Genomic DNA, 106,227 nt, shown 5'->3' on the forward strand with positions numbered 1-106,227 from the left:
AGGTCAACCGGTCGCGGTTCCTCTGCGCGCTCGCGCCTGCCGCAACCGAGCAGGAGGCGCAGGAGTTCATCGCGCGCATCCGCAAGGAGCACCCCACCGCCTCGCACCACTGCTTCGCCTACGTCATCGGCGCCGACGCCTCCGTCCAGAAGGCCTCCGACGACGGCGAACCCGGCGGCACCGCCGGGGTGCCCATGCTGCAGATGCTCACCCGGCGCGACATCCGCTACGCCGTCGCCGTCGTCACCCGCTACTACGGCGGGGTCAAGCTCGGCGCGGGCGGACTGATCCGCGCCTACGGAGGCGTGGTCGGCGAAGCCCTCGACGCGATCGGCACCGTCACCCGCCGCCGCTACCGCCTGGCCACCGTCACCGTCGACCACCAGCGGGCCGGCAAGACCCAGAACGACCTGCGCTCCAGCGGCCGCACCGTGGTCGACCTGCGCTACGGAACGGCAGTGGAGATCGAGGTCGCCCTCCCGGAGGCGGAGCTGCCCGCCTTTGCAGCGTGGCTCGCCGACAGCACGGCGGGCAGCGCCATCCTCACCCTCGGCGGGGAGACGTACGCGCCCTGAGCCGCCCGGGAACGGGTTAGCGTAGAGGGGTTCAGCGAGCGGGAGACGACCAGGGGGAGACGGCATGTGCGGCGGGGCCGGCGAGTGAAGTTCCTGCACACCTCCGACTGGCACCTCGGCCGGTCGTTCCACCGCGTCAACCTGCTCGGCGCCCAGGCCGCCTTCGTCGACCACCTGGTCGAGACCGCCCGCACGCACGAGGTCGACGCCGTCCTCGTCGCCGGGGACGTCTACGACCGGGCCGTGCCGCCGCTGCCCGCCGTCGAGCTGTTCGACCGCGCCCTGCACCGGCTCGCCGCACTCGGCGTGCCCACCGTGATGATCTCCGGGAACCACGATTCGGCCCGCCGGCTCGGCGTCGGGGCCGGGCTCATCGGCCGGGCCGGGATCCACCTGCGGACCGACCCGGCCGGCTGCGCCGACCCCGTCGTCCTGGCCGACGCCCACGGGGAGGTGGCCCTGTACGGGCTCCCGTACCTGGAGCCGGCCCTGGTGAAGGACGAGTTCGGCGCGGCCCGGGTGAGCCACGAGGCCGTGCTCGGCGCGGCCATGGACCGGGTCCGTGCCGATCTGGCCGGCCGCCCCCCGGGCACCCGCTCCGTCGTGCTCGCCCACGCCTTCGTCACCGGCGGGCAGGCCAGCGACAGCGAGCGCGACATCACCGTCGGCGGGGTCGAGGCCGTGCCGGCGGCCGTCTTCGACGGGGTGGACTACGCCGCCCTCGGCCACCTGCACGGCTGCCAGACGATCACCGACCGGGTCCGCTACTCCGGCTCCCCGCTCGCCTACTCCTTCTCCGAGGAGCACCACCGCAAGAGCATGTGGCTGGTCGAGCTCGGCGCGTCCGGAGAGGTCACCACCGCCGAACGCGTCGGCACCCCCGTCCCCAGGCCCCTCGCCCGGCTGCGCGGCCCCCTCGACACCCTGCTCGCGGACCCCCGGTACGCGGCGTACGAGGACTTCTGGGTCGAGGCCACGCTCACCGACCCGGTCCGTCCCGAGGACCCCATGGCCCGCCTCGCCGCCCGTTTCCCGCACACCCTCAGCCTCGCCTTCGCACCCGAGGGACGCGAAGAGGACAGCGGAGGCTCCTACGCCCAGCGCCTCAGGGGCCGCACCGACCAGGAGATCGCCGAGGACTTCGTCGCCCACGTACGCGGCGGCGGGCACGCCGACGAGGCCGAACGGGCCGTCCTGCAGGGCGCCTTCGACGACGTCCGGGCCCAGGACAGCCGCCAGGAGACCCACCGATGAGGCTGCACCGGCTGCGCATCACCGCCTTCGGGCCGTTCGCCGAACCCCAGGAGATCGACTTCGACGCCCTGTCCGGAGCAGGGATCTTCCTGCTGCACGGACCCACCGGAGCCGGCAAGACCTCCGTCCTGGACGCCGTCTGCTACGCCCTCTACGGTTCGGTCCCCGGCCCGCGCCAGGCCCCCGGCACGAGCCTGCGCAGCGACCACGCAGCGGCCGGCGCCCCCACCGAGGTCACCCTGGAACTCACCGCGGGCGGCCGCAGGCTGGAGATCACCCGCCGCCCCGAACAGGACCGGCCCAAGAAGCGCGGCACCGGGACGACGAAGGACAAGGCGCAGAGTTGGCTGCGTGAGCGCACCGGCGAGGACTGGGTCGCACTCAGCCGCTCCCACCAGGAGATCGGCGAGGAGGTCGAGCAGCTGCTCGGCATGAGCCGCGAGCAGTTCTGCCAGGTCGTGCTCCTGCCGCAGGGGGAGTTCGCCCGGTTCCTGCGGGCCGACGAGGCGGCCCGCGGCCGGTTGCTCGGCCGGCTCTTCGACACCCGCCGCTTCGCCGCCGTCGAGGCCCTGCTCGGCGAACGCCGCCGGGCCGCCGAGGCCAAGGTCCGCGCGGGCGACGAGAAGGTGCTGCACACCGCGCAGCGCCTCGCCCAGGCCTCCGGGGACAGCGCCGACCTGCGGGCCTGGCCGCTGCCCGGGCACCAGCCCGGCGACCCCGGACTGGCCGGGGCCGTGCGCGCCTGGGCGGCCGTCGCGCGCTGCTCCGCCCGGGAGCGCCTCACCGTCGCCGAGTACGCCCTGGCCGCCGCCGAGAGCCGGCACGCCGCCGCCCGCCGGGCCGCCGAGGACGAACGCGAACTCGACCGGCTGCAGCGCCGGCACGCCGAGACCACCCGGCGCGCCGCCCTGCTCGCCGAGGCGGCCCCCGAACGGGAGCGGGTGCGCGGCCTGCTGGACCAGGCGCGGCGCGGCGCCCTGGTGGCCCCCGCCCTGGAGCTGCGCGGCCAGGCCTCCGCCGCGCACCTGGCCGCCGCCCACGCGGAGGCGGCCGCCCGGGCCGAACTGCCGCCCGCCCTCGCCGAAGCGGGCACCGGGCAGCTGGCCGCCGTCGAACAGCGGCTGCGGGAGGACCTGGGCGCCCTCGGCGCCGCCCGCCGGGCCGAACAGCGCAGCGCCGAGATCGGCCGCGAACGGGCCGACCTGGACCGCGAGTCCCGGGCCGCCGAGGAGCAGGACCAGGAGTCCGCGCAGTGGCTGGAGCGCTGGGAGGCCACCCGCTCCGCCCTCCAGGACCGCGCGGACGCCGCCCAGCAGGCCGCCACCCTCGCCGAACAACTGGCGGGCCGGCTGGAACCCGCCCGGATGCACCTGGCCGCCGCCCGGCGACGGGACGCACTCGCCGCCGAAGCGGAGCACACCGCGGGCGAACTGCTCTCCGTACGCGAGGAGTCGGCCGCCGCCCGCGAGCGCTGGCTGGAGCTGAAAGAGGCCCGGCTGAGGGGGATCGCCGCCGAACTCGCCGAGGCACTGGTGTCAGGGGAGGCCTGCGCCGTGTGCGGCTCCGCGGAGCACCCCGACCCGGCCCGCCCGGCGCCCGGCCACGTGGACCGGGCAGCCGAGGACGGGGCCCACGCCGCCTTCGAGCGGGCCGAGGAGGCCCGCGCCGCCGTCGAGCGCCGCCTCGCCGCCGTCGAGGAGGCCCGCGCCGAGGCCGCGGCCGCCGCCGGCGACGCCACCACCGCCGAACTCCTCGACCTCACCGCGGACCTCAGCTCCCGGCACGCCGCCGCCCACGCCGCGGCCGCCGCCCTGCACGAGGCCCGGGAGCGGCTGGCCCGCGCCGACCGGGAGCACGCGGCCCGCAGTGCCGACCGGCTCGACTCCGAGCGGCGCGCCGCCTCCCGGGTCTCCCGCCGCGAGGCCCTGGACCGGGAACAGGCCTCGCTGGACAGCGAACTGGCGCGGGTACGGGGCGACGCTCCCACCGTCGCGGCCCGCGCCCGCACCCTGGAGGACCGGGTCCGCATGGTCTCGGCCGCCGCCACCGCGCTGCGCCGGGCCGAAACCACCGCCGCCCGGCTGAAGGAGGCCGACGACCAGCTGGCCGACGCGGCGTTCAAAGCCGGCTTCGACACGGTCGAGGCCGCCTCCGACGCGGTCCTCCCCGAGTACGAACGCAGCGCCCTGCAGCACCGGTTGGACGGCTGGCAGGCCGAGGAGGCCTCCCTCGCGGACCGCCGCACCGAGGCCGGCACCGCGGAGGCGGCGGCCCTGCCGCCGGCCGACCCGGAACGGGCCGAGGCGCGCGCCGCCCGGGCCGCGGCGACGCTCCGTACGGCCGGCTCGGCCTGCGACGCCGCCCGGGTGCGCTGCGCCGAACTCGACCGGCTCTCGCGCCAGGCGGAGCAGGAGCTGCGCGCCCTGGGCCCGCTCCGGGAGGCCTACGACCGGGTGGCCCGGCTGGCCGGTCTGACCGCGGGCACCTCCGCCGACAACGAGCGCCGCATGCGCCTGGAGGCGTACGTGCTGGCGGCCCGCCTGGAGCAGGTCGCGGCGGCGGCCACCGTACGGCTGCTGCGCATGTCCGGCGGCCGGTACACGCTGGTCCACTCCGACGCACGGGCCGGCGGGCGGGGCCGCTCCGGCCTCGGGCTGCACGTGGTCGACGCCTGGACCGGCAGCGAGCGGGACACGGCCACCCTGTCGGGCGGCGAGACCTTCTTCGCCTCCCTCGCGCTGGCCTTGGGCCTGGCCGACGTGGTCACCGACGAGGCCGGCGGCATGCGGCTGGACACCCTGTTCATCGACGAGGGCTTCGGCAGCCTCGACGACCAGGCCCTCGACGAGGTGCTGGACGTCCTGGACTCGCTGCGCGAACGCGACCGCAGCGTCGGCATCGTCAGCCACGTCGCCGACCTGCGGTCCCGGGTGCAGGCGCAACTGGAGATCGTCAAACAGCGCGGCGGCTCGGTGGTGCGCCACCGCACGGCGGCGGCGGTGCTGGACTGAGGCCGGGGGCCGGGGCGGGCGTGGGGCGGGCCTCAGGGGCTGAGCGGCCGCCGGACCAGCGGTGAGGAGTAGACGATGCTGGTGGTCACCGGGCCGAGCCCGGAGATGCGGCCGGTGACCTCCTCCAAGTGCGCCATGGAGCGGGCGGCGACCTTGAGGACGAAGCAGTCGTCGCCCGTGACGTGATGGGCCTCCAGGATCTCGGAGGTGGTGTCCAGGAAGTCGTGGAACGGCTTGTAGTTGCCGTGCGGGTAGCGCAGGCGCACCAGGGCGAGGATCGACTTGCCGAGCTTCTCGTGGTCGACGACTGCCGTGTAGCCGGTGATGATCCCGGACTCCTCCAGGCGGCGCACCCGTTCGGTGACCGCGCTCGCGGACATGGACACGGCGCGGGAGAGTTCGGTGAAGCTGGCGCGGCCGTCCTCCTGGAGGGCCTCCAGGATGCGCCAGTCGGTGGCGTCAGGGGAATAATCGGTCATGGGCCAGGTGTACCAGGGGAATCCGCGGAGGAACAGGGGAAGGGCCGGGGAAACCCACTTCCGGCGCTCTTCAACAGATTGTAGTTTTCCAGGCATGACCACGACACAGAACCCCGCTGCCGGCCTCTTTGCGTCCCTCCCCGCTTCCCCGTCCGCTCCGGTGAACCCCGTGCTGCGCGTCCCCCCGGCGTCCCCGGCTGCGGCCGCCGCGTACTTCGCCGCGAGCCTGGCCTTCCACGCGGACGTCTCGGACGTCGCCGCTGCCTTCACGGCCCACCGGGAGGACGGCGCGGAGCTCGGCTTCCAGCTGGTCGACTCGCGCTCCACCCCGTCCTGGGACCAGGCCCACGTGCCGGGCGCCGTCCACCTGCCGACCGCCCTGGTCCCCGAGCAGGCCGAGCGGCTCCTGGACAAGAACCTCCCCGTGGTCACGTACTGCTGGGGACCGGGCTGCAACGGCGGCACCCGCTCCGCTCTGGCCCTGGCCGAACTCGGCTTCCAGGTCAAGGAGATGCTGGGCGGCATCGAGTACTGGATCCGCGAGGGCTTCGAGGTCGAGACCTGGCAGGGCAGCGAACGGCGCGCGGAGGCCGACCCGCTCACCGCGCCGACCGACTCGGACGACTGCGGCTGCTGACGCGGACGGGCCGCCCGGCCCCGGGAGGGACGGACGGCCCGTCGATGCGCATCCAGCCTGCGCGGTGCGCCCGGGTCAGAGCTTCGAGAGCTCGTCCACCAGATCGTCCAGCCCCAGCGAGCCCTGCGACAGCGCCGCCATGTGCCAGGCCTTCAGGTCGAAGGAGTCCCCGTGCGCGGCGCGGGCGTTGTCCCGGCCCAGCAGCCAGGCGCGCTCGCCCAGCTTGTACCCGATGGCCTGCCCCGGCATGGACAGGTAGCGGGTCAGCTCACTCTCGATGAAGTCCACCGGACGGCCGCTGTGCAGTCCGAAGAACTCCTGCGCCAGGTCCACGGTCCAGCGCTCACCCGGGTGGAAGGGGGAGTCCGCCGGGATCTCCAGCTCCAGGTGCATGCCGATGTCCACGATCACCCGAGCGGCGCGCATCATCTGGCAGTCCAGGTAGCCCAGGCGCTGCTCGGCGTCCTTGAGGTAGCCCAGTTCGTCCATCAGGCGCTCCGCGTACAGCGCCCAGCCCTCGGCATTCGCGCTGACGAGGCCGACGCTGGCCTGGTAGCGCGAGAGCTGGTCCGCCACGTGCGTCCACTGCGCGAGCTGGAGGTGGTGCCCCGGCACGCCCTCGTGGTACCAGGTGGAGACCAGGTCGTACACCGGGAAGCGGGTCTGGCCCATGGTCGGGAGCCAGGTGCGGCCCGGACGGGAGAAGTCCTCCGACGGGTTGGTGTAGTACGGGGCGGCCGCACCACCCGGCGGGGCGATCTTCGACTCGACCCGCTTGACGCGCTCCGCGAGTTCGAAGTGGGTGCCGTCGAGGTTCTCGATGGCCTCGTCCATCAGGCCCTGCAGCCAGTCCCGGACCTCGTCGACGCCCTCGATGTGGGTGCCGTGCTCGTCCAGGTGCCGCAGCGCCTCCCAGGGGCCGGCGCCCGGCAGGATCTTGGCGGCCTCCGCCTTCATGTCCGCGAGCAGCCGGTGGTACTCCGACCAGCCGTACGCGTAGGCCTCGTCCAGGTCCAGGTCGGTGCCGTTGAAGAAGCGCGACCAGCGGGCGTAGCGCTCGCGGCCCACCGTGTCCGGGGCCCCGGCGACGGCCGGGGCGTACACGTCGCGCATCCAGTCGCGGAGCCCGGCGACGGCCGCGGTGGCCGCGGCGGCCGCCTCGTCCAGCTCGCTGCGCAGCGACGCGGGGCCGGCGGCGGCAAAGGCGCCGAAGTAGTCGCGGCCGCCGTCCTCGGCCTGGCCGGCCCAGGTCGTGAGCTGCTCGATGAACGTGGCCGTCGGGCGCGGACCGCCGAACAGCCCGCGCTCCAGGCCCAGCGCGAGGCTCTCGCGGTAGCCGCCGAGGGAGGCCGGGACGGCGCGCAGCCGCTCGGCGATCGCGGCCCACTCCTCGTCGGTGTCGGCGGGGGTGAGGGAGAAGATCTCGCGGACGGAGTGCGCCGGAGAGTGGATGTTGCTGACCGCACGCAGGTGCTCGTCGGCCTCGTACACCGCGAGTTCGGCGTTCAGCCGCTCGCGCAGCAGGCGGGCGCAGCGACGCTCGGCGTCGCTGTCCGCGCCCGGCAGCTGCTCGGCCGCGTCGAGGCGGGCGAGGGTGGTGCGGGCCAGCTCGGCCGTCGCCGCGGCTCCGGCGGGGGAGAAGTCCGGGAGCTTGCCGGAGCTCGCGGCGACACCGAGGTAGGTGCCCGTGATCGGGTCGATGGCGATGAGGTCGTCGACGTACGCATCCGCTACCTGGCGGGGCAGACGGGTGGCGCTGTCGCTGTGGAGGGTCTCTGACATGGGCCCATCTTCTTATGGCCGGTGCGGTCCCGTCATCACCGTTTACTGTCAACCTGCTGACGCGAACAGGACCAACCGCCCGCCACGGACCGGCTCGCCCCCTGCCGGTCCCTGGCGCGGGACCGGCAGGTCAGGCCCGGCGGGGGGTCTCGTACGGCAGGCGGGGGACGACCGGGGCCGCGTCCAGCCGCGCGGTGATCACCAGGGTGCCCTCCTCGATCTGGTAGTCGAGCGGGAGTCCGAGACCGCGCATGGCGGCGACCATGCCGGTGTTGGAGGACTGGGTCACGGCGTACACGCTGTCGCACCCGGCCTCGACGGCCATCGCGAGGAGGCGGCGCAGGAGTTCGGAGCCGATGCCGCGGCGCTGCCAGTCGTCCTCGATGAGCAGCGCGACCTCGGTCTCGTCGCCGTCCCACAGCAGGTGCCCGAGGGCCACGAGCTTGCCGGAGGCGGTGGTGGCGGCCAGGGTGCGGCCGAAGCGCGGGCTCAACAGGTGTTCGAGGTAGCGGTCGGCGTCGGCGACCGGGCCGTGGTAGCGCAGCGACAGGGTGCGCTCGGAGCAGCGGTCGTGCATCGCGCGCGCCGCCGCCTGGTCGGAGCCGTCGGCGCGGCGCACGGTGATCTCGTTGCCCTCGGGCAGGGTCAGGACGTCCTGGCTGCGCGGGACGCGGGGGCCGAGCCGGGTGTCGAGCTCCACCAGGGCGCGGGCGCGGGCGAATTCGGTCGGGGTGAACGGCAGGTAGGGCCGCTCCACGGTGATCGCACCGCCCGCCGGGTCGCGCAGCCGCATGACGGTGGCCTCCAGGACCCCTTCGACGGGGACGTCACCGCCCGCCTGCGGACGGCCGGAGAGGGTGGTGGCCGGGACCGAGTGGATGGTGCAGCGGCCGAGCAGCTGGCGCAGGGCGAGGGGGAGTTCGGCGGCGTCCAGGGCGGTGCGGGTGGCCAGCCCCAGGACGCGGGTCGGGGTGTCCACCAGGTCGTGGGCGTCCGCCCGCTCGATCCAGGTGCTGTGGCCGCCGGCGCCGGCGACGGCCCGGGTGAGGTCGGCGGAGGGCAGCTCCTGCGGGGCGCGGAGCAGGAACTCGTCGACGGTGCCGCCCTCGGGCAGCGGGTGCGTCTGGAGGGTCAGGATGTCCACGCCGCTGCGGGCGAGGGCGGTGCACAGCACGGCCAGGGAGCCCGGCTCGTCCCGCACCGTCGTCCGCATCCGCCACAGCGCGGAACTCGTCGCGGTCGTCAGGGGGACGGGCGCCGGCTGCGCCGCCGGAGCGGCGGGTGCTGCGCCGTCCGTGGAATCCGGAGGCGGCGCATGGCTGTGCCGCCGGGCCCACCAGGTGTGGAACGCGGCGGTCACCAGCAGGGCCACCGCCGAGACCGCCAGCAGGACCGGGCCCCTCGGGCCGTGCACGACGAGGTTCGCGATGGCGTCGGCGACCGCGACGGCGCAGAAGAGCGCGGCCAGTTCGACGAGGTCGCGGCGCCAGTGGTGGCGGTGGTGGCGGTGGGAGGGCGCGGGGGCGGGCGCCGCGGAAACACGGTTACGGTCAGTCATGCACATCACTGTGGCGCAGGGGTGTTGCGTGATCGCGAACGGTCTGTGACCGATGGGTTAAGTATCCATCTGGCCGATTTCATGGCCTTTTCGCGACGATGCCCGGATTCACCCTCGGGCCGTGGCCCGCCGCGGAGTCGCCGGCCGCCCGCCGCTCGCCGCGCCTGTCTGCCGTGCGGCCGCCGGTTGCCGCGCCCGCCCGCCGGCCGGGTCCGCGGCCTACTGGCCCCCGCGCCCGGGAGGGAGGGCGCGGGGGAAGAGTACGCCGCCGTCCTGGCGCCGCGGCCGCACGGGCGGCTCTCCGCTCGCTGCGCCGATGTCCACCCCTCCGGAGTACGGCGGGTTCCCGGACGGGGACATGTTCGCGAACGGCGCCGACTGGACGTACGCCGTCTCCGGGCCGAAGGCGGCGTCGAGCCGCCCGGCCGGGAAGCCGCCCGCACCGGGCTCTTCGGGGTGGGGCGTCAGACGGGCGGGCGGCTCGCGCTGCGGGCCGTGTCCAGGATCACCCGGGCGACCCGTGCGGGGTCGTCGTTCATGGGGACGTGGCCGCAGCCGGGCAGCCGCACCAGGCGGGCGCCGGGGACGGTGATCTTGGCGCGCACCCCCTGGCGTCGCAGCAGCAGCCGGTCCCTGGTGCCCCAGGCGATGGTCACCGGCAGGCCGGGCACGTCCTCGGTGAAGCGTACGGAGATTCCGGCGGCGAGGGTCTGCTCGAAGCCGGTGGCATGGCGCAGGGCCAGGGTCTCCGCCACCACGTCCGCGGGCGAACGCCGGGCAGGGCGGGCGTAGATGGTGCTGGTGAGGGCGGTCCGGCCGGCGGCGCTGCGGGCGAGTCGTGCCACGGCCGGGCCGGGCAGCGCCTTCGCGCCGGCGCGCATCGCGAGAAGGGTGGCGAAGGCGTAGCGGCGTTCGGCCTGCGTCCAGAAGCCCGCGGGGGACAGGGCGGTGACCGAGGAGGCGAGCCCGCGGCGGCCCATTTCGAGCGCGAGCAGCCCGCCGAGGGAATTGCCGACGACATGCGGCCGCTCGACGCCGAGGGCGGTGCAGAGCGAACCGAGCGCCGCCGACACGGTCGCCAGGTCGTACGGAACCCCTGCCGGCAGCGGCTCCGACGCCCCGAAACCGGGCAGGTCCACGGCGATCACCTCGTACTGGGCGGCCAGGATGTGGGTCACCGGGTGCCAGGCCTGGAGGTGGTGGCCGATGCCGTGCAGCAGGAGGAGGGGCTCGCCCGCTCCCCGGCGCTCGTAGGAGACGGTGGCGGTGCGGGCGCCGATCGGCGAATCGATCGTGAAGGAGACTCTGGCGGTCATGCTGCTCCTCGTCGGCTGGACGCCCGTGAGACTGGCTGTCAGTAGGGGCTACCGCCATCACTACCGCCCGGTAGCCCTTGACTACAAGCCCTCGGTACGCACGAGAACATCCCGTGAACGGCTTGATACGTATGCCCGATCTGCCCGGCAAAGGGATGAGCATTGGTCTTGACCAAGGGGGTGTGCCGTCCTATCGTCGCAGGGATAGTGCAGGAACCTTTAATAAACAAGGGCGCCGAACTGCCGCTGGAACACGGCGAGTGCAGCGATGGCAGGAGGAGTCAGGGTGGGGACCACGCAGCTCGAAACGGTGCCGGAGCCGAAGTACTGGCACCTCAAGACCGTCCTCAGCGAGGCGCTCGACCAGGACTTCGCCGTGGGCGAGGTCCTGCCGAACGAACGTGAACTCGCCGCCCGCTTCGGCGTTGCCCGCGCAACCCTGCGCCAGGCCCTGGAGCAGCTGGAGCTCGAAGGCCGGCTGCAGCGCCGCCGGGGCGTCGGGACCACCGTCGCCCCGCCGCGCGTGGGCGTGGCGGTGGGCACCGCGGAGCACAGCTGGCCCGGTGAGGGCGTCGACGGCTGGGAGCCGGTGGACGCGGCCGAAGGTCTGGCGCCCGCGGCGGTCCTCAAGCTCCTCGGTGTCGGTGTCGGTGTCGGTGTCGGGGTAGGTGTCGGTACCGGTGTGGACGGCGGTGGCGGCCTCGGCGGGGGCCTCGCCTCCGACGAACCCGTCCACACGGTGCGCCGGACGCGCGTCGCGCAGGGGCAGGCCGTCGCGGCCGAGCTGCTGTACGTACCGGCCCGCTCCGTCCCCGGACTGCCTGCGATCGAGGCCCCCGCCGGACCCGCCCGGGCCCGCGCCGTCCTGCGCGAGCTGCAGCGGCTGGTGCTGGACGGCCAGGACCGCTCGGTGGAACTCGGCTCCGCCCGCGCCGACGACGCCCGCGAACTCGACCGCCTCCCCGGAGCCCCGGTCCTGCTGGTCACCACCCGCTACTTCACCGCCGCGGGCACGGCCGCCGTATCCGTCGCCACCTACCGGGCCGACACCTGCCGGCTCACTTTCGGGGACTCGGGGGCTGTGGAGATCACCCACGAACCCCGCGTGGCCTCCTGAACCCGCCCTGCCCCGGCCCTGACCCCAGCCGCCCTGACCCCGCCCGCCCCCGGCTGCCCTGAACGGGTCTGCGACGGCCGCCTTCAGGCCCGATGCCGGGTATCAGCGACGGCAGCCCGTGGCCGGAGGGCGCCGGGCCGGCAGCGGTGACGGATCATCTGCCGGCGTGCCGGGCGCGGGGGTCCGAGTCAGCGGCGGCGGGCCTACCGGCTGAGGCGCCGGGCGCGGGAAGCGACGGCAGGCCTTGGCCGAAGGGCGCCGGGCCGGCAAGGGTGACGGACCATCGGCCAGCGTGCCGGGCGCGGGATCGGTGGCGGCAGCCCTTGCCGGGACGCCGGCCCGGCGGCGGCCGCCGGGTGTGCCGGTCGCGTGGCAGGTCGGCGACGGCAGGCCTTGGCCGAAGGGCGCGGGCCGGCAAGGGTGACGGACCATCGGCCAGCGTGCCGGGCGCGGGATCGGTGGCGGCAGTCCTTGCCGGGGTCCCGGCCCGACGGCGGCCGCCGGGTGTGCCGGTCGCGTGGCGAGTCAGCGACGGCAGGCCTTGGCCGAAGGGCGCCGGGCCGGCAGCGGTGACGGACCATCGGCCGACGCGTCGGGCGCGCGGTCCGGGTCAGCGGCGGCGGGCCTACCGGCTGAGGCGCCGGGCGCGGGATCGGTGGCGGCAGCCCTTGCCGGGGTGCCGGCCCGACGGCGGCCGCTGGGTGTGCCGGTCGCGTGGCGGGTCAGCGACGGCAGCGCTTGGCCGGAGCGCGCCGGGTCGGCAGCGGTGACGGACCATCGGCCGGCGCGTCGGGCGCGCGGTCCGGGTCAGCGGCGGCGGGCCGTGACCGTTTTCTCCACGGCGAAGAGCTCCTCCTCGACGTGCTCCATCGCGAGCCGCAGCGCCCCGGTGGCGACGGCCGCCTCCCCGAGCAGGGACAGCGTCACCCGCGGCGGGCGCAGGCAGTAGCGCTCCAGTTCCTGCCGCAGGGGCTCCAGTACCCCGTCCAGCCCGGCCGCCCAGCCGCCGACCACGACCAGCTCCGGATCCATCGCCAGCACCAAGGCCGCCACGTCGTGCACCAGCCGCTGCAGGAACCGCTCGACGGCGGCCACCGCCCGCTCATCGCCCTGCTTGGCCATCGCGAAGACCGCAGCGACCGCCGGCTCGTCCAGCGGATGGAGCGGTTCGCCCGTCGTCGACAGCAGCTTCTCCGGGGTGACCTCGCGGCCCAGCAGGTGCAGCGCACCGATCTCCCCGGCCGCCCCGCCGAACCCCCGGTGCAGCCGCCCGCCGATCAGCGAACCGGCACCCGGGCTGAGACCCGCCATGACGAACACCATGTCGTCGGTGTCCCGTGCGGCGCCCTTCCAGTGCTCGGCGACCGCCGCAGCATTCGCGTCGTTCTCCACCTGCACCGGGCAGCGGAACGAACGCCGCAGCCGCTCCCCGAGGGGGAGGCCGGTCCAGCCCGGCAGGGCCGTCCCGAGGCGGACCGTGCCGTCCGCCTCCACGATCCCGGGGCTGCCCACGCCGACGGCCCGCAGCGAGTCCCGGGGCACACCCGCCCGGCGCAGCAGATCTGCGACCGCCGTACGGACCCGTTCCAGCCGCTCGTCGGCGGACGCGCTCTCGGCGACCTCCTTGGTGCCGGCCCCGATGACCCGCCCGTCCAGCCCCGAAAGGAGCACGGCGACGCGGTGCGCGCCGATCTCGATGCCCAGCAGGTGCCCGGCCTCGGCCCGGAAGCGGAAGCGCCTCGCCGGCCTGCCCTGGCGCCGTGCACCCTCCTCGGCATCGGCCTCGACGACCAGTCCGGTGCCGATCAGCCCCTCCACGACCCCCTCGACGGTGGGCCGCGACAGCCCCGTCACCCGGGTGAGGTCGGTCAGGGTCGGTGATTCGGCCGCGCGCAGCGCTCTCAGCACCACGGCGGAGTTGATCCGCCGGAGCAGTGAGGGGTCCCCGCCGGTCAGCTGCCCCAACGTGTGTCCTCCCAGCTAGCGAGCTTGTCAGCCGGATCGTACTGCCCACCCGGTACGGCGGCGAGAAGCAGCCCCCCACAACGGGGGCCGGCCGCCTCAGGCCGGGGCGACGAACCCCGACTCGTACGCCATGATCACCGCCTGGGTCCGGTCCCGCGCACCGAGTTTCGCCAGGATCGCGCTGACATGGGACTTCACCGTCTCCGCCCCGATGATCAACTCCTTCGCGATCTCCACATTGGTCAGTCCTTTCGTCATCAGCCGCAGCACCGCCTCCTCCCGCTCGGTCAGCTCCGCCCGCTCCAGCACCGTCCGGGCCTTGGGGTTCCCGTACTCCGCCGCCAGAGCCCGCACCGCCGCCGGGAAGAGCAGCGTCTCGCCCTCCGCCACCAGCCGTACCGCGTGCACGATCTCCGAGGGTCTGGCGCGCTTGAGCAGGAACCCGTCCGCCCCGGCCCGCAAGGCCTGGTACACGTACTCGTCGTTCTCGAAGGTGGTCACCACGAGGATCTTCGGCGGGGTGTCCACCGACCGCAGGACCGCCCGGGTCGCCTGGATGCCGTCCAGCAGGGGCATCCGCACATCCATCGCGACGACCTGCGGCCGCAGTTGCCGTACGAGGGGGACGACGGAGGCGCCGTCGGCCGCCTCTCCCACGACCTCGATGTCGGGCTGGGCGTCCAGGACGGCGCGCAGACCCGCGCGCACCAGGGGTTCGTCATCGACGATCAGTACGGTAACCGGCATCCGGTCAGCGTATTCGCTCCAGCGGAAGCCTCGCGCGCACCCGCCAACTCCCTTCGTAGGGGCCTGTCTCGGCCTCGCCACCCAGCAGGGCGGCCCGCTCGCGTATACCCCGCAGGCCGCTGCCGGTCCCCGTCATCAGCATGGGCCCGCCGGGCAGCGGATTGCTGACTTCCAGATCCAGTCTCCCCACAGCCGCTTCGACCCGGACCCGGACCGGCACCGGGCCGCAGTGCCGCAGCACATTGGTCAGCGCCTCCTGCAGGATCCGGTACCCCTCCCGGGTGACCGGCCCCGGCAACTGCTCCAGCGGCCCCGACAGCTCGGCGTCCACCGGGGACCCGGAAGCGCGCGCCGAGTTCAGCAGCCGGTCCGCGTCAGCCAGGGTGGGTCGCTGGGAGGGCGGCTGCGCGGACTCCCGCAGCACCAGCAGCACCCGGTCCAGATCCTCCATCGCGGCCCGGCCGGTCTCCTCGATCGCGCACAGCGCCCGCTCGGTGAACTCCGGGTCGCCCGCCGCCCGGGCCGCTCCGGCCTGGACCACCGCCACGGTCAGCGCGTGCCCGATGGAGTCGTGCAGCTCCCGCGCGATCCGGGTCCGCTCCAGCAACTGCTCCGTGCGGGCCTCCAGGGCGCTGAGCCGCTCGGCGGCCGAGGGACCCAGGAGCCGGGCCGCGATGGCCGTGACGGCTCTGCCCAGCAGGACCACGACGACCAGCAGCAGCACCAGCGGCACGGGCACGAGGGCCAGGGCCAGCCAGCGGGGCGGGATGACCGGCAGGATCACGACGTCCGAGCCGAGGGAGCGCCCGGCGCCGGTGACGGCGAGCTCCAGGGACATCATCGGCAGCCAGACCGTCGCCGTCATCGCCACGCCCGCCAGCAGGAGCCGTATCTCCAACCAGGCGACCGTCCGCCAGCGGTCACCCCAACGGGTCGACGCCGCCGTGCTGATGGAACCGTCGTGGCGGCCCCGCTCCTGCGGGGTCAGCAGGAACTGCGCCTGCAGCCCCTCGGCCAGCCGCACCCAGGGCAGCAGCCCGAACGGGGCGACGATCAGAGCAGGCACCCACGGCCACGCCGGCTCTATGAACATCCAGATCGACACGATCAGGATGGGCACGAGCAGGTGCAGCCAGCGGGTGTACGTGACACCGCGGAACGGCGCACGAAGCAGGAGGGACATGCCCTCATCCTGGCAGCCGCAGCACTTCGGGCGTCTCCCCCGTGCGGGGGAGACGGTCCCCCCGCACGGGGGAGGCAGGGGGAAGGGACCGACGGCGAACCTTGGGGCATGAACAGGATCGAGATTCGGGAACTGACCAGGGAATACGGCTCCGTCCGGGCCGTGGACCACCTCACTTTCGATGTTCTCCCCGGGCGCGTCACCGGCTTTCTGGGCCCCAACGGTGCAGGGAAGTCCACCACGATGCGCCTGCTGCTCGGACTGGACCGGCCCACCTCCGGTACGGCCACCATCGACGGACGGGCGTTCACCTCCTTCACCGAGCCGCTGCGCAGGGTCGGTGCGCTCCTGGACCCGCAGTCCATCCACGGCGGGCGGACCGCCCGCGACCATCTGCGCCTGCTCGCCGCGACCAACCGGATACCCGCGCAGCGGGTGGAGGAAGTCCTGGAGCAGGCCGGTCTCGCCCCGGTGGCCGGGCGACGGGTGAAGACCTTCTCCCTCGGCATGCGCCAGCGTCTGGGCATCGCCGCCGCCCTGCTGGGCGACCCCGGGGTGCTGCTGCTCGACGAACCGACGAACGGGCTGGACCCCGAAGGCATCGTCTGGATCCGCGAGCTGATGCGCGCACTCGCCGCCGAAGGGCGGACCGTCCTGGTCTCCAGCCACCTCATGTCCGAAACGGCGGCCGCGGCCGACCACCTGATCGTGCTCGGCGCAGGCAGGCTGCTGGCCGACACCTCGATGGATGGGTTCATCGAAGCGCGCAGCACGTCCAAGGTGCAACTGCGCACCTCTGAACCGGTCAGGCTGCGCGCGGCCCTCGCGCGGGACGGCCTTGAGCTGCTGGACGCCGGCGCAGGGCGCTGGACCGTCGACGGCATACGGGCGGAGCAGCTCGGCACCCTCGCCGCCCGGGAGTGCATCGCCCTGCTGGAACTGACCGACCTACGCGCCTCGCTGGAGCAGGCCTACCTCGATCTCACTGCCGACCACGCCCAGTTCACCGCCGCCGCCCGTTAACCCGCCGTGTCTGGCCGCACTCCAGGAGGTTCCGCCATGACCACCGCCCCGTCCGCCCCGTCCGCCCCGTCCGCCCTGCCCACCCTGCCTGTCCTGCACTCTGAATGGATCAAGATCAGATCCCTGCGGGGGACGTTCGGAGCCCTGATAGCCGTGTTCGTCGCCACGGTGGGAATTCAGGTGCTGACCGCCGCGGCGATAGGCCGGGCCGAGGAGGGCAGCATGGGTGAGGATCCGCTCCTCGCCGCTTTCTACGGGCTCAACTTCGGCCAGATAGCGGCCATCGTCTTCGGAGCGAACGCCCTCTCCGTCGAATTCCACAACGCAGCGCTCCGCACCAGCCTCACCGCCGTTCCCCACCGCACCCGCTTCTACCTGTCGAAGATGTCGGTGGTCGGCGGACTGGCCCTGGCCATGGGGCAGGTCACCGGCTTCGCCACCTTCGTGGCCGGCCAGGCGCTCATGGGGCCCTACGCCCTCGAAACGGGTGACCCGGGGACGGTCCGGGCCATCGTCGGCAGCGGGCTCTACCTGACGGTCGTCACCCTGTTCGCGGCCGGGCTGACAGCAGTCCTGCGCAGCGGGATGGCAGTGACGAGCCTGCTCATACCCCTCTTCCTCATCGTGTCCTTCCTCATCGGCGAAGCGGTGGGCGGACTCGGGCAGTACATGCCGGACCGCGCCGGACAGATGGTGATGCGGAGCGAGCCGCACGGCGACCTCGGCCCGTGGAACGGACTGGGTGTGATGGCACTGTGGGCCGCGGTCGCGGTGGTCGCCGGCTGGATCGCGGTGCGGCGCAGGGACGCGTGACACCGGGCCAGTTGTCAGTGCCGGTCGGGATACTGACGGCATGACCACGGCAGAGCATCTCGACGCGATCGACCGGCTCCGGGCGGAGGGTTTTCCGACCGAGCCGGTCTGGTCCGGTGGGCGCAGCAGCGGACCCGGTTTCCACCTGGTGCAGGTCAGTTGGACCGAGGACTTCCGGGACGACGGCGGCGCCGGTCGGGCCGAGGCGGCCGACCAGATCAACGCCGAGTACGGGGCGCTCACCCAGGCGCTGACCGACCGGTGGGGACCGGCCCAGGTCTTTGCCCTCGTCTCACTGCGGGACAGGGTGTTCGGCGGGGAGGGGATACCGGCCCCCTGGGCGGGGCTGAGCGAGGCCACCGGCCACGTGCACCTGTGGCGGGTCGAGGAGCGGTGGCTGGTGGCCTGTGTGACCCAGGGGGACGGTGACGACCCATACGTGCTGACGGCCGGGGTGACCGTCGTCGACCCGCCGTAGACCGGGGGACCGCCCCGCGGTCGGGGCGGGGCCGGGCCGGAGGTCAGGGCCTCCCGGGGGACTCGGGCTCCGGCTGGGGCTCTGACTCGGCGGTGACGCGGAGGCGGGCGTACTCCTGGGCCATCGTCTCGGCCGTCCAGTGGGCGTTGAGGCCGCTGGGGTTGGGGAGGGCCCAGATGCGGGTGGAGCCGATGGTCCGCTCCTGGGGGCCGATCTGCGCCTTCCTCTCGCCGAAGGCGGTGCGGTAGGCGGTGACGCCGACGACCGCCAGCCACTGCGGGCGCAGGAGTTCCACCTTGGCGGTGAGGATGCGGCCGCCCTCGCGGTACTCCTGCGCGCTCAGCTCGTCGGCGCGGGCGGTGGCGCGGGCCACGACGTTGGTGATGCCGAGCCGGTAGGTCAGCAGCTCCTCCTGTTCGGCGGGGGCCAGCCGGCGCGGGGTGAAGCCCGACAGGTGCAGGACGGGCCAGAAGCGGTTGCCGGGGCGGGCGAAGTGGTGGCCCGTCGCGGCGGAGAGGAGACCGGGGTTGATCCCGCAGAACAGCACACGCAGACCGCCCGCGACCACGTCCGGGAGGACGCGGTCACGGGCGGCGTTCAGCTCGTAGGGAGTCAGAGGATCGACCCCGGCGCGTACCCGGCTGCCGCCGGGTGCTGCTTGGCGACGGCCTCGATGCGGGCGACCACCGCGGCCACCTGGTCCCCTGCGGCGCCGGTGAAGGAGAGCTTGTCGGCCATCAGGGCGTCGAGCTGGGCCCGGTCCAGCGGCATCCGCTCGTCGGCGGCCAGCTTGTCGAGGAGCTCGTTGCGCTCCGCGCCCTGCTCACGCATGGCGAGGGCCGAAGCCACCGCGTGCTCCTTGATGACCTCGTGGGCGGCCTCGCGGCCCACCCCGGCCCGGACCGCGCCCATCAGAACCTTGGTGGTCGCGAGGAAGGGCAGGTAGCGGTCCAGTTCGCGGGCGACGACCGCCGGGAAGGCCCCGAACTCGTCGAGGACGGTCAGGAAGGTCTCCAGCAGGCCGTCGAAGGCGAAGAAGGCGTCCGGCAGGGCCACGCGGCGGACCACGGAGCAGGAGACGTCGCCCTCGTTCCACTGGTCGCCGGCCAGCTCGCCGGTCATCGAGGCGTAACCGCGCAGGATGACCATCAGGCCGTTGACGCGCTCGCAGGAGCGGGTGTTCATCTTGTGCGGCATCGCGGACGAGCCGACCTGGCCGGGCTTGAAGCCCTCGGTGACCAGCTCGTGGCCGGCCATGAGGCGGATCGTCTTCGCGATCGAGGACGGGGCGGCGGCCAGCTGCACCAGGGCGGTGACCACGTCGTAGTCGAGGGAGCGCGGGTAGACCTGGCCGACCGAGGTGAAGGCCTGGGCGAAGCCGAGGTGGGCGGCGATGCGCTGCTCCAGGTCGGCCAGCTTGGCGGCGTCGCCGCCGAGCAGGTCGAGCATGTCCTGGGCGGTGCCGACCGGGCCCTTGATGCCGCGGAGCGGATAGCGGCCCAGCAGGTCCTCAAGGCGCTCGTAGGCGACCAGCAGCTCGTCCGCCGCGGTGGCGAAGCGCTTGCCGAGGGTGGTGGCCTGCGCGGCCACGTTGTGGGAGCGGCCGGCCATGACCAGTTCGGCGTGCTCGCCGGCCAGCTTGCCGAGACGGGCCAGCACGGCGACCGTGCGGTCCCGGGCCAGCTCCAGCGAGAGCCGGATCTGGAGCTGTTCCACGTTCTCGGTCAGGTCACGGGAGGTCATGCCCTTGTGGACGTGCTCGTGGCCGGCGAGGGCGTTGAACTCCTCGATCCGGGCCTTCACGTCATGCCGGGTGACCTTCTCGCGCTCGGCGATGGAGGCGAGGTCGACGGTCTCCAGGACGCGCTCGTAATCGGCGAGGGCGGCGTCCGGGACCTCGATGCCGAGGTCCTTCTGGGCGCGCAGGACGGCGAGCCACAGCCGCCGCTCCAGCGTCACCTTGTACTCGGGGGACCACAGGACGGCGAGCTCCGCGGAGGCGTAGCGGCCGGCCAGGACATTGGGGATGCGGGGCTTGGCTGTCACGTGGAGGAATTCTACTTGGACCGCCGCTGTGCGTTTACGCAGGTGGGGACCCCGCCCCGGATTGTGGCTTGCTACGAGAGCCGGTCGCCCCGGGTGAGCTCGTACGGCAGCAGCTCCGGACGCTTCGCCGGCCGTCCGTCCCCGGAGGAGCGCCCGGTCAGGCGCCGGCCCACCCAGGGCAGCAGGTGCCGGCGGGCGAAGCTGAGGTCCTGGGAACGGCGCGCCGTCCAGCCGGGGGCCACCGCGGCGGGCAGTTCGAGCTGCCAGTCGTCCTCGGGCGGCAGCCCCAGGGCCTGCCAGACGGCCTCCGCCACCCGACGGTGGCCCTCGCCCGTGAGGTGCAGCCGGTCCACGTCCCACATCCGCGGGTCGGCGAGGGCGGCGGCCCCGTACAGGTCCACCACCACGGCGCCGTGGCGGGCGGCGAGCTCCTCGATGATGAGGAAGAGCTCCTCCATGCGCGGACGGAAACGTTCCATCACCGGCCCGTTGCGGCCCGGGGAGCGCATCAGTACGAGCTGCTTGCAGGAGGGGGCCAAGAGGGCCACCGCCTCCTCCAGGTGTCCGCGCACCCGGCCCATGTCGACTTTGGGGCGCAGGGTGTCGTTCAGCCCGCCCACCAGGGTGACGACATCGGCGCCCATCGCGGCGGCCAGCGGCGCCTGCTCCTCGGCGATCTGGCGGATCAGCTTGCCGCGGACGGCGAGGTTCGCGTAGCGGAAGGCCGGCTCGCGCGCGGCGAGCCGGGCGGCCAGCAGGTCGGCCCAGCCCCGGTAGGAGCCGTCCGGGAGCAGGTCGGACATGCCTTCGGTGAAGGAGTCGCCGACCGCGACAAAACTGGTGTACGAGGCATTCATCTCCATGGCGAAGCCGATGCTACCGCGCGGTAGGCGGATCGTGCGGTGACGGGGGAGCCCGCGGCCCGGGGGAGCCCGCGGCCCGGGGAGCCCTGGGAGCCCGGCGGCCGAGGACCGGGGAGCCGGGGGAGCGCGTGCCCCCGGCTCCCCGGCCGGCCGCCAGTGCTGCGACCCGGTGGACCTCTCCGGTCACGGCACTACGCGGATGCCGGGCGGCCGAACAGCTCGCGCAGCACGTCCTCCATGGTGACCAGCCCTGTCATGGCCCCGTCCGCGCCGAGTACGGCCGCCAGGTGGGTCCGGCTGCGCCGCATGGCGGTCAGCACGTCGTCCAGCGGGGTCTCCGCCCGGATCTGGGCGATCGGCCGCAGCCCTCCCGGCGGGAAGGGCGCCTCCCGCTCCGTCGGCTCCACGTCCAGGGCGTCCTTCACGTGCAGGTAGCCCAGGATCCGCTGCTGCGCATCGACCACCGGGAAACGGGAGAACCCGGAGCGCGCCGACAGCTGTTCCAGACCGTCGGGGGTGATGCCCGCGCGGGCCGTGACCACGCGCTCCACCGGCATCACCACGTCGGTGACGGGCCGGCGCCCCAGTTCCAGGGCGTCGTGCAGCCGTTCGCTCGCCCGGTCGTCGAGGAGTCCCGCGGCACTGGAGTCCTTGACCATCCGGGCCAGTTCGTCGTCCGAGAAGGTTGCCGAGACCTCGTCCTTCGCCTCCACCCGCAAGAGGCGCAGTAGGGCGTTGGCGAAGGCGTTGACCGCGAAGATCACCGGCCGCAGCCCCCGGCTCAGGGCCACCAGCGGGGGCCCCAGCAGCAGGGCGGCGCGCACCGGCTCCGCCAGGGCCACGTTCTTGGGCACCATCTCGCCGAAGAGCATGTGCAGGTAGGTGGCCAGCGTCAGCGCCACGACGAAGGAGATCGCATGGGTCAGCCCCGCCGGCACCCCGACCAGGTCGAACAGCGGGGTCAGCAGGTGCGCGATCGCGGGTTCGGCCACCACGCCCAGGACCAGGGTGCACAGGGTGATGCCCAGCTGGGCCGCCGCCATCATGGCGGACACGTGCTCCAGACCCCACACGACGGCGCGGGCCCGCCGGTCGCCCGCCTCTGCATGCGGCTCGATCTGGCTGCGCCGGACCGAGATCAGCGCGAACTCCGCTCCGACGAAGAAGGCGTTGACGAGCAGGGTCGCCAGGCCGATCAGCAACTGGATCGCGGTCATCGGTCCCCCTCCGTGTCCCGGCGGTCCCCGGCCGGACCGGCCGCGTCCCCCGCACCGGCTGCGCCGTCCGCGCCGGCCGTGTCGTTCCCACCGGCCGCACCGGCCGCACCGGCCGCACCGGCCGCACCGGCCGCGCCGGCCGCGCCGGCCGCGCCGGCCGTACCGGCCACGCCGTCCGTACCGGCCGCGCCGGCCACGTCGTCCGCACCGGCCACGTCGGTCGTGTCCGCGGGGTCGGTGGTGGCGGCCGGCGTGGCCGTGTCCGCCGTGCTGCCTCCCCGACCCGCCGGTTCGCGCAGCAGCACCCGCGCCGCCCGCCGCCCGCCGGCGTCCACCACCTCCAGCTGCCAGCCGTCCAGTTCCAGCGTGTCGCCCACGGCGGGGATCCGGCCCAGCCCGGTCGCGACCAGGCCCGCCAGGGTTTCGTACGGGCCGTGGGGCACCCGCAGTCCGATCCGTTCCAGCTGGTCGGTGCGGGCGGCGCCGTCGGCCGAGTAGAGCGGTCGCCCGGAGTCGTCCGTACCGGCCGGGGCCAGGTCGGGGGTCTCATGCGGATCGTGCTCGTCGCGGACTTCCCCGACCACCTCTTCGACGATGTCCTCCAGGGTGGCGACGCCGGCCGTGCCGCCGTACTCGTCGATGACCACGGCCATGGTCTGCTTGCCCGACAGCCGGTCCAGCAGCCGGTCCACGGTCAGGGACTCCGGTACGAGCAGCGGCTCGCGCACCAGCCGGGACACCGCGGTGTGGCGGCGTTCGAGCGGCGGCAGGGCCAGTACGTCCTTGATGTGGACGGTCCCGACGACGGTGTCGAGGCTGCCGCGGTAGACCGGGAAGCGCGACAGGCCCGTCGCCAGCGTCGCGTTCGCCACGTCCTCGGCCGTCGCCTGCAGGTCCAGGGCGGTGACCTGGACGCGGGGGGTCATCACGTTCTGCGCCGTCAGATCGGCCAGGTTCAGGGTCCGCACGAACAGTTCGGCGGTGTCCTTCTCCAGCGCCCCGGCCTTGGCCGAGTGCCGCGCCAGTGCCACCAGCTCCTGCGGGCTGCGCGCCGAGGCCAGCTCCTCGGCCGGTTCCAGGCCCAGACGGCGCACGATGCGGTTGGCCGTGCTGTTCAGATGGCCGATCAGCGGTTTGAAGGCACGGCTGAAGACGCGCTGGACCGTCGCCACCCGTTTGGCGATGGCCAGCGGCGAGGAGATCGCCCAGTTCTTGGGCACGAGTTCGCCGACGACCATCAGGACGACGGTCGACAGGGCGGTCCCGATGACCAGGGCGGTGGAGGAGGCGGCGCCCGGCGAGAGTCCGAGGGACTCCAACGGGCCCCGCAGCAGAGCCGCGATCGAGGGTTCGGAGAGCATGCCGATGACCAGGCCGGTCACGGTGATGCCGAGCTGGGCGCCGGAGAGCTGGAACGTCAGGCTGCGTACGGCGGCCAGGGCGCTCTCGGCACCGCGCTCGCCCCGCTCGACGGCCCCTTCGAGCTCGCTGCGCTCGACGGTGGTCAGCGAGAACTCGGCGGCGACGAACACCCCGCAGGCGAGGCAGAGCAGCAGCGCCAGGAGGAGCAGCAGGACTTCGGTCATCGCAGGCCCGCCCCCGTCCGGTGAGCGGCCGTTGGGCGGGCTGCCGCGCGGCGCCGGGAACCGGGGTCGGAGTCCGGGCGCGGGCGGGCGGCGGGATGCTGGGGGACGGGGGACTCGCCCATGGGCGGACGCTCACACCTTTCGTTCGGTCGGTCTGGTGCCACGTGGTAAAGGACGGGCAAAGAGGGGTCCTCGCTCTTCTGGTGGAGCACGCCGGATGATGGGATCCCTGACATGGACGATCTTCACATCGGCTCCGCCTCGGCAGCCGATCTCGACTCCGTGCTCGACTTCTGGAAGAGCGCGGCCGAGGGAACGAGTATCAGCGACGACCTCGCCGGGATCGGGCGGCTCCACGCGCGGGACCCGCACGCGTTGCTGCTCGCCCGCCGGGGCGGCGGTGCACTCGTCGGCACGGTCATTGCCGGGTTCGACGGCTGGCGCTGCCACCTCTACCGGCTCGCGGTCCACCCCGGGCACCGCAGGCAGGGCATCGGGACGGCGCTGCTGGCCGCCGCGGAGGAGCGGTTCGAGGCGCTCGGCGGCCGGCGCGCGGACGCCATGGTGCTGGACCGCAACGCCCGCGCGCACGGGGCCTGGAGGGCGGCCGGCTACGGGCCCGAGGAGCACTGGACGCGCTGGGTCAAGCCGCTCGCGCACTGACCTCACCCGAGGGACCGGCGGGCCGAACCGATCACGCAGTACGAGGTGGGGAAGGCCGGGCCGCGCTCCGGCAGCCGGAAGGCGCGCTGCGAGACGATCCGGAAGCCGGCGGCCTCGATCGAGGCGAGGGGGTCGCGCGCGGTGTGGCAGCCGCCGAAGAGCCGGGGCCAGAGGGTCCGGTCCAGCGCGCGCTGGACGCCGGCCATGCCGGGCCCCGGGGCGAGGCCGTGCTCCAGGAAGCGCAGTTCGGCTTCCGGGCGCAGCACGCGGTGCAGCTCGGCGAGGGCGCGGGGCAGGTCCCGTACGGTGCACAGCACCAGGGAGGCGACGGCGGCGTCGAAGGCCTCGCTCTTGACGGGGAGGGCCTCGGCGACGCCCGGTACGACGTCCACCGGGACCTCGGAGCGCAGCGCCGCGGACACCGCGAGCTTGCGCAGGCTCGGCTCCGGTTCGACGGCCACGACCTCGGAGACGGCGCGCGGGTAGTGGGCGAAGTTCAGGCCGTTGCCGGAGCCGATCTCGATGACGCGCCCGGAGACTCCGTGCAGCAGTTCGCGGCGCAGGGCGGCGACCCCGCCGCGGGCGTCGGCCGCGGTGCCGGCGCGGGCGTAGAACCGGGCGAAGAGCGGGTGGTGGACCGGGTCGCGGTGCTGGGCCGGTGTGGGGCGCGACGACATGGCGAACCTCCGGTGGCGGCGTACGGGCGCGTACCTCCAGCGTGCCCTGTCCGCAGGCCCTCATCCCTGACGGCGTGCGGCGGGGCATCCCCGGACCACGGCCCGGCCGGCCCGGGGGAGCCGACCGCCGCAAACCCCGCCCCCCCGCGGACTGCGGCCCGGCCACGCACCCGGTCGGGGCGCCGGCCGCCGCACCCCGTCGGGGCGCCGGCCACCGCACCCGGTCGGGGCGCCGGCCACGCACCCGGTCAGGGCGCCGGCCGCCGCACCGGACGCGGCCCACGACCGCCGAGCCGCGTGCGGGCGTCCACGCGGCTGCTCGGCGGGCGTCCACGCGGCTCGGCGGCGTGGGGCGCTACGCCGGCCAGGCGGTCAGGAAGGAGTCCGCGGACCAGGTTCCGTGCAGGGGAGGGGCCAGCCAGGCCCGGGCGGCCGCGCGGAAGGCGGCCGGATCGGCGCTGGACGCACCCTGCGGGACCGCGCCCAGCAGCGGCAGGGCCGAGACCTCCGGGAGGTCCGCCAGATTGCAGCGGGCGGCCAGGTCGGGTTCCGCCGGCCAGCTGCCGATGACCACGCCCGCCCCGGTCAGCCCCCGTGCCCGGAGCGCTTCCGCCGTCAGGGCGGTGGAGTTGAGGGTTCCGAGCCCCGCCGGGGCCACCACCAGCACCGCGGCGCCGAGCAACCGGGCCGCGTCGGCGAGGGTGTGGCCGGCCTCGTCGAAGCGGACGAGCAGCCCGCCCGCGCCCTCCACCAGCACCAGGTCGTGGCCCGCCGAGAGCCGCTGCGCCGCTTCGGCGATCTCGGCGGGGGAGAGCGTCGCCAGCCCGGCGCGGCGGGCTGCCGTGTCCGGGGCCAACGGCTCCGGATAGCGTGCCAGTTCCCGTGCGGTGACGGCGGAACCCGCCAGCCGCACCACCTCGGCGGCGTCCCCGGGCTCGGCCGGGCCCAACCCCGTCTGGGCGGGCTTGAGCACGGCCACCGAGCGGCCGGCGGCCACCGCGGCCGCGGCGATCGCCGCGGTGGTCACCGTCTTGCCGATCTCCGTGCCCGTTCCGGACACCATGAGTACCGTCACCGGACCTCAGCCTTCCTGCGCGGCCGCGCACACGGCGCGGCAGATGCGGGCGACGTCGGCGTCACCGGTGACGAAGGGCGGCATCGTGTAGATCATGTCCCGGAAGGGACGCAGCCAGACGCCTTCCCGGACCGCGGCCCGGGTGGCGGCCGCCACGTCCGCCTCGTGGTCCAGCTGGACCACCCCGATGGCGCCGAGCACGCGGACGTCCCGGACCCCCGGCAGGCCGGACGCCGCCGCCAGGCCCTCGCGCAGGCCCGCTTCGATCCGCTTGACCTCCCCGGCCCAGTCCTGGCCGAGCAGCAGGTCGACCGAGGCCAGGGCCACGGCCGTGGCGAGGGGGTTGCCCATGAAGGTCGGGCCGTGCGCCAGGACCGGGACCTCGCCCCGGGAGATCCCCTGCGCCACCCGCTCGGTGCACAAGGTCGCGGCGAGCGTCAGGTATCCGCCGGTCAGCGACTTGCCCAGGCACATCACGTCCGGGGTGATGCCCGCGTGGTCGGCCGCGAAGAGCGCACCCGTGCGGCCGAAGCCCGTCGCGATCTCGTCCAGGATCAGCAGGACCCCGTACTCGTCGCACAGTTCGCGCAGCACCGCGAGGTAGCCCGGGTTGTGGAAGCGCATGCCGCCCGCGCCCTGCACCACCGGCTCCACGATCACCGCGGCGAGCTCGTCCGCGTGCGCGGCGATCAGGGACCGCAGGTGGTCGGCGTACGCGGGGTCCACGGGGGTGTCGAAGCCGCCGGGCGGGGCGTCCGCGAAGACCTGGCGGGGCAGGTGGCCCTGCCACAGCTCGTGCATCCCGCCCTCGGGGTCGCACACGGCCATCGGCTGCCAGGTGTCCCCGTGGTAGCCGCCGCGCCAGGTCAGCAGCCGGGTCTTGCCCGTCCGGCCCAGTGAACGCCAGTACTGCAGGCACATCTTGACCGCGACCTCGACGGAGACCGAGCCCGAGTCGGCCAGGAAGACGTGCTCCAGCCCTGCCGGGGTGACCTCCACCAGCTTCGCGGCCAGCCGGACGGCGGGCTCGTGGGTGAGGCCGCCGAACATGACGTGCGACATCCGGCCCAGCTGCCCGGTCACGGCCTCGTTGAGCACCGGGTGGTTGTACCCGTGGATCGCCGACCACCAGGACGACATGCCGTCGACCAGCTCGTCCTGCCCCTCGGCCGCGGCCGCCAGCCGCAGCCTGACGCCCGAGGCGGCGGAGACGACCAGCGGCTCCTGCCGTCCGGGCATCGGGCCGTACGGGTGCCAGACGTGCTGCCGGTCCAGGGCGAGCAGGTCCCGGACCGGCAGCGGGTCGTACGCGTCGTGCTGGTCAGGCATTGGGCGCAAGATCCGTTCCGGTGCCGCGGCGGCGGACCGCCACCAGGTCGGACCGGACCTCGCCGGCCGGTGCCTGGGAGCCCGCCGCCGCGACCGCCGGCACCGGGGCCTGCGCCGCGTCCGCGTGTCCGGAGCACCCGCCGCAGGCCGAGCCGCAGCCCGCCCCCTCGGCGGCCTCCGCGGACCCGCCGGAACCGCAGACGGAGGCGCCGCCGCCGTGGGAGCCGCAGCCGCCTCCGGCAGCCGCCTCGGCCACGTCGGCGCGGTGAGCGGGCAGGGTCGACGTACCGGCGCCCTCCACCTCGAAGCCGGCGTCCGCGATCATGTCGAGGTCGGCCTGGCCCGCCTGGCCCTCACTGGTGAGGTAGTCGCCGAGGAAGATCGAGTTGACCAGGTGCAGGGCGAGCGGCTGCATCGTGCGCAGGTGCACCTCGCGGCCGCCCGCCAGCCGGACCTCGACGTCGGGACAGACGAAGCGCACCATCGCGAGGATGCGCAGGGCGCGCTGCGGGGTGAGGTTCCACTCCTTGGCCAGCGGGGTGCCCTCGAAGGGGATCAGGAAGTTGACCGGTACCGAGTCCGGGTCCAGCCCGCGCAGCGAGTAGACGACGTCGACGAGGTCCTCGTCGCTCTCGCCCATGCCGGCGATCAGACCGGAGCAGGCGGACAGGCCAGCGGCGTGCGCCTTCTGCACCGTGTCGACCCGGTCCGCGTAGGTGTGGGTCTTGGTGATCTGCCCGTACGTCGCCTCGGAGGTGTTCAGGTTGTGGTTGTACGCGTCCGCGCCCGCGTCGCGCAGCCGCTCGGCCTGGCCGTCGGAGAGCAGGCCGAGGCAGGCGCAGACCTCGACGCCCTCGTTCTGCTCCTTGATCGCCGCGATGGTCTTCCCGACGCGGTCCACGTCCCGGTCGGTGGGGCCGCGGCCGCTCGCCACCAGGCAGACCCGCTTGGCCCCGCCCGCGACGCCGGCGGCGGCGGCCTGGGAGGCCTCTTCCGGCTTCAACCAGGTGTACTTGAGGATCTCGGCCTTGGATCCCAGGCGCTGGGAGCAGTACGAGCAGTCCTCCGGGCACAGGCCCGACTTCAGGTTGACCAGGTAGTTCAGCTTGACCCGACGCCCGAACCACTGGCGGCGCACCTTGCCCGCCGCGGCCACCACGTCGAGCAGTTCGTCGTCAGAGGTCGCCAGCACGGCGAGTGCCTCTTCGCGGGTCGGCAGCTCGCGCCGCAGCCCCTTGTCAACCAGGGTGTTCAGCAGATCCATGACGCCGATCCTGGACCACTCGACCACTCCCGGCCAAGGAGAGAATGAACAACATGGCCTGAAGGGAGTGTGTGTATCGCCACACCTGGCGCTCCAGTCCCGACGGTTAGGGTCGGGCAGGTCTGTGGACTGCCGACAAGACCCGAGGACGCGCCGATGCCCCAGCACAGCCCCGAGCCCGTGGACGTCTTCGCCTGGATCGATGACGCAGAACGGGCCCGCGAGCAGGCAGGACTCGTCCGGACCCTGCGTCCGCGCCCGGCGTCCTCCCCGCTCCTGGACCTCGCGAGCAACGACTACCTGGGGCTGTCCAAGCACCCCGGGACGGTCCGCGGAGCCTGCGAGGCGGCCGAGCGCTGGGGTGCCGGGGCCACTGGATCCCGCCTGGTCACGGGTACGACCGAGCTTCATGCCGAGCTTGAGCGGGAGCTCGCGGAGTTCTGCGGCTTCGAGGCGGCCCTGGTGCTGTCCTCCGGGTACGCGGCCAACCTGGCGGCCGTGACGGCGCTCAGCGACCGGGGCACCCTGGTCGTCTCCGACGCCGGGAACCACGCCTCGATCGTCGACGGCTGCCGCCTCTCGCGCGCGCAGACCGCGGTGGTCCCGCACTCCGACCCGGACACCGCACGCAAGACGCTCGCCGCCCACGAGGGCCGGGCGCTGCTGGTCAGCGACTCGGTCTTCTCCGTCGACGGGGACGCCGCCCCGCTCGCGCAGTACGCGGCCGCCTGCCGGGAGCGGGGCGCCGCCCTGGTCGTGGACGATGCGCACGGGCTCGGCGTCCTGGGCGAGGGCGGCCGGGGCGCGCTGCACGCCGCCGGGCTCGCGGGCCGCCCCGCAGTGGTGGCCACGCTGACCCTCTCGAAGTCCCTGGGGAGCCAGGGCGGGGCGGTGCTGGGCCCGGCGAAGGTCATCCGCCACCTGGTCAACACCGCCCGCACCTTCATCTTCGACACCGGGCTGGCCCCCGCCGCGGTGGGCGCGGCGCTGGCGAGCCTGCGCCTGCTCCGGCAGGAGCCGGAGCGCGCGGAGCGGGCCCGCAAGGTGGCCGCCGAGCTGTACGGGCGGCTCACCGCGTCCGGCCTGACCGCGGCCAGGCCGGACGCGGCCGTGGTGTCGGTGCGGGCCCCGTCGGCTTCGGCGGCACTGCGCTGGGCCGCCGACTGCCGCGAGGAGGGTCTGTCCGTGGGCTGCTTCCGTCCGCCGTCGGTGCCGGACGGTGTCTCCCGGCTGCGGCTGACCGCCCGGGCGGACCTCACGGGGGTGGAGATCGACCGGGCCGTCGCGACGATCCTGGGGACCGCACCCGCCGGGGCCACGGCGTAGGCGGACTACGGGAGCAGGTCCACCCGGACCGAGGACAGGAAGCCGTTCCAGGCCGGCCCGGTGAAGAGCACCGCCGGGCCGTCCGTCCGCTTGGAGTCGCGGACGGCGAGCAGGCCGCCGGAGAGGGCGGCCGCTTCCACACAGTTGTTCATTCCGGTGCTGCGGCTGCTTCGCCGCCACCGCGCGCTGATCAGAAGTCCGCTGGTGGGTAAGAGGGTTGCGGACACGGGGGGTGCCTCCTTACGCGTCGTCAGCGAGGGCGCTGATGAGTTCCGACGAGTCCTGGGGCGGGAGGGCGTGCGCCTGGATGGTGCGGAACGCGGCGCTGTACGCCTCTAGGTCTTCCTTCCGCTCCAGATAGAGGCTACTCGTCAAATGGTCGAGTACCACCACATCCAGATCGGCGATGTTCGGAAATGAGAAGATGACGAACGGCCCGGTGAGGCCGAGATGGCCCCCCACGCTGAACGGCAGTACCTGGAGCCGCACTTGGGGCAGCCGCCCCACCTGTACGAGGTGCCGCAGCTGCTCAGCCATCACCCCCGGCCCCCCGATCTGCCGCCGCAGCACCGCCTCGTCCAGCACCGCGCTCAGCTCCAGCGGGGGATCGGCCCGCAGCACCGCCTGACGTGCCAGCCGTACCTCGACCAGCGCGTCCACCTTCGGCTCGGGCAGGCCCCCCAGCGCGGCCCGCGTCACCGCCCGCGCGTACCCGGGGGTCTGCAACAGCCCCGGCACCACGGAGAGCTCCACCGTGCGGGCCGAGCGGGCTCCGGCCTCCAGGCTGATGAAGTCCCGGTACTCCTGGGGCAGCAGCCCCCGGTAGTCGTGCCACCACTGGCGGCCCCGCCCCGCGTCGGCGCTTGCCGAGGGGCCCGCCGCCGAGGCAGACAGGGCTTCCAGCAGCGCCCGCTGCTGGGCGCTGACGCACTCCCCGTAGGCGTCCAGGAGCAGCCGGATGTCCTCCGGCTTGACGCCGCTGCGCCCCGTCTCGATGCGGCTGACCTTCGACTGGTGCCACCCCACGATCCGGGCCGCCTCACCACTGGTGAGTCCGGACCGGTCGCGCAGGGCGCGCAGTTCCTCGCCGAGCTTGCGTCGGCGCACCGCGGGACCGTGCTGCACACCCGCCTCCTTCCACCGGCACAGCTCGCACCAGTTTGCCGTCCAAATACGTTCTTCCGTAGCAGAGTTCACCGCATTGGGGGACAGATATATGCATATCTTGGGGGAACGGCAGAAACCTCGGCAGGATGGGTGGCACTCTGGCGTCCAGCACAGATCCGGGGCCGCTCGGCCCCGGTGGGAAAGGGACCGTCGCCATGGCAGATCACCAGGAAGCATCCGTCACTCTGCCGAGCGATCCGGCCTCGGTCGCCGCCGCCCGCCGCTACGTCGCGGAGGTGCTGGGCGCATGGGGCCTTCCCGATGACACCGACACGGCGGACAGTATCCGGCTGATCGTCTCCGAACTCGCCACCAACGCCGTCCAGCACACCTTCGGCCAGTCGCCCACCTTCACCGTCGACCTCCGCCTGGAACGCGGCGAGTGGCTGCGCGTCGGGGTCACCGACAGCCACCCGCGCTGGCCCAAGAGGCTCCCCGCGGCAGTGCAGCAGGACAACGGCCGGGGCATGGTCATCATCCGCTGGCTCGCCGCGGAAGCGGGCGGCCGGCTCTCGGTCAGCCCCACCGAGGACGGTGGCAAGACGGTGTGGATCGCCATGCCCTGGACCGTCGCGGCCGCTGCGCACAGCGCCGTCGCCGGCGGCTGAACCACCCGCGCCGGGCCCTGGTCTCCCCGTCGTACGGCCCCGCCCCCGCGCCCCCCCCGGGGCCGGGGCCCTCAGCCGGCCCCGCGCTCCCCGGCGCTGCGCTCGATGCACAGCTCGTTGCCCTCCGGGTCGGCGAGGACGACCCAGCCCAGGACGCCGTCCGGGTCGCGGCGGTCGTCCACGAGCCGCGCACCGAGCTCCACCAGGCGGGCGACGGTTTCGTCCCGGGTGCCGGCGGACGGCTGGATGTCCAGGTGGACCCGGTTCTTGACCGTCTTGGCGTCCGGGACCCGCACGAACAGCAGCCCCGGGACGCCCGGTTGCTCCGGACCCGGCGCCAGCAGCACCTCGTCGTCGCCCTCCTTGTCGTCCGGGTGGAGGGGGAAGCCGGTGACCGCGGACCAGAACACGGCGACCCGGTAGGGGTCGAGTGCATCGAAGGTGACGTGCCGGACGGGGTGGTGGAACACGTGTCTCCTCGTGGGGCTGCGCGGAGCGGTCGGTGCCGTATACGGGAGCCGGATCGCGGGGCCCGTACGGCGAACCGGGTGCCTTCTCGAAACGTGCGTTAACGCGACGGAAAAGCGAAGCCCTTAGCGTGGCGGCCACGTTCCTCCGCCAATGATCACCCATGATCCGGTAAAGCGGTGGTGGTCGGGACGGAAAGCATTGCACCGGGTTGGGCAAGAGATGCTTGGCACGGATATGCACAGGTCAACAAAGTGTTGACGGCCGGTAAGGTCGCCCCGGCACGACGTGATCTTGTCCCGGAAGCTGGTGGATTCGAGTGCACCTGACACCTCACGAGCAGGAGCGACTGCTCATTCACGTGGCCGCCGACGTGGCCGCCCGACGCCGGGCTCGGGGAGTCCGCCTCAACCACCCCGAAGCGGTCGCCCTCATCACCTCCCACATCCTCGAAGGCGCCCGCGACGGACGCACCGTGGCCGAGCTGATGGCCTCCGGGCGCACCGTCCTGCACCGCGCGGAGGTCATGGAGGGGATCCCCGAGATGCTGCACGACGTCCAGGTCGAGGCCACCTTCCCGGACGGGACCAAGCTCGTCACCGTCCACGACCCGATCGTCTGAAGAGGGGTACCCGGATGATCCCCGGCGAGACCGTCCTCGGGGACGGGCCGGTGCTGCTCAACGAGGGCCGCCCCGTCACCCGCCTCACCGTCCTCAACCGCGCCGACCGCCCCGTACAGGTCGGCTCGCACTACCACTTCGCCGAGGCCAACCCCGGCCTCGACTTCGACCGCGCCGCCGCCCGCGGACTGCGGCTCAACGTCGCCGCCGGCACCGCCGTCCGCTTCGAGCCCGGCATCCCGGTCGCCGTGGAACTCGTACCGCTGGCCGGTGCGCGCACCGTTCCCGGACTGCGCGGGGAGACCGGGGGGCCGCTCGATGGCTGAGCTCTCCCGCCGGGAGTACGCCGGCCTCTTCGGGCCGACGGCCGGTGACCGGATCCGGCTGGCCGACACCGACCTGTTCGTCGAGATCGAACGCGACCTCAGCGGCGGCCCCGGCCGCTCCGGCGACGAGGCGGTCTTCGGCGGCGGCAAGGTCATCCGCGAGTCCATGGGCCAGGCCCGCACCACCCGTGCCGAGGGCGCCGCCGACACCGTGATCACCGGGGTCGTCGTCCTGGACCACTGGGGCGTGGTCAAGGCCGACCTCGGCATCCGCGACGGCCGGATCTGCGGCCTCGGCAAGGCCGGCAACCCCGACACGATGGACGGGGTCGACCCCGCCCTCGTCATCGGGCCGGAGACGGAGGTCATCGCGGGCAACGGGAAGATCGTCACCGCCGGCGCCGTCGACGCCCACGTGCACTTCATCTCCCCGACCGTCATCGAGGAGGCCCTGGCCTCCGGGATCACCACCCTGGTCGGCGGCGGTACCGGTCCCGCCGAGGGCAGCAAGGCCACCACCGTCACCCCCGGCCCCTGGCACCTGGCCCGGATGTTCGCCGCCCTGGAGGCCTACCCCGTCAACATCGGCCTGCTCGGCAAGGGCAACACCATGTCCCGCGAGGGCATGCACTCCCAACTGCGAGGCGGAGCGCTGGGGTTCAAGCTGCACGAGGACTGGGGCTCCACCCCGGCCGTCATCGACGCCTGCCTGAGCGTGTGCGAGGAGACCGGCGTCCAGGCCGCCATCCACACCGACACCCTGAACGAGGCCGGGTTCGTCGGCGACACCCTCGCCGCGATCGGCGGGCGCACCATCCACTCGTACCACACCGAGGGAGCGGGCGGCGGGCACGCACCCGACATCATCACCGTGGTCTCCGAGCCGAACATCCTGCCCAGCTCCACCAACCCCACCCGGCCGCACACCGTCAACACCGTCGAGGAGCACCTCGACATGCTGATGGTTTGCCACCACCTGAACCCGGCCGTCCCCGAGGACCTCGCCTTCGCCGAGTCCCGCATCCGGCCCTCGACCATCGCCGCCGAGGACGTCCTGCACGACCTCGGCGCGATCTCCATCATCTCGTCCGACTCCCAGGCCATGGGCCGGGTCGGCGAAGTGGTCCTGCGCACCTGGCAGACCGCCCACGTGATGAAGCGGCGCCGCGGGTTCCTGCCCGGCGACGGCCCCGCCGACAACCACCGGGCCCGCCGCTACGTCGCCAAGTACACGATCAACCCCGCCGTGGCCCAGGGCCTCGCCCGCGAGATCGGCTCCGTCGAGACCGGCAAACTCGCCGACCTCGTGCTGTGGGACCCGGCCTTCTTCGGGGTCAGGCCCCACTTGGTCCTCAAGGGCGGCCAGATCGCCTACGCACAGATGGGCGACGCCAACGCCTCCATCCCCACCCCGCAGCCCGTGCTGCCCCGGCCGATGTTCGGCAGCCGCGGCAGCGCCCCCGCCCTCAACTCGCTGAACTTCACCGCGCAGGCCGCACTCGACGACGCCCTGCCCGAACGGCTGGGCCTCGGCAAGCAGTTCGTGGCGATCGAGAGCACCCGCACGGTCGGCAAGGCGGACATGCGGGGCAACGACGCCATGCCGAGGGTGGAGGTCGACGCCGACACCTTCACCGTCACCATCGACGGGGAAGCGGTCGAACCGGCCCCCGCAGCCGAACTGCCCATGGCACAGAGATACTTCCTCTTCTGATGGGGAGCCGCCCACGATGAGCCTCGCCGCGCTCCTCGTCCTCGCGGACGGCCGCTTCCCCGCCGGGGGCCATGCGCACTCCGGCGGGGCCGAGGCCGCCTGCAAGGCGGGCCGGATCCACGACGCCGCCACCCTGGAGGAGTTCTGCCGGGGCCGCCTGCACACCGCCGGCCTCACCGCCGCGGGGCTCGCCGCCGCCGGGGCCCTCGGCCTCGACCCGGCACTGCTCGACGCCGCCGCCGACGCCCGCACCCCCTCGGCGGCCCTGCGCACCGCCGCGCGCCGGCTGGGCCGCCAGCTCCTGCGGGCCGCCCGGGCCACCTGGCCCGCCGCCGCCCTGGACGAACTCGCCGCCGCCTTCCCGCGCGGCGCCCACCAGCCCGTGGTACTCGGCGTCACCGCCCGCGCCGCCGGGCTCGGACCGCGCGACGCCGCCCACGTCGCGGCGTACGAGGCGGTCGGCGGCCCGGCGACCGCGACCGTACGTCTGCTGGGCCTCGACCCCTTCGAGGCCAGCGGGGTACTGGCCCGCCTCGCCCCGGATCTGGACTCCGTCGCCGCGCAGGCGGAGCAGGCCGCCCTGCGCGCCCGCACCGAGGGCCCGGACGCCCTGCCCGCGGCCTCCTCGCCCCTGCTGGACATCGCGGCGGAGGCCCATGCCGACTGGCCGGTACGCCTCTTCGCCTCCTGACCACCCCCCACCGGGCCGCCCCGACCACCCCGAGGAGAACCACCGCCATGCACCTGGACCACGCCGTCACCTACCCCCGCCGGCACACCCGCAGCGCCGCGCCGCTGCGCGCCGACGGCTCCCGGCGCGCCCTGCGCATCGGACTCGGCGGACCGGTCGGTTCCGGCAAGACCGCCACGGTCGCCGCCCTCTGCCGCGCCCTGCGCGGCGAGTTCTCCATGGCCGTCGTCACCAACGACATCTACACCCGCGAGGACGCCGAGTTCCTGCTCCGGGAGGCCGTGCTGCCGCCCGAGCGGATCACCGCCGTGGAGACCGGAGCCTGCCCGCACACCGCCATCCGCGACGACATCTCCGCCAACCTGGAGGCCGTGGAGGAACTGGAGGAAGCCTTCAGCGAGACCGGCCGGCTCGACCTGATCCTCGTCGAATCGGGCGGGGACAACCTCACCGCCACCTTCTCCCGGGGCCTGGCCGACGCCCAGGTCTTCGTCATCGACGTGGCCGGCGGGGACGACATCCCGCGCAAGGGCGGACCCGGGGTCACCACCGCCGACCTCCTCGTCGTCAACAAGACCGACCTCGCCCCGTACGTCGGCTCCGACCTGGACCGGATGGCCCGCGACGCGGCCGAGCAGCGGGGTGGACTCCCCGTCGTCTTCCAGTCGCTGCGCACCCCGGAGGGCGTCGCCCCGGTCGCCGCCTGGGTGCGCGAGCAGATCGCCGCTTGGGCCCTGCGGTGACCGGCGCCGCCCCGGCCGTCCCGGCGGCCGGCCTGCGGGCCACCGCCCGGATCCACGCCGTCGCCGACGGGCGCGGCGGTACGGCCCTGCCGCTGCTCGCCGGCGAGGGACCGCTCGCGCTGCGCCGCACCCGGGGCGAGGGGGGAGCCGAGGCGGAGGTGCTGCTGGTCGGCGCGATGAGCGCCCCGCTCGGCGGGGACCACCTCGGCGTCGAGGCCACCGCCGGGCCCGGGGCCCGCCTCGCCCTCGGCTCGGCGGCGGCGACCCTGGCGCTGCCCGGCCGCGGCGGCGAACCCGCACGCTACGACGTGCGGCTGACCGTGGCGGACCGGGCCTCGGTGCGCTGGCTGCCCGAACCGCTGGTCTCCGTGCGCGGCAGCGACCTGCGGATGCACACCCGGGCCGAACTGGCGCCCACCGCGCGGCTGCTGCTGCGCGAGGAGCAGGTCCTGGGCCGCTTCGGCGAGTCGCCGGGCCTGCTGCGCAGCCGGCTCACCGTCACCCGGGCCGGCCGCCCGCTGCTCGACCAGGAGCTGGCCTGCGGCCCGGGTGCGCCCGGCGGCTGGGACGGCCCGGCCGGACTCGCCGGGCACCGCGCGCTCGGTCAGCTCCTCGTCGTGGACCCGGCCTTCGCGGCTGCGCCCCCGGCCGCCGCCGTGCTGGGAGAGTTCGCCGCGGTGACCCCGCTGGCCGGCCCGGCCGTGCTCGTCGCGGCCCTGGCACCGGACGCCCTGAGGCTGCGGGACCTGCTGGATGCGGCCCTGGAAAGGTACGGCTGGTGACCGGTACCGCTCAGCGGTACACCTGCTCCCGATTATCGGGTTGGCAAAGAACACGGCCGCGCTCTGTTCCCCGGCACGGCCGAGCGACAAAGATCCCCTTGCACGCCGTTGACCGAAACCGACCCAACCAGGCCGCCCACGGCGGCATCTGACGCAGGGGGAACCACCACGTGATACGCACCGCGACGCTGGGCAGCGCCGCCACCCTCATCACCGGAGCACTCGCGGCGGGCCTGCTGCTGGCGCCGCCCGCCGGCGCGGCCTCGGCCGGCCGCGACAACGGCGCCGCGGAGGCGGTGGGCGCGCAGATCGCCGCCGCCCGCGCCGCGCGCGCCGGCATCGACTGGAAGGACTGCCCCGCGGACTGGGGCTTCGAGAAGCCGATCCAGTGCGGGTGGGTCAAGGTCCCGCTCGACTACACCAAGCCCTTCGGCAAGACCATCGAGCTCGCCGTCGACCGCATCGCCAGCACCGGGACGAAGGAGGAGCGCCAGGGCGCGCTCGTCTACAACCCGGGCGGCCCGGGCGGTTCCGGCATGCGCTTCCCGCGCCGGGTCACCACCAAGAGCCCGCTGTGGGTCACCACCTCCAAGGCGTACGACTTCGTGGGCTTCGACCCGCGCGGCGTCGGCCACTCGGCGCCGATCTCCTGCATCGACCCGCAGGAGTTCGTCAAGGCCCCCAAGGCCGACCCCGTCCCCTCGGGCGAGGCGGACAAGCGCGCCCAGCGCAAGCTCGCCGCCGAGTACGCGGACGGCTGCAAGGAGCGCAGCGGCGAGATGCTGCCGCACATGACCACGCCGAACACCGCGCGCGACCTGGACGTCATCCGGGCCGCCCTCGGCGAGAAGAAGCTGAACTACCTCGGCGTCTCCTACGGCACCTACCTCGGCGGGGTCTACGCGACCCTGTTCCCGTCCCACGTGCGCCGCATGATCGTCGACTCCGTGGTCGACCCCGACCAGGACAACATCTGGTACGAGGCCAACCTGGGCCAGGACGTGGCCTTCCAGACCCGCTGGAACGACTGGCAGGACTGGGTCGCCAAGAACGACGCCTCCTTCCACCTCGGCACCACGCGTGCCCAGGTCGAGGCCCGCTACCAGAAGCTGCGCGCCAAGGCCAAGGCCAACCCGCTCGGCGGGGTCGTCGGCCCGGCCGAGCTCATCGGCTTCTTCCAGGGCGCCCCGTACTACGACTCCTCCTGGGTGCCCGTGGCCCAGACCTGGGCCGCGTACGAGGCCGGCGACGAGCAGGCGCTGGTCGACGCCATCGCCCCGGACCTGTCGGACACCGCCGGCAACGCGGCCTCGGAGAACGGCAACGCCGTCTACACCGCGGTCGAGTGCGCCGACGCCAAGTGGCCGACCAACTGGGCCACGTGGGACCGGGACAACACCAAGCTGCACCAGAAGTACCCGTTCCTGACCTGGTCCAACGCCTGGATGAACCTGCCCTGCGCGACCTGGAAGTCCAAGCAGAGCACCCCGATCAAGGTCGGCGCGGGTGCCCGGCAGGGCCTGCCGCCGGTGCTGATCGTGCAGTCCGAGCGTGACGCGGCCACCCCGTACGAGGGCGCCGTCTCGCTCCACCGCCGCCTCGGCGGATCCCGCCTGATCACGGAGCAGAACGCCGGTTCGCACGGTGTCACCAGCCTGGTGAACCCCTGCATCAACACCCGGGTGGACACCTATCTGCTGACCGGCAAGGTCGACGCCAAGGACGTCACGTGCGGCCCGCACGCGACCCCGGTGGCTCCGGCTCCGGCCGCCGCGAAGTCCCTCCGGCAGGCTCCCGCCTCGGACCTCCCGGCCCGTGAGGAGCTCCCGGCCGTCCGCTAGCACCGGCAAGGGCCCGGCCGGACGACCGGCCGGGCCCTCGGACGGGGAAGGCTCAGCGCGCGGTGCGCCGGGCCTTCTTCCGTTCGGCCTCCGCCTCGGCCTTGACCTCGGCCGCGTACCGGTCCACGTACTCCTGGCCGGACAGGCCGAGGACGGCGTACATGATCTCGTCGGTGACGGCCCGCAGGACGGTCCGCTCGTTCTCCATCCCCGCGTACCGGGAGAAGTCCATCGGCTCGCCGAAGCGGATCGTCACCCGCCGGATCTTCGGTATCTTCTGCCCGGGCGGCTGGATCTCGAACGTGCCCACCATCGCGCAGGGGATGACGGGCACCCCCGCCCCCAGCGCCATGGCGGCCACCCCCACCTTGCCCTTGTAGAGCCGTCCGTCGTGCGAGCGGGTGCCCTCGGGATAGATGCCCAGCAGCTCGTCCTTCGCCAGGACCCCGAGGCCCTCCCGCAGGGCCGCCTTCCCCGCGTCCTTGCCGGAGCGGTCCACGGGGATCTGCCCGGCGCTGCGGAAGAAGGCGGCGGTGAGCCGCCCCTTGACCCCCGGGCCGGTGAAGTACTCGGCCTTGGCGAGGAAGGTGATCCGCCGCTTGAGGATCGCGGGCATCAGGAAGTGGTCGGAGAACGACAGGTGGTTGCCCGCGACGATCGCGGCCCCCTCCGCCGGAATGTTCTCCAGACCCTCGATCCGCGGCCGGAACAGCAGCCTCAGCAGTGGACCGAGCAACACGTGCTTGAGCAAGTGGTAGAACACCAGGCCGCTCCCGTCGATGTCCCGTTGTCACGGTCATCGTACGGACAGTCAGTCCTGCTTAGGCAGCCCGGGGACCGCCTTGATCACACGCCGTCCTGATCATGCAGCGCGCGCCGTACCGCTCATACGCTGCGGGATGCGGCCATCCCGGCGGTCAGCAGCCCCAGCACCACCCAGCCGAACCACAGCCAGCCGTTGCTGCCGAGGACCACGGAGTACGCGGCGACGGCCACCAGAGCGGCGAAGGTCATGACAGCCATCGCCTTAACAGATCCGGTCATGCCCCATGGTCGCGCGCCGAGGCCGTCCTGCGCTACTGGCCACGCGCCTGGAGCGAGGCCAGATACGAGTTGTACGCCGCCAGCTCCTGGTCGCCGTCCCGGTCCGCGGCCCGGTCGGAGCGCTTCGCCGCCCGCTGCTCGGAGTGGTACCACTGGTAGACCAGCGCGATCAGCACCAGTACCGAGGGGATCTCGCTGAAGGCCCATGCGATGCCGCCGCCCCACTGCTGGTCCAGCAGCGGATCGATGCCCAGCGAGGCGGGCGGGTGCGCGTACGTCTTGATCATCGGTTCGCTCGCCATCATCAGCGCGATGCCGAAGAAGGCGTGGAAGGGCATCCCGGCGAAGAGCTCCAGCATCCGCATCACGTAGCCCGGCCGGTGCGGGCCCGGGTCGATGCCCATGATCGGCCAGAAGAAGACCAGGCCCACGGCGAGGAAGTGCACCATCATCGCGATGTGCCCGGTGCGGCTCTCCATCAGGAAGTCGAAGAGCGGGGTGAAGTACAGCGCGTACAGGCTGGCGATGAACATCGGGATGGTGAAGGCCGGATGCGTCACGATCCGCATGTACCGGCTGTGCAGCAGCATCAGGAGCAGTTCACGCGGCCCCTTGGTGCCGCGGGCGGCGGGCGGCAGCGCGCGCAGCGCCAGCGTCATCGGCGCGCCCAGCAGCAGCAGGATCGGGGTGATCATGCTGATCACCATGTGCTGGACCATGTGCACACTGAACATGACCATGCCGTAGTCGTTCAGCTTGGTGCACATCACCAGGACCACGGTCAGCACACCGAAGGTGAACGCGATGGTCCGGCCCGGCGGCCAGGAGTCCCCGCGCCGCCGCAGCCGCAGCACGCCCCACCCGTACAGGGCCAGGCCCAGCAGTGAGCCGAACAGGAAGAAGGCGTCGAAGGAGAACTCCAGCCCGCGCCCGAGAGTGAAGGGCGGCAGGTCCATGTCCATGTCCATGCCGTGCCCGCTGTGGTCCATCTGTTCACTCCCTTGACTGTGGCGCCCCACCACAGTAATGCCGCCCCCGGACACACCCGCGCCCGGGGGCCGCCGTTACGCCCGGGATGTCACAGGACGTTCTGCGCCTCGGCGTACCGCTCCGGGGGGACCGTCTTGAGGGTCTGCACCGCATCGCCGAGCGGCACCATGGTGATGTCCGTGCCGCGCAGCGCCGTCAGCATGCCGAACTGGCCGCGGTGCGCCGCCTCCACGGCATGCCAGCCGAAGCGGGTCGCGAGCACCCGGTCGTACGCGGTCGGCGTGCCGCCGCGCTGCACGTGGCCCAGGATCACCGGGCGGGCCTCCTTGCCGAGGCGGGCCTCCAGCTCCACGGCGAGCAGGTTGCCGATGCCGGCGAACCGCTCGTGCCCGTACACGTCGGTGCCGCCCTCCTGGAAGGCCATGGAGCCGGCCCGGGGCTTCGCGCCCTCGGCGACCACCACGATCGCGAACCGCTTGCCCGCGGAGAAGCGCTCACCCACGATCGCCGTCAGTTCGTCGATGTCGAAGGGACGCTCCGGAACCACGATGGCGTGCGCCCCGGCCGCCATGCCCGAGTGCAGGGCGATCCAGCCGGTGTGGCGGCCCATGACCTCGACGACCATCACGCGCTGGTGGGACTCGGCGGTGGTCTTCAGCCGGTCCAGCGCCTCGGTGGCGACCCCGACGGCGGTGTCGAAGCCGAAGGTGACGTCGGTGGACGCGATGTCGTTGTCGATGGTCTTGGGGACGCCGACGATCGGCAGGCCCGCCTCGGAGAGCAGGTGGGCGGCCTTCAGCGTGCCCTCGCCACCGATCGGGATGATCGCGTCGAGACCGAGGTCCGCGACGTGGCCGCGGGCGCGCTCCACCCCGTCCAGCAGGTGCGCGGGCTGGACCCGCGAGGAGCCGAGGATGGTGCCGCCGCGGGCCAGGATGCCGCCGACGGCATCCAGGTCGAGCTTGCGGTAGTCCGCCTCCAGCAGGCCCTTCCAGCCGTCGAGGAAGCCGATCACCTCATCGCCGTGGTCGACGACGGCGCGGTGCACGACGGAGCGGATGACGGCGTTGAGGCCGGGGCAGTCGCCACCGGAGGTGAGCACACCAATGCGCATGGCAGGAAGAGACCTTTGCAACGTGGGCCGAGGACCGGACCACGTCGTCCGGTGGGAACTAACGTCACCCTACAAGCGCCGGAGCAGTGGACTGAACCATCCTCCACATGCTGGTCGCCGCCCCCGTGCGAAACCACATCGGCCCGGTCCCCCCAAGGGAATCCGGGCCGAACACATGGGCTCGGGGCCGCCCCGATGAGCGGCCCCGCGGAGCACTAGGCGGGCTGCGTCGCCGTGGCGATGCGCTCGGCGCGCAGCGCCTCGTACCACCGGTCGTCTATGGCCGGCAGCGCGTTCACGTCGAGGGCCAGCTTCAGCAGCAGGTCCGCGATGTGCGGGTTGCGCGCCATCACGGGGCCGTGCATGTAGGTGCCGAAGACGGTGTCGTTGTACGCGCCCTCGGTGCCGTCGCCGGTGCCGTTGCCGCGGCCCATGGTCACCCGGGCGAACGGGCGGGCCGTGGGGCCGAGGTGGGTGACGCCCTGGTGGTTCTCGAACCCCGTCAGCTGGGGCAGGCCCAGCCGCGGGTCGATGTCGCCGAGGACGTCCCCGACGCAGCGCTCGCCCTCGCCGCGCACGGTCACGACGTCCAGCAGGCCGAGGCCCTGCTGCCGCTCGCCCATGTCGTTGACGAACTCGTTGCCGAGGATCTGGTACCCGGCGCAGACCGAGAAGACGATCGCCCCGTTCGAGACGGCCCGCTCCAGACCGCCGTCGCGCACCAGGCGCTCCGCGGCGAGCCGCTGCGGCCGGTCCTCACCGCCGCCGATCAGGTAGATGTCGCCCGAGGTGGGGATCGGCTGGTCGCTGCGCACGTCCACGCGCTGCACGTCCAGGCCGCGCTGGCGCGCCCGGCGCTCCACCACCAGGGCGTTGCCCTGGTCTCCGTACGTGCTGAGCAGGTCCGGGTAGACCCACACCAGACGCAGGCTGTTGTCGCTCATGCTCTAGTCCTCTGCGTTCGTGACGGGTCTAGTTGCCGACGCGGCGGCGCACGTCCTGGAAGGCGGTGTAGTTGGCGATCAGCTCGATCTGTCCGGGCGGCGCCAGCTGCACGGCCTCGTCGAGGGTCTCGCACACCCGGAAGTCCAGGCCCGCGACTTCCAGGCGGACCGCAAGGTCCAGCTTGCGGTCGCCGATCACGAAGATCGGGTGGCCGGCCAGGCGCGGGTAGTCCACGTCCCACAGCCAGGAGGTGTCGGTGCCGTCGGCGCCGCGCGCGTTCACCGAGAGGATCACCGGGGTCGGCGGCGGGTCGATCAGCGAGAAGGTCTCCAGCCAGCCGGCCGGGTTCTTCGCGAGCAGCAGCCGCAGCTCCCGGCCCTGGAAGGTCACCACGTCGTAGCGGCCGGCCACGGCCTGCACCTGGTACATCCGCTCCAGGGCGACCTGCGGGGGAACGCCGAAGACGGCGGCCACGGCGGCCGAGGTGGCGGCGTTCGCCTTGTTGGCGCGGCCGGGAAGCTGGAGGTGGATCGGCCAGGCGCTGCCGTGCGGGTCCAGTACGTGGTCGCCGGAGAGCACCCAGCTGGGGGTGGGGCGCCGGAAGCCGCACTCGCCGCAGAACCAGTCGTCTCCGGGGCGCTGCATGACGCCGCCGCAGGACGGGCACGACCAGGCGTCGTCCTTCCACTCCTGGCCGGCGGCCACCCACACCACGTTCTGGGAGGAGGAGGCCGACCAGACGATCAGCGGGTCGTCGCAGTTCGCGACGATGACGGCCTTGGAGCCCTGGAGGCCCTCGCGCCACTTCTCCGCGAGCATGCGGGTCTCGGCGGCGCGGTCCAGCTGGTCGCGCGAGAGGTTCAACAGGGCGATCACCTTGGGGGTGACGTCCCGGGCCACTCCGGCCAGGTACTTCTCGTCGACCTCGATGACGCCGTACTTGGCGTCCGAACCGCCCGCCAGCGCCGAGGTGATGCCGGCCGGCATGTTCGCGCCGAGGGCGTTGGAGACGACCGGGCCGCTGGCCCGCAGGGCCTCCGCGATCAACCGGGTCGTCGTGGTCTTGCCGTTCGTCGCGGAGACGAGGACGACATCGAGATGCTGCGCCAGCGCTCCGAGGAGATCGGGGTCGAGCCTGAGTGCGACCTTGCCGCCGATCACCGATCCGCTTCCGCGTCCCGCGGCCCGCGACACCGCCGCCGCGGCCTTGCCCGCCGTCACGGCCAGCTTGGCCCGCGGCGAAAGCGGCTCCGTGTTGCCTGCCATCGTCCCTTGTCCTCCTTGCGTCGGTCGGCCCCAGCCTATCCAGTACCTGCCGGGGCCTTGACCGCGGCGCCCCCGGGCCGCCGCAGATCTCCTCATATGTTCGCCCGCGGCGCCCCCGTCGTACCCTTACCGCCATGCCACAGCGCCCCATCCCCGGTACCTCCGGCACCGTCCGCACCATGAGCCTGCTGGGCGACCCGGTGCTCCACTCGGCTTGCGCGGAGGTGACCGGCTTCGGCCCGGCCCTGGACCGGCTCGTCGAGGACATGTTCGCGACGATGTACGCGCACCAGGGCGTCGGCCTCGCCGCGAACCAGATCGGTGTCGGGCAGCGGGTGTTCGTCTACGACTGCCCCGACGACGAGGACGTCCGCCACGTCGGACACGTCGTCAATCCGCGCCTGGTGACGGCCGACGGCGACGAGTTCCTCGGGCCGGAGGGCTGCCTGTCGCTACCGGGCCTGGAGGCCGGCACGGCCCGCTTCGACCACGCGGTCGTCGAAGGGGTCAACTCCGACGGCGCACCCGTGCGGATCTCCGGTACGGGCTTCTTCGCCCGCTGCCTCCAGCACGAATGCGACCACCTGGCGGGCACGGTGTACGCGGACCGGGTCACCGGGCTGCGCGCCCGGCGCCTGCGCAGGGCCATCCGCAGGGCGCCGTGGGGCGCCGGGTCCGTGCGGGGCTGAGCCGGGCCGGGGTCAGAAGCCCGGGCCGTCCGCCCGGTTGCCGGCCGTCGCCAGCCGCCCCCACAGGAGGTCGGTGAGGCCCGTGACCAGTTCCGCCCGGGTGCAGGGCCGTTCGCCGAGCCACCAGTCGCCGGCCGCGTGCATCATGCCGACGATGCCGTGGCCCCACACCCGGGCCAGGCGCTCGCCGCCCGGGCCGAGGTCCACGCGCTCCCCGACCACCTGCGCCAGTTCCTCGCCCAGGCGGCGCAGCAGCGGGGCCGAGTGCTGGCCCACGTCGAAGCCGCGCTCGGCGGCCTGGGCGTCCTCGGCGGGGTGCATCAGGAAGCGGTAGACCTGCGGGCGGGCCTCGATGGCGGCGAGGTACGTCTCCAGGGTGGCCTCCACCCGCTGCCGGCGCTCCGCGGGGGCGTCGAGCGCCGCCCGCAGCGAGTCGAGCAGGGCGTCGGTGTGCCGTACGGCGAGCGCCTGGTAGAGGCCGGCCTTGTCGCCGAAGTGCCGGTAGAGGATGGGCTTGGTGATGCCCGCCTCCGCGGCGATGGCGTTCATGGAGGCCCTGGGGCCGTCCCTGAGCACGACCCGGTCGGCCGCTTCGAGCAGTTCCCGCCGCCGCCGCTCGGACGCTCCCGGCTCGCCGGCCCGCTGCGTGGTCTCCATGACGTGTTTCTCTCCCCGCCCTTGCGATGTGCGTGACGCCCACGCAACGTAACACCCCGCACACCCGCACGGCCGAAACGGTGGACCCCGCCCCGGCCGCCGGGGGCGCTGCTTGACACTGCTTACTCGCCGGTAACAGACTGTGGCCACCGCGCCGGTTACCGCTAGTAACATGCATGTCGACGCGCGCGGACCGCACCGGGCACAGACAGCTGGAGGGGACATGGCGGAGTTCACCATGGAGCTCAACGACGACCAGAAGCAGGTCCGGGACTGGATCCACGGCTTCGCCGCCGACGTGATCCGGCCCGCGGCCGCGGAATGGGACGAGCGCGAGGAGACTCCCTGGCCCGTCATCCAGGAGGCCGCCAAGGTCGGCATCTACTCGCTGGACTTCTACGCCCAGCAGTTCTTCGACCCCACCGGCCTCGGCATCCCGATGGCGATGGAGGAGCTCTTCTGGGGCGACGCGGGCATCGCCCTGTCCATCGTCGGCACCGGGCTCGCCGCCATCGGCGTCGTCGCCAACGGCACCGAGGAGCAGATCGGCACCTGGATCCCGCAGATGTACGGCACCCCGGACGACGTGAAGGTCGCGGCCTTCTGCTCCTCCGAGCCGGACGCCGGCTCCGACGTCGGCGCGATGCGCACCCGCGCCGTCTACGACCAGGCCAAGGACGAGTGGGTGCTGAACGGCACCAAGACCTGGGCGACCAACGGCGGCATCGCCAACGTCCACATCGTCGTGGCCGTCGTCGACCCGGACCTCGGCACCAAGGGGCACGCCTCCTTCATCGTCCCGCCGGACACCCCGGGGCTGTCCCAGGGCCAGAAGTTCAAGAAGCACGGCATCCGGGCCTCCCACACCGCCGAGGTGGTGCTGGAAGACGTCCGCCTGCCCGGCTCCTGCCTGCTCGGCGGCAAGGAGAAGCTGGACGAGCGGCTCGCCCGCGCCCGCGAGCGGGCCCGCAGCGGCGGCGGCGAGCGCGTGAAGAACGCGGCCATGGCCACCTTCGAGGCCTCCCGGCCGGCGGTCGGCGCCATGGCCGTCGGTACGGCGCGCGCCGCGTACGAGGTGGCGCTGGACTACGCCAAGACCCGCACCCAGTTCGGCCGCCCGATCATCGACAACCAGGGCGTTGCCTTCCAGCTCGCCGACATGCGCACGCAGATCGACGCGGCCCGGCTGCTGGTGTGGCGGGCGTCCTGGATGGCGGTCGCGGGCCGACCCTTCACCTCGGCGGAGGGCTCCATGTCGAAGCTCTACGCGAGCGAGGTGGCCAAGAAGGTCACCGCCCAGGCCGTCCAGATCCTCGGGGGCAACGGCTACACGCGGGAGTACCCCGTCGAGCGCATGCACCGAGACAGCGCGATCTACACCATCTTCGAGGGGACCAGTGAGATCCAGCGGCTGGTGATCGCCCGCACGATCTCCGACATGCCGATCCGCTAGGTCGACCTGCCCAGCCCGGTCACGGCCCGGACCCCCACCCGGGCCGTGACGCGGGGTTCAGGGCTGCAGGAGGCGGTGCAGGGCGCGGGAGAACATCCGGCGGCCCGCGGCCGCGACCAGCGGGTCCAGCAGCCGGGGCAGGGCCCGCAGCCGCAGGGACTCGTCCCAGCGGACCTCGCTGCCCCCGCCGGGCCGTGCGCGGACGCCGATCTCCGCCCAGCCCGTCACGATCCGGCCCCGCTTCTCCAGCCGCACCAGCCCCGGTGCGTCCGCCGCCGGAGGGCGCCAGACGACGACGTCCATCGGATCGTCGAAGCCGAGCCCTCCCACGCCCGTACGGGCCGTGAAGGAGGTGCCGACGCCGTTCGGCGGGGGCGTCGTGACGATCGTCCGGGTGAGCGGGACCTGGGCGCCGTGCCGTTCCCAGTCCGTCAGCCGCGACCAGGCCGCGGCCGGTCCCCATTCCGTCGTGTGAACGATCCGGATCACTGGCATGAGCGCATGGTAACCGGGCATACACACCGTGAACTGGACTGCCGATATGGGTTCCGTCCAGGGGTGGCGATCAGCAATACTCACCGCCACCGTGGATCGCGGATTCGACCGGGTGACCACCGGCCCTCCCGCCCCACTTTGCGAGGAGGTGCGCCATGTGCTCCCACCAGCCCCCCTGCCCGACGGCCGACAGCGCCGACCACGATGCCGCCCGCACCGTGGCCTTCCACCCCGAACAGGGCTGGAGCCTGCTCTGCAACGGCGCGGTGGTGTTCGACGACACCGGGGAACTGCTCCCCGACGGCCGCGCGGTACAACCCCGCCGCCCGGCCCTGGTCTGAGCCCAGGAGGCAGCATGCGCCAGCAGCTGATCCGCAAGCCCGTCCCCAAGCCCGCCCCCCGAGACCTGGACCTGCGCACCCCGTCGGGCAGACCCCTCCCGTACTGACGGGAGCCCCGGGATCACGCCGTCCACCGGCTGGGGTTCAGCCGGTGGACGCCGCCGCGCCGCCCAGGAACGCCGCGTCGAAGGCCGCGTCGCCGATCGCCGCGCGCGCCTGCTGCTCGCCCTGGTCCCGCAGGGCCGCCAGGGAGGGCGCCCCGCCCATCTGCGGCCGCCCCACCGTGCGCCACCAGGCGTGGCCGGTGCCGAGCAGGCGCGCCGCGAGCTCGCCGTCGCCCAGGCCCGCCACGGCCGCGGCCAGCAGGTCCAGGCCCAGCGCGATCCCGAAGCGGTCGCCGAGCAGCCGCTTGCCCGACAGCATCGCCCGGACGTGCCGGGCGGCCTCCCCGTGGTGGCCGAGGCCCAGCGCCGCCACCGCCAGCACGTAGTCCGCATACGCCCGCAGCCAGCGCTCGCCCAGCTCCGAGCAGGCCTCCCGCAGGGCCCGGGCCTCCTCCGCCGCCTCCTCGTAGCGCCCGAGGTCGCACAGGGCGTACCCGGTGGCCAGCCGGCACAGCAGCCAGCCCGGGGCGCTGGTGTGGCCGCCGTGGCCCGCCCTCGCCCGCGGACCGGCGAGGCCCAGGGCCCGTACCGGGTTGCCGGGCATCAGGACCGAGACCGCGTGCAGGTACGCCGCCCGCAGCTCCCGCTCGGGATCGGCGAGCCGCGCCGCCTCCCGGGTGCACTCCAGGCCCGCCTCCCGGGCCCGGGACAGGTCGCCCTGCATCAGCATCGTCAGCCCGAGCGTCCACAGGGCCTGGGCGTACCCGGCCCCCGTGCGCGGGCCGGACCGCAGCGCCCGCTCCAGGAACCCCCGCCCCTCGCGGACGTGCCCGCAGGCGAACCAGTAGAACCACAGGGCCCCCGCCATCTCCTGCGCGGCCGCGGGGTCGCTGTCCAGCAGGTGCTCCAGGGCCGTGCGCAGCTGCGGGTGCTCGGCGGTCGTCCTGCGGTACCAGTCGATCTGGGACGGCCCCAGCCAGCCCCGGTCGGCGGCCTGGCTCAGGGCCGCGTACCAGTGGGCGTGCCGGTCGCGGACGAGCGCGGCCTCACCGAGCTCCTCCAGCCAGTCGCGGCCGTACTCGCGGATGGTGTCCAGCATCCGGTAGCGGGCCCCGGCGCCCCGCTCGTCGGTGCACCGGACCACGGACTTGGCGGTGAGGCCGGCCAGCACCCGTTCCACCCGCGAGGCGGGCAGCGGGCCGCCGGCGCACACGGCGCGGGCCGCGGCGACGTCGAAGTCCCCGGTGAAGACCGACAGCCGGGCCCACAGCAGCCGTTCCACCGGCTCGCACAGTTCGTGGCTCCAGCCGATCGTGGTCCGCAGGGTGCGGTGCCGGGGCGCGACCGCGGTCCGGGTGTCGGCCGGCAGGTCCGCGCGGGTGCCGAGCCGCTCGGCAACCTCCTCCAGTGACCACGACCGCAGCCCGGCGGCCGCGAGTTCGAGGGCGAGGGGGATTCCGTCGAGGCGGCGGCACACCTCGGCGGCGACGGCCAGGCGCTCCGGTTCGGCGAAGGCGGCGGCCGACTCGGGGGCGGCGGACAGGGCCCGGGCCCGCAGGAGGGCGAGGGCGTCGCTGTCGGGCCCCTCGCTGGGCAGCGGGCGGACCTCGACGACGCTCTCGCCGGGGGAGCCGAGTGATTCGCGCGAGGTGACGAGGACGGTCAGGCCGGGCGCCGACTGGAGGAGCTCACCCACGAGGTGGCGGCACTCGGCGACCAGGTGCTCGCAGGTGTCGAGGACGACGAGGAGCTCCTTGTCGGCCATCCAGGCACACAGCTCCTCGTCCAGGGGGCGTGCGCAGTGGTCGGCGAGGCCCACCGCGTGGGCGACGGTCGCGGTGAGCAGGGCGGGGTCGCGCAGCGGCGACAGCTCCACCCACCAGGCGCCGCCGGGCCGCTCCTTGGCAGCCTCGGTGACGGCGCGCAGGGCGAGGCGGGACTTGCCGACCCCGCCCACACCGGTGAGGGTGACCAGCCGGCGCTCCCTCAACCGCTGCCGCAGCAGGCCGAGTTCGTGGTCCCGGCCGACGAAGCTCGCCGATTCCGGCGGCAGGTTTCCCGGCACGACGCCACAGCCTGGCGCAGCGTCGCCGCCTGCGGGTCCTGCCTGATGGTTGTTGACCGCGTACTCACCGAACACGGATGTATTGTGCGCGATCTCCTGTGACGGCAGTACCGGTCAGGGCAGATCGACTGGCGGATTTCATGCAGCGAGTACGATCCGCCGCTCCGCCGAGAAGGCCCCCCAGTTGCCGTCGGGCAGCCGGGCCCGCAGTTTCACCGCCCACACGGTGCCGGCCGGCTCGGTCACCGTGAGCCGGTGCTCGGCCCGGCCGCCCGGTACGGCGCCCGCCCCGAACTGGATGACCGTCGTGGGCTGTTCGTTGACGTAGAGCTGGTACTCGCTGGTGTCCGGCCCGGCCTCGGGGGCGGTCCATGCCAGGGTCACCGCGCCCGGTGAGGCGACCGCCGTGAACGCGCGGGGAGCGGTGCCCGGGGCCGTGCCGTCGGCGGGCGGGGTGGTGACGTCCACCGCCGGGCCGTCGGGGGAGGAGTTGTCCGCCCCGTCCCGGGCCCGGACGGTGAAGGTGTAGACGGTGTCGGGCTGGAGGCCGGTGAGGGCGGTGCCGTTCTCGCCCGGGCCGGTGGTGTGGATCCGGACGCCGCCCTGGTAGACGTCGTACGCCGTCACTCCGGTGTCGTCCGCGGCCGCGGACCAGGACAGCCGGGCGGCGCGCGGGCCCGTCGCCGTGCCCGTGGTCCTGCCCGGGGCGGCCGGGGCCGTGCGGTCCTCGGCCCGGGCTGCCGGGGTGGTCACCCGGACGGCCGGGGTCTCGGGGGAGAGGTTCCCGGCCGCGTCCTCGGCCCGGACCGTGAAGGAGTAGCCGGTCTGCGGGGCGAGCCCCGTGACGTCGGTCATGGTCTTCGCGGCGGGGAGTTCGCGCACCAGCCGGCCGGCCTGGAGGACCTGGTAGCCGGTCACCCCGTCCCCGGGCGCGGCGGCGTCCCACATGACGTGCACGGTAGTGGCGCTGCCGGCCTGCGCGGTGACCCCGGCCGGAGGCGGCGGGGGAGCGGTGTCGGCCGCGGTGCAGGCCGCTGCGCCCCAGAGGGCCAGGCACAGGGCCGCCGGGAGGGCGCGGCGCAGAGCGCGTCGGAGGGCGGGCGTGGGGACGGTGCGGCGCACGGTTCCTTCTCCTCCGGTTCCTCGTCGACGTCTGGACTAAAGGTCTAGACATATATGGCACGCGGAGCGCCGGCGGGGCAAGGCCCGTGCACCCAGAGGCTGTTGGCGACGGGGCCGGGCGCCGGTGTGACCCGGTTCGTCTGTTCTGCTCCCGTCATGGCATTATTGCGACTTCTTTGCAACAACGGAGAAACGCGAACAAGGATGTGCACTGCATGACGGCCCGGACAGTACGGGGAGCGGTCGGCGCGATACTGGCCGCCGCACTCATCACGGGCCTGGCGGCCTGCTCGGACCCCGCGGGCGGCGCCGCGGCCGGAGCCGGCGCCGGGGACACGGCCGTGGTCGGCATCGCCACCGAACCGGACAGCCTCAGCCCGCTGCTGGGCTACGGCAAGGACGGCAACTCCAAAATCTTCGACGGACTCCTCACGCACGACGCAGACATGACGCTGCAGCCCGCGCTGGCCGCGGCCCTCCCCGAGGTCTCCCCGGACGGGCTCACCTACACCTACGCCCTCCGCCAGGACGTGCAGTTCAGCGACGGGGAGCCCTTCTCCGCCGAGGACGTCGTCTTCACCTACCGCACGATCCTCGACCCCGGGACGAACAACGCGTCCAAGACCGAGCTGGACGCCATCGCCTCCGTCGAGGCCCGCGGCAAGGACACGGTCGTCTTCACCCTGAAGTACCCCTACGCGCCCTTCGCCGAGCGCACGGTCCTGCCCATCGCCCCCGAGCACGTCGCGGGCCGCCAGGACGTCAACAGCGGGGACTTCACCACGCACCCCGTCGGGACCGGGCCCTACCTGCTCACCGGCTGGTCCAAGGGCGAGAAGCTGGGCTTTGCGGCCAACCCCCGGTACTGGGGCGGCGAACCCGCCGTCAAGAAGTTCACCATGGCCGTCATCAAGGACGACGACGTGCGCGTCACCCGGCTGCGCTCCGGCGAGCTGGACGCGGCGGTCCTGCCGCCGAACCTGGCCGAGGGCTTCCGCTCCGACCCGGCGCGCACCACCTACGCAGCCAAGACCTTCGACTACCGCAACGTGACCCTGCCCACCGGGAACCCGGTCACCGGCGACGTGGCCGTGCGCCGGGCGCTGGACACCGCCGTGGACCGGGGCGCCATGGTCGACAAGCTGTTGGAGGGCGCCGGGAAGCCCGCCTACGGACCGGTCCCGACCGGCAGCCCGTGGTTCACCGCCGGGACCGAGCGCCCGCACGACCTCGCAGCGGCGCGGCAGATCCTCGACGCAGCCGGCTGGAAGGCCGGGGGCGACGGCATCCGCGCCAAGGACGGTGTCCGCGCCTCCTTCCCCCTCTGGTACACGGCCGGCGACAAGATCCGCCAGGACCACGCGCTCGCCTTCGCCTCCGACGCCCGCAAGGCGGGCATCGAGGTCACGACCCAGGCCGGCACCTGGGAGGTCATCGAGCCCCGCATGAAGAGCGACGCGGTCCTCGCCGGCGGCGGCTCCCCGGCCGACCCCGACTTCGACCAGTACCAGCTGCTGACCTCCTCCCTCGCGGGCGACGGCTTCAACAACATGGCCCACTACGACAACCCCGCGGTCGACCGGGCCCTCACCGACGCCCGCCGCAGCGGCGACCCGGCCGCGCGCAAGGCGGCCTACGACACCGTGCAGCGCGAGCTCGTCAAGGACCCCGGCTACGTCTTCCTCACCCACATCGACCACCTGTACGTCGTGAACGACCGGTGGGAGGGGCTCACCACCCAGGTGGAGCCGCACGACCACGGCCTCGGCTCCGGCCCCTGGTGGAACGTCGAGCGCTGGAAGCCGAAGCAGAAGTGAGCCGGACCCCGTGACCTCCCGTACCGCCCGGCTCCCCTGGGCACCCATGGCCCGCATGGCGGGCCGGCGGACCCTGTCCGCCGGCCCCGTCCTGCTCGCCGTCACCTTCGGGGTCTTCGCCGTCGCCGCGCTGTCCCCCTTCGACCCCGTCAAGGCCTACGCGGGCACCGCCGGCCTCACCGCCTCCCAGGAACGGCTCGACGAGCTGCGGGCCGGCCTCGGCGCGGACCGGCCCGTGGTCGCGCGCTGGTGGGACTGGCTGACATCGGCCCTGACCGGGGACCTCGGCACCTCCTCCGTCATGCGGCAGCCGGTCGCCGACGTCATCACCGGACGGGTGGGCTGGTCCGCGCTCCTCGCGGCCTGCGCCTTCACCGCGGCCGTGCTCGCCGGAACGGCCCTCGGCGTCCTGGCCGCCCGCCGGCCGAGCGGCCCCCTCGACCGGTCCGTCACCGCACTGGCGTACACCCTGGAGGCCGCCCCGGCGTTCTGGCCGGGGCTGCTGGCCATCTGGTTCTTCTCGGTGCGGCTGGGCGTCCTGCCCGCCGGAGGCCTGACCGACGCGGGCAGCGACACGGTCACCTTCGGACAGGTCGCCTCACACCTGGTGCTGCCCGTGCTGGTGCTGGCCGCCTCCCAGTTCCCGTGGTTCTTCCTGTACGTGCGCCAAGGCGTGGCCGGCGCACTGGCCCAGGACCCCGTACGCGGCGCCCGCGCGCGGGGGCTGGCGGAGCGGACCGTCCTGCTCGGGCACGGGCTGCGCTCGGGCATGCTGCCGGTGCTCACCCTGGTCGGCTCGCGGGTTCCCGAACTGATCACGGGGGCCCTGCTCGTGGAGACCGTGTTCAGCTGGCCGGGCATCGCGGCGGCCACCGTGCAGGCGGCCACCGCGGTGGACTTCCCGCTGCTGGCGGCGCTGACGGTGCTGGCCACGGCCGCCGTGCTGGCCGGGAACCTGCTGTCCGACCTGCTGTACGGACTGGCCGACCCGAGGGTGGGCTTCGATGGCTGAGGCCACGGTGGAGACGGCGCAGCCGGCGGCCGGCCCGGCCTGGAAGTCCGCCGGGCGCGCCGGGCGTCCGGCCCGGACCCTGCGCCTTCAGGCCTCCGTCCTGACGGCCGGGCTGGTCGTGGCGGCGGTCCTCCTGGTTCCGCCCTTCGCGCACCTGGACCAGCAGGCTGTCGACTTGTCGGCAAAGCTCCTTCCGCCCTCGTGGGCCCACCCCTTCGGGACCGACGAGGTGGGGCGCGACCTGCTGCTGCGGTGCGTTTACGGGCTGCGGGTCTCCCTGACCGTGGGCCTGGTCGCGGCCCTCGTCGCCACGGTGGTCGGCACGGCGGTGGGCGCCGCGGCCGGTGCACTCGGCGGCCGCACGGACCGCCTGGTGATGCGGGTCGTGGACGCGCTCTCCTCCGTTCCGCACCTGTTGCTGGGCATCTTCGTCGTGGCGATGTTCCGCCCGGGGATCTGGCCGGTGGTCGCCTCCGTCGCGGTGACGCACTGGCTGTCCACGGCCCGCATCGTCCGCGCGGAGGTCCTCTCGCTGCGCGGCCGGCCCTATGTGGACGCGGCGATCTCCGGCGGCGCGTCGCGGTGGCGGACCGCCGTCCGCCACCTCGTCCCGGGCGTCCTCCCGCAGGCCGGCCTGGCGGCCGTGCTGATGGTCCCGCACGCGATGTGGCACGAGTCCGCGCTCTCCTTCCTCGGACTCGGCCTGCCCGCCCACCAGGCCAGCCTCGGCGGGCTCGTCCAGAACGCCCGGGGCTCCCTGCTCGCCGGCGACTGGTGGCCCACGCTCTTCCCCGGCCTGTTCCTGATCGTCCCCACCCTGGCCGTCGCGGGGCTCGCCGGAGCCTGGCGCGAGCGCCTCGACCCCCGCCGCCGCTCGGAGCTGTCCCTGTGAACCGCCGCCCCGCACCCGCCGGCGCCGCCCGCCGGCCCGGTACCCCGCCCGCCGGCGCCGGGCCCGTCCTCACCGTCGAGGACCTCTCCGTCCGCTTCCGCATGCCCGGCGGCCGCCGCGTCGAGGCGGTCACCGGTGCCACCTTCGCCCTGGGCCCCGGCGAGTGCCTGGCGCTCGTCGGGGAGAGCGGCTGCGGCAAGTCCGTCCTGGCCTCCGCCCTGCTCGGACTGCTCCCCGGCAACGCCGAGACCGCCGGATCGGCCAGGCTGGCCGACGGCCTGGACCTGCTCGCCGCCGACGAGCGGACCCTCGCCCGGCAGGTGCGCGGCCGCCGCGTGGCCCTGGTCCCGCAGAGCCCGGCGGCCCACCTGACCCCGGTGCGCACCGTCCGCTCCCAGCTGGAGGAGACCGTGCGGGAACTGGCCCCCGCCGGGCCCGCAGACCCCGCGGGGGGCGACGGAACGCCGAGCCGGCCCCGCACCCTCCTGAGGTGGCGCCCCCGCCCCGACCGCCCCCGCCCCGACCGCTTCCGCCCCGACCGCTTCCGCCCCGACCGGGCCCGGCTGCGCGCCGCAGCGCAGGCCGCGGCCGCCCGGGCGGCCTTCCCCGCGACCCACCTCGACCGCTACCCGCACGAGTTGTCCGGCGGCCTCGCCCAGCGCGCCGCCACCGCCCTCGCCCTCGTCGGCGACGCGCCGCTGCTGCTCGCGGACGAGCCGACGACCGGCCTCGACCGGGACCTGGTGGAGCGCACCGCCGACGAACTGCGCGCCCATACCCGGGAGGCGGGCCGGGCGCTGCTGATGATCACGCACGACCTCGCCGCCGCGCAGCGCATCGCCGACACCGTCGCCGTCATGTACGCCGGCCGGATCGTCGAACTCTCCCCGGCCGGAGCCTTCTTCGGCGCGCCCGGCCCCCGCCACCCGTACGCCCGGGGGCTGCTCGACGCCCTCCCCGAGCGCGCCTTCGTCCCCGTTCCCGGGAATCCGCCCGAACTGGGCTCCCTCCCGGCCGGCTGCGCCTTCGCCGCCCGCTGCGAGCGCGCCGACGCGCTCTGCCGCGCCGAACGGCCCCTGCTCACCGAAGGGGTGGCCTGCCACCATGCTTGAACTCTGCGACATCACCGCCGGGTACGGGCACCGCGCCCCCGTCGTCGAGGGGGCCTGCCTGAGCCTGCCGTCCGGCGCCTCCCTGGGGCTGCTGGGCCCCAGCGGCTGCGGCAAGTCCACCCTCGCCCGGGTCGCCGCCCTGCTGCACCGCCCCGACCGGGGCCGCGTCACCCTGGACGGCGAAACCGTGACCGGCTTCCGGTACCGCGCCCCCCGCGCCCTGCGCACCGCCGTCGGGGTCGTCTTCCAGCAGCCCCGGCTCTCCGCGGACCCCCGGCTGCGGTTGTACGACCTCATCGCCGAACCACTGCGCGCCACCGGCCGGCGCGCAGAGGCCGCCTCCGCGGTCGCCGCGTCGGCCCGGCGTGTCGGCCTGGGCGCCGACCTGCTCACCCGCCGCCCCCACGAGGTCAGCGACGGGCAGCTGCAACGCGCCTGTCTGGCCCGCGCACTGGTGCTGCGCCCCCGCTGGCTGGTCTGCGACGAGATGACGGCGATGCTGGACGCCTCCACCACGGCGGCCCTGGTCGCAGCGGTCGAGGAGTACCGGGCCGAGTCCGGGGCCGGCCTCCTCGCAGTGGGCCACGACCCGGTGCTGCTCGCCCGCTGGTGCGACCGCACGGCCCACTGGGACGAGATCGTCAAGGACTGACCGACCGTCACGTACGGTCAACACCCGTACGGCGGACACGTCTTTCGCCCGTCACCGCCCCCTCCTGCGCCAGCATGACGCCGGACAAGGAGGTATCGATGGTGATTTCCCTCTCCGTGGTCGTCCTGCTGCTCGTCCTCGCGTGGCTCTTCGTACGCAGCGGCGGCCTCAAGTTCTCGCACGCACTGGTCTGCGTCCTGCTCGGCTTCCACCTCGCGAGCAGCAGCCTGGCGGCCACCATCCACGACGGGCTGTCCGCCACCGCGAGCGTGGTGGGCGGGCTCAAGCCGTAACGGCCGGAGCACTGTTGCGCGTTCATGAACCATCCGGCACCTCCATGGACTCTTCGGACACTCCGCCCTAGCGTCGGGCGGCGGCGCGATGTCAGACACATGAGCGACAACACCGAAGAGAAACGGAGGAAGTCCGCATGCTCCGAAGAACGCTGAACTGCGCCGTGGTCCCGGCGCTCGCCGCCTTCATGGCGCTGTACGGGGTCTCCCCGGCCCAAGCCGAGGAGATACCCAAGGCGCCGGGCCACCGCCTGGTCAGCTCCTACGACGGCAGCCCGGCCGCCGCGGCCCCGCTGCCCGGCGAGGCCCCGCCGCAGCACCCCTTCCTCGCGCCCAACGGCCGCAGCGGCATGCACTCCGACGCGGCCGGCAGCGCCACCTCGCCCTGGTCCGGGCCGCTCGGCCGCAACCTGCAGGTGACCAGCGAGAAGATCGCCGCCCTCGGCGGCGAATGCGCCACCGCCACCTTCGACTCGGGCGGCCGCCTGGTCACCGTGTGCGGCACCTTCGCCGGGTTCAAGGTCAAGCTCCTCGACCCCCGGACCCTCGCCACGCTCGCGGAGCACCCCCTCCCGCAGCGCTCTTCGACGGTCGAGGCGATCACCTCCCTCGACTTCGCGAAGATCTTCAAGGTGATCAATACGATAGGCCGCTGAGCAGGCGCACCCTGTGCCACCAGGTCTTTCACCTGCATCTTCGCTGGGATTCATGGACACCGTTGGCCGATGTTAGCCACCGTTGACCACGTACAGCTCCCACTTGTTTCCCACTTTTCCCGCCTGGGGCGCCAACCAGACCGGGCCCGGATCTTCGCCCTCCGAGGCGATGACAGATCCGGGCCCGGCATCTAGGCCAACGAGCGCCTCGCACAACAGGGCGTTGTGAGGTTCACTCGTCGGACCGGATGCCCGTCCGTCTGCGACGGACATCCGGCGGGGTCATCCACGAGCCTGCGCGCATGAGGTGCTGCGGCGTCGAGGGTGGCCCCTCGGCGTAGCCGGGGGTGGGACCCGGCTAGCCGAGCTCTGAATTCCTATCGGCCGACCGATCGATGATCAAGATCACAAAATGCGGAATGTATCCCGCAGACAAAACGATCTTGATGTTTGAATGTTCAGTGGGTGCAACCCGCTACACCGCAGTGGATCCATCAAGCCCGAATCGACCTGGGCAACCGGATCCGCGACGCCCGCCTCCAGGCGGACCTCACACAGGAGAAGCTGGCCGAACTCGCCGGCGTTGACCGGACGACCATCCAGAACGCCGAGGGCGGCAAAGTCGACCCCAAGTTCAGTCTGCTGCTCCGCATTGCGCGCGCCCTTCGCCAGCCGGTCAGGGACCTCATGCCATGACATCGCAGCCGTGACTGCAAACGCATTTCCGGCCACTCACCGCGACTGCCCCAGTCTGCCTGCCCTATGCACGGGTGCGGAAGGGGGTTCATGGATATATGCGTTCGCATCCCGTGTTCGACCTGCGGAAACGTCACCAACAGTCAGGCTCTACCTAGCACTTGACTGATGTCCGATCGAACGTGCGTCCGAAGATTTGTGAGCGCGAACAGCATCCCGACTGGCTGGTACCCGCCCCTCCCGCTGCCGCCGCTTCAGGAGGGGCGGGGTCTACGGGGTGCCGTCCTGCGGGCAGGCTCGCGGGAACCAGCGCAGCAGCATGCCGGCCCGCCGTGTCCGCCGCTCGCCCAGGTCGACCGCGCTGGCGTTGTCCAGGCAGACGCCGCACCAGACGCAGGCGGTACCGCGTACCTGCTGCTCGGTGAGGTCGCTGATCGGGGGGAGCTCCCGGAGGGATGGCGGCTGGCTCATGCCCGTACTCTGCCTCCCGGTCGGGGTCGCTTACACGTGGTTCACCCGTTCCGATCGTCAGGGGCGGCTCGTAGGATCGGATCATGAGCGAGCCCGAGCGCACACCGGCCGAGATCAATGCGGAGATACGGGCCCTCGTCGTGGCGGGCGGGGCGTGGACGGACCGGTACCAGGAGCTGCTGGCCGAGTGGCTGCGGCCGACTGTCGTACCTGCCGCCTAGGATCCGGCCGTGGCGGAAATCGAAATCACTGACGAACTGGTGGCCCTGCAGCAGGCCTCCGACGAGGCGCACGCCTACCTGAAACAGCTCACCGAGAAGTTCGGCCGGCCGACCCAGGACGGCGGCTGGTCGGAGGAGCGGCACGCGGACTGGGATGCGGCGTGGGCTGCATGGTCGGACCGGGTGGGCATCGCTCAGGCGGCGGTCACAGAGCATGCGGCGGCGACGGGTCAGGATCGCGGGATGGTCGAGGCGGCGGTGAAGTCAGCGGTCAGGCATCCGGCGCCGGCGGAGGCCTGACGCATCTCTGCCCCGCCGGGTACGCGTCCGGCGGGGCAGAGTGTCCGGCCCAGCAGGCTTCCCCGCTAGCTAGAGCCGATGTGATGGATCCATTGTCCTACGGGCCATCGACAACGGCGTGCGCCAATCGTCGTAGAATCGAACTTGTGTCCGACTCTCCGTCTCGCCTTGATCTCCTCCGCTTCCTGGAGCGGGTGCAGGTCGGCGACCTGGAGCGGACCCGCAGCTGGATCGCGACGGAGGAGAAGCGCCTGGCTGCCGAGGCGGCCCGCCTGCCGCCGGTCCCGCCGCCGGACTGGCTGATCGAGCACGGCATCGGCGTCGGCCGGACTCCGGTGCGAGTGCATGTCGGCTCCTGCTGGGACACCCGCTCCCGCTGCATGCCCGCGGACCGGGACGCCGCGCGGCGGGCCCTGGCCGACGGGGTGGAGGCGTGCACGCACTGTCGGCCGGACACGGCGCTCGGGGTGCTGGACTAGCAGCGCGCCCGCACGCTGGAGGGATGGAGCATGCGCCGATCCTCGTGCACCGGATCTCACCGTCGGGCGGCCGGCGGGTCGTGATCCGGATCCGCGGTGTCGATACCGTCCTCGGCGTCGCCTACAGCGATGCGGACCTGATCGAGTTCCTGCGGCGGATCGACATCCCCGACCCTGAGGAGTTGGTGCTCGGGGACTCCGAGGTGATCGCCTGGCAGGGCGGTAAGCCGCACGTGTACGAGGCCGGCGAGGAGTAGGCGCGCGGCAGCCCTCCCGTGGGGAGCCGGGAGGGCGCTGGGCCCGGGATGATCCGGAGCCACACCATAGGCACGCAGGTGGGCCAGGCGGTAGGGATGTGGCGGGAGAGATTCCGGATAAGCGAAGAGCCCCCGCCCGACGTGGGCAGGGGCTTGATCGCAGACCTACACCGGACAGGGGGCCGGTTCAGCGTGCAGGTCCTTCGGCGGGAGTCGAACCCGCGACCACTCTTTCAGTTGCCTCGGAGGGCGGTGCACCGAGCACTCTGCCACTGAGTTACGAAGGACTTCGCCCAGTGTGGCACGGGGCGCCGACAACGGGCAGGGCGGTCAGTGCCAGTGGTACCGGGTCAACAGCATCCCGGACCAAGCCCGAGGCTCATGGGTCGGCCCGTCGCAGCCCTTCACCAGGCAGACCTTCTCCCTCACGAGGGACTGCTCGGGCAGCTGCCAGGGCGCCGACGCCATGCTCAGGACGGGGCTGCCGATCTGAAGTCCCTGAGGAGGCCTGGCAGGGAGCGAGTCCCCTGGGCGAACCAGATCCCACAATGCGTCCAATGCGTCGGCAATCAGAGTGCCCGCTATATAGCCGACGGGGACGAGCAGCCAGAGCAGCAGTTCCATGACGCCTCCTAGCGCTTGAGCGCGTGCCCGCAGGGGGTGAGCGTGAACACCCGAGCCGACCTCGCGTACCGGGGAAGCGATGGCGCGAGCACGAAAGGCTCCGTGTTGACGTAGTCGACGGTCAGCTCGGTAGTCTCGCGCCCGCAGACCTGGCACGGAATCGTGGACCGCGTGCCGGCCTCACACTCGGCCACCATCGCGGTCAGCTCATCCGACCAGTAGCCGTCCGGCTGCTCCCACTTGTCGAGCGGGTCCCGGGTGTCCGGGAAGGGGAGCGAGACGGGCTCGTCTTCGCCGGGCCATGGCGGCTCCGACGGGAACGGCTGGATCAAGGGGTCGGGCATGGCGCCTCCTTCGGGTGGCTCCAGTGTGGCAGGGCGGTCAGGCAGTCCACCCCTTCACTGGTGGACGGTATCCCGCCCGAGTCACGTACTGAATTACCTCCATGATCCGATCCGCCTGCTCGTCACCCCCACCCTCAGGGCTCGCCAGGGCGGTGAGCTCCAGCATCAACTCGTCGGCGATCTCGCCCGTGGCGTACAGGCGGCCAACAGGACCGTCGTCTTGCAGGGGGCGGAGGATGTCGCGGACCTCGGCGTCGGTCAGGTAGTCGCTCATGCTGTAGGCATGCCCGACGGGCTGCCGTAGACGCCCCTCATTCGGGTGGCTCCAGTGTGGCAGGGCGGCCAGACCTACAACCCAGAGCTACAAGTGGGCGGCCTTGTAGATCTGGGCTTGTGGGTGACGGCAGCACATAACGTCTTGTTAAGTCCTGCTGACCTGGGGATCGATCACGTCTGCCGCGTCCTGGAACGCCACGTGAACGGGGCCTACCTCGCCCGGGTCGTAGTCGTGTTCTCGGATGCGGGTGGCCAGTTCGTGGGCGTAGTCGTTCATGAGGTCGCGCGCTGCATCTACGCTCGCGCCGTGCATCATCAGCCAGTTCCACAGCCGAAATGACGGCAGCGACGGATCGAAGTTGGACATCGCTCTCCTCTACAGACCGATGTCGTCGGATGCGGCGTCGACCCATCGGTCGGCTTCCTGGATGTACCCCCAGAACACGGGGCTGTTGGCGGCGTGGCCGGACTGGGCGCGGATCTTCTCCTCGCGCTTCCCTGCCTTGCGGGAGGTGGTGATGAACCCGGCCCGCATGCTGTGGCCGGTGAGCCGGACGGCGACCCCGGCCCGTTCGGCGCTGCGAGAGATGATCTCTTGGCAGCCGGTGGGTGAGAGCTCGTCGGTGCCGAGGTGTCCGTGGACGTTGACGGGCCGGAAGGCGGGTCCGCTGGTGAGTCCGGCGGCGGCTTTCCAGGTGAGCCAGGCGCGGACGGGGCAGGTGTCGGGGTTCTTGCCGTAGGCGACGACGACGTCTCGGGGTGGGCGCTGCTTGACGGAGGGGACGTGGACGTCGAGGCCTTCGCTGACGAGCTGGATGCCGTCGGTTCGTAGGGCGGAGACTTCGGCGGAGCGGCCGGCGATTCCGAAGGCCATGAGCCAGAGCGCGCGGTCGCGAAGTCCAGCAAGGCCTGCGGGGGCGGCGGCGTACATCTGCTGGAGCTGTGCGGGCGTGGCTGCGGGGGCTTTGCCTCGGCCTCGGGCGATCCGGTCGGGGTCGAGCTTGAGCGGCTTGAGCGCCTTTCGTGCAGCGACGGTGGCGTCCTTCGAGACCTCGACGCCCAAGGAGCGGGCGGTGACCGTGACTCCGGTGATCCGTCGGTCGATGCTGGCGGGTGCTGCGATCTTCACCGTGTCGAGCCAGATGACGAACCCGACGAGTGTGCCTTTGGTGACATCGGTGAGCGCCAACGGGTGGCCGGTGCGTTCGGCGAGCCACCGGTGGAACTCGGCCCAGAGTGCCCAGTCGTTCTCGTACCCGCGTTTCGTGTTGTGGGGGCGGATGGCGTCAAGGTGTTCCTCGGCGGCTCGTTCCATGGCGGCGAGGACGGCCAGGGTCGCCGGGTCGTAGGTGGCCGGGACGTTGCTCGCGGGGTGGACCTCAAGCGCGCGAGTGCTCATGGCTGGCTGCCTTCTGAAGGGGCGGTCCGGCGCAAGTTCTCTTCGTGGCGCATCCGGCCTACGGCCTGAGCCTCCGATACAGAGACGCCGTCTATCGACCAATCCACCCTGCGTCCCCGATCGACCCTGCGAACGGTGGGGCCGCGCCAGTAGGCGACGCTCATGTCGCTCCGCAGTCGACCGCGATGCCGAACGGCGTCAGGTGTATCCGCGATCCAGTTGATCAATCCCCACAGATGGGTAGAGAGCTTGTCAGTCATGTTCAATTGTACCAATTCCGGGCGCCGATATGGCATCTTATCTTGGCTCAACTCCCGCTCAGGGCATGACGAAAGCCCCCACCCGAAGGTGGGGGCGGGCGGGTGCACCGCGTCAAGCAGGAATCCATGCACCATCACGGGCGAAGCCATGGGTGCCGCAGCACGACCAGAGCAGCGACGGCTCCACCTGTAGGGGTGAGCGGGAGATGAGCGTGTGATTGGGAGCAGCCTGCTGGTCCCATCGGCCCTGCTGTGGGCACCAGTGCCAGAACCACGGGTTGGGGTCGGACGGGTCGGCCGTCAGCTCAGGCGGCACCCAGCCGTAAGCGATGTCTGGACTGAGTTGGTGAACCTCAGTCCACCAGTCGCACCACTCGGTCGGCGGTTTACTCCGGTCGGTGAACCCCACGTCACACTCCAGTTCGGTTGCTCGCCTTGACTGGCGGGTCCTTCTTCTTGTGCTTGACCCATCCTGTGATCGCTGCGACGGTCGCCGCGTCGAGCTTGGCGAGCCGGGCGACTGCTTCGGTGTCAGCGGCCCGCCTGGTGACGCCGGATTCGGCGAGGGCCGCGTCGAGTGCCAGCAGGTTCGCCTGCTCCTCGACTGGCGGTTCCGGCGGCACGTCGGGTGGCGGCTGGGGCTGCTCCTCCAGGACGCCCATGTCGACGAGCGTCTCAGCGTCGGCCATCGGCTGCTGACGGCGCGGTGCCGCGGGCCTCGGGGCGGGATCGTCGCTCATCACACTCCAGTTCGGTTGTACTCCTCGATGCGGTCCGGGGGCGCCGGCGGCTCGATGCCGGACTGTCGCATCTGTGTACTGAGCTCACCGACGTAGAAGACGAACGCCCGGACCAGCGACCGCAGCGACCGGAGTTCTTCCTTCGTCTCCTGCAGGTCCTGGGCCCGCTTCTCCTGGATCTCCCGGAACGCTTGCAGGTCCGCCTGCCGCTGGGCCGGCTCGCTCTGCACGACCGCCGCAACTTCCGTCGCCCGGGCGGACGCTGCCGCTGCGGCCCGGGATGAGCGGGCCGCGTACACGGCGCCCACCAGTGTCAGCACGGCGCCGCTGACCGTCGCTATCGCCGCCCACACATTCATCCGCCCTCAGCTCTCCGGCCGCGCGGAATGCTGGGCACGGAGTGCTCGGGCACCGTCGCGGCCCACAGGATCACCCCCACGTGGGAGGTGAGGTACCAGACCGCGACCCAGGCGCCGCGGGAGTAGTCGCCGCTGAACACAGCGGCGAGGTACGCAATCGCCCACACTGACGGCGGCACCAGTGCAGCAACAAATCCGAAACGATCACGCCCGACGCGCAGGAATGCGGACGCAGTCGTGATGAGTCCGGCCACGATCCACAGCCAGGACCAGTGGCGCAGCGAGCACAGCTGGGTCAGCAGCTGCAGGCCCTCGGTGTTGGGAGGGTCAACAAGGAAGCTCACGCCCCAGCAGGTCTTCCCGATACCAAGGATGAGGAGGAAGATGCCGCGGCGGCCCAGATGCTCACGGAGCCGCCGGACCGCACGGCACGGCACCTACACCCCCGAGATCTGGGGAGAGCTGGACTTCACCAGGGAATCCTGCGCCTTGGCGGCGACGCCGGTCGGCTTCCACAGCCCGAAGTGTGCGAGGACGCCGGTGGCGAACGCGACCAGGGCGAGCACGGCGGCCGTGCCGAAGTCGAAGCCCGGTCCGGGATGGACCACCTCGACGAGAAGGCCGTTCAGGGTGGACAAGGCCAGCAGGAGGACGGCCTTGGCGCCGGCGGAGGTGACGCGGGTGGTGACCAGGCCTACGAGGACCGGCAGCACCACGGAGATGAGGAGGCCGAGCCAGTAGGCGCGGTCGAGTGCCACGTTCATGAGTGGTCCGTTCTGGAGTCGGGGGTCAGGCCTTGCGGATGGCGTTGTCGACGGTGGCCACGTCGGTCCACTCGCGGTCGTACTGGGTGCCGACGGGGACCGTGTAGTCGATGGTCGCGTTGTCCCAGCGGGTGAGCTCGGCTTTGGTGGCCCGGCGGATGAGCCCACTGGGGAAGATAGCGAAGACGGTGCTGTCGTTGGCGCCGGAAGAACTCTCGCGCCCGCCGCCGGCGGACTTAAGGAGCAGGACGCCAGCGGGACGCGGGATGGGGGTGGGCGTGGTCATGATCAGACTCCGATCATTCGGAAGGCCACCGGCCGGACGTACTCCGGCGCGGGAGAAGGGGTGACGGGCGGGACCGGCTTCGGGGGCTCCGGGGGCGTGGTCGGCTTGCCGGAGACGATCTCCTTGGCGTAGGCGATGACCAGGTCCATGCGCGTGTTGCCGGGATCGCCGTGGTCGTTGCCGTCGGGGACATGCATGTGCCCGCAGTGGCCCTTGAAGTTGGCCCACTCGTCGAGGGCCATGCGGGCCCGGCTGTTGCCGTAGCTGCCGGGGTAGGCGAGGAACGGCCGCGGCGTCAGGGTGAGCGGAACGCCGTGCTCGGTGCGCAGCCACGCGATGTACTGCGCGTAGGCGCGGAGCAGCCAGTCCGGGGCGTCAGGCCAGTAGATGTAGTCGACGCCGGCGACGAGCTTGCCCCACTTGGTGCGCCGGTTCGGGTCGCAGCTGCCGACGAGTTCGACCTGGTGGCAGTTGTTGCGGTTGGTCCGGACCTCGGTGTTCGGGTTGTCGACGAGGGCGCGGGCGGACATGTCCGCGGGAAAGTGCGCGTAGACCTTGATCCGCTTGTTGCGGATGTCCGGCAAGATCGTCGTATTGGGGGCGCTGACGCCGCCGTCGTAGTCCGGAAGGCTGGTGCCCTCGGTGGTGTGGGTCACGCAGCAGTTGATCTCCTGCATGATCCCCTTGTAGGTGCCGCTGTACAGGTAGGCGGTCGACGCCCCCGGGAAATACTGGGCTCCAGTGGACATGGCCACTCCTGGGCATGAGGGAGCCCCGGCCGTTGCGGTCCGGGGCTGGGGTCGGTCAGGCGTGCAGGAACTGGATGTCGATGCTGGCAGCGATGTTGCCGGGAAGGTCCGTGGTGAGCGCGCCGCCGGACTGCTGCAGGGCGCTCAGGGAGATCTGCCGGCCCGCGGCCAGCGACGCCACGCAGGTCCGTTCGAGGACGCTGCCGACGTTCGAGCCTGCATCGCCGCCCTGGGAGCCCACGATCTGGACGCCGTTGTTGTTCAGCCACATCGTGCGCCAGCCTCCACCGAGGCTGCCCGTCCAGGCGACCATGGCGGTCAGCCGGTACACGCCTGCCATGGGGGTCAGCCAGTAGTGGCCCGCGACGTTCAGGCCGGCCGTGTCGTCAACGATGGCGGAGTTGATGTTGATCACGGTCGCCGTGTTGTTCAGCACGGACTGTGTGGCTGACGCGTACACGAACGCGCACGGATTCTGAATGATCCATTGGGTGCCGTCGTAGTAGGTCAGGCGCTTCTCGGTGACCAGGTAGGCGACCATGCCCGCAACGGGGCTGGTAATGGCAGCGGCTCGGGCCGCAGCGTTCGCGAACCGCATGACTGTCTGCCCGGCCATCGCGGCCAAGTTCGTGGCGAGGGTCTGTGCGTTCGGCGGGTCCGTGAGGGATGCGACCTGGATGCCCTGCCCGTATGCGTCGGTGGCCACGGAAGCCCCCTTTCTAGATGATCCGGAGAGTGACGCCGTCGAGGGCGGCCCACAGGGCGGTGCCGGTGTAGTCGGCGATCTGGATCGTGCCGTCGGCGTTGACCAGGAGCGCGCTGATGACGCTCGAGTTGACGATGGTGCCGAGTCGCACGCCCTGGGCAGGCCGGGCGGCGGCGGGCAGCGTCGCGATCGTGGACGTGCCGGTCGTGGAGGCAGGGGCGCGGGCCATGCCGCAGAGGCTGACGGTCCCGTCACCGTTGATGCGGTACGCGGGCGAGTAGTAGGGAGAGCCCCATGCGGACCAGGTGCCGGAGTAGGTGAGGGCCTGCCAGGTACCGGCCGTGGAGACGGGCGCCATGCGGCAGACGGCGAGCCAGTTTCCGACGCCTGAGACGGTGAGGATGATCGTGTCGCCTACGACGGGCGTGACGTACAGGTCGGTGCGCCGGGCAATGATGCCGTCGGTGGTGGTGATGGTGCCGGTGGCGGTCTGGATGGTTGCGACGACGGCCATCCGCCAGTCGGCGCCGCGAATGCTCGGGTCCTGGTCGGAGACCTGCCTGACCTGGCTGTGGAGGACGTCGGCAAGATCCGACACGGCCTGCTGAATGGAACTCACGTCGCCTCCTTTGCGGAGATCGTGCGGATCGTGAAGGCGCCGCCGACATCCAGCGGGACAGGGAACGCGGAGACCTGGTGTAGCTCTGCGGTGCCGTCCGCGTAGACGACCCGCAGGACGTCGCCTACCTCCAGCGCAGGGTTGGGCAGCGTGGTCAGGTCTGCGGAAGCGCTCGCGGCCTGGGCCTGCCGCAGCCGTAGCGTGCCCGCCGCGGTCGCCTGGATGGAGGTGAGGATGGCCGGGGAGGTGACCATCTGCGGGGCCAGGCGGTGCCCGTAGGGGCCGTCCCAGTACGTGGGGCTGCCCGGATCGGAGTCGGTGACGAGCACCTGAAAGGGTGCGACACCGGCTTCCGAGTTTTCGCCGCCGGCTAGGACGCCGTTGAAAACCGCATCGCTGCTCATGCCCCGGCTGGCTTCCACGTAGGTGCCGCCCTCGCCCGCTGCGACCGTCCAGACGGGGCTGGTGGTGAGGATGTCGGGCAGTTCGGTGATGACGAACGCCCCGGATCCGTCGGCGTACACCTCGGCGCCGATGACGGACGCGAGTTCGCCGACCGCCGCCCACGGGTCCGCGCCGACGTCCCAGGTGCGGGCCCCGATCGCGGCATCCGCTACGGATCCGATCACCACCGAGGCGGTCGGGATCGAGCGCTGGATCAGGGAGGTGACCGCACTGACCGCCGTGCCCGAGGCCCGGTAGGGGGCGGTGAACCGGTCGTCAGCCACGACAATTTCGAGGCCCTTGCCGGTGATGGATACGGGCCCCTCGTCGACGTCGCCGCTGACGTTGTCGATGCGGAAAACCCCGAGCGGAACCAGCTCCTGGGAGCCGTCGCCGTACTGGACGCCACGGCTGATCCGCAGGCGGGCACCGTAGATGCTCACCTTGTCGGCGGCGGTCCGCGGGATCAGCGTGGGATCGGCGAGCGTGACCGTGCAAGTGCGCCGCACGGATGCGCTCCGGTCGACGGACACGCTGCCGCCGGTGATGTCGAGCGTCTCCGAGGTGCCGTCGGTCCGGATGAGGACCACCTCGACGGCTACGTCGTGGGACTCGGCGATGGCCTGCAGGAAGCGGTCGGAGACGGCGTACATCAGGCTCCGATCTGCCGGTCCAGGAAGACGTCCTCCCAGGTCGCGTACTTGGAAAGCACGTCCGCCCAGGTCGCGTTCTCGGTGAGGACGTCCTGCCAGGTCCGGCCGGCGGAGCTGGCAACTCCGACGGTGATGGGCATGTCGACCTGCTTGACGGGCAGCTGCCAGGTCCGGCCGGGGTCGGTGGCCTCGCCCTGGCGGCCCTCCGTGGCGGCGCCGACGGCTACGTACATGTCGTCGACTCCGTGCCCTGGCGAGGCCTGCCACAGCAGTACCGACCCTGAGTCGAGCAGTCGGTGAAGGGCTGCCCGTTCCTCGTCGCTCTGGGTGTAGACGACGAGGGTTCCTTCGAGGCCGCCGCGGACGTCGCTGAGGATGACCGCGTTGCGCCGGCGTCGCACCCGGAACTCGGCTTGCTCTACCGGCCGCGACCAGGATGGGGCCTCGGCCATCATGACCTGCATGTTCCGGTCCGGCCGGCCGGGGTCCTTGAGCCACGCGTACTGGGAATCGCCCGCGTCGAGCTGGATCGTGTCGCTGGTCCGGGACTCTGGGGTCGCCCCGATGCTGGCGACGACCTCCACGTAGTAGGTGATCGGGACGCCCAGAGGGGCCTCCGCGTCCTCGATAACGAGCTGGTCTGCGGCGATCTCCTCGTACTGAATGAGGCCGGAAGCGCCACGGACAAGCGTCCGCGCCCCGTCGGCAGAGACCCGCCACACCGTCAGCAGATAGCCGACGGTCAGCTCCCGCAGAGTCAGCGTGATCACGGCGTTCGCGTCGTCTGCCGCGACCGCGATCAGCGGCAGCGCTTCCCAAATCTGCACCGCGTCGATCCGCAGTGCCGATGAAACTGCCGTTGCCGTGAGGGACAGCTCGACCGCGGCCTGCGTGGCCAGCGCGGGCGCGGTCCCGCTGTGGGTGAGAACCCACCAGTCGGGAGTCGGCGCCGCAGCCGACGAGGTCGAGGTGAGACCGAGGCTGTTGTTGGCGGCGTCGTACCAGCGGATATGCCGCTGGATGGTCCACCCACCCGCGCTCACGTTCGTGTACAGCTGCAGGCGGAAGCTCAGTCCTGCGGCAGCACCGGCCGGGAAGCGGGCGGAGCGGATGACGCTGGCAGTGGCCGTCGCGGACGACACGGTCAGTGCATATGCGCCGTCCATGGCGTAAGCACCCCACGGGGTGGAGCGGGCCAGTGTCGCCACACCGGAGACCACCGCCCAGCCGGCGACATCCTTCTCGAATGAGGCATCCGCATACGGGATGATGTTGCCCTCGCGGATGACGGGCGCGGTCGCTATGACCGCGCCGTCGATCCGCATGACCTGCGCCGCTGTCCCTGAGGTGATGCCGACGGCGAGCGTTGCGTAGGAGGTCGTCGCAGGAGCGACTGCAGACACCCGCTGCTGGTAGTAGCCGGTGCCCGGTGCCGCCAGGTTGGATCGTGTCGCGGTCAGGAGGACGTCTGCCGCGGTGTAGAACCGCAGCTCGACCCAGACCGTCGATCCGGACGTCGGCGGACTCAGGTAGGCATAGCCGATGTACTCGGTGCCCGCAGACGCCGAAGGCTTTTCGGTGATCTTCGCGGAGGCGTTCCCACCCGCGGTGACGGTGAGCGCCAGCACCTGGCCGCCGGCCAGGTAGTAGTCGACCGGCCACGACACCATCGGCGCCTGACGGGCGACCGAGCAGTTCGTCTCCGCCACCCACTTCAGGGTGGCGTGCTCGATTCCCTCCGCATCCGCCGACAGGAGGTTGCCCTGCGTGCGCATCGGTGCGCCCAGGTAGACGTTCTCGAAGTGGTTGATCACGCCGCCCGCGACCGGCGACGCCGACACCAGCACCTGTGCTGAGGCCGCCGTCGCCGGGGCGTTACCGGACACGGAGATGCGGTGCCAGGTCGCCGAGGCGCTCGCGGTAGTGAGCGACCAGGTGACGCTGATCTCGGCGTTCGCCGCCGTCAGCCAGCGGATGCCGATGCGCTCCGGGACGGTGGCCCCGGAAGCGTCCGCGAACGCCTGGTACTCCTGGCCGACGGTTACGGCGTAGGAGGAGGCAGTGCGGGCCTGCATCTCCCCACTCGCCGTAGACGTCAGCTTGAGCGTCCCGTTGCCGGTACGGCCGCCAGTGCCAGCAGAGATGGCGCAGTTCAGCTTGGCGAGCCATCCGCTGGTGTTGGGGTCGACGGACTCCGTGACGGCGGACAGAAAGTTGCCGGGGATCGCCACGCTCTACCCCTTTCGTCCGGACGTCACGGTGTTCCGGAGGTCGCGCATACCAGCTGCCACGCGGCCGTCAGCCCGGCCGTCCACGTAGGCGTGGAAACGCTGCCCGTCGACGACGAGCGTGAGCTCGTCACCGGGGCCAATTCCGCGCGCCGAACTGGCCAGCGCGTTCTCGGCAAGCTGCCATTGCGGTGCGGTGAGGATCGCCTCGGGCCTCCCGGTCGCGTTGACTGCTGTGGTGACTCCTGGCTGGAGCCAGCCGCCGCTGTCGAATTTCCGGAGGGCGGGCGCGAAGCCGTACTGCGCGTTGAACAGCGGGCTGTTGTAGCCGCGGGCGCGGGGGCCCACAATGACGCCGTCGCCGCCCCTGCTCTCGACGTTCATGCCGGCCAGGGTTCCGGCCGTGTGGCCGACCCCGTCGTTGGTGATGCCGATCATGAAGGGCGACTTTAGGTTCCGGTGCCAGCCGGCGGGAGCGGTGTTGCCTTGGAAGGAGAACGTGCTCCAGAGCCTTCCGAGCGGCGACTGGCCGAGGATCACCTTCTGGATGCCAGACATGAACCCCGAGCAGTCCCATGACGGGTCGCCTGCCCCACCCCATTGATAGGGCTTACCGGCCTGCCCACGAGCGAAGCCCATGGCTGCGGCGACGCTGCCACTGGCCGAGCCGCCAATGACGTTCTCCGCAGCAGCCACGATCTTGTCTTTGAGGGACTGAAGCATCTTGGCCGGGAACTGCGAGAGCGCCTGGGCCCACTGCGAGCCGGACAGGCTGTCCTTGACCTGGTCCTTGATGAACTTGGTGGCCGCATCCCAGGCCTTGCCGGGGCTCGTCATGAACTCGACGCCGTCCATGAGGACGCCGCCGATCTGCCTGGCCTTACCGGACAGCCAGTCGAAGACACCGCCCCCCTCGGCGAACCGAGGGATCGCGACCGCGCCGCCCTTGGCGAAGGCGGCCCCGCCTCGGGCTGCGTGCGCGCGCAGGGCTTCGACGGCCGCATGGCCACCCGCACCCCGAACCTCACGCGCCGTCCACACGTGCTCCCCGGTGGAGAGCAGCGCCGGGATGGAATCGGATGTCGCAGTACCGGCGCCGAACACGGAGCCGCCCGTGGCGAAGGTCGCCCAGTCCAGTTTCTTAGAGCCGGTGAAATCCGCGACCATGTTCCAGACCTTGCGGATGCCGTTGTTGTAGACGGTGTCGATGATGAACTGGACCGGCTTCCGGGTGATGTCCTTGAGCCCGTCCCAAATCCGGCCGATGGCGTCCACGCCGCTCTTGAAGCCCTCGCGCACCAGGTCGACGCCGCGCTTCACGTTGTCGAACGCGGGCCTGATCACGTTCTGCCATACCCACTGGATGGCTCCGCCCAGACCGTCCCAGGCGGGCTTGATGGCGTTCTGCCAAAGCCAGGTGGCGGCACCACCGAGAGCCTTACCACCAGCGACGATGTTGTCGAAGGCGGGCTTGATGCCGTTGGTCCACAGCCACTTGGCGGCAGCCGCAATGGCGTCCCAGGCGGGTTTGATCGCGTTAGCCCAGAGCCAGGCCATAGTCGCGCCAAGGAGGCGGACGCCAGCCATGACGTTGTCGAACGCAGGCTTGATGCCGACACTCCACAACCACAACGCAGCCTTGGCGATAGCGTCGAACGCAGGCTTGATCGCCGCGTCCCACAGCCAGCCGAAGATTGCACCCAGCACCTTGACGGCCAGGTAGATCGGGGTGATCAGGATGGTCAGGACGATGGTGGCGAGGAGGCGGGCGGCCTCGCCGATGAAGTTGAAGACGGGCTGCAGGACGCCCCACAGCCAGACGGCCGCATCGCCGATCGCCCGCAGCCCGGTCATGAAGCCTTCGAAGGCGGGCTTGAGTGCCTTCTCCCAGACCCAGAGAGCGGCTGTGCGGATGCCCTCCCACATCGCCTGCACGATGTTGCGGAACGTCTCGCTGCGCTTGTAGGCGATGACGATCGCGGCGGCCAGAGCCACCAGCGCGATCACGATGAGGGCGATCGGGTTCAGCGCCATGACGGCGTTCAGCAGAGCCTGCGCCGCGGTGAACCCGCTCGTGACCGCGGTGCCCAGCAGGATCGCCCCACGGTAGATGGAGAACACGGCGGTGACCGCGGCGGTCGCGATGGCCTGCGCGTTCAGAGCGAGGGTGAGGCCGCCGACAAGGATCGCCGCGGGGATCAGCCAGACACCCCACTCGCGCAGCCAGTCGACGACGGCCATGCCTGCTGTGAACAACCCCTGCAGGGCAGGCACCAGCACGCCCGCGGCAGCCGAGGCTACGGTTGTCAGCGGCGGAAGGAACTCACTGTTGAGGGCCTTGGCGATGTTCAGGACGACAGGCAGCGCCTCGGCGGTGAGGAAGTCCACGAAGTTCTGCTTGATCGTCCGGGCGAACACTTCCAGCTCGTGGGCCGGCCCGGAGTGCAGCGTCTTGCCCAGCTCACCCGCCGCGCCCGTGATCTTCCCGAAGCCGTCGATCGCAGCATTCGGGTCGAGGGCGAAGAGCGCCTGCCCAAGATCCTCGGCCTGAGTGCCGAAGAGCCCCACCGCCGCAGCGTTCTGGGCGACCGGATCCTTGATGGCGCGCAGCTTGTCCAGGACCAGCTGCAGTCCCTCGCCAGCGGTGTCGCCGCCCTTGGCGATCTGCAGCGACATCTTCTCTGCGTCGAGGCCGATGGCCTTGTAGGCCTCCTGCGAGGACGTCGACATGTCGATCGCACGGATGCCGAACTCTTTGAACGCGTCCGCGATGATGTCGGTGTCCCGGGCGCCCGCAGCGATGCCCTGCTGGAACAGGCCGAGGGCCTCCTCGCCGTTGATGCCCAGCTTCTTGAACTGAATCGAGTACTCCTGGAACGTGTCCAGCAAGTCCTCGGCGTTCGGGCCCAGCTTCTGGAACCCGACCGTGATCAAGTCGAGAGCCGACTCGGCATCCGGGGCCAGCCCGTTCTTGAACATCGCGGCTACGGCTTCGGTCTGCCGTGCCATGTCCGTCCCGAACGTCGTTGCGACGTCCGACATTTTCCCGCTGAGGGATTCCAGCTGGGCGTTCGTGGCGTCCGGGGATACGAGGCCAGCGTTGACCACGGCCCGGATCGCGTCCGCGCCTTCCTGGAAGGTCTCGGTGATGCCCTTGCTGTAGAGCTTCCCTGCGACCTCGCCGTACTTCCCAGCGTCCTTGGCCGTGGCGCCGAGCTGGGCCTGCAGGGTCGAGGTGATGTTCGCCTGCTCGATCGCCTCGGTGATGCCAGCGACGAGGATCGCGCCAGCAGCGACACCAGCCGCGGCGACGCCGACGAGGAGCTTCTCCTTGAGGCTGCCGCCTGCGGCCTGTCCGGCGTCGGAGCCCGCGTCCTCGGACGGGCCGACGAGCTGACGCCGGAGCTCGTCCCCTATCCCACGTACAGAGGGAATCACCTGGATTGTGGCATAACCGATATTCGGCACTAGGTGACCCCCGTATTCGGTTATGGCATGGCGCCTCGCAAGTCGCTCTTGACCTGGTTGCAGTACAGGTGAGCGAGTTGCAGATTCCCTGGTTCATGGGTTCCGCCGAGCGCCCGGGGCAGGACGTGGTCGACTGACGCGCACCACTTGGCGTCATCGGCACGCCGAATGGTTATGTCGACCGGCGCGCTACAGATGCCGCAGTTGGCGCCGTCGCGCAGGGCCAGTTGGCCGGCGGACATTTGGTACTTGCCGTAGTCCTGCCTACAGGGTCGGCACAGCTTGGTGCTGGCCTTCTTACGCTGGCCACCCCTACCTCGCACCGTCAGGTCGATCGCTGTGCCGCAGAGCACGCATCCAACCGAGACGGGAACGTTGCCCCCATAGGCAAGGTGTAGTTGCCGACAGGCCCATGAACAGAACCGACGCAACTCGGTGGACCGTTCCTCGCACCCGCAGACAATGCACGGCTGAGGTGCGGACCACTTCCACTGAAACGGCTGTGGGGCGATTCGAGTACTTCGCCATTGCGCATAGTGGCTGGCGCACCAGTCACGTTTCACGCGCGGGCCGTCGCACTCCTCGACCGAACACCGCGGCCTACAGTCGTCAGAGCAGAACTTCGGTCCGCTCGCTCTCGGGGCAAGGGTGATAACACCCTCGCAGCCCAGGCAGTTCCGGGTACGCTGAGCCATGTCAACCTCGATCTAGGTTGGCCGTGCCCCGGAAGCGTTCGCGCGCTTGCCGGGGTTCCTTGTCGTCCGCTCATCATCCAGCCCTGCACTGACAGTTCAGGCGATCCGGCCTTCGGCTATAGCTTCCGCGCGTTCGCGCCTGCGCTCACGGGCCGCTTCTAGGCGCGCCACTCGTTCGCTGCCGTCTGTCTTCGAGCGGGCCGGCTTCATCCACCAGCGCGGGTACGGCCTGGGGATCTTCGGCAGGTTGCTCTTCTTGTCGATGTTGCTGGCGACGATGTGCCAGTCGACGTTCTGGAGCATGTCGAAGACGTCGGCGAGGAGGACCGCTTCCGCGGTCGGCTCCGCCCGCCCGTCGTTGAGGGCGGTGCGGACACGGGATCCCGGCGGAAGTCCGTCGACGTAGGAAGCCAGCTCCCGCCAGGTCAGGTCCCCGGTGAACAGGTCGCGCAGGCGGACCCCGTACTCGCTGCGCAGGTCCGCCTCGAGGGCTCGGCCGTGCCTCCGGATCAGATCGCGGAGGCTTCGGATTCCCCCGGCTTTGTCCCCGAGTGAGCCTGCCACGCCTTGAACAGGGAAAGCAGCTTGTACTGCGGCAGGCGCTGCTTCCGGAAGTCATCCCACTGATCTGCCAGGGCGAGCTTCAGGCTCTCTGCGACGAAACGCGCGTCGCCGGTTTCCGCTGCGGCGATGGCGTCCCACGAGTTCAAGTCCTGCATGTGGGTGAGCTCCCAGCGCCTGCCCGCGAAGTGCACGCGGAAGGGGCGGAGGTCCACCTCCGCCTCGACGGCGTCGAGGTTGAAGTCGAACGGCTGGTCGTCAGCCGGCTTGCTGGTCGCGGTTCGGGTGGCCATGACTACTCGCTTTCGGGTCGCGGTTCGGGGCGGATGACCTGCACGGTGGCGGCCATCAACGTGAGGCGGACGGTGCTGACGCCGTCGGGGTTGAGGCCGATCTCCATGGGCTGGCCGGTGACGAGCCACGGGAACGGCTCGCCGTCGACGAGAATGGAGCTGCCGTGGATGACGATCTCTCCGGCCAGTTGCGGCTCGGCGGGTATCGCCCGCTCGGCGGCATCCCCGTTCGCCAGGACGGCCACGACCTTGCCGCGAAGATTCCGCGGCAGTTCGGCATCGGCTGGGATGAGACCCACCTCGACGGCCTTGTCGTGGATCTGCTTGTCCGTGTAGCTGATGGGCATGGCACTCCTTGTCGCGGTTCGGGTGGTGCACCGGGGCGCGGTCGAACCGCGACGAAGGACCGCGCCCCGGCGATCAGCTGACCGTTACGGCGCAGGTGTCGGAGAAGCCGCCGTAGGTGGCCGTGATGGTGGCGGAGCCGGTCGCGACGGCAGTGACGTAGCCGTTTTCCACGGTCGCTTTGGTCAGGTTGCTGGACACCCACGATGCGGACGCTGTGACGATCGCGGTGGACAGGTCGCTGTAAGTGGCCGTGGCGACGAGCGCCCCGATCGCACCGACGGCCAGCGTCTTCGTGGCGGGTGATACATCCAGGGCGGTCAGGGTCGGCGTGATCTGCCGGTTGAAGAGCACGCCGTCGCCGGTCGGGAAGATCGTCGCTGTGAACGACATCGACTCGATGTCCGTTTCGTTCTCGCCGTGGTCTCCATCGAGGGTGACCTCGGCGTAGTTCGCAGTGATCAACCGACGGACCTTATCCCCCTCGCGAGTCTCGAAGGCGACCATGACCTTGGCCGGGCGGGGCACCTTGATCTGCGTGGCGGACGATCCCGGCCACAGCAGGGAGAATGTGACGTCGTTGTCCTCGAGCGCCGTGAAGCTCTTGGTCAGCTTGAAGTGGTTGCGACTGGTCTTGGTGAGCAAGCCACCCCACGCATACTTGTCGTCGGTGTCCTCGTCGCGGGACTCGGGGAAGCCGTCGTCTCCGTCGAGGAGGCCGACGAGATCCCAGTCCACGCCGAACGGGGTGTCGGCATCAGCGGGTAGGGTCGCGGAGAGATTGGTCGAGATGTAGACGTCCGCGTCCGTCCACAGATTTGCCTTCAGCGGGTCGCCGGCCACGGCGTCCTCCTTCATTGGGTAAGGGGTTGTCGTCGCAGTTCGGCGGACGAGATCAGGCGCTGAGCACCTGGGGCTTGACGTTGGCGAGCACGGTGAACGTCGACAGATCGATGCCGGACGCCGCCCGTTCTGCGCCCTCGTCGACTGCGGGAAGCGGGCCGGTGCCGGGGCGGACGCCGCGGATGACCGGGCCGGAGTGCACCAGGAGGAGGGCCTGGCACAGCATGGCCAGGTCGTGAGCCTGGTCGGGGTCCTCGTGCCAGACGGTGACCCGCAGCGTGCAGCGGGCGTTCGCCATCGAGGAGTGCGGCAGGTCGCCGTCCTTGCGGACCATGACGTAGGGCAGATGGGGAACCTCCGGCGACCGATCGCCCGGAACCCTGGTGCCGACGGTGACGCCAGCCGTGTACGGCTCCAGGCGGCCAGCAAGAGCCGTCCGCAGAACCGAGGCGCCAGCGGCCTGCACGTCACCGAAGACGACGAGCGGCTTCACCTCTGCCACGCCTTGACCTCGAGGCCCGCGTGCGCGGCGGCGCGGGTGAGAATGCCGTCCCTCGCCTGCCATGCCATGGCCCGCACGTCCGCGACAACGACCGTGGCGGCGCCCCGGTCCGTCGTGTACTTGCGGACCTCGACCGGGACGCCGGAGCGGACCAGCGCCTTGACGTTGTCGGCGACCTGTTGGGCGTAGCCGTCGATCAGGTCGCGGATCTCCTGGCCCTTCAGCAGCTCGCGGACGCCCGCACTGTCCAGCTCGAACTTCTTCAGCACGGCGCCTCCTATCCGGTGGACCGCTTCATCTCGAACTCGACGTGGTGCACGGCGTCGGTGAACAGCTCGGGCCAGCGTGCGACTTCGCCGTCGACCTCGAGGGTCATGCCGTCCCACTCGATGCGGTCGTCCGCCCTGATGTCAGGGTTGGTGCCCTCGGCGGACTGGACGTGCCAGCCGGTCACCTTCGACGAGCCGGTCTCGTCGTGGGCTTCCTGCTGGATGCTGGGCTGGATGTTGACGTGAGTGACGGTGACGCGGGTGGCGGTCGCCCAGTCCGCGACGGTGTTCCCGCCACGGTCCACGCGCGTGCCTGCGCGCACCCGCACCAGCGTCTGGTTGAACATCACGCGTCGCTCCCGGTCTGCACCTGGTGGCGCTCGACCGCATCCGACCACTGGGTCGTAACCCCGGTCTCCCAGGTCACGGACTGGCCGCCGACTGCTTTGGACTTCAGCCCCGGCTCGGAGCGGTACGAAGCCCGGGCCTGCTCGATGACCGCGTCGGAGATGTCCGTCGGGATCTCAGCCCAGCCGTGGCTGTACGTGACCTCGATGCAGCGGAGCTTGTCGGGCCAGCGCTGGCATCCGAGGCGCCGAAGTACGCCCGCTTCGGACCAGCTGTAGTCGGTTCCCTCGACGAGTTCTTCGCCGTCCAGGAGAACCGAGCTGACCTCTGTGGTCGGCCAGACTGGCAGCAGGATCGACTCCCTGCCGTTGCCGTCCAGAGTGACCACGTCGTCCTCGACGAGGTTCACCTCATGCCGGACCGCGCCGCGGAAGCGCCGGGAGGCGGAGCGCAGCGTCATCAGCAGCAGCGGGTTATCGGCTGGCACGCGCAGCCAGATGGCCAGCTCCTCGGGGTCGGCCAGCGGAGTGTCAGTCGCCACCACCCGCACCGCCCTTGCCCCTCGGCGAACGCGCCTTGTTGGCGGACGCGGCACGCGCCTTGTTCGGGTCCGGGGTCGCAGCCTTCGCAGAGCTGCCGGACTCGACCAGGTCCTCATCCGAGAGGCCGTGCTTCTCGGCGTCCTCGGTGCTGAGCTTGAGGACGGACTCACTGCCCCCGGGAGACGTGTACCGGTACTTCTTGAGCGGCCCGCTCATCGCGGACACCTCCTCGATCATGAGGTCGACAGGGGTGACGGTGGAGGGCGGGCCACACGCCGCATGCACGGCGCCGCACGGGCACCGCCCTCGAGCCGTCTGCCGGGCGAACACGGCTACGGGGCGAGCTGGCCGGAGGTGCGCAGCGCGGCAAGCAGCGCGTTGAGCTTGGTGCGGGTCGCCAGCGCGTCGACACGGAGTGCGTCGTACTCGGCCTTGGTCGGGTTGGCGCCGGCGGCGACCACGGAAGTCACTGCTCCGACATCAGCGACCGCCGCTGCCTGCTTGCCCTCGCGTGCCGCTCCGGCTCCAGCGTTCAGGTATGCCATGATGTGCCCCTTACGCGGTGAGGTCGATCTCGACGAAGGCGTTGGGCTGCAGCACCCCGAAGGCTGCACGCATCTCCGCGAGGATCGCGACGAGGTTGCGGACGAAGAAGTCCGCGTGGCTGTCGGTCATCTGGATGGAGGCCTGCTCGCGGTCCCACAGGACGGCCTTGCGGAAGTCGCCGACGTAGCCGGTGCCTGCGGGGACGGCCTCGGTTTCGATGACCGGGACGCCCCAGAGGGTGCCTGCCGAACCGGAGCTGGAGGGGCCACCGAAGTAGAACCGGGCCTCGTTGTCCTGGAGAAGGTCGATGGTTTCCAGGTCAGCCGGGTTGAGGAGGTACGCGTTGGCGACCGAGCGGCCGACCGTCCGCACCTTGGTCTTGGCCTTGCGGGTGGTGGTCAGGGCGTTGGTGTCCCAGGCCTGGGCCTGGACGCCGGAGACGTTGCCGAGGCCCTCGAAGTTCTCGCCTGTCCCGTCGCCGGAGATCATCTGGTCCTCGAGTTCCTCCTCGAGGCCGTAGCGCAGGAACGCGTCGATCAGGGTGCGAATCTGGGCCGCGTCCGACAGAGCCCGCTTGGTGACCGGGATCCAGTGCGCGATCGTGCGGACCGGGGTCGTGACCTTCGCCGCGGCCAGCGCCGACTCCGGCTTGTAGCCGCCGCCCGCGTTGTTGACGAGGGCGCCCGGCACGGATGCCGGAGCGGTCGGCGCAGCCGAGGACGTGGCCTCAGCGACCGGTGCCGCGTTGTTCGTGGTCGACGTCATCCGCACGTACTCGACGGTGTCGCTGGTCGTGGTGCCGTTGGTCACCACGTCGCGCAGGCGCAGCGGACGCTGGAACGCCTCCAGGGCGACCTGCATGCCGCGCATGTCGTTCGTGACGAACGCGCCGGCACTGGTGTCGGACAGGCCCGTGACCAGGGACTTGTACCCGACGGGCAGCGACTGGACGCGCTGCTTGGCCCCGAACTGGCCGTTGGCGGTGGTGCCCATCAGGGCCGCGTACTCGGCGGACTTGACGAAGTGCTCACCGAGCGAGGTCTTCTCGTCGGGCACGATCAGGCCCGCGGGGGTGCGGCGTTCGGCGGACTTCTTCTCGTTGAGGCCGATGTCGTCGCCGAGGCCGGCCAGCGTGGACCGCAGCTCGGCGTCGCCCTTGGCCTTCTTCAGCTCGTCGCCGCCGGCAGTGGCCTTGGCCATGTGCTCGTTGAGGGCGGACCGCTCGGTGTCCGTGAAGTCCCGGTCCTCGGCCTCCGCCTTGGCGGCGATGGCACGGGCCTCGGTGAGGTGGTGCTTGATCTGCTCGGTGAGTTCGTCGATCTTGACGCTCATGTCTCCTCGTTCCGGTTAAGCGCCCAGCTCGAGCAAGTCGAGGTCCAGGCGAGTAAGCAGGCGGGAGGCGGCGGCACCGACCTTGGCGGCATCCTCTGCGGATGCTTCGCGGGGGTCCGGCGTGGACTCTTCCTCTGTGCTGCTGGGGGCGGGTTCTGCCTTGAGCTCCTGAGCGGGCTGGGGCTCCGGCTGCTCCGACGGCTGGCTGCCGTCAGGCGCGAGGGCTTCCTGCTGGCCGGGCTCTTCGGTCTTGCTCTTCTCGGGCGTCGCCGCCGCGAGCACCTCGCCGATGGCGGCGTGCGCCTTGGAGAGGGAGTCATAGTTGGCCTGGCTGAGGACGCGGCCGGCCTTCGCGCCGCGGACCAGGCCGTGAGCCTTCGCCGCGAGGAGCTCGGTCTCCTGATTGGCGCCGACCAGGCACGGGCCGACCTCGTGGATCCGCAGCTTCCGCAGCTCGTACACCTCGCGCCCGTCGCGCTCGCCCCAGCCGCCGTCCTCGATGTCGTAAGCGAACGACATCTGCGTGACGCGGCGGCCCTTGAGAAGGCGGAAAACCTGCTGGGCCTTCGGGTTCTCAAGGTCGAGCTGACCTGTGACGAGCAGCCCACCAGCAGATTCGCGGGCTTCGGTCACGTGGCCGATGTGAGAGAAAGGGTCGCCCCAGTCGTGGGACCAGATCACCGGGATCGGGTCGCCGGACTGCTGCCAGCGGGCCAGGTCGTCGGCGAACGCTCCCGGCATGACCACGTCGCCCATCGAGTCCTCGTTACCGAAAACGCTGACCAGGGCGGTGAACTCACCGACCCCCAGCCCATCGCTCTCGCCAGCAGCCTTCACCCGCGCGGGGGCATCCTTCGTCAGCACGTCAGTCTCCCCTCGCGTAGTCGAGTGAGCAGTTGCAGTTGATGAGCTCGTCGGTCTTGCCCTGGCCGTCGCCCGGCCATCGCAAGCCGTTGGAGAAGACGTCGTCGAGGCTGACGGCCTCGCCGTTCTGCGCCTTGTGGGACGGCCGCGGGTTGCGTCCCCCGGTGCGCCAGATCTTCTTGGTGAGCCCGGAAGCTGAGGCCGCATCGTGGCCGCCGAAGGACCGGAGCTCCGTCGAAGCAGTCGCCGCGCGGACCGTAGCCGCGGACTCCCACGCCACGGCGGCGCCCTGCAGGTTCTCCCGCCAGCTCTCGCCGCCCCGCTCCTGCACTGAAGCGACCGCCTTCTGGCCTGCCTCCTCGTGCTGCTCCGCGTGCGTGTGCGCGGCTGCCAGGATCCAGGCCAGCATCACGTCGGCCGACCAGTTCTCGGCGTCCGGGTTCCATTCGTTCAGGACATCCCAGGCACCGACCTGCGCCAGGCGATAGCCGTGGTCGGCGAGGAGGGCTTCGAGTTGGGCGATCCGATCCTTGGATCCGGCGGCCCACAGCGCGAGCAGGTCAGGCATGTCCCCTGCCTTGGCGCCGGCCGCCGCGAGCAGCTTGCCTGCCGCGCGCGCCGTCCACTTCTCCAGCGACGTCGCGAGGGCGTCACCTTCGGTATCCGCGGATCCCAGGTCAGCCGGCTTGCCGCTCTTCACCAGCGCCAGGCCACGCGCTTTTGGGAGTGCCGCCTGATCCGGCGCCGTGTCCCGCGGTGAGGCGAGGCCGCCCTCGGTCACGTTCATCGGCGTGATCAGCGAGTCGCCGCCGTCGATCGACGGGAGGTTGTTGCGGGCCCGGGTTTCGTTGACCGTCATCCACGGCCGGCCCGTCGCCGTGCTCGCGGCGACGGCCTGTTCCTCGAACGAGCCGCGCAGCTTGGCGTCGATGTTGAACTCGGCGTACACGTCGCTGTTATCGCCGGGCATGTCAGGCAGGATCTGCGCGAGGATCTCCTGCTGCAGCATCACCATCCACGGACCCAGGGTGTCCTGGTACAGGTGGGCATGCTGCTCTTTGATGTTGGAGTAGGTCGCGTGGTCGAGGATCCCGATCAGGGGCGGCGGGATGAAGTACGCCGCGCTGACTTCCTCACGGGTGAGTTTCCGGCTCTCGATGTACTGGGCCTGCTCCGGGTTGAAGCCGACCGTCTGATAGGTCATGCCGTCCTCGAGAATCGGCGTGCCACCCTCGGCGCCGCCGCCCTGAGAGAAGGAACGCCACATCTCACGGAAGCGCTGCTTCTCCTTGGCGCCCCAGTCGGGCGCATCCGGCGGACGCTGCAGGACACCCGTCAGTCGGGCGCCGCCCTTCCACATCTGCGACCGCTGTCGCGCGGCCTCGGACGATTCGAGGAGCAGTTCGCGCAGAGACTCGATCGGCGAGGACCCGACAGTCAGGTTGTCGGGCGCGTAGCCGTGGATGTGGACGACGTCCTCGACCGCGAAGTCCTTGCCGCCCGCGGTCTCATAGTGGTCGGGCCGGATCCAGTTTCCGCCGTAAGGGCGGATCAGCGAGGGCGGCGTAGGCAGGATCTGCAGTTTCCCATTCAGCCGCAGCTTGATCCCGTACCAGGAGTCGTAGAGGGCTACGTCGGAAACCATCCGCTCGACGAACCTGAACGTCGTCATGCCCGGCATCGGGGAGGCTAGGAGCTGCGCGAGCGGGTGATCTGTCAGCCGCTCCCGGTCGGTGTCGCTGACTCGGCGGAACGTATGGATGCCCAGCTGGGCGATGTTCCTGGCGAGGAAGCCGATCACGGTTCGGACCTGGGGCTGGGTGCGCCAGATCGTCTCGTACTCCCAGGGGGCGGCCGGAAGGGGCATCGCCGCGTAGCCGGGAGTGACGCCGGCGCCGGTGACCGCGAGCTGGCCGGAGGAGACCACGAACGCCATCAGTCACCGCCCGTCGCCAGAACCTGAGTGAACTCGACCTGGTGACGCTCGATGACGACCTCGCCGTCCATGCGCTGCCCGACCCGCCCCGGCTCCAGGAGTTCCGCGTCGCGCAGGACCAGCAGCGGGCCGCGCTGCGCCCACAGGATTCCCCGGAACGCCTTGTCCGCCAGGTTCACGATCACGCGCTTGCGTACCGCCGTGCGACGCCAGGCGAACATGCGGCCTCCGTTCCGGCCGCTACACGACCATGATTCCCTCGTCGTCCGCGTAACGGGACTTCCGCCGCGGGGGCCGGGCGACGACCTCGGCCATCGCCGTGGCCAGCGCCGAGACGCCGTCGATCTTGTCGCCGCTGTTGGCCTTGTCCGGCTTCACATTGCCCGCCGGGTCCATAGCCACCGCCAGGTTGTCGACGCACCAGCGGGCCACCGGGTGGCCGCCGTGCCGCAGGGCCGGGCTCTCGGCCGTGCCCTGCAGCGTGAGCCGCTGGATCTCCTTCAGGACCGGAGACATCGTCGCGAAGCCCTGCCGGACCTTGACCATCGGCGCCCGCTCGGACACCAGGTCGTTCGTCAGCTGGCTAGCGTTCCACGGGTCGTAGCCGATGGACTTGACCTTGAAGTGGTCGCGGTCTCGGCGGATCTGCTCCTTGATCCAGTCGTAGTCCGCCACGTTCCCCGGCGTCGCCACCAGGAAGCCCTCCCGGACCCAGCGCGACGCGGCGCCCGCGGTCCGCTTGTCCAGCGCGCGGAGGTTGTCCTCTGGAGTCCAGAACCTGAAGACGGCATCGAGGGTGCCAGTCTCGTCGTCGGGGAAGAGCCAGCACAGCGCACACAGGTCGCTACTGCTCGCCAGGTCCAGACCGCCATACGCCGCCCGCCCCTCAAAGCGTCGCTCGTCGACCATGGACGCGTTGCGGTCCCAGGCCTCCAGCGTCAGGAACCGGGTCGTCTGCTTGGTGCGGATCCCGAGGTGCAGGCGCAGGAACTTCGCCAGATCGGCCGGCGACTGCTGGGCCTCAGCCGACGCGCCACGCAGGTACGCGGCCGACGGGCTGACCCCGTAGCCCGGGTTCGCCTTCCGCCACGTCGCCTCGGCATGCGGGTCGTCATCCTCGTCGGCACCCCAGACCACGCCGTAGGTGTCCAGGTCATGGAGGGCGCCGCGTGCCAGCTGCTCGATGTACTGCCGCTTCCGGTCATAGATCGACTCCTGCTTGCCCTCGTCCGCGGTCGTGATGATGATGACGAGCGGCTGACGGCGGGAGCCGGTGCCAGTCTCGATCGTCTCCACCAAGTCCGGGGACTTATGGACGTGCAGCTCGTCGATGATCCCGCCATGGACGTTGGCCCCGTGCAGGGCCTCGGCAACCGACGAGACGACCGTGAAGTACGAGCCGGAGGCCGGGTGCGTGATCTTCTTGGTGAACGCCTTAACGTTCCCCTTCAGCGCAGGCGCCCGCTCGGCGATCGTCTTGATCGGGTCGAACGTGTACCGGGCCTGCTTCTCGCTGGTAGCCGCCGCGTACACCTGGGCGCCCGGCTCCGAGTCCGCCGCCATCAAGTACACGGCGATGCCGCCACTGAGGGTCGTCTTGCCGTTCCTGCGGGGCACGTCCACGTACAACTTGCGGACGATCCGCACGTAGCCCTCGGCCTCGTCGTCCCAGCGGACCCAGCCAAAGACTGGCGCCAGGATGTACGCCACCTGCCAAGGATCCGGGTCCAGGGGCTTGCCCGCCCACTTGCCCTGCGTGTGACGCAGCAGGTGGAAGGACTGCAAGACCTTGTCGACCTTCGCCGGGTCGAAGACCGCACCCTTGGCCTCGCCCGGATTCGGAGTCTGGATCTTCGGCGGACAGTCCGGCAGCGGGATGCCGCGGGACTCCAGATACCAGGCGACCTCGGGACTCAGGCCCAGGTCAGCCGGAGCCGGCGAACGGGTTCGTCGAGTCCCCATCGTCGTCCCCCTGTCGGCCCACCCTCGACTCAGCCGAAGGCGTCAGACCGAACTCACCCGCCCACGCCCGCAGCTCCTTCGACGCCGCCTCGATCACCGCGACCGCCGGATGCCGGACACGGCCCTGGGAGTTGGTCGCCAGCACCGACCCGTCCTCGTCCATCTGTCGCTGCGCCTGGACCAGTCGGTCCCAGGTCAGGCAGTACGCCGTCAGGGCCGAACGGTCCACGGGCTTGAGGAGGTCGAGGCGGGCAAGCTCCGGGACGACCCGCTCCCACTCGGCGCGAGCCTCGGCCGGCAGCCACTCGGGGGCCTCAGGCGGGACGCGCTTGAAGGCGGGCGGCTCGACGACCTTGCGGCCCCCCGAGTCGCGGCCCGGGCGGGAGCCTTCGACCAGCTTGAGGCCGGCCGGGCGGGGCTTGGGCGAGGGCATGGGAACCCCCTCACGCAGCGTAACGGATCATGGTTGGAGAAAGTGCAGGTCAGGGGGGTCTCGGACTTGAGTGTGCGCCATCCCAGCTCACCGCGGCGCTGTCCAGGATGTCCGTTTTCGTGATTTTGACTCCCCTACCCCCCTCCGGGGGTCCTCGGGTGGGTCATAATCTCGATCTTGGGGCTCTCAGAGGCTCCAAATTCGACATCCTGGACGGCCTTTGGGGGGCCTGTCTGAGCCTCATTTTAGCCTGTCAAGGGGTCAGAATGTAAGCCTTGAGCCCTCTGGATGCGTCCTCTGACGCCTGTCCTGGTCCGATTTGACCTCGTGACAGCCCGAACAGAGCGTCTGAAGGTTCGCCGAGTCCCACTTCGAGCCGCCTTCGGACAACGGGATGATGTGATCGACCTGCAGCGCGTCATGCGAGCCGCACCATCGACACGTGGGCTCGCGATCAAGCTGTCGCGCCCTGGTCTCACGCCACTTGCGTGTCGAGCCTGAGCCCCACTCCTTGGATCTGTTGGCCCATGCCTTCCTCTGGTGTGCCTCGCACCTGCCTTGCGTGGTGAGCTCCTGGCACTCGGGATCCCCACATCTCGTAGGGGGTGACGTCGGCATGGCCCCTCCCCCTTCCCTACCCCATGCCCCCCACCCCCCTGAGGGGCCCAGGGGGGATAGGGATGCATCCCCCAGGCCCCTAGGCGGGCATGAGCTCCCGTATGGCTGCTGCGATCCTGCGGGCCAGGTAGACGTGCCCTGCGTCCGTAGGGTGAACAGCGTCCGTACCGATGTAGATGTCGGCGTTTCCGCTGCCTGTGGTTGCCCCTACGCGCCCAGTGCCCGTGATCCAGGCCCCGTGAGTGGCAACGAGAGCCCCCGTGGCGTCGTAGATGGCCCCAGTGATTGGACTGATGAACGGATAGCCTGCGGCAGCGGCTGCGGCCCTCAGGGTGGCGTCCGTGTTCGTGATCGACGCTCCTGGACTGCCGGTTGGCGACCAGCATCCGATGATGTACACCTCGGCACCGGACAGCCCTGCCCTGATCGTCGAATACAGAGAGGCTGCCGCTGCCGAGATGGTCGGCTGAGAGCCCCCGTTGTCGTTGTATCCGGCCCAGACAACGAGCCGCGAAGGGTTCCAGGCGACCACGTCGGCGGCGACTCGGGTGGCGAGGGTCGCGTAGGCGCCGACGGTGATGTAGCCAGTACCGCCGCGGGCTTCGTCCCAGACGTCGTTGCTGCCGAGGAGGCGAGCGGTGCGGTGCAGCCAGGTGCCCGCGCCTCCGCCCGTGTTGATGGCGGAGCCGTCAGTGAGGGAGTCGCCGAAGCCCATGAAGCGGCCACCTTTGGGGACGGCGGACCACATGGTGGCGGTGGGTGGCAGGAAGATGCCGCCGAAGGGTGCGGTGTAGACGTCGAGTCGGATGACGCGGGGCACCGCGCTGCCGAGGTCGATGGTCATCAGGTGGGTGCTGCCGGCGGTCGTGCCTCCAACCGACTGCATGAGGTCGGTGACCTTGCGCCCGTCGATGCTGAGCCGGTACATGCCGGCGGTCTGGTAGTTGAAGCGCCACTGGAAGGTCTGTGCGTCGGTCCCGAATTCGAAGGACCAGACGGCTTGCGAGCTGCTCAGGTTGGTGCGGGTGTTCGGGTAGCGGCTGGTCGGCAGGACGTAGGTGGAGTCGGGGGTGCCTGTGCCGACCTGGAAGCCGCCTGCCCCGAGGTAGGTGAAGGGGCCGGTGACGTCGGAGCCGGTAAGCGCTACGCCGGCCGGGGCGTACTTGATGTAACCCGCGGTGGGGGTGCTGGTCTGGACAGTGCCGATCGTTGGCGCTGCGCCGGCGTAGAGGCTGTCAGCGACGACAGGGTCGGGCAGGTGGCGGCGCCTCCATGCGGCCAGCGAGGCCGTCAGCCCGGTGATTTGGCTCTGGGTCAGCGTGACCGGGTCGGCGCCTGCCGCGGCATGGCTGGATGCATGCGCGGTGGGGGTGCGTGAGTCGGTGAGTCGACTGTCGTCACCGGCGGCGACGGTTCCGTTGCTCATGCCGACGTTTCGGGTAGCGCTGGTGCCGAGCCCGAGGCTGGTCCGCGCGGTCGTCGGGTTGGCCAGGTCGGACAGGTTTGCTGACTTGGCGAGTTTGTTCGTGTCGGCGTAGGCCCGGTCTGCGTGGGGATCGGCGGCGCCCGCGTGCGCGTTGACCTTCGCGGTGGCTCCGGCGGGAGTCTCGTAGGCCGCATCGGCTCGGGTCGCTTCGGAGGCGATGGCCGCGTCGGTGTACGCCTCGGCGTCGGCGTTTTCGCCGTCGGCTCCTGCCGGGCCTTGGGGTCCGGTTGGCCCGGTGGCGCCAGTCGCTCCCTGCGCTCCGGCGGCTCCTGTCGGGCCAGTTGCCCCTGTCGGGCCGGCGGGACCTTGGGGTCCGCTCGGACCTGCGGGACCCTGCGGACCTGGGACGGTGACGTACTCGCCCTGTGCCGGGCTGACCGGCGCAAGGTCGGACAGCTGAACGGTAGAGCCGAGGGAAGAAGTGAGGGAGATGTCGTAGCTGTCGCCAGCAGCTCCGTAGGGGCGCTCGATGACCTCGTAGGTTCCCCCTGTGGGGGTGAAACCGGCCGCATCATTGGGTAGCAGCGCGACACTGAGGACGCCGTTGACCCAGCTGGCGACCGCGTCGCCCATGACGATCACGCCGTGCTCGGCCGATGTAAGAGTGCGCACGCGGGGCCGGAAGACGACCTGCCCGGTCATCGCGGAGCCGTCGGGCCGCCGCCGGTTGTCGACAACGGTGATCGTTGGGACTCCATCGGGCATCGGCATGGCGGACCTCCCTCGGGGTGGATCCGCCGCGCCGTGCGGCCGGGGCTACTCGGGGGCGGTCACTTCGCCGTTGACCAGCGTCGCGAAGATCCTGGCCTGGGGTTCCTTGTTCGCATCGACGGGCTGGACGAGCACTTCGCCGCCGGCGCCTTCGATGGTGATGAACAGCTTCGTCATGTCCTTCTTGAGGAACAGGGCGAATATGCCCGTGAGGGCTACGCGGGTCGCGGTGATGCGGGCCTTGGCCTCTTCACCGCGTTCCAGCGTGACCCTGGCACCCTCGACGGGGACGTCCGTCTGGTTCGGCGCCCTGAACTTCCCGCCGAACATGGTCACGCCTGCGGAAGCTGCGGCGCCTCTGATCTTGCTGTTACGGGCCGCCGCGGCCTTCTCTTCCGGTGACTTCTTGCTGCCGAACATGGGCTGTCCCTACGTCGCGGTTCTGGACGCACCATGCTGACGGAGGAAGGGCCGCGGCGTCACGGGTTCTACGTGATCCCGTCCCGGTCGTCCCGGTGGGTGATGCGGATGCTGGACGCGTAGGCGCCTTGCAGGTCGTAGAACGCGGCCTTCGAGCGGCGGCTGGCGACGGTGCGGGCGCTCTGGTCGTAGACGATCGACTGCCTGCTGGGGGCCGTGGTCTGCGTGTACCGGTGCCGGCCGGCGAGCTGGCAGCCCTGGTAGCGGACCCCGCCTGGGTTCGTGTAGCGGTGCGGGGCGTAGTCGTCGGCGGCGGACGGGGGCCGGTAGGCCCACGCATCGTCCATGCAGTTCAGGAACGTGACCTGCCCGCGCCAGTTCGACTCGATGACTAAGTTCGCGGTGTCACGAGGTTCGAAGCGGACGCCCTCGACGAGGAGTGACTGGACGCTGTCGTGGTGGCTGCCGGCCGGGAAGTGGAAGAAGCGACTGGTCTTTCCGTCGGCCCGTCTGCCCTTGATGATCCAGGATCCGCCGGAGACGTTTATTGAGCCGCCCTTGTCGAAGCGAAGAGCGTCACCGCTGTCGTACTCGACCTTGCAGTCCCGCAGCGAGAAGTTCAGGAACTGGTCCTGCTGGCTGATCGACGGGGTCATCCCGGACCAGAGCCACGCCACGTCGTAGCTGCCGTTGACGTGGCAGTTGTTGAAGAACCATTCCGAGTTGCAGTTCGACTTGTCGGGCCCGTCGAGGCCGATGCCGTACCGCCAGGTCCCGCGCCACTCGCAGTTCGTGAAGCCCCAGTCCTGGGCGCCGCCCGTGCTAGTGGAGTACAGGAAGCTCGCCGCAGGGTTCGTCGACCTGAACGAGCAGTCGTAGAAGCGGACCCCCATCCACCGGTCCGCGTTCACAAGCAGCGGCGCCGCCCCAGTCATGACGATCTCGCTGGACCTTTTGCCCATCCCGCGGATCGTCAGCCCCTGGGCGCGCCCGCTGGCCGGCGGCATGATCGTGTCGCTGACCTGGTAGCTGCCCGACAGCTGGATCTCGCACGTCGCGACCGGCACCCCACCGCCGGCATCCCGGGCGAGCAGCTTGTCGGCCGCGGCGAAGGTGCGCTGCAGTGCGGTCGTGCTGTCGCGGCCGGAGATGGTGCCGTAGTCCTCGGGGCGGAGGACGATCGGAGTCGACACGGATCCTCCTCAGGCGGCTCGGACGCCAGCCGGTAGTGGCGGCGGGTCGCCGAGGTGAATCTCGCCGGTCCAGGGGTGAACGGTTTTGCGGTCGAGTTCGCGGAGGTCGTAGCGGGCGGCTTTGCCCTTGCCGCCGTACCGATGAATGCGGCCTTCGGAAGCCCAGCGCCAGATCGTTCCGACGGGCCGGCCGGTGTAGTAGGCGGCGTCTGCGGCGGTGACGAGCTGCGGCCGGTTCATGCGCACCCCCTAGGAATGACGAAAGGCCGCCCTTGGGGGGACGGCCTGAGCGCGCACAAGTGCTATGTCAGCAGATAATGACTTCGGTGGCTTACTCGTGTCAAGGGGTGATCTCTGGTGGGACACTGCCGGCATGGGCGTTTCATACATGGTGCGCGGGTCGACGGCTGCCGAATGTCAGCGTGAGCTGGATCGGCTGTGTGCAGCGCTGGGGGCGACAGCGACGACCGCACCTGTGCAGGCTGCTGGTCCGGGGTGGCTGGCGCGCGCGGTACTCATGCCGAAGGCCCCCGCGGTTGGCGAGGGCCTGGCGGTGGAGCGGTAGGTCAGCCCAGCATCCGGATCACGGGCGCCGGGCCGCTCTGGCTGTCGTTCCATGCCCCGATCGACAAGACGTCGGGCTGTTCGGCGCGGATCCGGGCGAGCAGGACTGCCTCGGCCGCGTCCTCCAGCCGTCCGTCCCCGCCGGCTGCGGCCCGGATGGCGCCGATCGCGCAGTAGCCGGTGGCCGCCGAGCCGACGTAGCCGCGGATCCAGCCGTGGGCGGCGATCAGGCGGCCCGCTTCCTGAAGGACCTCGTCGACCGCGACCGGCTGCCGAGTGGCGGTCGGCATGGGGGCGGTCAGGATCTCCGGCAGGTCGACGTGCGCGGTGTCGATGTCGAAGGCCAGCCCGGCCTCGTCGAGGCGGGAGTCCATGGCCAAGCCCGTGAGGGCCAGCCGCTCCTCGAGGGTGAGGGCCGCCGCGGCCTCGACCGCGGCGGAAGTGAGGGTCTGCATCAGAACCAGCGCCCGCCGCGTCGGCCGGCCTTGCGGTCTTCGTCGTACTGGTCGCCGGCCTCGCGGGCCCGCTTCTCCATCTCGCGGACCTCATCGAGGTCGAGGCGGCGGACCTCGTCTTCCCATCCGCGCGGGAGGCCGTAGCCCTCGTCGCGGCAGTCGGGGCCCGAGTCGGAGTGGTGGGGGATGCCGCGGGGCGGGGTCGCGTGCACCTCACCGTGCCAGCGGAGGAAGCTCTTCGCGCTGACGTTGTTGCCGATCTGCCAGCCGCCGAGGAGGGGGTGCTGGCCGGTGCAGGTGTGCTCGCTCCAAGTCTGGGCGTGGTTCCACAGGTGGGCTGCGCCTGCATGCTGGGGCCGGTTGATGACGTAGACGGTCTTGCCCTTGGAGAGCCAGCGGAGGAAGTCCTTCTCGTCTCCTCGGCGTCGGGTGCTCCAGGTCTTGCCCATGACGTTTCCCTTCATTGGATGTTTCGGGGTGGTTTGCGGGCCGGACGTGGCCCTAGTTTGCAGTGGTTTGCACCCCGGACAGGGGCCGGACGCGGGGCGGACAGGAGCGGGCGACGTCCGGGGGCCGTCCACCCTGTGTCCGGGGTGCATATCGGGATGAACTGGGTCCCGTCCGGGGGGTGTCCGGGGCCTAGAGGGCCTTCAGGGCTACCTCAAGGCAGGCGCGGTCATAGCCGCGGAGCCGTCCCTTGCCGGGGATGTTGACCTTCTCGGGGCGGATGACGCCAGCCGCTCGCAGCTCCTCGGCGAGGGTGTCTGGATCCATCCGGGCGGCGGTGGCGAGTTCGTCCAGCTGGGCGGCATCCCGGCCGCTGTCGGTCATCACGCGCAGGCATCCTTCGATCAGGAGCCTGTCGAGCGCGGCCTTCTGTGCTCGCTCCTCGCGGGACGCCGCATCACCCGTCAGGGTTCCGGCGTCGAGGCGGAGCTGCCGCCCGAGTTCGCAGATCTTCCGGAAGTCGGGCAGGTCGATCACGTCGCCGCGGAGCGTGGTGTGCCCGTCCTCGGCGCCCTGGTCGAGGACGAAGACGCCCTTGGAGTTCTCGGTCAGCGCGTGCGGGGCAGCGCCTGCCCTGACCGCGGCCTCCCCCAGGACCATGGCGGAGCTGTCGGGGTCTTTGGTGCGGAAGCTGGCGCGCTTGATGCACACGGCGCGGAGTTCGGTGGGGACGCTGTCGGCGTCGGGGCGCTGGGTGACGAACACGCCCATGCCGAGGACGAAGCGGGCCACGCGAACGAACCGGGCGAAGTAGTCGACGAGGATCGGCTGGGCCTTGATCAGCCGCGGGTTGTCGGAGTCGTCGCCTTCGGCGGGCACCTTGACCAGGTTGGCGCCGTCAAGGAGTTCCTGCAGCTCGTCGACAATGAGGAGCACGGGACCCATGCCGTCGTCCGCGAGTTCGGGCGTGATCTTCCCCTCGGGGCAGCGCTCCGGATCCTCCTCGAACAGCCGGGCCAGGTCGCGGCCTCGCTTCTGCATGTCGCCGACGGTGGAGGACATGAGGTCGAGGACTTCACGGATGTCGTCCGGTTCGGAACCGGAGATCCACCGGTGGGCGATCGCCTTGAGGGGCGCCCAGTCGGGGCCGCTCTTGCCGGTGATGACGATGATCCGGACGGTCGGGTCGAGGGCTGCCGCAGCGGCGATCAGCCGGGCGAGGTAGGACTTGCCGTAGTCCTGCAAGCCGCCGATGAGGATGGACGACCAGATCAGGTTGAGGGCCTGCCGGTCCTGGCGGGCGTCGGTGCCGAGCGGGATCCCGTCGCGCCAGAAGTGCCACTGCTGGGCGCGGAGGAGCTCGCTGTGAACCTTGGGGCCGGCGAACGGGTTCGCGTTGTCGGCGACCCACAGGCCGACCCGCCCTTCGTGGCTGCCCTCGGAGGTGTCGGCCTTGAGCTGGACCTGCTGCGCTTTCACGCGGAGGGCTCCGGCGAGCTTCCCGGCCTTGCTGGTGGCTTCGACGGCCTCCATGCCTTCGGGAAGTTCGATGGTGGCGGCCCAGCCCGGTCCGTCAGGTCGGATCTGCCCGATCACTCGGGTCTCGGCGCGCTGAGCCTCTGTGACGATCTTCGCCTTGACGAGGGCCGTGATCAGATCCTGCTCGCCGCGAACCCCATGCCGGGCGGAGTCTGCCGCGGCGCCGGCCGGCAGCGCCGGGTCGTAAGCCGTGCGGGCCGCCGGGAACGCGGGCCCGTCGCCGATGCCGCGCCGGACGCTGTACAGGTAGGCGCCGAGGGCGGATGTGAGGGCGACCCAGCCGCCCCCGGTGACCGTACCGACGGTGGTGGCGGTGGTGGCGGCTGCCCCCCAAGCTGCGGTTTGGGCGCTATAGATCAGGCGGTGCTTGATGTAGGCGGCGCGCCGCTTTTCGACCTGATCCTTCAGGTCGTCCTGCTTGTCGACGTCCTGCTCGGCGGCGAGGGCCTGCTCGGCGGTGGCGATCATGTGGGGGTGGTAGTCGTGCCAGCCGGCCACCCAACGCTGACCCATCCGGTAGCAGCCTCGTCCGGCGAGCGGCATGTACCCGCGGTGCTCGACCACGTGCTGCCCGGCGGACTGCAGCCAGCCCGGGGTGGCGGCCTTCTCGATCGTGGCCGGGGGGTGGGTGACCCCCTCGAGCGGGGCGGCCGGCAGGTCGGGGACGGGGGTCAGGTGCGGGCGGGCGGCGGCGGTGCTCATGCGGTCTCACCCTCTCGATCCATGGCGTTCTTCGCGGTGATGGCGGCCTGCCTGTTGGCGGCCGGGACGTACTTCACGGTGTCTCCCTTGCGGCGCACACCGGACCGCGTCGGCGGCCGGTAGAGGCGCGTTCCCGAGGCGGGGGGCATTTGCGATGCACGCTGGGCGTTCGCTGCCTTGACGGGTCGCTTTCCGGGCGCCTCGGAGCGGGCTGCGATAAGGCGCCGCTCGGCCGCATTCCGGCCGCGGATGATGTCGACGCTGTCGCCGGGGTCGACGCCGTTGAGGTCGCGGTAGGCGCGCTTCCAGATGGCTTCGGTGACGGTGGTGTCGCCGAGGGCCGCGGACAGTCGAAGTGCGTGCGCCCACTCCTTCGGGAAGGCGGACTGCCTTTCCGTGGCGAGCTTCTTCGCGGCCTCTTCGGCGATCTTCTCCGCCGCCTTCTTCTCGGCGAGGGCGAGTCGCCGAGCGCCTTCCTCCGCAGACTTGGCGCGGCGCGCAGCCCACCAGGAGACTTTGCCGTCCCGGAGCCGGATCCGGCCGTGCTCGTGGAGGTCCCAGATGCCGGGGCCGGCGATCGAGGCGACGGCGGTTGCGATGGCGGTGGTCGCGTCGAACTGGTCGAGCCCGTGCGCCAGGTTTACAGCGGCGGCCCCGGCGGCGATCAGCCAGGCGATGAGTCGGTAGTGCCAGTGCGGCCGACGGTCGGTCACTGCGGCTGCCGCACCCTTGAGGACGACCCACGCCCCCGCTTCGAGAACGATCGGGACGCCACCGAGGTACGGCCGTTCGGGGCTGTAGAAGGCGGACATCTGTACGGGCAGGGCGACCAGGGCGCAGACGACGGCGAAGCTGAGGGCTGCGGTCTTCCAGGACTTCGCGGACTTCTCGCGCGCCTCCTGCTCGTCCTCGGCTGCCGCTTCGGCTTCCTCGGCTGCTTTTGCTTCGGCTTCGGCCTTGCGTCGGGTCTCGGCCTGCCTGGCCTTAGCCTCTTCGATCCGCGCTTCGTGGGCTGCGCGCTCCGATTCGAGCCGCATTGCCGCCCGCTCGTTGGCGATCCGCAGCTTCTCGGCTTCCTCCTTGGCCTTGATGATCTCAGCTTGGGCGGCGGCTTCGGCGGCGATCCGCTTGACCTCGACCTCGGCTGCGGTGAGGGTTCGGATCCGGTCGGCCTCGGCTTCGGAGATCGAGGCGCGGGCCCACGACTCGGCGGGCGAGACGAGCGATGTGCCGTTGACCTTGTCGGGGGCGGTGGTCATGGCGGTCTCCTTCCTGGATCAGGTGCGGGTGGGGGGTGTGACGCGAAGGGGGCGGGGCCAGATGCGGTGTCCGTCGCCGCTGGACTCCAGGGCGACTGCGGCGGCGAGCGCCAGACCGACGACGATCCGGGTGGTGGTCGTCCAGTCGAGGCCGAGGATCGACAGGATCCCGATGAAGGCGAGGAGGCTGCGGGCCTTGGCCACCGCGGCCACGGCGGCGGTCATGACCACTCCCACCGTTCACCGGCGCGGGCGGCACGGAGGGCGGAGTCGCCGATCTGCCGGGCGTTGGCGGCGCTGTCCGCGGAGAGTCGAGGTGCCGCTGCCAAGAGAGCGGCCCCCGCGAGCCCGGCCTGCGCCGGAGCGAGGTCGAACGGGTCACCGGAACGGCAGGCGAAGACGGCCTTGACGCGGCGCCACTGCGACCAGCTGGCCTTCGCCTTCAGCTCGTCGCCGAGCTCACCGATCTGGGTGCCTGAGAACGTGCCGCGCGGGGTTCCGCCGTGCGAGATGCTCCAGCTCATGGCAAAGCTGCCCTTCATGCGTGGTGGATGGGGTGGTGCTGACAGATCTCCAGTCCGCCCGTTCGAGACGGGCGGAGCGGGCTACGGTCAGCGGCGCGAGCGGCAGCGAACGCTGAGATCCCGGTGGATGGCCACCTGACCTTCGGCCTGATGCCGCGCGTCGCTGCCCCAATTGGCCTTGGTGAAGTCCCACAGGCCGCCGCACCGACGGCAGAAGGCCCGGTAGTCGCCACCGTCACGGAGCAGTTCGGCGTAAGGGTTCGCAGCTACTACTGAGAACGACATGAGCTCTCCTCACAGATCAGGCCGGGACTGTCCCGGCTCCCGTCACCGCAGGTACGAGACCTGCGGATCAGGCAGCCGGTCAGCGGAGGTCGCGGGCGAGAGCTTCGAGGGCCTGGGCTTCGCCTTCGTCCTTGCCGACCCTGCGGTTGGCCTTCCAGGCCCGGCTCATGCTCAGCTTTTCGATGTCGTAGTTGTTCCGCAGACCCTTGAGAGACAGTTTTCGGGTGCCGGGCCTGCCGAACTGGACTGCATGGACGAGCTCGTGGATGACCGTCTCGTCGAGCCACTGCTGGGGTTCCCGGATCAGGGCGCCGGCGTTGATGAGGACGAGGGTGCCGTCCGCGTCGAGTCCAGTGATGCCGAGGTAGCCGACGGTCGACTCGACGTACCGGGGGCGAACCTGGGCCCCTAAAACCCGCTGGGCGGCCTGCATCATGACCTCGGGGCAGTGCTTCTGGGCGGCCACGACGATGCGCGTCGGGGTCATCCGTTCCCGCATCCGCTGCACCAGACGGGCGGCCTGGTCGGCAATCTCCTCGACGCGGGCCAGAAGCGGCACGTACTTGCGGTGTAACTGGTAGCCGGAGACGTCCATCAGGCGGCCTGGCTGCTGCGGAGCGCGTCGAGCTGGGCGACGAGTGACGGGTAGCCGGGGTACTCGGCGTCGATCCGGGCGGCCTCGGCGCGAACCTCGTCCTCACGGCCTGAGTCGCGGCCGAGCCGGGCGGTCAGGAAGTCGGAGATGACCGCGGCGTGCAGGGAGGTGATCGCGTCCTCGACGGTGATCGAGCGGCGGCGGGCGGTCAGGCTGGTGACGTTCGACATGGCGTGCTCCTCAGTGGTCAGGCGGGATGGTGGTCTAGCGCTGGGTGCGGCCGGCCTGTTCGAGCTCGTCGGCCCGGCGGTTGAAGTAGGCGACGCGGTCCTGCCGGTTGCCGACGCCGCGCATCTCAAGGTCGGCGGCAATCTCACGGAAGCGGGCGGCGATCCGGAGGCGGGACTCGGGGGTGTGGGGCACGGCGGCCTCCAGGTCTAGCGGCGGTGGGTGTGCTGCGGGGCGCCGGTAGCAGAGCCGAGTTGGTCACGCTGGGCACCCGCGGACTCGGCACGACGGGACTGCGCGGCCTGGTAGTCGGCGAGGCACTGCTGCTGCGTCGTCGGCTGCTCGGCGGTGTGCTGGCCGGACTGGGCGGAGGCGGCCATCAGGCCGGCACCCCCTCGAGCATCGGGCTGAGCTCGACCTCGAACGGCGTCGGCAGCGGCGTCATCGGCAGCTTGTACGCCTGAGCCGTCAGGTACCGGATGAAGAAGTCCCGCTCGAACTCACTGAGGTTCGGGTTCAGCCGGACGATGACGCGGGACCCGCTGACCGCGACATACCCGAAGAAGCCGTCGTCCGTGATCTGAGCGTCGGTGACCTCGACATGCAGCTCGGCCGTCATCTCGGCGAGCGGGGTGTCGAAGACGTAGTCGAGGGTGGGGCGCTGGCCATCCAGCAGGCGGAGCACGGGCTGCACGGGAGTCGCATCCAGGGCGATTGCGTTCACGACGCCACCGCCAGATCACCGGCGGGGATGCCGCGGTCGGCGACGTACCGGTCGAAGGCGGCGCGGCTGATGCGGATCGTGCCACGACCGGCGCCGACCCGGTACGCCACCAGATCCCCCTGCCGGATGGCGAGGTAGACCGTGGAGACGTCTACGCGCAGAGCGACGGCAACTTCCTTGGCCCTCAGTGGAGCGATAGCGGGGACGGATTTGGCCGTCTCCGGGGTAGAGTTCTCCTGCATCGGTTTCTCCAGATTCCAGATGCGATGGCCTCGACGGGCTCAGTGTTGGTAGCACTGAGATCCCCCGTCGGGGCCTTTGTCGTGTCTGACTTGTCCCGGCCTGCCGATCCCTTGGCCGCGGCTCTAGGATGTACTAGAGCACTTCCCGGCTTGGGGAGTCAAGGGAATCGGAGCGTTTTCCTAGAGCGCTCTAGATCAGGGAGGTTCCATGGATCGAGAAGCTCAGCATTTGCCCCCATATAGGCAGTATGCCAATGAGATCATCGCCAGGATCAGGAGCGGGGAGCTGCGCCCCGGGGACAAGATCCCTTCAGCGCGTGACCTGATCCGGGAGAAAGGCGTGGCCATGGGGACCGCCTCGCGAGTCCTGGCTGCTCTTCGAGATGAGGGCTGGGTCGACACGATCACGGGGTACGGGAGCGTCGTGCGCACCCAGGCCGCACTGACTCAGGGGGCTGACCGCATCGGCATGATCCGCAGCGGGGGTACCGGCCTCGTAGACGGCGAAGTAGTTGAGTTCGTCGAGGCCCGGACCGAGCCCGCGAGTCAGGAGGTCGCCGACGCGCTAGGGGTTGAGGCGGGGCAGGAGGTGGTCATGCGGAGGCGCCGATATGTCGATGAGGCGGGAGTGTCGGTCGTCTCCTCTACATGGATCACGGCAGCCTTGGGTGAGCGGCTCCCGGAGTTCACCCAGCCCGAGCGACTGCCCAAGATGACCATGGGGCTCATCGAGGAGCGGACCCAGCGGCGGGCTACCCGGAAGCGGGATACACATTCCGTCGGGAGCGTCCCGACGGATGTCGCACCCCAGTTGAACGTCGAGCCCGGCGAACGCGTCCTGAAGGTTACTAACAGGTACCTCGACCAGAACGACGAACCTACCGAGTACGCCGTCGACTGGCATGCGCCGGGCCGGAGCTGGGTCGCGGAAGGCCCTGTCGAGTAGGACGGTGGGCGCATGGGAGAACCCTCGCCGCACATGCAGAAGGCCCCGCCGGCTGATCGGCGGGGCCTTCACTGTGTCCTAGCCTGCTGCCGCATCCCCGATCTGCAAGCCCTGGGAGACGCGCCGCCACTGCTCAAGGGCTTCCCTGATCTTTTCAGGCGACGCCCCTTCTGCGGCTCGAACAACCACGATCATGCGGGCGTCGGAGTCTCCAAGCTCCACGACTCGGGTGTCCAGCAAGTCCCCGTGGGCCAGCTCGTGGGCAACCGCCAAAGGCAGGTCATCCTTTGGCTCCGCATCGACTGTGGCGGATTGCCGACGCCGCACGGGAGGGCCGTCTGCATCGCCAGCGAGGATCTGGTCGATATAGCCGTCGGGCCACCCGAGGATGCCGGTGATCTCGTGCGTCTTCCGGCTGATTCGCCTGCGCTGGTGTCCGCCCTCCAGGTTCTGGATGGTGGATCGAGAGGTGCCGGAGCGCTCCGCCAGCTCTTCCTGCGACAAGCCCATCGCCAACCGTGAGGCCTTGAGTGCTGCGGCCACGGTCTTCCAGTTCTCCTCCATGCACCCATCCTGCACGGGAGAGTGGCCTACGCCAAGTTAAAGCTTCCGAAAGTAGAGAAGAGCTTGCGCAATGACCAGTTAATGCCTAACTTTCAAAGCGGCGGGCCCACCCCGAACGACCAAGAACCGGGTGGGCCCATCGATCAATCCACTGTGTCCACAGATCGGAGAGACCATGTCCATGGTCGCACGCCAGGGCCCGTCACCGTTCGACGCCATCCGCGGCGAGGACGGCCGCTGGTCGGCGCGCCAGCTGCAGAACCTGATGGGCTACAGCAGGTGGGAGAACCTCGCTCCTGCACTTACCAGGGCCATGGCCAGTGCCCGCAATGAGGGCATGGACGTCGAGCAGCTCTTCCTGGGATCGCAGGAAGTTTCTGGCCGACGCGGTCCGGCAGGCCAGGACTACCGACTCACGCGCCACGCCGCCTACCTGCTGGCCATGAACGGCGACCCGAACAAGAAGGAGGTCGCCGCCGCGCAGGCGTACTTTGCGACCATGACCCGCCAGGCCGAGGTCGCCGTCATCAAGCCGATGGATGAGCTGGAGCTGGCCGAGCGCCAGGTCGCGCTCATCCGAGAGAAGCGGGCCGCGCTGGCACGGGCGGAGAAGGCGGAGGCGTTCCAGACCGCCATCGAAGCCGGCGACGGCCTCACCCTTCGCGCTTTCCATAAGAAGTACTTCTCCGAGATCGGCGAGCGGGCCTTCATGGAGCACCTCTATGGCCGCAGCTACCTGATCGACCAGCGCGGCAAGGGTGCCGAACGGGAGGACGGCACGGTCCGGGACGGGACCCAGCACCGGCACCCGTCCGCGAAGGGCAAGCCGTTCTTCTACCTGCACGGCCACGGCCAGTACGGCGGGAAGCGTCGGGAAGCCACCCGCGTCCGACCTGGAACTCCGGAGCTGGACCTCAAGGCGGCCCTGATCAAGGACGGCCTGTCCGCCAACAACAACGACACTGGCAGGCCGCTGGAGATCGAGGCCGCCTGACCCCGGACGCACGAATGCCCCGCCGCCCATCGGGCAGCGGGGGCTTCGTCACGCCGCGGACCTCTCCGCCATCGGCAGCTGCAGTACCTCGGCGTGCCCGTACTGCACCTCGCACCCCGGGCACCGTGCGCCAGGCGTGTCGAGGGTGATCCGCAGGACGGTGCCGCAGGGGCAGGTGACGGGGATCCGGCGGGGCGGTCGGTCGCCGGTGATCAGCCGTTCGGCCTGGCCGGTTATCTGCCGGAGCTCGGTGGCGAACTCACGGACGGCGGGGTGCTCATCGCAGATCATGGCCAGGTTCCGCAGCAGCAGGTCCGCGTATCCGTCGACCGCAGCCTCCACCGTGCCGTACTGCGGGAGCTGCCACTGCTCGCGTTCGCACAGGTCGGCGGACCAGCCGGCGAGGACACCTTCGATGCCGCCGCGTGCTCGAAGATCCAACGCATCGAGGCTGCACGGGAGGGGTGCGGTCCGGCCGGAGCTGGTCCGTCCACCGTCGCCGCACCGCCCGGGCTCCAGGGCTTCAGCGAGGGCGGCGTACAGGCCGGGCAGGTCGATCAGGTGCTGACGGATCTTCTGCTGGCAGCCGTCGTGGACTCGGCTGGCGGAGGGACGGAGGCAGAGCTCGCAATACGCGTCGGGCTGGATCACGGCGTTCTCCTGGTGCGGGCGTGCGGGCAGGTCAGGCGTTCTGGTGTTCGTCTTGGTGCGCGGTGTACATGGCGAGTGCGAGGCCGATCTGGTCGCGGTAGGGGCCGGGGCCGGTGGGGCTGCCGGCCGCGTTCCAGTCGGCGAGGATGCCTGCGATGGCCTTCTGGTAGATCTCGCAGGCGTCGCACGTCTCGTGGGCCGGGGTCATCGGCGCGGGTTCCAGTTCGGTCCGCGGAGGGCGGCGGGTACGTCGGCGGTCCGCATGGGCGGTTCCGGCGTCGGCTTCCACTCGGGCGGCTGCGGCGTCGGCTTCCACTCGGGCGGCTGCGGCCGGTCGAGCGTGGCGATGATGGCGGCGCTCATCCCGTGGGCCCAGGCCGGGTCGAGGAGTTCGGGGCAGTCGTTGATGTTCTCGGTGACGGGGTCGTCGCAGTCGCCTTCGGACCCGCAGCCGCTGCAGGCCGTGGCCCACAGGCGACTGTTCGTGCTGGTGGGGTCGACGCTGTGGCGGGCAAGGATCTTCCGGTCGGCAGCACACCGGCGGAGGACGACGGAAACTGCGACCAGGAGGCCCACGGCATGGCCCTGCCCGGCGTCCGTGCGGACCTCGATGGGCGTGTAGTCGCCGGATTCTCCCTCGACGATTGCTGTCGTCGGCGGGCAGGCGCGGGCCCGCTCCTCAACCTCGGCGATCTGCTGGCTGATCCAGCCGTGGAGGTCAGGCATCGGGGGTCTCCCGTCCGTCGAGCATTTCGATCGTCGGGCAGGGCCAGGGCAGCAGGCAGGCCGAACAGACCGCGTGGTCGCAGGAGTGGAGGTCGCGGAGCCGACGTGCTCCCCCGACCTCGGCGCGGAGCCGCTGGATGGTGCTCTCGTGCGCCATCTGGAAGCAGATCCCGGCCCTCTGGCCTGCGTCGATGATCAGGGCGGCCCGCTCTAGGCGTTCCGCGGGGGTGGCCCGGTTCCAGTGCCACAGCCACTGGGCGGGTGTGGAAGCCGCGGGGTGTCGCCAGGCAGGCGGCTCCTCTTCGCCCTCGTGAAGGGCGGCGAGCTCGTTCTTGAGCTGTCCGATCCGGGCGTCCGAGCTGGCGACCATCTCGGCCAGTTCGATCTCGTCGTTGTTGTTGAGGTAGAAGCGGGCCTGCTCACTCATGTCGTCGTAGCGGCTCACGGCGTCTCCTTCGGCGGGTCGAGTTCGTCGCTGCTGTCGCGGGTGGGGATGTCGCCGCGGAGGACCATGAGCAGCCGCTCCTGCTGGTCGTCGGCCAGGTTCCGGCGGGCCCATTCGCGAGCGTTGCAGATGAGGCTGATGAAGCGGGCGGCCTGCTGGCGGCTGGCTTCGAGTCCCGCTGCGGCCTCGTCGGCACGTGCCCGGGTGATGCTGAGTTCGTCGTCGCGGACGGAGAGCACCGCGTAGGCGTCGCCGCCGTAGCAGTGGAGATCGTCCGGGTGGGCGTCTTCCCAGCGGCGGCCGGGGTTGGCGTACTCGTAGAGGGCTTTGGCGTACCGGTCGCGGAGTTCGGGCTGGTCGGTCATGAGGTCTCCTTCGGCGATTCAAGGGCGGTAGCGAGCCAGCCGGCCCATGTGCGGGCGCCGGTAGTGCGCTCCATGTCGTGGATCACGTCACGGACGCGGGAGATGGCGGCCTCAGCGTCTTGAGTCGCCAAGGTTGCGGTGAAGCAGGCTTCGCCCGTGACGCGCAGTCGTTCCCGGAGGTCGTCGGCCAGGGTCTCGGCCTCCTCGGCCCGCTTCTTCGTGGCCATGTACAGCTCGGCGAGCTGGGTGGTCTGCTCGCGGGAGATGCGGCGGACGTTGTTGAGGTAGACGTCGCGGGCGGCGAGGACGGCGTCGGCGAGTTCGCCGGCCTGCTCGCGGTCGAGGTACGGCGCGAAGGCTTTGGTCTCGCCGGCCTGGTAGAGCGCTTCGGCGTACCGCTCCCGCATGCCGACGTTGGGGTCGTAGTCGTCCCTGATCGCGGCGCAGTCGGGGCCGTAGGTGTGGTGTTCGGTGCAGGCGTCCGGGCACTCGGCGGGGGCGGACTGGCCGGCCGGGGTGTCGGGCTGGGTTACCCGCGCCTGGCATGGCGGCTCGTAGGTGTGCTGTTCGCTGCAAGCCTTGCTGCGTCGGCGAGCGCGACGCTCAGCGTTGAACTCCGCCGTGGTCATGGCGCGACCTTCGGGCTGGTCGGTCACGATCGTCTCCTTCGACTGGCCTTGCAGGTGCCGCGCCGCGATGCGGAGTCCTGCGGCGATGCTGCTGTGGCTGATCGCGCCCTCATCGGTCTGGGACTGGGCGGCGCAGGCCTCGTGGTGGGCGGCGTCGGCGAGGATCCGGTCGAGGGCGGACGGCTGGGTCGGGCCGTCGGCGCAGGGCCCGCAGAACGGCTGGTCGCGGTAGTTGTGGTAGGTGACGCTCTCGGAGCCGCAGACGCAGCAGGTCTCGGTGGGCGGGCTGTTCACAAGTACCTCCGGGGCGGGGTGATCGTCGTGATGCGGATGTCGTCGCCGACGGGTGTCCACTGCCGTCCCCCGCCCGCGGCCCGCCCGGCTTCGGGTTCGATCCGGTGCTCGCGGAGTTCCCGGAGCCGGGTGGCTGCGTCGGTGCGGGGCCGGCGTGGTGGCGGGGCGGTGTCGCAGGGCTCGATGTCCCAGCCCGGCAGGAACAGCTGGTCGGCGGTCACCTGCTGCTGACATTCGGGTTGGTGGGTTCAGTCGCGTCGAGGATGGCGAGTGCGTGAAGCAGCAGCGCTCGGCAGATGGCGCGTTCACGCGGGCCCTCGGGGGCCACGCTGTCGACGGGTGTGATCTGGTTCCCTCCGTCGGGCGAGGTTGTGACGAGCTGGAGCATGGGGAGCAGGTGCGGCGGGATGGTCTTCACGGGTTCCTCCGGGCTGTCATTTCGGGTCGATCGGCTAGGCGGGGCGGCCGTACCGCGGGTCAGCGGGACGCCCGCCAGTTGGTCAGCTCGCGAACCAGACCGGCCCGTCGGGTGCGGGGTTCTGCCAGAGCACGCCGTAGGGCTTGTCGACCGGGACGAGGCCGACGCTGGCGGGGTCGACGCAGCGGCGGTCTATGCCGAAGCGGCCCTGGCGGTGGCGGTCGGCGGCGGTCTCTCCGGAGAACGTGCGGTGGCATCCGTCGGCGGCACAGTGGCTGCGACTGATGCCGGTCCACCAGGCGCCGCAGGAGCAGGCGGCTGCGGCGGCCGGGCGCGTGGGGTCTTCAGGGTGGGTCATTGTTGCCTCTTCTCGGCGTTGGGTGCGGGATCTGAGAGCCTGGGACAGCGCAGGTGGGGCTTTTCTTGTTCGCGGGGGTCCAACCCGCCAGGGACTTAACTCGCCAGTAGCTTCCGCCGGATGGCCGCCTTGTGAGCCTGCTCCCCGGCCCAACACCCGTGCGGGCAGAGCTTCGGGTCCTCGCCGCGGCGGCGGTGTGCCTCGTACCCGGCGTGGTCTCCGTGCCGTTGCGGGCGGCCGTCGAGGATCCCGGCCCGGCAGGCGAGGAGCACGGCTTCAGCGCTGTTCCCGGCGCCCAGCTTCCGCATGACCCGATGCATGGCCTGCTTGGCTGCTTCGCCTGACGTGCCGCGTCGGCGTCCGATATCGGCGTAGGTGCGCCCTGCGGTGATGAGTTGCAGGGTCTCCAGCTCGAGCGCCGTCAGTACCGGTCGGGCGGGCGCGGTCACGACTGGGCCTTGCGGACGCTGAAGATCCCGTAGCCGTCGCGGACCACGGTGTCGCCGAACAGGGCGATCGCCTTCTCGGCGACGGGCTGGCGGATCGTGAGGCCGACGACGTCCAGTCGGCCGTCCACGTCGCCGAACCGCATCTTCGACGGCTCGCACCACTCGAAGACCTCGGCGAGGTTCTCTTCGGTGAGGGTCCGCTCCTCGCCGGAGTAGTCCAAGTGCGGGACGCCGCCGAGGACCATGGCTCCGCAGTGCGGGCAGTGGTACTGGCTGAGCGGGGCGCCGACGAGCTGCTGCGGCTCCCACGGCCAAGGGCAGCGCTCGCCTTCCTCGTTGCGGGGTGCGGTGATGTGGAGGTCGCGGGCCAGGTTCAGCTTCTCGGCGTCGGCCTGCTCGGGAGTGATCTCGGTCCAGGTGCGAATCAGCGGCATCAGGGGTTCTCCTCGGGTCTGGCAGGATCGGGATCGGATGGCCAGCCGCCTAGCCTGCGGCTGGCCGTCCGTGTCACGGGGTGGGGATGGGAGCGGCTGCGGCCAGGCGGCGGGCTGCGATCTCGCAGTAGCGTTCGTCGGCCTCGATGCCTATCGCTCGTCGACCGAGCATCCGGGCGGCGTCGAGGGTGCTGCCGGAGCCGGCGAACGGGTCGACGACCAGACCGGCGACCGGGCTGGCGTACTCGATGAGCGGGGTGAGCAGCTCGACGGGCTTCTCCGTCGGGTGTCGCCGCTGGTACCGGACAGCCCCCGCCTTGATCACGGACCGGGCAAGCCGGGTCCCGTTGTCGACGTAGGTGTGGGCGCCGACGGTCCCGGTGTGTGCTGCCCGGTCGGCGCTGCCCTTCGCGGACTTGTCGGGGCCGCTGTGCGCGGTCCGCGGGGTGTCGTGGTGGATGTCACGCCAGTCGCCGCGGTACCAGTGGGTAGCGATCTCGTGGACCCTGCGGAACCGGTCCTTCGTGAAACCGGATCCGTTGGACTTCTCCCAGACGATGTCCTGGCTGAGCTTCCATCCGTCGAACTCGGAGCGTCGATCGAGGAGCATCCGCATGCTGCCGAAGCACCACATGCTGGCCGCGGCCTGCGCTGCGACGGCCGGCCAGCCCTCGGGCCAGCTGTCCCAGGCGAGGGACGTGCACTGGTACGGCGGATCGGTCAGGACCAGGTCGGCCTGCAGCCCGAGGGCCGGCAGGATCTCCCGCATGTCGCCGCGGTACAGCGTGACTTGATCGTCGCGGTAGTAGGGCTCAGGCACGGGGTGCCCCCGCAGCGTCGGCGCGGTCCGTCCCGCACGGGCAGGTGTTGGTGGAGGGGTACTGGTCCTCGCGGCAGGTTGCGCAGCGCCACAGGTAGCCGGCTCGCAGAGCGATCTGGACCAGGGCAGCCGCCTCGTCCCTCGTCTCGGCTTCGGCAAGGAGTTCGGTGATGGCTTCGGAGCGGTGGTTACGGTTGAGCATCAGGGTTCCTCCGTCGTCGGGGGTGCTGGTCGTCGTGGGCCGTGCAGGTCAGGCAGCGGGCTTGCCGCAGGTGACCAGTTCGGGGTCTGTCGTGATGCGGTCAGTGCGCGGCGCCTCGAACGGCGTTCGATCGCAGCAGGGCATGCGCGTCAAGCCGTTCGGGGGGCTGGCGTGGACGGCGGGCTGCTCGGTCATCGGCTGGCCTTTCGGGTGCGTCGGGCGGGGATGGTCATGCCGTCTGTCCGGCGAGGGGGATGCGGGCGGGGTGGCTGGCGACGGCCCAGCCGTCCTGGCGGCAGGGGTCGCCGGACGGGGCCTGGCAGGTCGGGCAGGTGTTCGCCATGTCTGCGGCGCTGATGGTCATCAGGACGATCGGCTCGTCGCCGAGTCCGGCCGGCTCGCGGCACAGGCACCAGTCGCAGTTGCAGGAGTGCTCGACGAAGGCGGTCACGCATTCCGTG

130 protein-coding genes and 2 pseudogenes (2 of these 132 cut by a window edge) are annotated in these 106,227 nt (G+C 71.4%); 35 read left to right on the forward strand and 97 right to left on the reverse strand.

What is annotated here, in order from left to right:
- From ACLJTM_RS06135 to ACLJTM_RS06145, 3 genes are all read left to right on the forward strand, one after another.
- A protein-coding gene (locus tag ACLJTM_RS06135) for a YigZ family protein (RefSeq protein ID WP_411102357.1) crosses the window boundary here: on the forward strand, window positions 1-575 show its 3' portion. Its footprint begins 52 nt before the window's first position; the window shows 575 of its 627 coding nt (coding positions 53-627); its start codon lies beyond the left edge, outside the window; its stop codon occupies window positions 573-575.
- An 84-nt stretch (window positions 576-659) separates the two neighbouring features.
- The gene (locus ACLJTM_RS06140; protein WP_411102358.1) at window positions 660-1,829 is read left to right on the forward strand and encodes an exonuclease SbcCD subunit D; all 1,170 of its coding nucleotides are present in this window, start codon (window positions 660-662) and stop codon (window positions 1,827-1,829) included.
- Window positions 1,826-4,840: an AAA family ATPase gene (locus ACLJTM_RS06145; protein ID WP_411102359.1), complete on the forward strand. Its 3,015-nt coding sequence runs from the start codon at window positions 1,826-1,828 to the stop codon at window positions 4,838-4,840. Before ACLJTM_RS06140 ends, ACLJTM_RS06145 begins: the two co-directional genes overlap by 4 nt.
- Window positions 4,841-4,872: 32 nt before the next feature.
- On the opposite strand, the gene ACLJTM_RS06150 is transcribed toward ACLJTM_RS06145, so the two are convergent.
- Entirely contained in the window at window positions 4,873-5,319 is a 447-nt protein-coding gene (locus ACLJTM_RS06150; RefSeq protein ID WP_411102361.1) for an Lrp/AsnC family transcriptional regulator, read from the reverse strand.
- 94 nt (window positions 5,320-5,413) lie between these two features.
- Between ACLJTM_RS06150 and ACLJTM_RS06155 the strand changes: the two genes are divergently transcribed.
- Window positions 5,414-5,956: a rhodanese-like domain-containing protein gene (locus ACLJTM_RS06155; RefSeq protein ID WP_411102362.1), complete on the forward strand. Its 543-nt coding sequence runs from the start codon at window positions 5,414-5,416 to the stop codon at window positions 5,954-5,956.
- 75 nt (window positions 5,957-6,031) lie between these two features.
- On the opposite strand, the gene ACLJTM_RS06160 is transcribed toward ACLJTM_RS06155, so the two are convergent.
- The 3 genes from ACLJTM_RS06160 to ACLJTM_RS06170 form a co-directional block, all read right to left on the reverse strand.
- Window positions 6,032-7,738, reverse strand: coding sequence for a DUF885 domain-containing protein (locus ACLJTM_RS06160; protein WP_411102363.1), 1,707 nt, complete (start codon window positions 7,736-7,738; stop codon window positions 6,032-6,034).
- A 130-nt stretch (window positions 7,739-7,868) separates the two neighbouring features.
- Window positions 7,869-9,296 carry a GNAT family N-acetyltransferase gene (locus tag ACLJTM_RS06165; protein WP_411102364.1) on the reverse strand — a complete coding sequence of 476 codons (1,428 nt, stop codon included), beginning with the start codon at window positions 9,294-9,296 and terminating at the stop codon, window positions 7,869-7,871.
- 464 nt (window positions 9,297-9,760) lie between these two features.
- Complete coding sequence (locus ACLJTM_RS06170; RefSeq protein ID WP_411102365.1) at window positions 9,761-10,612, reverse strand: alpha/beta fold hydrolase; 852 nt, start codon at window positions 10,610-10,612, stop codon at window positions 9,761-9,763.
- Between the two features lie 286 nt (window positions 10,613-10,898).
- Here ACLJTM_RS06170 and ACLJTM_RS06175 point away from each other — a divergent pair, with 286 nt between their 5' ends.
- On the forward strand, window positions 10,899-11,729 hold the full coding sequence (locus ACLJTM_RS06175) for a GntR family transcriptional regulator (RefSeq protein ID WP_411102366.1): 831 nt from the start codon (window positions 10,899-10,901) through the stop codon (window positions 11,727-11,729).
- An 807-nt stretch (window positions 11,730-12,536) separates the two neighbouring features.
- On the opposite strand, the gene ACLJTM_RS06180 is transcribed toward ACLJTM_RS06175, so the two are convergent.
- From ACLJTM_RS06180 to ACLJTM_RS06190, 3 genes are all read right to left on the reverse strand, one after another.
- Window positions 12,537-13,694 (reverse strand): ROK family transcriptional regulator, encoded by a 1,158-nt coding sequence (locus tag ACLJTM_RS06180; protein ID WP_411102367.1) that lies wholly within the window; start codon window positions 13,692-13,694, stop codon window positions 12,537-12,539.
- A gap of 96 nt (window positions 13,695-13,790) precedes the next feature.
- On the reverse strand, window positions 13,791-14,441 hold the full coding sequence (locus ACLJTM_RS06185; RefSeq protein WP_411102368.1) for a response regulator transcription factor: 651 nt from the start codon (window positions 14,439-14,441) through the stop codon (window positions 13,791-13,793).
- Window positions 14,442-14,445: 4 nt separating this feature from the next.
- Window positions 14,446-15,624: a sensor histidine kinase gene (locus ACLJTM_RS06190; protein ID WP_411102370.1), complete on the reverse strand. Its 1,179-nt coding sequence runs from the start codon at window positions 15,622-15,624 to the stop codon at window positions 14,446-14,448.
- A gap of 108 nt (window positions 15,625-15,732) precedes the next feature.
- Between ACLJTM_RS06190 and ACLJTM_RS06195 the strand changes: the two genes are divergently transcribed.
- The 3 genes from ACLJTM_RS06195 to ACLJTM_RS06205 are packed head-to-tail and all read left to right on the forward strand — an operon-like array spanning window position 15,733 to window position 17,938.
- A complete protein-coding gene (locus ACLJTM_RS06195; RefSeq protein WP_411102371.1) occupies window positions 15,733-16,647 on the forward strand; it encodes an ABC transporter ATP-binding protein in 915 nt (304 codons plus the stop codon).
- A gap of 36 nt (window positions 16,648-16,683) precedes the next feature.
- Window positions 16,684-17,460 (forward strand): ABC transporter permease, encoded by a 777-nt coding sequence (locus ACLJTM_RS06200; RefSeq protein ID WP_411102373.1) that lies wholly within the window; start codon window positions 16,684-16,686, stop codon window positions 17,458-17,460.
- A 40-nt stretch (window positions 17,461-17,500) separates the two neighbouring features.
- Entirely contained in the window at window positions 17,501-17,938 is a 438-nt protein-coding gene (locus ACLJTM_RS06205; RefSeq protein WP_411102375.1) for a hypothetical protein, read from the forward strand.
- A 43-nt stretch (window positions 17,939-17,981) separates the two neighbouring features.
- Here the strand turns inward: ACLJTM_RS06205 and mug are convergent, their stop codons facing one another.
- The 5 genes from mug to ACLJTM_RS06230 form a co-directional block, all read right to left on the reverse strand.
- Window positions 17,982-18,554 (reverse strand): G/U mismatch-specific DNA glycosylase, encoded by a 573-nt coding sequence (mug, locus tag ACLJTM_RS06210; protein ID WP_411103257.1) that lies wholly within the window; start codon window positions 18,552-18,554, stop codon window positions 17,982-17,984.
- Window positions 18,551-19,984 (reverse strand): adenylosuccinate lyase, encoded by a 1,434-nt coding sequence (gene purB / locus ACLJTM_RS06215; protein WP_411102377.1) that lies wholly within the window; start codon window positions 19,982-19,984, stop codon window positions 18,551-18,553. Before purB ends, mug begins: the two co-directional genes overlap by 4 nt.
- 71 nt (window positions 19,985-20,055) lie before the next feature.
- Window positions 20,056-20,847 carry an SGNH/GDSL hydrolase family protein gene (locus ACLJTM_RS06220; protein WP_411102378.1) on the reverse strand — a complete coding sequence of 264 codons (792 nt, stop codon included), beginning with the start codon at window positions 20,845-20,847 and terminating at the stop codon, window positions 20,056-20,058.
- A gap of 191 nt (window positions 20,848-21,038) precedes the next feature.
- On the reverse strand, window positions 21,039-22,064 hold the full coding sequence (locus tag ACLJTM_RS06225; protein WP_411102379.1) for a hemolysin family protein: 1,026 nt from the start codon (window positions 22,062-22,064) through the stop codon (window positions 21,039-21,041).
- Window positions 22,061-23,650, reverse strand: coding sequence for a hemolysin family protein (locus ACLJTM_RS06230; RefSeq protein WP_411102380.1), 1,590 nt, complete (start codon window positions 23,648-23,650; stop codon window positions 22,061-22,063). Before ACLJTM_RS06230 ends, ACLJTM_RS06225 begins: the two co-directional genes overlap by 4 nt.
- 234 nt (window positions 23,651-23,884) lie before the next feature.
- Between ACLJTM_RS06230 and ACLJTM_RS06235 the strand changes: the two genes are divergently transcribed.
- On the forward strand, window positions 23,885-24,313 hold the full coding sequence (locus tag ACLJTM_RS06235; protein ID WP_411102381.1) for a GNAT family N-acetyltransferase: 429 nt from the start codon (window positions 23,885-23,887) through the stop codon (window positions 24,311-24,313).
- Between the two features lie 2 nt (window positions 24,314-24,315).
- Here ACLJTM_RS06235 and ACLJTM_RS06240 read toward each other — a convergent pair whose 3' ends face one another.
- The 4 genes from ACLJTM_RS06240 to bioB form a co-directional block, all read right to left on the reverse strand.
- Window positions 24,316-24,990, reverse strand: coding sequence for a methyltransferase domain-containing protein (locus ACLJTM_RS06240; RefSeq protein WP_411102382.1), 675 nt, complete (start codon window positions 24,988-24,990; stop codon window positions 24,316-24,318).
- Between the two features lie 355 nt (window positions 24,991-25,345).
- Complete coding sequence (bioD, locus tag ACLJTM_RS06245) at window positions 25,346-26,065, reverse strand: dethiobiotin synthase (RefSeq protein WP_411102383.1); 720 nt, start codon at window positions 26,063-26,065, stop codon at window positions 25,346-25,348.
- Window positions 26,066-26,071: 6 nt separating this feature from the next.
- On the reverse strand, window positions 26,072-27,394 hold the full coding sequence (locus ACLJTM_RS06250) for an adenosylmethionine--8-amino-7-oxononanoate transaminase (RefSeq protein WP_411102384.1): 1,323 nt from the start codon (window positions 27,392-27,394) through the stop codon (window positions 26,072-26,074).
- Window positions 27,387-28,658 (reverse strand): biotin synthase BioB, encoded by a 1,272-nt coding sequence (bioB, locus tag ACLJTM_RS06255; protein ID WP_411102385.1) that lies wholly within the window; start codon window positions 28,656-28,658, stop codon window positions 27,387-27,389. The genes ACLJTM_RS06250 and bioB overlap by 8 nt, the downstream gene beginning before the upstream one ends.
- Before the next feature lie 156 nt (window positions 28,659-28,814).
- Between bioB and ACLJTM_RS06260 the strand changes: the two genes are divergently transcribed.
- The gene (locus ACLJTM_RS06260) at window positions 28,815-29,984 is read left to right on the forward strand and encodes an 8-amino-7-oxononanoate synthase (protein ID WP_411102387.1); all 1,170 of its coding nucleotides are present in this window, start codon (window positions 28,815-28,817) and stop codon (window positions 29,982-29,984) included.
- 5 nt (window positions 29,985-29,989) lie between these two features.
- Here the strand turns inward: ACLJTM_RS06260 and ACLJTM_RS06265 are convergent, their stop codons facing one another.
- Window positions 29,990-30,211, reverse strand: coding sequence for a DUF397 domain-containing protein (locus tag ACLJTM_RS06265; protein ID WP_411102388.1), 222 nt, complete (start codon window positions 30,209-30,211; stop codon window positions 29,990-29,992).
- A gap of 13 nt (window positions 30,212-30,224) precedes the next feature.
- Window positions 30,225-31,109 carry a helix-turn-helix domain-containing protein gene (locus ACLJTM_RS06270; RefSeq protein ID WP_411102389.1) on the reverse strand — a complete coding sequence of 295 codons (885 nt, stop codon included), beginning with the start codon at window positions 31,107-31,109 and terminating at the stop codon, window positions 30,225-30,227.
- Window positions 31,110-31,306: 197 nt separating this feature from the next.
- Here ACLJTM_RS06270 and ACLJTM_RS06275 point away from each other — a divergent pair, with 197 nt between their 5' ends.
- Window positions 31,307-31,759 (forward strand): ATP-binding protein, encoded by a 453-nt coding sequence (locus ACLJTM_RS06275; protein WP_411102390.1) that lies wholly within the window; start codon window positions 31,307-31,309, stop codon window positions 31,757-31,759.
- Between the two features lie 71 nt (window positions 31,760-31,830).
- Here ACLJTM_RS06275 and ACLJTM_RS06280 read toward each other — a convergent pair whose 3' ends face one another.
- On the reverse strand, window positions 31,831-32,229 hold the full coding sequence (locus tag ACLJTM_RS06280) for a VOC family protein (RefSeq protein ID WP_411102391.1): 399 nt from the start codon (window positions 32,227-32,229) through the stop codon (window positions 31,831-31,833).
- 317 nt (window positions 32,230-32,546) lie between these two features.
- Here ACLJTM_RS06280 and ACLJTM_RS06285 point away from each other — a divergent pair, with 317 nt between their 5' ends.
- The 7 genes from ACLJTM_RS06285 to ACLJTM_RS06315 all read left to right on the forward strand — a co-directional run bounded on the left by ACLJTM_RS06285 (window position 32,547) and on the right by ACLJTM_RS06315 (window position 38,946).
- Window positions 32,547-32,849 carry an urease subunit gamma gene (locus ACLJTM_RS06285; RefSeq protein ID WP_411102392.1) on the forward strand — a complete coding sequence of 101 codons (303 nt, stop codon included), beginning with the start codon at window positions 32,547-32,549 and terminating at the stop codon, window positions 32,847-32,849.
- A gap of 14 nt (window positions 32,850-32,863) precedes the next feature.
- Window positions 32,864-33,175 (forward strand): urease subunit beta, encoded by a 312-nt coding sequence (locus ACLJTM_RS06290; protein ID WP_411102393.1) that lies wholly within the window; start codon window positions 32,864-32,866, stop codon window positions 33,173-33,175.
- Window positions 33,168-34,889 carry an urease subunit alpha gene (locus ACLJTM_RS06295; RefSeq protein WP_411102394.1) on the forward strand — a complete coding sequence of 574 codons (1,722 nt, stop codon included), beginning with the start codon at window positions 33,168-33,170 and terminating at the stop codon, window positions 34,887-34,889. The genes ACLJTM_RS06290 and ACLJTM_RS06295 overlap by 8 nt, the downstream gene beginning before the upstream one ends.
- A 16-nt stretch (window positions 34,890-34,905) precedes the next feature.
- Complete coding sequence (locus tag ACLJTM_RS06300) at window positions 34,906-35,580, forward strand: urease accessory protein UreF (protein WP_411102395.1); 675 nt, start codon at window positions 34,906-34,908, stop codon at window positions 35,578-35,580.
- A gap of 47 nt (window positions 35,581-35,627) precedes the next feature.
- Complete coding sequence (gene ureG / locus ACLJTM_RS06305; RefSeq protein ID WP_411102396.1) at window positions 35,628-36,323, forward strand: urease accessory protein UreG; 696 nt, start codon at window positions 35,628-35,630, stop codon at window positions 36,321-36,323.
- Complete coding sequence (locus ACLJTM_RS06310; RefSeq protein WP_411102397.1) at window positions 36,308-37,105, forward strand: urease accessory protein UreD; 798 nt, start codon at window positions 36,308-36,310, stop codon at window positions 37,103-37,105. Before ureG ends, ACLJTM_RS06310 begins: the two co-directional genes overlap by 16 nt.
- A 170-nt stretch (window positions 37,106-37,275) precedes the next feature.
- Window positions 37,276-38,946: an alpha/beta hydrolase gene (locus ACLJTM_RS06315; protein WP_411102398.1), complete on the forward strand. Its 1,671-nt coding sequence runs from the start codon at window positions 37,276-37,278 to the stop codon at window positions 38,944-38,946.
- 52 nt (window positions 38,947-38,998) lie between these two features.
- Here the strand turns inward: ACLJTM_RS06315 and ACLJTM_RS06320 are convergent, their stop codons facing one another.
- From ACLJTM_RS06320 to ACLJTM_RS06345, 6 genes are all read right to left on the reverse strand, one after another.
- The gene (locus tag ACLJTM_RS06320; RefSeq protein ID WP_411102399.1) at window positions 38,999-39,709 is read right to left on the reverse strand and encodes a lysophospholipid acyltransferase family protein; all 711 of its coding nucleotides are present in this window, start codon (window positions 39,707-39,709) and stop codon (window positions 38,999-39,001) included.
- A gap of 122 nt (window positions 39,710-39,831) precedes the next feature.
- Window positions 39,832-39,990 carry a hypothetical protein gene (locus ACLJTM_RS06325; RefSeq protein WP_411102400.1) on the reverse strand — a complete coding sequence of 53 codons (159 nt, stop codon included), beginning with the start codon at window positions 39,988-39,990 and terminating at the stop codon, window positions 39,832-39,834.
- Between the two features lie 32 nt (window positions 39,991-40,022).
- Window positions 40,023-40,979, reverse strand: coding sequence for a cytochrome c oxidase assembly protein (locus tag ACLJTM_RS06330; RefSeq protein WP_411102401.1), 957 nt, complete (start codon window positions 40,977-40,979; stop codon window positions 40,023-40,025).
- A gap of 89 nt (window positions 40,980-41,068) precedes the next feature.
- Complete coding sequence (locus ACLJTM_RS06335; protein ID WP_411102402.1) at window positions 41,069-42,094, reverse strand: 6-phosphofructokinase; 1,026 nt, start codon at window positions 42,092-42,094, stop codon at window positions 41,069-41,071.
- A 215-nt stretch (window positions 42,095-42,309) separates the two neighbouring features.
- Window positions 42,310-43,038 (reverse strand): type 1 glutamine amidotransferase, encoded by a 729-nt coding sequence (locus tag ACLJTM_RS06340; protein ID WP_411102403.1) that lies wholly within the window; start codon window positions 43,036-43,038, stop codon window positions 42,310-42,312.
- 28 nt (window positions 43,039-43,066) lie between these two features.
- Window positions 43,067-44,305 carry a MurT ligase domain-containing protein gene (locus ACLJTM_RS06345; RefSeq protein ID WP_411102404.1) on the reverse strand — a complete coding sequence of 413 codons (1,239 nt, stop codon included), beginning with the start codon at window positions 44,303-44,305 and terminating at the stop codon, window positions 43,067-43,069.
- Between the two features lie 134 nt (window positions 44,306-44,439).
- On the opposite strand from ACLJTM_RS06345, the gene def reads away from it, so the two are divergent.
- Window positions 44,440-44,994, forward strand: a complete 555-nt coding sequence (def, locus tag ACLJTM_RS06350) for a peptide deformylase (RefSeq protein ID WP_411102405.1) — start codon at window positions 44,440-44,442, stop codon at window positions 44,992-44,994.
- Window positions 44,995-45,006: 12 nt separating this feature from the next.
- Here def and ACLJTM_RS06355 read toward each other — a convergent pair whose 3' ends face one another.
- Entirely contained in the window at window positions 45,007-45,651 is a 645-nt protein-coding gene (locus ACLJTM_RS06355; RefSeq protein ID WP_411102406.1) for a TetR family transcriptional regulator, read from the reverse strand.
- A gap of 223 nt (window positions 45,652-45,874) precedes the next feature.
- Here ACLJTM_RS06355 and ACLJTM_RS06360 point away from each other — a divergent pair, with 223 nt between their 5' ends.
- Window positions 45,875-47,104: an acyl-CoA dehydrogenase family protein gene (locus ACLJTM_RS06360; RefSeq protein ID WP_411102407.1), complete on the forward strand. Its 1,230-nt coding sequence runs from the start codon at window positions 45,875-45,877 to the stop codon at window positions 47,102-47,104.
- A 57-nt stretch (window positions 47,105-47,161) separates the two neighbouring features.
- On the opposite strand, the gene ACLJTM_RS06365 is transcribed toward ACLJTM_RS06360, so the two are convergent.
- Window positions 47,162-47,599 carry an SRPBCC family protein gene (locus tag ACLJTM_RS06365; protein ID WP_411102408.1) on the reverse strand — a complete coding sequence of 146 codons (438 nt, stop codon included), beginning with the start codon at window positions 47,597-47,599 and terminating at the stop codon, window positions 47,162-47,164.
- A gap of 155 nt (window positions 47,600-47,754) precedes the next feature.
- Here ACLJTM_RS06365 and ACLJTM_RS06370 point away from each other — a divergent pair, with 155 nt between their 5' ends.
- Window positions 47,755-47,940, forward strand: a complete 186-nt coding sequence (locus ACLJTM_RS06370; protein ID WP_411102409.1) for a DUF5999 family protein — start codon at window positions 47,755-47,757, stop codon at window positions 47,938-47,940.
- A gap of 144 nt (window positions 47,941-48,084) precedes the next feature.
- Here the strand turns inward: ACLJTM_RS06370 and ACLJTM_RS06375 are convergent, their stop codons facing one another.
- Window positions 48,085-50,109 (reverse strand): ATP-binding protein, encoded by a 2,025-nt coding sequence (locus tag ACLJTM_RS06375; RefSeq protein ID WP_411102410.1) that lies wholly within the window; start codon window positions 50,107-50,109, stop codon window positions 48,085-48,087.
- A 138-nt stretch (window positions 50,110-50,247) separates the two neighbouring features.
- Window positions 50,248-51,231: a fibronectin type III domain-containing protein gene (locus tag ACLJTM_RS06380; RefSeq protein WP_411102411.1), complete on the reverse strand. Its 984-nt coding sequence runs from the start codon at window positions 51,229-51,231 to the stop codon at window positions 50,248-50,250.
- A 215-nt stretch (window positions 51,232-51,446) separates the two neighbouring features.
- On the opposite strand from ACLJTM_RS06380, the gene ACLJTM_RS06385 reads away from it, so the two are divergent.
- From ACLJTM_RS06385 to ACLJTM_RS06420, 8 genes and pseudogenes are all read left to right on the forward strand, one after another.
- Complete coding sequence (locus ACLJTM_RS06385; RefSeq protein ID WP_411102412.1) at window positions 51,447-53,048, forward strand: ABC transporter substrate-binding protein; 1,602 nt, start codon at window positions 51,447-51,449, stop codon at window positions 53,046-53,048.
- Window positions 53,049-53,094: 46 nt separating this feature from the next.
- Window positions 53,095-54,060 (forward strand): ABC transporter permease, encoded by a 966-nt coding sequence (locus tag ACLJTM_RS06390; RefSeq protein ID WP_411103258.1) that lies wholly within the window; start codon window positions 53,095-53,097, stop codon window positions 54,058-54,060.
- A complete protein-coding gene (locus ACLJTM_RS06395) occupies window positions 54,053-54,952 on the forward strand; it encodes an ABC transporter permease (protein WP_411102413.1) in 900 nt (299 codons plus the stop codon). The genes ACLJTM_RS06390 and ACLJTM_RS06395 overlap by 8 nt, the downstream gene beginning before the upstream one ends.
- 101 nt (window positions 54,953-55,053) lie before the next feature.
- Complete coding sequence (locus tag ACLJTM_RS06400; RefSeq protein ID WP_411103259.1) at window positions 55,054-56,064, forward strand: ABC transporter ATP-binding protein; 1,011 nt, start codon at window positions 55,054-55,056, stop codon at window positions 56,062-56,064.
- Entirely contained in the window at window positions 56,057-56,716 is a 660-nt protein-coding gene (locus ACLJTM_RS06405) for an ABC transporter ATP-binding protein (RefSeq protein WP_411102414.1), read from the forward strand. Before ACLJTM_RS06400 ends, ACLJTM_RS06405 begins: the two co-directional genes overlap by 8 nt.
- Before the next feature lie 98 nt (window positions 56,717-56,814).
- Window positions 56,815-57,009 (forward strand): hypothetical protein, encoded by a 195-nt coding sequence (locus ACLJTM_RS06410; RefSeq protein WP_411102415.1) that lies wholly within the window; start codon window positions 56,815-56,817, stop codon window positions 57,007-57,009.
- A 137-nt stretch (window positions 57,010-57,146) separates the two neighbouring features.
- A pseudogene (locus ACLJTM_RS06415) lies at window positions 57,147-57,641 on the forward strand (hypothetical protein); the annotation flags it as partial.
- A 489-nt stretch (window positions 57,642-58,130) separates the two neighbouring features.
- Window positions 58,131-58,361 carry a helix-turn-helix transcriptional regulator gene (locus tag ACLJTM_RS06420; protein WP_411102416.1) on the forward strand — a complete coding sequence of 77 codons (231 nt, stop codon included), beginning with the start codon at window positions 58,131-58,133 and terminating at the stop codon, window positions 58,359-58,361.
- Between the two features lie 270 nt (window positions 58,362-58,631).
- Here ACLJTM_RS06420 and ACLJTM_RS06425 read toward each other — a convergent pair whose 3' ends face one another.
- The gene (locus ACLJTM_RS06425) at window positions 58,632-58,832 is read right to left on the reverse strand and encodes a hypothetical protein (RefSeq protein ID WP_411102417.1); all 201 of its coding nucleotides are present in this window, start codon (window positions 58,830-58,832) and stop codon (window positions 58,632-58,634) included.
- Between the two features lie 83 nt (window positions 58,833-58,915).
- On the opposite strand from ACLJTM_RS06425, the gene ACLJTM_RS06430 reads away from it, so the two are divergent.
- The 4 genes from ACLJTM_RS06430 to ACLJTM_RS06445 all read left to right on the forward strand — a co-directional run bounded on the left by ACLJTM_RS06430 (window position 58,916) and on the right by ACLJTM_RS06445 (window position 60,089).
- The gene (locus ACLJTM_RS06430; RefSeq protein WP_411102418.1) at window positions 58,916-59,053 is read left to right on the forward strand and encodes a hypothetical protein; all 138 of its coding nucleotides are present in this window, start codon (window positions 58,916-58,918) and stop codon (window positions 59,051-59,053) included.
- Window positions 59,054-59,062: 9 nt separating this feature from the next.
- Window positions 59,063-59,353 carry a hypothetical protein gene (locus tag ACLJTM_RS06435; protein WP_411102419.1) on the forward strand — a complete coding sequence of 97 codons (291 nt, stop codon included), beginning with the start codon at window positions 59,063-59,065 and terminating at the stop codon, window positions 59,351-59,353.
- Window positions 59,354-59,499: 146 nt separating this feature from the next.
- Window positions 59,500-59,832, forward strand: coding sequence for a DUF6233 domain-containing protein (locus ACLJTM_RS06440; protein ID WP_411102420.1), 333 nt, complete (start codon window positions 59,500-59,502; stop codon window positions 59,830-59,832).
- 23 nt (window positions 59,833-59,855) lie between these two features.
- On the forward strand, window positions 59,856-60,089 hold the full coding sequence (locus ACLJTM_RS06445) for a hypothetical protein (protein WP_411102421.1): 234 nt from the start codon (window positions 59,856-59,858) through the stop codon (window positions 60,087-60,089).
- Window positions 60,090-60,287: 198 nt separating this feature from the next.
- Here the strand turns inward: ACLJTM_RS06445 and ACLJTM_RS06450 are convergent.
- The 52 genes and pseudogenes from ACLJTM_RS06450 to ACLJTM_RS06705 all read right to left on the reverse strand — a co-directional run bounded on the left by ACLJTM_RS06450 (window position 60,288) and on the right by ACLJTM_RS06705 (window position 97,471).
- Window positions 60,288-60,376 (reverse strand): annotated as a pseudogene (locus ACLJTM_RS06450).
- 43 nt (window positions 60,377-60,419) lie between these two features.
- Window positions 60,420-60,713, reverse strand: a complete 294-nt coding sequence (locus ACLJTM_RS06455; protein ID WP_411102422.1) for a hypothetical protein — start codon at window positions 60,711-60,713, stop codon at window positions 60,420-60,422.
- An 8-nt stretch (window positions 60,714-60,721) separates the two neighbouring features.
- Window positions 60,722-61,057 carry a hypothetical protein gene (locus ACLJTM_RS06460; protein ID WP_411102423.1) on the reverse strand — a complete coding sequence of 112 codons (336 nt, stop codon included), beginning with the start codon at window positions 61,055-61,057 and terminating at the stop codon, window positions 60,722-60,724.
- A gap of 37 nt (window positions 61,058-61,094) precedes the next feature.
- Entirely contained in the window at window positions 61,095-61,331 is a 237-nt protein-coding gene (locus ACLJTM_RS06465) for a hypothetical protein (RefSeq protein ID WP_411102424.1), read from the reverse strand.
- 147 nt (window positions 61,332-61,478) lie between these two features.
- Entirely contained in the window at window positions 61,479-61,700 is a 222-nt protein-coding gene (locus ACLJTM_RS06470; RefSeq protein WP_411102425.1) for a hypothetical protein, read from the reverse strand.
- Between the two features lie 9 nt (window positions 61,701-61,709).
- Entirely contained in the window at window positions 61,710-62,732 is a 1,023-nt protein-coding gene (locus ACLJTM_RS06475; protein ID WP_411102426.1) for an integrase, read from the reverse strand.
- Between the two features lie 670 nt (window positions 62,733-63,402).
- Window positions 63,403-63,732: a hypothetical protein gene (locus ACLJTM_RS06480; protein ID WP_411102427.1), complete on the reverse strand. Its 330-nt coding sequence runs from the start codon at window positions 63,730-63,732 to the stop codon at window positions 63,403-63,405.
- A complete protein-coding gene (locus ACLJTM_RS06485; RefSeq protein WP_411102428.1) occupies window positions 63,732-64,091 on the reverse strand; it encodes a hypothetical protein in 360 nt (119 codons plus the stop codon). Before ACLJTM_RS06485 ends, ACLJTM_RS06480 begins: the two co-directional genes overlap by 1 nt.
- The gene (locus tag ACLJTM_RS06490) at window positions 64,088-64,435 is read right to left on the reverse strand and encodes a hypothetical protein (RefSeq protein ID WP_411102429.1); all 348 of its coding nucleotides are present in this window, start codon (window positions 64,433-64,435) and stop codon (window positions 64,088-64,090) included. Before ACLJTM_RS06490 ends, ACLJTM_RS06485 begins: the two co-directional genes overlap by 4 nt.
- Before the next feature lie 93 nt (window positions 64,436-64,528).
- Window positions 64,529-64,855 carry a hypothetical protein gene (locus ACLJTM_RS06495; RefSeq protein WP_411102430.1) on the reverse strand — a complete coding sequence of 109 codons (327 nt, stop codon included), beginning with the start codon at window positions 64,853-64,855 and terminating at the stop codon, window positions 64,529-64,531.
- Window positions 64,856-64,880: 25 nt separating this feature from the next.
- Complete coding sequence (locus ACLJTM_RS06500) at window positions 64,881-65,141, reverse strand: hypothetical protein (protein WP_411102431.1); 261 nt, start codon at window positions 65,139-65,141, stop codon at window positions 64,881-64,883.
- A gap of 2 nt (window positions 65,142-65,143) precedes the next feature.
- A complete protein-coding gene (locus ACLJTM_RS06505; RefSeq protein ID WP_411102432.1) occupies window positions 65,144-65,890 on the reverse strand; it encodes a hypothetical protein in 747 nt (248 codons plus the stop codon).
- A gap of 55 nt (window positions 65,891-65,945) precedes the next feature.
- A complete protein-coding gene (locus ACLJTM_RS06510) occupies window positions 65,946-66,596 on the reverse strand; it encodes a hypothetical protein (RefSeq protein ID WP_411102433.1) in 651 nt (216 codons plus the stop codon).
- A gap of 13 nt (window positions 66,597-66,609) precedes the next feature.
- Window positions 66,610-67,215: a hypothetical protein gene (locus tag ACLJTM_RS06515; protein ID WP_411102434.1), complete on the reverse strand. Its 606-nt coding sequence runs from the start codon at window positions 67,213-67,215 to the stop codon at window positions 66,610-66,612.
- The gene (locus ACLJTM_RS06520; RefSeq protein ID WP_411102435.1) at window positions 67,212-68,312 is read right to left on the reverse strand and encodes a DUF5047 domain-containing protein; all 1,101 of its coding nucleotides are present in this window, start codon (window positions 68,310-68,312) and stop codon (window positions 67,212-67,214) included. The genes ACLJTM_RS06515 and ACLJTM_RS06520 overlap by 4 nt, the downstream gene beginning before the upstream one ends.
- Complete coding sequence (locus ACLJTM_RS06525; RefSeq protein ID WP_411102436.1) at window positions 68,312-70,543, reverse strand: hypothetical protein; 2,232 nt, start codon at window positions 70,541-70,543, stop codon at window positions 68,312-68,314. The genes ACLJTM_RS06520 and ACLJTM_RS06525 overlap by 1 nt, the downstream gene beginning before the upstream one ends.
- A gap of 3 nt (window positions 70,544-70,546) precedes the next feature.
- Window positions 70,547-74,008, reverse strand: coding sequence for a phage tail tape measure protein (locus ACLJTM_RS06530; RefSeq protein ID WP_411102437.1), 3,462 nt, complete (start codon window positions 74,006-74,008; stop codon window positions 70,547-70,549).
- Between the two features lie 20 nt (window positions 74,009-74,028).
- Complete coding sequence (locus ACLJTM_RS06535; RefSeq protein WP_411102438.1) at window positions 74,029-74,703, reverse strand: HNH endonuclease; 675 nt, start codon at window positions 74,701-74,703, stop codon at window positions 74,029-74,031.
- A 96-nt stretch (window positions 74,704-74,799) separates the two neighbouring features.
- Window positions 74,800-75,267, reverse strand: a complete 468-nt coding sequence (locus tag ACLJTM_RS06540) for a hypothetical protein (RefSeq protein ID WP_411102439.1) — start codon at window positions 75,265-75,267, stop codon at window positions 74,800-74,802.
- On the reverse strand, window positions 75,213-75,557 hold the full coding sequence (locus tag ACLJTM_RS06545) for a hypothetical protein (protein WP_411102440.1): 345 nt from the start codon (window positions 75,555-75,557) through the stop codon (window positions 75,213-75,215). The genes ACLJTM_RS06540 and ACLJTM_RS06545 overlap by 55 nt, the downstream gene beginning before the upstream one ends.
- Before the next feature lie 2 nt (window positions 75,558-75,559).
- Window positions 75,560-75,904, reverse strand: a complete 345-nt coding sequence (locus ACLJTM_RS06550; RefSeq protein WP_411102441.1) for a hypothetical protein — start codon at window positions 75,902-75,904, stop codon at window positions 75,560-75,562.
- A gap of 73 nt (window positions 75,905-75,977) precedes the next feature.
- Window positions 75,978-76,760, reverse strand: a complete 783-nt coding sequence (locus ACLJTM_RS06555; protein WP_411102442.1) for an Ig-like domain-containing protein — start codon at window positions 76,758-76,760, stop codon at window positions 75,978-75,980.
- Between the two features lie 37 nt (window positions 76,761-76,797).
- The gene (locus ACLJTM_RS06560; RefSeq protein ID WP_411102443.1) at window positions 76,798-77,247 is read right to left on the reverse strand and encodes a hypothetical protein; all 450 of its coding nucleotides are present in this window, start codon (window positions 77,245-77,247) and stop codon (window positions 76,798-76,800) included.
- Window positions 77,235-77,516 (reverse strand): hypothetical protein, encoded by a 282-nt coding sequence (locus tag ACLJTM_RS06565; RefSeq protein WP_411102444.1) that lies wholly within the window; start codon window positions 77,514-77,516, stop codon window positions 77,235-77,237. Before ACLJTM_RS06565 ends, ACLJTM_RS06560 begins: the two co-directional genes overlap by 13 nt.
- 8 nt (window positions 77,517-77,524) lie before the next feature.
- Window positions 77,525-77,866: a hypothetical protein gene (locus ACLJTM_RS06570; protein ID WP_411102445.1), complete on the reverse strand. Its 342-nt coding sequence runs from the start codon at window positions 77,864-77,866 to the stop codon at window positions 77,525-77,527.
- Window positions 77,863-78,405, reverse strand: a complete 543-nt coding sequence (locus tag ACLJTM_RS06575; RefSeq protein WP_411102446.1) for a mobile element protein — start codon at window positions 78,403-78,405, stop codon at window positions 77,863-77,865. The genes ACLJTM_RS06570 and ACLJTM_RS06575 overlap by 4 nt, the downstream gene beginning before the upstream one ends.
- On the reverse strand, window positions 78,395-78,643 hold the full coding sequence (locus ACLJTM_RS06580) for a hypothetical protein (protein ID WP_411102447.1): 249 nt from the start codon (window positions 78,641-78,643) through the stop codon (window positions 78,395-78,397). The genes ACLJTM_RS06575 and ACLJTM_RS06580 overlap by 11 nt, the downstream gene beginning before the upstream one ends.
- A gap of 95 nt (window positions 78,644-78,738) precedes the next feature.
- On the reverse strand, window positions 78,739-78,951 hold the full coding sequence (locus tag ACLJTM_RS06585) for a hypothetical protein (RefSeq protein ID WP_411102448.1): 213 nt from the start codon (window positions 78,949-78,951) through the stop codon (window positions 78,739-78,741).
- Between the two features lie 10 nt (window positions 78,952-78,961).
- A complete protein-coding gene (locus ACLJTM_RS06590; RefSeq protein ID WP_411102449.1) occupies window positions 78,962-80,284 on the reverse strand; it encodes a phage major capsid protein in 1,323 nt (440 codons plus the stop codon).
- 15 nt (window positions 80,285-80,299) lie between these two features.
- Window positions 80,300-81,148: an HK97 family phage prohead protease gene (locus ACLJTM_RS06595; protein WP_411102450.1), complete on the reverse strand. Its 849-nt coding sequence runs from the start codon at window positions 81,146-81,148 to the stop codon at window positions 80,300-80,302.
- A 1-nt stretch (window position 81,149) separates the two neighbouring features.
- The gene (locus ACLJTM_RS06600) at window positions 81,150-83,084 is read right to left on the reverse strand and encodes a phage portal protein (protein ID WP_411102451.1); all 1,935 of its coding nucleotides are present in this window, start codon (window positions 83,082-83,084) and stop codon (window positions 81,150-81,152) included.
- Window positions 83,084-83,305, reverse strand: coding sequence for a hypothetical protein (locus ACLJTM_RS06605; protein WP_411102452.1), 222 nt, complete (start codon window positions 83,303-83,305; stop codon window positions 83,084-83,086). Before ACLJTM_RS06605 ends, ACLJTM_RS06600 begins: the two co-directional genes overlap by 1 nt.
- Window positions 83,306-83,324: 19 nt before the next feature.
- A complete protein-coding gene (locus ACLJTM_RS06610) occupies window positions 83,325-85,046 on the reverse strand; it encodes a terminase large subunit (RefSeq protein WP_411102453.1) in 1,722 nt (573 codons plus the stop codon).
- A complete protein-coding gene (locus tag ACLJTM_RS06615; protein WP_411102454.1) occupies window positions 85,009-85,479 on the reverse strand; it encodes a phage terminase small subunit P27 family in 471 nt (156 codons plus the stop codon). The genes ACLJTM_RS06610 and ACLJTM_RS06615 overlap by 38 nt, the downstream gene beginning before the upstream one ends.
- Before the next feature lie 261 nt (window positions 85,480-85,740).
- Window positions 85,741-86,097: an HNH endonuclease gene (locus ACLJTM_RS06620; protein ID WP_411102455.1), complete on the reverse strand. Its 357-nt coding sequence runs from the start codon at window positions 86,095-86,097 to the stop codon at window positions 85,741-85,743.
- A gap of 79 nt (window positions 86,098-86,176) precedes the next feature.
- The gene (locus ACLJTM_RS06625; RefSeq protein ID WP_411102456.1) at window positions 86,177-88,294 is read right to left on the reverse strand and encodes a GDSL-type esterase/lipase family protein; all 2,118 of its coding nucleotides are present in this window, start codon (window positions 88,292-88,294) and stop codon (window positions 86,177-86,179) included.
- A gap of 45 nt (window positions 88,295-88,339) precedes the next feature.
- Complete coding sequence (locus ACLJTM_RS06630) at window positions 88,340-88,714, reverse strand: hypothetical protein (protein ID WP_411102457.1); 375 nt, start codon at window positions 88,712-88,714, stop codon at window positions 88,340-88,342.
- Window positions 88,715-88,782: 68 nt separating this feature from the next.
- Window positions 88,783-89,907, reverse strand: coding sequence for a hypothetical protein (locus ACLJTM_RS06635; RefSeq protein ID WP_411102458.1), 1,125 nt, complete (start codon window positions 89,905-89,907; stop codon window positions 88,783-88,785).
- 9 nt (window positions 89,908-89,916) lie between these two features.
- The gene (locus ACLJTM_RS06640) at window positions 89,917-90,147 is read right to left on the reverse strand and encodes a helix-turn-helix domain-containing protein (RefSeq protein WP_411102459.1); all 231 of its coding nucleotides are present in this window, start codon (window positions 90,145-90,147) and stop codon (window positions 89,917-89,919) included.
- Window positions 90,148-90,473: 326 nt separating this feature from the next.
- Entirely contained in the window at window positions 90,474-90,926 is a 453-nt protein-coding gene (locus ACLJTM_RS06645) for a hypothetical protein (protein WP_411102460.1), read from the reverse strand.
- Complete coding sequence (locus ACLJTM_RS06650; RefSeq protein ID WP_411102461.1) at window positions 90,926-91,375, reverse strand: hypothetical protein; 450 nt, start codon at window positions 91,373-91,375, stop codon at window positions 90,926-90,928. Before ACLJTM_RS06650 ends, ACLJTM_RS06645 begins: the two co-directional genes overlap by 1 nt.
- Before the next feature lie 190 nt (window positions 91,376-91,565).
- Window positions 91,566-93,614, reverse strand: coding sequence for a hypothetical protein (locus ACLJTM_RS06655; RefSeq protein ID WP_411102462.1), 2,049 nt, complete (start codon window positions 93,612-93,614; stop codon window positions 91,566-91,568).
- The gene (locus ACLJTM_RS06660; RefSeq protein WP_411102463.1) at window positions 93,611-94,873 is read right to left on the reverse strand and encodes a hypothetical protein; all 1,263 of its coding nucleotides are present in this window, start codon (window positions 94,871-94,873) and stop codon (window positions 93,611-93,613) included. The genes ACLJTM_RS06655 and ACLJTM_RS06660 overlap by 4 nt, the downstream gene beginning before the upstream one ends.
- A gap of 18 nt (window positions 94,874-94,891) precedes the next feature.
- Entirely contained in the window at window positions 94,892-95,098 is a 207-nt protein-coding gene (locus ACLJTM_RS06665; protein WP_411102464.1) for a hypothetical protein, read from the reverse strand.
- A complete protein-coding gene (locus ACLJTM_RS06670; protein ID WP_411102465.1) occupies window positions 95,095-95,415 on the reverse strand; it encodes a hypothetical protein in 321 nt (106 codons plus the stop codon). Before ACLJTM_RS06670 ends, ACLJTM_RS06665 begins: the two co-directional genes overlap by 4 nt.
- 69 nt (window positions 95,416-95,484) lie before the next feature.
- Window positions 95,485-95,682 (reverse strand): hypothetical protein, encoded by a 198-nt coding sequence (locus ACLJTM_RS06675; protein WP_411102466.1) that lies wholly within the window; start codon window positions 95,680-95,682, stop codon window positions 95,485-95,487.
- Between the two features lie 79 nt (window positions 95,683-95,761).
- Window positions 95,762-96,277: a hypothetical protein gene (locus tag ACLJTM_RS06680; protein WP_411102467.1), complete on the reverse strand. Its 516-nt coding sequence runs from the start codon at window positions 96,275-96,277 to the stop codon at window positions 95,762-95,764.
- A complete protein-coding gene (locus tag ACLJTM_RS06685) occupies window positions 96,277-96,507 on the reverse strand; it encodes a hypothetical protein (protein WP_411102468.1) in 231 nt (76 codons plus the stop codon). The genes ACLJTM_RS06680 and ACLJTM_RS06685 overlap by 1 nt, the downstream gene beginning before the upstream one ends.
- Window positions 96,508-96,541: 34 nt before the next feature.
- Window positions 96,542-96,700, reverse strand: a complete 159-nt coding sequence (locus tag ACLJTM_RS06690; RefSeq protein ID WP_411102469.1) for a hypothetical protein — start codon at window positions 96,698-96,700, stop codon at window positions 96,542-96,544.
- A gap of 14 nt (window positions 96,701-96,714) precedes the next feature.
- On the reverse strand, window positions 96,715-96,885 hold the full coding sequence (locus tag ACLJTM_RS06695; protein ID WP_411102470.1) for a hypothetical protein: 171 nt from the start codon (window positions 96,883-96,885) through the stop codon (window positions 96,715-96,717).
- Window positions 96,885-97,229, reverse strand: coding sequence for a hypothetical protein (locus ACLJTM_RS06700; protein ID WP_411102471.1), 345 nt, complete (start codon window positions 97,227-97,229; stop codon window positions 96,885-96,887). The genes ACLJTM_RS06695 and ACLJTM_RS06700 overlap by 1 nt, the downstream gene beginning before the upstream one ends.
- Window positions 97,226-97,471: a helix-turn-helix domain-containing protein gene (locus ACLJTM_RS06705; RefSeq protein WP_411102472.1), complete on the reverse strand. Its 246-nt coding sequence runs from the start codon at window positions 97,469-97,471 to the stop codon at window positions 97,226-97,228. Before ACLJTM_RS06705 ends, ACLJTM_RS06700 begins: the two co-directional genes overlap by 4 nt.
- 208 nt (window positions 97,472-97,679) lie before the next feature.
- Between ACLJTM_RS06705 and ACLJTM_RS06710 the strand changes: the two genes are divergently transcribed.
- A complete protein-coding gene (locus ACLJTM_RS06710) occupies window positions 97,680-98,417 on the forward strand; it encodes a GntR family transcriptional regulator (RefSeq protein ID WP_411102473.1) in 738 nt (245 codons plus the stop codon).
- A 78-nt stretch (window positions 98,418-98,495) separates the two neighbouring features.
- Here the strand turns inward: ACLJTM_RS06710 and ACLJTM_RS06715 are convergent, their stop codons facing one another.
- The gene (locus ACLJTM_RS06715) at window positions 98,496-98,981 is read right to left on the reverse strand and encodes a helix-turn-helix domain-containing protein (protein ID WP_411102474.1); all 486 of its coding nucleotides are present in this window, start codon (window positions 98,979-98,981) and stop codon (window positions 98,496-98,498) included.
- A gap of 175 nt (window positions 98,982-99,156) precedes the next feature.
- On the opposite strand from ACLJTM_RS06715, the gene ACLJTM_RS06720 reads away from it, so the two are divergent.
- Window positions 99,157-99,975 carry a DNA replication protein DnaD gene (locus tag ACLJTM_RS06720; protein ID WP_411102475.1) on the forward strand — a complete coding sequence of 273 codons (819 nt, stop codon included), beginning with the start codon at window positions 99,157-99,159 and terminating at the stop codon, window positions 99,973-99,975.
- Between the two features lie 48 nt (window positions 99,976-100,023).
- Here ACLJTM_RS06720 and ACLJTM_RS06725 read toward each other — a convergent pair whose 3' ends face one another.
- From ACLJTM_RS06725 to ACLJTM_RS06790, 14 genes are all read right to left on the reverse strand, one after another.
- Window positions 100,024-100,626, reverse strand: a complete 603-nt coding sequence (locus ACLJTM_RS06725; protein WP_411102476.1) for a hypothetical protein — start codon at window positions 100,624-100,626, stop codon at window positions 100,024-100,026.
- Window positions 100,627-100,657: 31 nt separating this feature from the next.
- Window positions 100,658-100,834 (reverse strand): hypothetical protein, encoded by a 177-nt coding sequence (locus ACLJTM_RS06730; protein ID WP_411102477.1) that lies wholly within the window; start codon window positions 100,832-100,834, stop codon window positions 100,658-100,660.
- Window positions 100,831-101,352, reverse strand: a complete 522-nt coding sequence (locus tag ACLJTM_RS06735; protein WP_411102478.1) for a hypothetical protein — start codon at window positions 101,350-101,352, stop codon at window positions 100,831-100,833. The genes ACLJTM_RS06730 and ACLJTM_RS06735 overlap by 4 nt, the downstream gene beginning before the upstream one ends.
- Window positions 101,345-101,797, reverse strand: coding sequence for a hypothetical protein (locus ACLJTM_RS06740; RefSeq protein WP_411102479.1), 453 nt, complete (start codon window positions 101,795-101,797; stop codon window positions 101,345-101,347). Before ACLJTM_RS06740 ends, ACLJTM_RS06735 begins: the two co-directional genes overlap by 8 nt.
- On the reverse strand, window positions 101,794-102,162 hold the full coding sequence (locus ACLJTM_RS06745) for a hypothetical protein (protein ID WP_411102480.1): 369 nt from the start codon (window positions 102,160-102,162) through the stop codon (window positions 101,794-101,796). The genes ACLJTM_RS06740 and ACLJTM_RS06745 overlap by 4 nt, the downstream gene beginning before the upstream one ends.
- Window positions 102,159-103,085, reverse strand: a complete 927-nt coding sequence (locus ACLJTM_RS06750) for a hypothetical protein (RefSeq protein WP_411102481.1) — start codon at window positions 103,083-103,085, stop codon at window positions 102,159-102,161. Before ACLJTM_RS06750 ends, ACLJTM_RS06745 begins: the two co-directional genes overlap by 4 nt.
- A complete protein-coding gene (locus tag ACLJTM_RS06755; protein WP_411102482.1) occupies window positions 103,082-103,306 on the reverse strand; it encodes a hypothetical protein in 225 nt (74 codons plus the stop codon). The genes ACLJTM_RS06750 and ACLJTM_RS06755 overlap by 4 nt, the downstream gene beginning before the upstream one ends.
- Window positions 103,303-103,503, reverse strand: coding sequence for a hypothetical protein (locus tag ACLJTM_RS06760; protein WP_411102483.1), 201 nt, complete (start codon window positions 103,501-103,503; stop codon window positions 103,303-103,305). Before ACLJTM_RS06760 ends, ACLJTM_RS06755 begins: the two co-directional genes overlap by 4 nt.
- An 82-nt stretch (window positions 103,504-103,585) precedes the next feature.
- The gene (locus ACLJTM_RS06765; RefSeq protein ID WP_411102484.1) at window positions 103,586-103,861 is read right to left on the reverse strand and encodes a hypothetical protein; all 276 of its coding nucleotides are present in this window, start codon (window positions 103,859-103,861) and stop codon (window positions 103,586-103,588) included.
- 95 nt (window positions 103,862-103,956) lie between these two features.
- Complete coding sequence (locus ACLJTM_RS06770; protein ID WP_411102485.1) at window positions 103,957-104,310, reverse strand: response regulator transcription factor; 354 nt, start codon at window positions 104,308-104,310, stop codon at window positions 103,957-103,959.
- Entirely contained in the window at window positions 104,307-104,744 is a 438-nt protein-coding gene (locus tag ACLJTM_RS06775; RefSeq protein ID WP_411102486.1) for a hypothetical protein, read from the reverse strand. Before ACLJTM_RS06775 ends, ACLJTM_RS06770 begins: the two co-directional genes overlap by 4 nt.
- A gap of 73 nt (window positions 104,745-104,817) precedes the next feature.
- Window positions 104,818-105,564, reverse strand: a complete 747-nt coding sequence (locus ACLJTM_RS06780) for a DNA-methyltransferase (RefSeq protein ID WP_411102487.1) — start codon at window positions 105,562-105,564, stop codon at window positions 104,818-104,820.
- On the reverse strand, window positions 105,557-105,766 hold the full coding sequence (locus tag ACLJTM_RS06785; protein WP_411102488.1) for a hypothetical protein: 210 nt from the start codon (window positions 105,764-105,766) through the stop codon (window positions 105,557-105,559). Before ACLJTM_RS06785 ends, ACLJTM_RS06780 begins: the two co-directional genes overlap by 8 nt.
- A 229-nt stretch (window positions 105,767-105,995) precedes the next feature.
- Window positions 105,996-106,227, reverse strand: partial view of a hypothetical protein gene (locus tag ACLJTM_RS06790; protein ID WP_411102489.1) — the 3' portion only. Its footprint extends 239 nt past the window's final position; 232 of the gene's 471 nt are visible here — the last part of the coding sequence; the start codon falls outside the window, past its right edge — the gene reads right to left on this strand; the stop codon is at window positions 105,996-105,998.

Origin of the sequence: Streptomyces sp. cmx-4-9 (assembly GCF_046548835.1) — a bacterium.
GTDB lineage: Bacteria > Actinomycetota > Actinomycetes > Streptomycetales > Streptomycetaceae > Streptomyces.

Excerpts from the sequence above, each read along its gene's own strand:
- ACLJTM_RS06545 (WP_411102440.1), bottom strand. The coding sequence starts at position 75,557 with ATGGCCACCCGAACCGCGACCAGCAAGCCGGCTGACGACCAGCCGTTC.
- ACLJTM_RS06385 (WP_411102412.1), top strand. The coding sequence starts at position 51,447 with ATGACGGCCCGGACAGTACGGGGAGCGGTCGGCGCGATACTGGCCGCC.
- ACLJTM_RS06615 (WP_411102454.1), bottom strand. The coding sequence starts at position 85,479 with ATGCCCTCGCCCAAGCCCCGCCCGGCCGGCCTCAAGCTGGTCGAAGGC.
- ACLJTM_RS06360 (WP_411102407.1), top strand. The coding sequence starts at position 45,875 with ATGGCGGAGTTCACCATGGAGCTCAACGACGACCAGAAGCAGGTCCGG.
- ACLJTM_RS06785 (WP_411102488.1), bottom strand. The coding sequence starts at position 105,766 with ATGCTCAACCGTAACCACCGCTCCGAAGCCATCACCGAACTCCTTGCC.
- ACLJTM_RS06645 (WP_411102460.1), bottom strand. The coding sequence starts at position 90,926 with ATGCAGACCCTCACTTCCGCCGCGGTCGAGGCCGCGGCGGCCCTCACC.
- ACLJTM_RS06745 (WP_411102480.1), bottom strand. The coding sequence starts at position 102,162 with ATGACCGACCAGCCCGAACTCCGCGACCGGTACGCCAAAGCCCTCTAC.
- ACLJTM_RS06720 (WP_411102475.1), top strand. The coding sequence starts at position 99,157 with ATGTCCATGGTCGCACGCCAGGGCCCGTCACCGTTCGACGCCATCCGC.
- ACLJTM_RS06650 (WP_411102461.1), bottom strand. The coding sequence starts at position 91,375 with ATGGGCAAGACCTGGAGCACCCGACGCCGAGGAGACGAGAAGGACTTC.
- ACLJTM_RS06460 (WP_411102423.1), bottom strand. The coding sequence starts at position 61,057 with ATGCCCGACCCCTTGATCCAGCCGTTCCCGTCGGAGCCGCCATGGCCC.
- ACLJTM_RS06465 (WP_411102424.1), bottom strand. The coding sequence starts at position 61,331 with ATGAGCGACTACCTGACCGACGCCGAGGTCCGCGACATCCTCCGCCCC.
- ACLJTM_RS06345 (WP_411102404.1), bottom strand. The coding sequence starts at position 44,305 with ATGGCAGGCAACACGGAGCCGCTTTCGCCGCGGGCCAAGCTGGCCGTG.
- ACLJTM_RS06670 (WP_411102465.1), bottom strand. The coding sequence starts at position 95,415 with ATGAAGGGCAGCTTTGCCATGAGCTGGAGCATCTCGCACGGCGGAACC.
- ACLJTM_RS06485 (WP_411102428.1), bottom strand. The coding sequence starts at position 64,091 with ATGAATGTGTGGGCGGCGATAGCGACGGTCAGCGGCGCCGTGCTGACA.
- ACLJTM_RS06520 (WP_411102435.1), bottom strand. The coding sequence starts at position 68,312 with ATGTACGCCGTCTCCGACCGCTTCCTGCAGGCCATCGCCGAGTCCCAC.
- ACLJTM_RS06150 (WP_411102361.1), bottom strand. The coding sequence starts at position 5,319 with ATGACCGATTATTCCCCTGACGCCACCGACTGGCGCATCCTGGAGGCC.
- ACLJTM_RS06600 (WP_411102451.1), bottom strand. The coding sequence starts at position 83,084 with ATGGCGTTCGTGGTCTCCTCCGGCCAGCTCGCGGTCACCGGCGCCGGC.
- bioB (WP_411102385.1), bottom strand. The coding sequence starts at position 28,658 with ATGGATCTGCTGAACACCCTGGTTGACAAGGGGCTGCGGCGCGAGCTG.
- ACLJTM_RS06335 (WP_411102402.1), bottom strand. The coding sequence starts at position 42,094 with ATGCGCATTGGTGTGCTCACCTCCGGTGGCGACTGCCCCGGCCTCAAC.
- ACLJTM_RS06535 (WP_411102438.1), bottom strand. The coding sequence starts at position 74,703 with ATGGCTCAGCGTACCCGGAACTGCCTGGGCTGCGAGGGTGTTATCACC.
- ACLJTM_RS06395 (WP_411102413.1), top strand. The coding sequence starts at position 54,053 with ATGGCTGAGGCCACGGTGGAGACGGCGCAGCCGGCGGCCGGCCCGGCC.
- ACLJTM_RS06145 (WP_411102359.1), top strand. The coding sequence starts at position 1,826 with ATGAGGCTGCACCGGCTGCGCATCACCGCCTTCGGGCCGTTCGCCGAA.
- ACLJTM_RS06640 (WP_411102459.1), bottom strand. The coding sequence starts at position 90,147 with ATGAACCGGCCGCAGCTCGTCACCGCCGCAGACGCCGCCTACTACACC.
- ACLJTM_RS06695 (WP_411102470.1), bottom strand. The coding sequence starts at position 96,885 with ATGGCCGCCTCCGCCCAGTCCGGCCAGCACACCGCCGAGCAGCCGACG.
- ACLJTM_RS06425 (WP_411102417.1), bottom strand. The coding sequence starts at position 58,832 with ATGAGCCAGCCGCCATCCCTCCGGGAGCTCCCCCCGATCAGCGACCTC.
- ACLJTM_RS06405 (WP_411102414.1), top strand. The coding sequence starts at position 56,057 with ATGCTTGAACTCTGCGACATCACCGCCGGGTACGGGCACCGCGCCCCC.
- ACLJTM_RS06680 (WP_411102467.1), bottom strand. The coding sequence starts at position 96,277 with ATGGACGTCTCCGGCTACCAGTTACACCGCAAGTACGTGCCGCTTCTG.
- ACLJTM_RS06555 (WP_411102442.1), bottom strand. The coding sequence starts at position 76,760 with ATGAAGGAGGACGCCGTGGCCGGCGACCCGCTGAAGGCAAATCTGTGG.
- ACLJTM_RS06240 (WP_411102382.1), bottom strand. The coding sequence starts at position 24,990 with ATGTCGTCGCGCCCCACACCGGCCCAGCACCGCGACCCGGTCCACCAC.
- ACLJTM_RS06505 (WP_411102432.1), bottom strand. The coding sequence starts at position 65,890 with ATGTCCACTGGAGCCCAGTATTTCCCGGGGGCGTCGACCGCCTACCTG.
- ACLJTM_RS06620 (WP_411102455.1), bottom strand. The coding sequence starts at position 86,097 with ATGCCGACGTCACCCCCTACGAGATGTGGGGATCCCGAGTGCCAGGAG.
- ACLJTM_RS06230 (WP_411102380.1), bottom strand. The coding sequence starts at position 23,650 with ATGACCGAAGTCCTGCTGCTCCTCCTGGCGCTGCTGCTCTGCCTCGCC.
- ACLJTM_RS06185 (WP_411102368.1), bottom strand. The coding sequence starts at position 14,441 with ATGCCGGTTACCGTACTGATCGTCGATGACGAACCCCTGGTGCGCGCG.
- ACLJTM_RS06370 (WP_411102409.1), top strand. The coding sequence starts at position 47,755 with ATGTGCTCCCACCAGCCCCCCTGCCCGACGGCCGACAGCGCCGACCAC.
- ACLJTM_RS06200 (WP_411102373.1), top strand. The coding sequence starts at position 16,684 with ATGACCACCGCCCCGTCCGCCCCGTCCGCCCCGTCCGCCCTGCCCACC.
- ACLJTM_RS06500 (WP_411102431.1), bottom strand. The coding sequence starts at position 65,141 with ATGACCACGCCCACCCCCATCCCGCGTCCCGCTGGCGTCCTGCTCCTT.
- ACLJTM_RS06290 (WP_411102393.1), top strand. The coding sequence starts at position 32,864 with ATGATCCCCGGCGAGACCGTCCTCGGGGACGGGCCGGTGCTGCTCAAC.
- ACLJTM_RS06610 (WP_411102453.1), bottom strand. The coding sequence starts at position 85,046 with ATGGGGACTCGACGAACCCGTTCGCCGGCTCCGGCTGACCTGGGCCTG.
- ACLJTM_RS06355 (WP_411102406.1), bottom strand. The coding sequence starts at position 45,651 with ATGGAGACCACGCAGCGGGCCGGCGAGCCGGGAGCGTCCGAGCGGCGG.
- ACLJTM_RS06295 (WP_411102394.1), top strand. The coding sequence starts at position 33,168 with ATGGCTGAGCTCTCCCGCCGGGAGTACGCCGGCCTCTTCGGGCCGACG.
- ACLJTM_RS06430 (WP_411102418.1), top strand. The coding sequence starts at position 58,916 with ATGAGCGAGCCCGAGCGCACACCGGCCGAGATCAATGCGGAGATACGG.
- ACLJTM_RS06480 (WP_411102427.1), bottom strand. The coding sequence starts at position 63,732 with ATGAGCGACGATCCCGCCCCGAGGCCCGCGGCACCGCGCCGTCAGCAG.
- ACLJTM_RS06250 (WP_411102384.1), bottom strand. The coding sequence starts at position 27,394 with ATGCCTGACCAGCACGACGCGTACGACCCGCTGCCGGTCCGGGACCTG.
- ACLJTM_RS06300 (WP_411102395.1), top strand. The coding sequence starts at position 34,906 with ATGAGCCTCGCCGCGCTCCTCGTCCTCGCGGACGGCCGCTTCCCCGCC.
- ACLJTM_RS06705 (WP_411102472.1), bottom strand. The coding sequence starts at position 97,471 with ATGCAGGAGAACTCTACCCCGGAGACGGCCAAATCCGTCCCCGCTATC.
- ACLJTM_RS06390 (WP_411103258.1), top strand. The coding sequence starts at position 53,095 with ATGGCCCGCATGGCGGGCCGGCGGACCCTGTCCGCCGGCCCCGTCCTG.
- ACLJTM_RS06195 (WP_411102371.1), top strand. The coding sequence starts at position 15,733 with ATGAACAGGATCGAGATTCGGGAACTGACCAGGGAATACGGCTCCGTC.
- ACLJTM_RS06590 (WP_411102449.1), bottom strand. The coding sequence starts at position 80,284 with ATGAGCGTCAAGATCGACGAACTCACCGAGCAGATCAAGCACCACCTC.
- ACLJTM_RS06340 (WP_411102403.1), bottom strand. The coding sequence starts at position 43,038 with ATGAGCGACAACAGCCTGCGTCTGGTGTGGGTCTACCCGGACCTGCTC.
- ACLJTM_RS06675 (WP_411102466.1), bottom strand. The coding sequence starts at position 95,682 with ATGTCGTTCTCAGTAGTAGCTGCGAACCCTTACGCCGAACTGCTCCGT.
- ACLJTM_RS06660 (WP_411102463.1), bottom strand. The coding sequence starts at position 94,873 with ATGACCACCGCCCCCGACAAGGTCAACGGCACATCGCTCGTCTCGCCC.
- ACLJTM_RS06190 (WP_411102370.1), bottom strand. The coding sequence starts at position 15,624 with ATGTCCCTCCTGCTTCGTGCGCCGTTCCGCGGTGTCACGTACACCCGC.
- ACLJTM_RS06715 (WP_411102474.1), bottom strand. The coding sequence starts at position 98,981 with ATGGAGGAGAACTGGAAGACCGTGGCCGCAGCACTCAAGGCCTCACGG.
- ACLJTM_RS06220 (WP_411102378.1), bottom strand. The coding sequence starts at position 20,847 with ATGGAGATGAATGCCTCGTACACCAGTTTTGTCGCGGTCGGCGACTCC.
- ACLJTM_RS06365 (WP_411102408.1), bottom strand. The coding sequence starts at position 47,599 with ATGCCAGTGATCCGGATCGTTCACACGACGGAATGGGGACCGGCCGCG.
- ACLJTM_RS06475 (WP_411102426.1), bottom strand. The coding sequence starts at position 62,732 with ATGAGCACTCGCGCGCTTGAGGTCCACCCCGCGAGCAACGTCCCGGCC.
- ACLJTM_RS06275 (WP_411102390.1), top strand. The coding sequence starts at position 31,307 with ATGGCAGATCACCAGGAAGCATCCGTCACTCTGCCGAGCGATCCGGCC.
- ACLJTM_RS06235 (WP_411102381.1), top strand. The coding sequence starts at position 23,885 with ATGGACGATCTTCACATCGGCTCCGCCTCGGCAGCCGATCTCGACTCC.
- ACLJTM_RS06580 (WP_411102447.1), bottom strand. The coding sequence starts at position 78,643 with ATGATCGAGGAGGTGTCCGCGATGAGCGGGCCGCTCAAGAAGTACCGG.
- ACLJTM_RS06630 (WP_411102457.1), bottom strand. The coding sequence starts at position 88,714 with ATGTTCGGCAGCAAGAAGTCACCGGAAGAGAAGGCCGCGGCGGCCCGT.
- ACLJTM_RS06730 (WP_411102477.1), bottom strand. The coding sequence starts at position 100,834 with ATGACCCCGGCCCACGAGACGTGCGACGCCTGCGAGATCTACCAGAAG.
- ACLJTM_RS06160 (WP_411102363.1), bottom strand. The coding sequence starts at position 7,738 with ATGTCAGAGACCCTCCACAGCGACAGCGCCACCCGTCTGCCCCGCCAG.
- ACLJTM_RS06765 (WP_411102484.1), bottom strand. The coding sequence starts at position 103,861 with ATGACCCACCCTGAAGACCCCACGCGCCCGGCCGCCGCAGCCGCCTGC.
- ACLJTM_RS06225 (WP_411102379.1), bottom strand. The coding sequence starts at position 22,064 with ATGACCGCGATCCAGTTGCTGATCGGCCTGGCGACCCTGCTCGTCAAC.
- ACLJTM_RS06585 (WP_411102448.1), bottom strand. The coding sequence starts at position 78,951 with ATGGCATACCTGAACGCTGGAGCCGGAGCGGCACGCGAGGGCAAGCAG.
- ACLJTM_RS06550 (WP_411102441.1), bottom strand. The coding sequence starts at position 75,904 with ATGCCCATCAGCTACACGGACAAGCAGATCCACGACAAGGCCGTCGAG.
- ACLJTM_RS06685 (WP_411102468.1), bottom strand. The coding sequence starts at position 96,507 with ATGTCGAACGTCACCAGCCTGACCGCCCGCCGCCGCTCGATCACCGTC.
- ACLJTM_RS06330 (WP_411102401.1), bottom strand. The coding sequence starts at position 40,979 with ATGGACCACAGCGGGCACGGCATGGACATGGACATGGACCTGCCGCCC.
- ACLJTM_RS06605 (WP_411102452.1), bottom strand. The coding sequence starts at position 83,305 with ATGTTCGCCTGGCGTCGCACGGCGGTACGCAAGCGCGTGATCGTGAAC.
- ACLJTM_RS06710 (WP_411102473.1), top strand. The coding sequence starts at position 97,680 with ATGGATCGAGAAGCTCAGCATTTGCCCCCATATAGGCAGTATGCCAAT.
- ACLJTM_RS06445 (WP_411102421.1), top strand. The coding sequence starts at position 59,856 with ATGGAGCATGCGCCGATCCTCGTGCACCGGATCTCACCGTCGGGCGGC.
- ACLJTM_RS06400 (WP_411103259.1), top strand. The coding sequence starts at position 55,054 with ATGCCCGGCGGCCGCCGCGTCGAGGCGGTCACCGGTGCCACCTTCGCC.
- def (WP_411102405.1), top strand. The coding sequence starts at position 44,440 with ATGCCACAGCGCCCCATCCCCGGTACCTCCGGCACCGTCCGCACCATG.
- ACLJTM_RS06470 (WP_411102425.1), bottom strand. The coding sequence starts at position 61,700 with ATGTCCAACTTCGATCCGTCGCTGCCGTCATTTCGGCTGTGGAACTGG.
- ACLJTM_RS06410 (WP_411102415.1), top strand. The coding sequence starts at position 56,815 with ATGGTGATTTCCCTCTCCGTGGTCGTCCTGCTGCTCGTCCTCGCGTGG.
- ACLJTM_RS06155 (WP_411102362.1), top strand. The coding sequence starts at position 5,414 with ATGACCACGACACAGAACCCCGCTGCCGGCCTCTTTGCGTCCCTCCCC.
- ACLJTM_RS06205 (WP_411102375.1), top strand. The coding sequence starts at position 17,501 with ATGACCACGGCAGAGCATCTCGACGCGATCGACCGGCTCCGGGCGGAG.
- ACLJTM_RS06625 (WP_411102456.1), bottom strand. The coding sequence starts at position 88,294 with ATGCCGATGCCCGATGGAGTCCCAACGATCACCGTTGTCGACAACCGG.
- ACLJTM_RS06735 (WP_411102478.1), bottom strand. The coding sequence starts at position 101,352 with ATGCCTGACCTCCACGGCTGGATCAGCCAGCAGATCGCCGAGGTTGAG.
- ACLJTM_RS06455 (WP_411102422.1), bottom strand. The coding sequence starts at position 60,713 with ATGGAACTGCTGCTCTGGCTGCTCGTCCCCGTCGGCTATATAGCGGGC.
- ACLJTM_RS06495 (WP_411102430.1), bottom strand. The coding sequence starts at position 64,855 with ATGAACGTGGCACTCGACCGCGCCTACTGGCTCGGCCTCCTCATCTCC.
- ACLJTM_RS06665 (WP_411102464.1), bottom strand. The coding sequence starts at position 95,098 with ATGACCGCCGCCGTGGCCGCGGTGGCCAAGGCCCGCAGCCTCCTCGCC.
- ACLJTM_RS06165 (WP_411102364.1), bottom strand. The coding sequence starts at position 9,296 with ATGACTGACCGTAACCGTGTTTCCGCGGCGCCCGCCCCCGCGCCCTCC.
- ACLJTM_RS06325 (WP_411102400.1), bottom strand. The coding sequence starts at position 39,990 with ATGACCGGATCTGTTAAGGCGATGGCTGTCATGACCTTCGCCGCTCTG.
- ACLJTM_RS06655 (WP_411102462.1), bottom strand. The coding sequence starts at position 93,614 with ATGAGCACCGCCGCCGCCCGCCCGCACCTGACCCCCGTCCCCGACCTG.
- ACLJTM_RS06260 (WP_411102387.1), top strand. The coding sequence starts at position 28,815 with ATGCCCCAGCACAGCCCCGAGCCCGTGGACGTCTTCGCCTGGATCGAT.
- ACLJTM_RS06775 (WP_411102486.1), bottom strand. The coding sequence starts at position 104,744 with ATGCCGCTGATTCGCACCTGGACCGAGATCACTCCCGAGCAGGCCGAC.
- ureG (WP_411102396.1), top strand. The coding sequence starts at position 35,628 with ATGCACCTGGACCACGCCGTCACCTACCCCCGCCGGCACACCCGCAGC.
- ACLJTM_RS06170 (WP_411102365.1), bottom strand. The coding sequence starts at position 10,612 with ATGACCGCCAGAGTCTCCTTCACGATCGATTCGCCGATCGGCGCCCGC.